This is a genomic window from Providencia zhijiangensis (assembly GCF_030315915.2).
GTDB classification, from domain to species: domain Bacteria; phylum Pseudomonadota; class Gammaproteobacteria; order Enterobacterales; family Enterobacteriaceae; genus Providencia; species Providencia zhijiangensis.
On sequence record NZ_CP135990.1, the window covers coordinates 922,742 to 1,038,084 of the forward strand.

Annotated in this window: 92 protein-coding genes, 13 tRNA genes, 3 rRNA genes and 1 other annotated feature (1 of these 109 cut by a window edge); of the genes, 46 read left to right on the forward strand and 62 right to left on the reverse strand. The window is 43.5% G+C overall.

What is annotated here, in order from left to right; genetic code table 11:
- The 9 genes from recA to luxS all read left to right on the forward strand — a co-directional run.
- Nucleotides 1-840: the 3' portion of a recombinase RecA gene (gene recA / locus QS795_RS04115; protein WP_036954212.1), read on the forward strand. The gene continues 228 nt to the left of window position 1, outside the view; 840 of the gene's 1,068 nt are visible here — the last part of the coding sequence; the start codon falls outside the window, past its left edge; the stop codon is at nt 838-840.
- A 325-nt stretch (nt 841-1,165) separates the two neighbouring features.
- The gene (alaS, locus tag QS795_RS04120; RefSeq protein WP_286270871.1) at nt 1,166-3,793 is read left to right on the forward strand and encodes an alanine--tRNA ligase; all 2,628 of its coding nucleotides are present in this window, start codon (nt 1,166-1,168) and stop codon (nt 3,791-3,793) included.
- Nucleotides 3,794-4,018: 225 nt separating this feature from the next.
- A complete protein-coding gene (csrA, locus tag QS795_RS04125; protein ID WP_004264815.1) occupies nt 4,019-4,204 on the forward strand; it encodes a carbon storage regulator CsrA in 186 nt (61 codons plus the stop codon).
- A 438-nt stretch (nt 4,205-4,642) separates the two neighbouring features.
- Nucleotides 4,643-4,735, forward strand: a tRNA-Ser gene (locus QS795_RS04130).
- Nucleotides 4,736-4,746: 11 nt separating this feature from the next.
- Nucleotides 4,747-4,823, forward strand: a tRNA-Arg gene (locus QS795_RS04135).
- Nucleotides 4,824-4,995: 172 nt separating this feature from the next.
- Nucleotides 4,996-5,072 (forward strand) — tRNA-Arg (locus QS795_RS04140).
- Nucleotides 5,073-5,174: 102 nt separating this feature from the next.
- Nucleotides 5,175-5,251: transfer RNA gene (locus tag QS795_RS04145), tRNA-Arg, on the forward strand.
- A 185-nt stretch (nt 5,252-5,436) separates the two neighbouring features.
- Nucleotides 5,437-6,996: a glutamate--cysteine ligase gene (gene gshA / locus QS795_RS04150; RefSeq protein ID WP_286270869.1), complete on the forward strand. Its 1,560-nt coding sequence runs from the start codon at nt 5,437-5,439 to the stop codon at nt 6,994-6,996.
- Nucleotides 6,997-7,142: 146 nt separating this feature from the next.
- A complete protein-coding gene (luxS, locus tag QS795_RS04155; RefSeq protein ID WP_286270868.1) occupies nt 7,143-7,658 on the forward strand; it encodes an S-ribosylhomocysteine lyase in 516 nt (171 codons plus the stop codon).
- An 86-nt stretch (nt 7,659-7,744) separates the two neighbouring features.
- Here the strand turns inward: luxS and QS795_RS04160 are convergent, their stop codons facing one another.
- Nucleotides 7,745-9,031 (reverse strand): CNNM domain-containing protein, encoded by a 1,287-nt coding sequence (locus QS795_RS04160; protein WP_286270867.1) that lies wholly within the window; start codon nt 9,029-9,031, stop codon nt 7,745-7,747.
- A 45-nt stretch (nt 9,032-9,076) separates the two neighbouring features.
- Complete coding sequence (locus QS795_RS04165; protein ID WP_154639451.1) at nt 9,077-9,868, reverse strand: cytochrome C assembly family protein; 792 nt, start codon at nt 9,866-9,868, stop codon at nt 9,077-9,079.
- Between the two features lie 296 nt (nt 9,869-10,164).
- Here QS795_RS04165 and ffh point away from each other — a divergent pair, with 296 nt between their 5' ends.
- From ffh to QS795_RS04205, 8 genes are all read left to right on the forward strand, one after another.
- A complete protein-coding gene (ffh, locus tag QS795_RS04170; RefSeq protein ID WP_286270863.1) occupies nt 10,165-11,526 on the forward strand; it encodes a signal recognition particle protein in 1,362 nt (453 codons plus the stop codon).
- 137 nt (nt 11,527-11,663) lie between these two features.
- Nucleotides 11,664-11,912: a 30S ribosomal protein S16 gene (gene rpsP / locus QS795_RS04175; protein WP_036949828.1), complete on the forward strand. Its 249-nt coding sequence runs from the start codon at nt 11,664-11,666 to the stop codon at nt 11,910-11,912.
- Between the two features lie 18 nt (nt 11,913-11,930).
- On the forward strand, nt 11,931-12,479 hold the full coding sequence (gene rimM / locus QS795_RS04180; protein WP_154604583.1) for a ribosome maturation factor RimM: 549 nt from the start codon (nt 11,931-11,933) through the stop codon (nt 12,477-12,479).
- 37 nt (nt 12,480-12,516) lie between these two features.
- Complete coding sequence (trmD, locus tag QS795_RS04185) at nt 12,517-13,281, forward strand: tRNA (guanosine(37)-N1)-methyltransferase TrmD (RefSeq protein ID WP_154604584.1); 765 nt, start codon at nt 12,517-12,519, stop codon at nt 13,279-13,281.
- 41 nt (nt 13,282-13,322) lie between these two features.
- Nucleotides 13,323-13,676 carry a 50S ribosomal protein L19 gene (gene rplS, locus QS795_RS04190; protein ID WP_036949834.1) on the forward strand — a complete coding sequence of 118 codons (354 nt, stop codon included), beginning with the start codon at nt 13,323-13,325 and terminating at the stop codon, nt 13,674-13,676.
- Nucleotides 13,677-14,123: 447 nt separating this feature from the next.
- Entirely contained in the window at nt 14,124-15,218 is a 1,095-nt protein-coding gene (locus QS795_RS04195; RefSeq protein ID WP_154639452.1) for a 3-deoxy-7-phosphoheptulonate synthase, read from the forward strand.
- Nucleotides 15,219-15,231: 13 nt separating this feature from the next.
- On the forward strand, nt 15,232-16,353 hold the full coding sequence (gene tyrA, locus QS795_RS04200; protein ID WP_286270851.1) for a bifunctional chorismate mutase/prephenate dehydrogenase: 1,122 nt from the start codon (nt 15,232-15,234) through the stop codon (nt 16,351-16,353).
- 338 nt (nt 16,354-16,691) lie between these two features.
- Complete coding sequence (locus QS795_RS04205) at nt 16,692-18,248, forward strand: methyl-accepting chemotaxis protein (RefSeq protein WP_318626937.1); 1,557 nt, start codon at nt 16,692-16,694, stop codon at nt 18,246-18,248.
- Between the two features lie 73 nt (nt 18,249-18,321).
- Here QS795_RS04205 and pheA read toward each other — a convergent pair whose 3' ends face one another.
- The 3 genes from pheA to bamD all read right to left on the reverse strand — a co-directional run bounded on the left by pheA (nt 18,322) and on the right by bamD (nt 21,251).
- On the reverse strand, nt 18,322-19,494 hold the full coding sequence (gene pheA / locus QS795_RS04210) for a bifunctional chorismate mutase/prephenate dehydratase (RefSeq protein ID WP_286270847.1): 1,173 nt from the start codon (nt 19,492-19,494) through the stop codon (nt 18,322-18,324).
- A 25-nt stretch (nt 19,495-19,519) separates the two neighbouring features.
- Nucleotides 19,520-19,639: a sequence feature (Phe leader region), on the reverse strand.
- A 169-nt stretch (nt 19,640-19,808) separates the two neighbouring features.
- Nucleotides 19,809-20,138 carry a ribosome-associated translation inhibitor RaiA gene (gene raiA / locus QS795_RS04215; RefSeq protein WP_154628191.1) on the reverse strand — a complete coding sequence of 110 codons (330 nt, stop codon included), beginning with the start codon at nt 20,136-20,138 and terminating at the stop codon, nt 19,809-19,811.
- A gap of 384 nt (nt 20,139-20,522) precedes the next feature.
- Nucleotides 20,523-21,251, reverse strand: coding sequence for an outer membrane protein assembly factor BamD (gene bamD / locus QS795_RS04220; protein ID WP_154604595.1), 729 nt, complete (start codon nt 21,249-21,251; stop codon nt 20,523-20,525).
- 137 nt (nt 21,252-21,388) lie between these two features.
- Here bamD and rluD point away from each other — a divergent pair, with 137 nt between their 5' ends.
- The 9 genes from rluD (at nt 21,389) to QS795_RS04265 (ending at nt 31,877) form a co-directional block, all read left to right on the forward strand.
- Nucleotides 21,389-22,366, forward strand: coding sequence for a 23S rRNA pseudouridine(1911/1915/1917) synthase RluD (gene rluD / locus QS795_RS04225; protein WP_154604589.1), 978 nt, complete (start codon nt 21,389-21,391; stop codon nt 22,364-22,366).
- The gene (gene yfiH, locus QS795_RS04230) at nt 22,366-23,100 is read left to right on the forward strand and encodes a purine nucleoside phosphorylase YfiH (protein WP_286270841.1); all 735 of its coding nucleotides are present in this window, start codon (nt 22,366-22,368) and stop codon (nt 23,098-23,100) included. The genes rluD and yfiH overlap by 1 nt, the downstream gene beginning before the upstream one ends.
- 125 nt (nt 23,101-23,225) lie before the next feature.
- The gene (clpB, locus tag QS795_RS04235; RefSeq protein WP_286270840.1) at nt 23,226-25,799 is read left to right on the forward strand and encodes an ATP-dependent chaperone ClpB; all 2,574 of its coding nucleotides are present in this window, start codon (nt 23,226-23,228) and stop codon (nt 25,797-25,799) included.
- Between the two features lie 555 nt (nt 25,800-26,354).
- A 16S ribosomal RNA gene (locus QS795_RS04240) occupies nt 26,355-27,895 on the forward strand.
- A gap of 65 nt (nt 27,896-27,960) precedes the next feature.
- Nucleotides 27,961-28,037: transfer RNA gene (locus QS795_RS04245), tRNA-Ile, on the forward strand.
- Nucleotides 28,038-28,170: 133 nt separating this feature from the next.
- Nucleotides 28,171-28,246, forward strand: a tRNA-Ala gene (locus QS795_RS04250).
- 334 nt (nt 28,247-28,580) lie between these two features.
- Nucleotides 28,581-31,486: ribosomal RNA gene (locus QS795_RS04255) — 23S ribosomal RNA — on the forward strand.
- A gap of 141 nt (nt 31,487-31,627) precedes the next feature.
- Nucleotides 31,628-31,743 (forward strand): 5S ribosomal RNA (gene rrf / locus QS795_RS04260).
- Together the 16S, 23S and 5S rRNA genes with 3 tRNA genes alongside form the textbook arrangement of a ribosomal RNA operon.
- A gap of 57 nt (nt 31,744-31,800) precedes the next feature.
- Nucleotides 31,801-31,877, forward strand: a tRNA-Asp gene (locus QS795_RS04265).
- Nucleotides 31,878-32,026: 149 nt separating this feature from the next.
- Here QS795_RS04265 and QS795_RS04270 read toward each other — a convergent pair.
- The 4 genes from QS795_RS04270 to QS795_RS04285 all read right to left on the reverse strand — a co-directional run bounded on the left by QS795_RS04270 (nt 32,027) and on the right by QS795_RS04285 (nt 37,603).
- Complete coding sequence (locus QS795_RS04270) at nt 32,027-32,371, reverse strand: YfiM family lipoprotein (protein WP_154604596.1); 345 nt, start codon at nt 32,369-32,371, stop codon at nt 32,027-32,029.
- Nucleotides 32,372-32,459: 88 nt separating this feature from the next.
- The gene (pssA, locus tag QS795_RS04275; RefSeq protein WP_286270081.1) at nt 32,460-33,815 is read right to left on the reverse strand and encodes a CDP-diacylglycerol--serine O-phosphatidyltransferase; all 1,356 of its coding nucleotides are present in this window, start codon (nt 33,813-33,815) and stop codon (nt 32,460-32,462) included.
- Between the two features lie 159 nt (nt 33,816-33,974).
- Nucleotides 33,975-36,620: a bifunctional acetate--CoA ligase family protein/GNAT family N-acetyltransferase gene (locus QS795_RS04280; protein WP_286270082.1), complete on the reverse strand. Its 2,646-nt coding sequence runs from the start codon at nt 36,618-36,620 to the stop codon at nt 33,975-33,977.
- Nucleotides 36,621-36,901: 281 nt separating this feature from the next.
- The gene (locus tag QS795_RS04285) at nt 36,902-37,603 is read right to left on the reverse strand and encodes a tRNA-uridine aminocarboxypropyltransferase (RefSeq protein ID WP_154604599.1); all 702 of its coding nucleotides are present in this window, start codon (nt 37,601-37,603) and stop codon (nt 36,902-36,904) included.
- Nucleotides 37,604-37,776: 173 nt separating this feature from the next.
- Here QS795_RS04285 and QS795_RS04290 point away from each other — a divergent pair, with 173 nt between their 5' ends.
- Nucleotides 37,777-38,910, forward strand: coding sequence for a tRNA/rRNA methyltransferase (locus QS795_RS04290; RefSeq protein ID WP_154604600.1), 1,134 nt, complete (start codon nt 37,777-37,779; stop codon nt 38,908-38,910).
- Nucleotides 38,911-38,989: 79 nt separating this feature from the next.
- Here the strand turns inward: QS795_RS04290 and emrB are convergent, their stop codons facing one another.
- The 8 genes from emrB to nrdH form a co-directional block, all read right to left on the reverse strand.
- Nucleotides 38,990-40,489 (reverse strand): multidrug efflux MFS transporter permease subunit EmrB, encoded by a 1,500-nt coding sequence (gene emrB / locus QS795_RS04295; RefSeq protein ID WP_418055374.1) that lies wholly within the window; start codon nt 40,487-40,489, stop codon nt 38,990-38,992.
- A gap of 57 nt (nt 40,490-40,546) precedes the next feature.
- Entirely contained in the window at nt 40,547-41,725 is a 1,179-nt protein-coding gene (emrA, locus tag QS795_RS04300) for a multidrug efflux MFS transporter periplasmic adaptor subunit EmrA (protein ID WP_154604601.1), read from the reverse strand.
- A 222-nt stretch (nt 41,726-41,947) separates the two neighbouring features.
- Nucleotides 41,948-42,463, reverse strand: coding sequence for a transcriptional repressor MprA (gene mprA, locus QS795_RS04305; protein ID WP_154604602.1), 516 nt, complete (start codon nt 42,461-42,463; stop codon nt 41,948-41,950).
- A 659-nt stretch (nt 42,464-43,122) separates the two neighbouring features.
- Nucleotides 43,123-44,322, reverse strand: a complete 1,200-nt coding sequence (locus tag QS795_RS04310) for an MFS transporter (RefSeq protein ID WP_286270085.1) — start codon at nt 44,320-44,322, stop codon at nt 43,123-43,125.
- Between the two features lie 144 nt (nt 44,323-44,466).
- Nucleotides 44,467-45,438, reverse strand: a complete 972-nt coding sequence (nrdF, locus tag QS795_RS04315) for a class 1b ribonucleoside-diphosphate reductase subunit beta (protein WP_318626939.1) — start codon at nt 45,436-45,438, stop codon at nt 44,467-44,469.
- A 13-nt stretch (nt 45,439-45,451) separates the two neighbouring features.
- Nucleotides 45,452-47,596: a class 1b ribonucleoside-diphosphate reductase subunit alpha gene (gene nrdE, locus QS795_RS04320; protein ID WP_286270086.1), complete on the reverse strand. Its 2,145-nt coding sequence runs from the start codon at nt 47,594-47,596 to the stop codon at nt 45,452-45,454.
- Entirely contained in the window at nt 47,589-48,017 is a 429-nt protein-coding gene (gene nrdI / locus QS795_RS04325) for a class Ib ribonucleoside-diphosphate reductase assembly flavoprotein NrdI (RefSeq protein WP_154604606.1), read from the reverse strand. The genes nrdE and nrdI overlap by 8 nt, the downstream gene beginning before the upstream one ends.
- A gap of 11 nt (nt 48,018-48,028) precedes the next feature.
- Entirely contained in the window at nt 48,029-48,256 is a 228-nt protein-coding gene (gene nrdH / locus QS795_RS04330; protein WP_036947709.1) for a glutaredoxin-like protein NrdH, read from the reverse strand.
- Between the two features lie 297 nt (nt 48,257-48,553).
- Between nrdH and QS795_RS04335 the strand changes: the two genes are divergently transcribed.
- Nucleotides 48,554-49,012, forward strand: a complete 459-nt coding sequence (locus QS795_RS04335) for a methylated-DNA--[protein]-cysteine S-methyltransferase (RefSeq protein WP_286270089.1) — start codon at nt 48,554-48,556, stop codon at nt 49,010-49,012.
- Between the two features lie 216 nt (nt 49,013-49,228).
- The gene (gene cspE, locus QS795_RS04340) at nt 49,229-49,438 is read left to right on the forward strand and encodes a transcription antiterminator/RNA stability regulator CspE (protein WP_006662336.1); all 210 of its coding nucleotides are present in this window, start codon (nt 49,229-49,231) and stop codon (nt 49,436-49,438) included.
- A gap of 187 nt (nt 49,439-49,625) precedes the next feature.
- Here cspE and lipA read toward each other — a convergent pair whose 3' ends face one another.
- The 9 genes from lipA to rsfS all read right to left on the reverse strand — a co-directional run bounded on the left by lipA (nt 49,626) and on the right by rsfS (nt 58,107).
- Nucleotides 49,626-50,591 carry a lipoyl synthase gene (gene lipA, locus QS795_RS04345; RefSeq protein ID WP_154604609.1) on the reverse strand — a complete coding sequence of 322 codons (966 nt, stop codon included), beginning with the start codon at nt 50,589-50,591 and terminating at the stop codon, nt 49,626-49,628.
- Between the two features lie 70 nt (nt 50,592-50,661).
- A complete protein-coding gene (gene lipB / locus QS795_RS04350; RefSeq protein ID WP_230086623.1) occupies nt 50,662-51,225 on the reverse strand; it encodes a lipoyl(octanoyl) transferase LipB in 564 nt (187 codons plus the stop codon).
- A 216-nt stretch (nt 51,226-51,441) separates the two neighbouring features.
- Nucleotides 51,442-51,705: a DUF493 family protein YbeD gene (gene ybeD, locus QS795_RS04355; RefSeq protein ID WP_006662335.1), complete on the reverse strand. Its 264-nt coding sequence runs from the start codon at nt 51,703-51,705 to the stop codon at nt 51,442-51,444.
- A gap of 153 nt (nt 51,706-51,858) precedes the next feature.
- A complete protein-coding gene (gene dacA / locus QS795_RS04360; RefSeq protein WP_132494210.1) occupies nt 51,859-53,088 on the reverse strand; it encodes a D-alanyl-D-alanine carboxypeptidase DacA in 1,230 nt (409 codons plus the stop codon).
- Between the two features lie 191 nt (nt 53,089-53,279).
- Entirely contained in the window at nt 53,280-54,257 is a 978-nt protein-coding gene (rlpA, locus tag QS795_RS04365; RefSeq protein WP_154604611.1) for an endolytic peptidoglycan transglycosylase RlpA, read from the reverse strand.
- Nucleotides 54,258-54,270: 13 nt separating this feature from the next.
- Nucleotides 54,271-55,383 carry a peptidoglycan glycosyltransferase MrdB gene (mrdB, locus tag QS795_RS04370; RefSeq protein WP_286270090.1) on the reverse strand — a complete coding sequence of 371 codons (1,113 nt, stop codon included), beginning with the start codon at nt 55,381-55,383 and terminating at the stop codon, nt 54,271-54,273.
- Nucleotides 55,384-55,385: 2 nt separating this feature from the next.
- Entirely contained in the window at nt 55,386-57,275 is a 1,890-nt protein-coding gene (gene mrdA / locus QS795_RS04375) for a peptidoglycan DD-transpeptidase MrdA (protein ID WP_286270091.1), read from the reverse strand.
- 32 nt (nt 57,276-57,307) lie between these two features.
- Nucleotides 57,308-57,778 carry a 23S rRNA (pseudouridine(1915)-N(3))-methyltransferase RlmH gene (gene rlmH, locus QS795_RS04380; RefSeq protein ID WP_006660942.1) on the reverse strand — a complete coding sequence of 157 codons (471 nt, stop codon included), beginning with the start codon at nt 57,776-57,778 and terminating at the stop codon, nt 57,308-57,310.
- Nucleotides 57,779-57,780: 2 nt separating this feature from the next.
- Nucleotides 57,781-58,107, reverse strand: coding sequence for a ribosome silencing factor (gene rsfS, locus QS795_RS04385; RefSeq protein ID WP_080675589.1), 327 nt, complete (start codon nt 58,105-58,107; stop codon nt 57,781-57,783).
- Between the two features lie 278 nt (nt 58,108-58,385).
- On the opposite strand from rsfS, the gene QS795_RS04390 reads away from it, so the two are divergent.
- Nucleotides 58,386-59,108 (forward strand): YbgA family protein, encoded by a 723-nt coding sequence (locus tag QS795_RS04390; RefSeq protein WP_318626942.1) that lies wholly within the window; start codon nt 58,386-58,388, stop codon nt 59,106-59,108.
- Here QS795_RS04390 and nadD read toward each other — a convergent pair.
- From nadD to QS795_RS04430, 8 genes are all read right to left on the reverse strand, one after another.
- Nucleotides 59,099-59,755: a nicotinate-nucleotide adenylyltransferase gene (gene nadD / locus QS795_RS04395; RefSeq protein ID WP_286270093.1), complete on the reverse strand. Its 657-nt coding sequence runs from the start codon at nt 59,753-59,755 to the stop codon at nt 59,099-59,101. The two genes, QS795_RS04390 and nadD, sit on opposite strands and share 10 nt — an antisense overlap.
- 4 nt (nt 59,756-59,759) lie before the next feature.
- On the reverse strand, nt 59,760-60,794 hold the full coding sequence (gene holA, locus QS795_RS04400; protein WP_286270094.1) for a DNA polymerase III subunit delta: 1,035 nt from the start codon (nt 60,792-60,794) through the stop codon (nt 59,760-59,762).
- Complete coding sequence (gene lptE / locus QS795_RS04405) at nt 60,794-61,333, reverse strand: LPS assembly lipoprotein LptE (RefSeq protein ID WP_036947677.1); 540 nt, start codon at nt 61,331-61,333, stop codon at nt 60,794-60,796. The genes holA and lptE overlap by 1 nt, the downstream gene beginning before the upstream one ends.
- A 12-nt stretch (nt 61,334-61,345) precedes the next feature.
- Nucleotides 61,346-63,928, reverse strand: a complete 2,583-nt coding sequence (gene leuS / locus QS795_RS04410) for a leucine--tRNA ligase (protein ID WP_154604616.1) — start codon at nt 63,926-63,928, stop codon at nt 61,346-61,348.
- A gap of 513 nt (nt 63,929-64,441) precedes the next feature.
- A complete protein-coding gene (locus QS795_RS04415; RefSeq protein ID WP_036947670.1) occupies nt 64,442-65,167 on the reverse strand; it encodes an amino acid ABC transporter ATP-binding protein in 726 nt (241 codons plus the stop codon).
- Nucleotides 65,164-65,844: a glutamate/aspartate ABC transporter permease GltK gene (gene gltK, locus QS795_RS04420; RefSeq protein WP_006660949.1), complete on the reverse strand. Its 681-nt coding sequence runs from the start codon at nt 65,842-65,844 to the stop codon at nt 65,164-65,166. The genes QS795_RS04415 and gltK overlap by 4 nt, the downstream gene beginning before the upstream one ends.
- 1 nt (nt 65,845) lies before the next feature.
- Nucleotides 65,846-66,586, reverse strand: a complete 741-nt coding sequence (locus tag QS795_RS04425; RefSeq protein ID WP_006662330.1) for an amino acid ABC transporter permease — start codon at nt 66,584-66,586, stop codon at nt 65,846-65,848.
- A gap of 114 nt (nt 66,587-66,700) precedes the next feature.
- Nucleotides 66,701-67,594, reverse strand: a complete 894-nt coding sequence (locus QS795_RS04430; protein WP_286270100.1) for an amino acid ABC transporter substrate-binding protein — start codon at nt 67,592-67,594, stop codon at nt 66,701-66,703.
- 521 nt (nt 67,595-68,115) lie between these two features.
- Here QS795_RS04430 and QS795_RS17490 point away from each other — a divergent pair.
- The 4 genes from QS795_RS17490 to QS795_RS04445 are packed head-to-tail and all read left to right on the forward strand — an operon-like array spanning nt 68,116 to nt 71,888.
- Nucleotides 68,116-68,529 (forward strand): metal resistance protein, encoded by a 414-nt coding sequence (locus QS795_RS17490; protein ID WP_418055369.1) that lies wholly within the window; start codon nt 68,116-68,118, stop codon nt 68,527-68,529.
- A gap of 47 nt (nt 68,530-68,576) precedes the next feature.
- Nucleotides 68,577-70,655 carry a protein-disulfide reductase DsbD family protein gene (locus QS795_RS04435; RefSeq protein ID WP_318626947.1) on the forward strand — a complete coding sequence of 693 codons (2,079 nt, stop codon included), beginning with the start codon at nt 68,577-68,579 and terminating at the stop codon, nt 70,653-70,655.
- Complete coding sequence (locus QS795_RS04440) at nt 70,652-71,380, forward strand: DsbA family protein (protein ID WP_154604619.1); 729 nt, start codon at nt 70,652-70,654, stop codon at nt 71,378-71,380. Before QS795_RS04435 ends, QS795_RS04440 begins: the two co-directional genes overlap by 4 nt.
- 7 nt (nt 71,381-71,387) lie before the next feature.
- Complete coding sequence (locus QS795_RS04445; RefSeq protein WP_286270259.1) at nt 71,388-71,888, forward strand: protein disulfide oxidoreductase; 501 nt, start codon at nt 71,388-71,390, stop codon at nt 71,886-71,888.
- A 66-nt stretch (nt 71,889-71,954) separates the two neighbouring features.
- Here QS795_RS04445 and QS795_RS04450 read toward each other — a convergent pair whose 3' ends face one another.
- The gene (locus QS795_RS04450) at nt 71,955-72,668 is read right to left on the reverse strand and encodes an NUDIX domain-containing protein (RefSeq protein ID WP_318626951.1); all 714 of its coding nucleotides are present in this window, start codon (nt 72,666-72,668) and stop codon (nt 71,955-71,957) included.
- Nucleotides 72,669-72,838: 170 nt separating this feature from the next.
- Between QS795_RS04450 and QS795_RS04455 the strand changes: the two genes are divergently transcribed.
- Nucleotides 72,839-73,861, forward strand: a complete 1,023-nt coding sequence (locus QS795_RS04455) for an SPFH domain-containing protein (RefSeq protein ID WP_154604622.1) — start codon at nt 72,839-72,841, stop codon at nt 73,859-73,861.
- Nucleotides 73,858-74,781: a diacylglycerol kinase catalytic domain-containing protein gene (locus QS795_RS04460; protein ID WP_286270107.1), complete on the forward strand. Its 924-nt coding sequence runs from the start codon at nt 73,858-73,860 to the stop codon at nt 74,779-74,781. Before QS795_RS04455 ends, QS795_RS04460 begins: the two co-directional genes overlap by 4 nt.
- A gap of 64 nt (nt 74,782-74,845) precedes the next feature.
- Here QS795_RS04460 and lnt read toward each other — a convergent pair whose 3' ends face one another.
- From lnt to miaB, 5 genes are all read right to left on the reverse strand, one after another.
- Nucleotides 74,846-76,381, reverse strand: coding sequence for an apolipoprotein N-acyltransferase (lnt, locus tag QS795_RS04465; RefSeq protein ID WP_286270109.1), 1,536 nt, complete (start codon nt 76,379-76,381; stop codon nt 74,846-74,848).
- Nucleotides 76,381-77,265: a CNNM family magnesium/cobalt transport protein CorC gene (gene corC, locus QS795_RS04470; protein ID WP_286270110.1), complete on the reverse strand. Its 885-nt coding sequence runs from the start codon at nt 77,263-77,265 to the stop codon at nt 76,381-76,383. Before corC ends, lnt begins: the two co-directional genes overlap by 1 nt.
- Before the next feature lie 190 nt (nt 77,266-77,455).
- A complete protein-coding gene (ybeY, locus tag QS795_RS04475) occupies nt 77,456-77,923 on the reverse strand; it encodes an rRNA maturation RNase YbeY (protein ID WP_132494232.1) in 468 nt (155 codons plus the stop codon).
- Complete coding sequence (locus tag QS795_RS04480) at nt 77,924-78,922, reverse strand: PhoH family protein (RefSeq protein WP_225577265.1); 999 nt, start codon at nt 78,920-78,922, stop codon at nt 77,924-77,926. It abuts the gene before it with no gap.
- Between the two features lie 86 nt (nt 78,923-79,008).
- Complete coding sequence (miaB, locus tag QS795_RS04485; RefSeq protein ID WP_286270113.1) at nt 79,009-80,439, reverse strand: tRNA (N6-isopentenyl adenosine(37)-C2)-methylthiotransferase MiaB; 1,431 nt, start codon at nt 80,437-80,439, stop codon at nt 79,009-79,011.
- Nucleotides 80,440-80,776: 337 nt separating this feature from the next.
- Here miaB and ubiF point away from each other — a divergent pair, with 337 nt between their 5' ends.
- Nucleotides 80,777-81,964 carry a 3-demethoxyubiquinol 3-hydroxylase gene (ubiF, locus tag QS795_RS04490; RefSeq protein WP_286270265.1) on the forward strand — a complete coding sequence of 396 codons (1,188 nt, stop codon included), beginning with the start codon at nt 80,777-80,779 and terminating at the stop codon, nt 81,962-81,964.
- Between the two features lie 70 nt (nt 81,965-82,034).
- Here the strand turns inward: ubiF and QS795_RS04495 are convergent, their stop codons facing one another.
- Nucleotides 82,035-82,439, reverse strand: a complete 405-nt coding sequence (locus tag QS795_RS04495; protein WP_318626956.1) for a winged helix-turn-helix transcriptional regulator — start codon at nt 82,437-82,439, stop codon at nt 82,035-82,037.
- Between the two features lie 81 nt (nt 82,440-82,520).
- On the opposite strand from QS795_RS04495, the gene nfsB reads away from it, so the two are divergent.
- Nucleotides 82,521-83,174, forward strand: a complete 654-nt coding sequence (gene nfsB, locus QS795_RS04500; RefSeq protein WP_181478116.1) for an oxygen-insensitive NAD(P)H nitroreductase — start codon at nt 82,521-82,523, stop codon at nt 83,172-83,174.
- Between the two features lie 58 nt (nt 83,175-83,232).
- Here the strand turns inward: nfsB and QS795_RS04505 are convergent, their stop codons facing one another.
- The 10 genes from QS795_RS04505 to nagB form a co-directional block, all read right to left on the reverse strand.
- Complete coding sequence (locus QS795_RS04505) at nt 83,233-84,576, reverse strand: dicarboxylate/amino acid:cation symporter (RefSeq protein WP_286270115.1); 1,344 nt, start codon at nt 84,574-84,576, stop codon at nt 83,233-83,235.
- 377 nt (nt 84,577-84,953) lie between these two features.
- Nucleotides 84,954-85,028: transfer RNA gene (locus QS795_RS04510), tRNA-Gln, on the reverse strand.
- 15 nt (nt 85,029-85,043) lie between these two features.
- A tRNA-Met gene (locus QS795_RS04515) sits at nt 85,044-85,120 on the reverse strand.
- Between the two features lie 48 nt (nt 85,121-85,168).
- Nucleotides 85,169-85,243: transfer RNA gene (locus QS795_RS04520), tRNA-Gln, on the reverse strand.
- Between the two features lie 52 nt (nt 85,244-85,295).
- Nucleotides 85,296-85,370, reverse strand: a tRNA-Gln gene (locus QS795_RS04525).
- 32 nt (nt 85,371-85,402) lie between these two features.
- A tRNA-Leu gene (locus QS795_RS04530) sits at nt 85,403-85,487 on the reverse strand.
- A 7-nt stretch (nt 85,488-85,494) separates the two neighbouring features.
- Nucleotides 85,495-85,571 (reverse strand) — tRNA-Met (locus QS795_RS04535).
- Nucleotides 85,572-85,825: 254 nt separating this feature from the next.
- Entirely contained in the window at nt 85,826-87,049 is a 1,224-nt protein-coding gene (nagC, locus tag QS795_RS04540; RefSeq protein WP_154628697.1) for a DNA-binding transcriptional regulator NagC, read from the reverse strand.
- Between the two features lie 7 nt (nt 87,050-87,056).
- On the reverse strand, nt 87,057-88,223 hold the full coding sequence (gene nagA, locus QS795_RS04545; RefSeq protein ID WP_036978272.1) for an N-acetylglucosamine-6-phosphate deacetylase: 1,167 nt from the start codon (nt 88,221-88,223) through the stop codon (nt 87,057-87,059).
- Nucleotides 88,224-88,347: 124 nt separating this feature from the next.
- Nucleotides 88,348-89,151: a glucosamine-6-phosphate deaminase gene (gene nagB / locus QS795_RS04550; protein ID WP_108479370.1), complete on the reverse strand. Its 804-nt coding sequence runs from the start codon at nt 89,149-89,151 to the stop codon at nt 88,348-88,350.
- Between the two features lie 354 nt (nt 89,152-89,505).
- Here nagB and nagE point away from each other — a divergent pair, with 354 nt between their 5' ends.
- The 4 genes from nagE to glnS all read left to right on the forward strand — a co-directional run bounded on the left by nagE (nt 89,506) and on the right by glnS (nt 95,377).
- Nucleotides 89,506-91,533 (forward strand): N-acetylglucosamine-specific PTS transporter subunit IIBC, encoded by a 2,028-nt coding sequence (gene nagE, locus QS795_RS04555; protein ID WP_286270120.1) that lies wholly within the window; start codon nt 89,506-89,508, stop codon nt 91,531-91,533.
- 313 nt (nt 91,534-91,846) lie between these two features.
- Nucleotides 91,847-92,599, forward strand: a complete 753-nt coding sequence (locus tag QS795_RS04560) for a hypothetical protein (protein ID WP_286270122.1) — start codon at nt 91,847-91,849, stop codon at nt 92,597-92,599.
- 147 nt (nt 92,600-92,746) lie between these two features.
- Entirely contained in the window at nt 92,747-93,562 is an 816-nt protein-coding gene (locus QS795_RS04565; protein WP_286270124.1) for a sulfite exporter TauE/SafE family protein, read from the forward strand.
- Between the two features lie 147 nt (nt 93,563-93,709).
- Nucleotides 93,710-95,377 (forward strand): glutamine--tRNA ligase, encoded by a 1,668-nt coding sequence (glnS, locus tag QS795_RS04570; protein WP_108479374.1) that lies wholly within the window; start codon nt 93,710-93,712, stop codon nt 95,375-95,377.
- Nucleotides 95,378-95,602: 225 nt separating this feature from the next.
- On the opposite strand, the gene QS795_RS04575 is transcribed toward glnS, so the two are convergent.
- The 9 genes from QS795_RS04575 to kdpF all read right to left on the reverse strand — a co-directional run bounded on the left by QS795_RS04575 (nt 95,603) and on the right by kdpF (nt 108,278).
- Nucleotides 95,603-97,165: an esterase family protein gene (locus QS795_RS04575; protein ID WP_318626959.1), complete on the reverse strand. Its 1,563-nt coding sequence runs from the start codon at nt 97,163-97,165 to the stop codon at nt 95,603-95,605.
- A 90-nt stretch (nt 97,166-97,255) separates the two neighbouring features.
- Nucleotides 97,256-99,376, reverse strand: a complete 2,121-nt coding sequence (locus QS795_RS04580; RefSeq protein ID WP_286270128.1) for a TonB-dependent siderophore receptor — start codon at nt 99,374-99,376, stop codon at nt 97,256-97,258.
- A gap of 507 nt (nt 99,377-99,883) precedes the next feature.
- Nucleotides 99,884-100,279, reverse strand: coding sequence for a DUF5329 family protein (locus tag QS795_RS04585; RefSeq protein ID WP_286270129.1), 396 nt, complete (start codon nt 100,277-100,279; stop codon nt 99,884-99,886).
- Between the two features lie 115 nt (nt 100,280-100,394).
- A complete protein-coding gene (gene kdpE / locus QS795_RS04590) occupies nt 100,395-101,078 on the reverse strand; it encodes a two-component system response regulator KdpE (RefSeq protein WP_286270130.1) in 684 nt (227 codons plus the stop codon).
- A gap of 16 nt (nt 101,079-101,094) precedes the next feature.
- Nucleotides 101,095-103,794 (reverse strand): two-component system sensor histidine kinase KdpD, encoded by a 2,700-nt coding sequence (gene kdpD / locus QS795_RS04595; RefSeq protein ID WP_154604634.1) that lies wholly within the window; start codon nt 103,792-103,794, stop codon nt 101,095-101,097.
- A gap of 8 nt (nt 103,795-103,802) precedes the next feature.
- Nucleotides 103,803-104,396: a potassium-transporting ATPase subunit KdpC gene (kdpC, locus tag QS795_RS04600; RefSeq protein WP_181478124.1), complete on the reverse strand. Its 594-nt coding sequence runs from the start codon at nt 104,394-104,396 to the stop codon at nt 103,803-103,805.
- Nucleotides 104,397-104,406: 10 nt separating this feature from the next.
- Complete coding sequence (kdpB, locus tag QS795_RS04605; protein ID WP_286270135.1) at nt 104,407-106,470, reverse strand: potassium-transporting ATPase subunit KdpB; 2,064 nt, start codon at nt 106,468-106,470, stop codon at nt 104,407-104,409.
- Between the two features lie 13 nt (nt 106,471-106,483).
- Complete coding sequence (kdpA, locus tag QS795_RS04610) at nt 106,484-108,187, reverse strand: potassium-transporting ATPase subunit KdpA (RefSeq protein WP_286270137.1); 1,704 nt, start codon at nt 108,185-108,187, stop codon at nt 106,484-106,486.
- Between the two features lies 1 nt (nt 108,188).
- Nucleotides 108,189-108,278, reverse strand: coding sequence for a K(+)-transporting ATPase subunit F (kdpF, locus tag QS795_RS04615; RefSeq protein WP_071524944.1), 90 nt, complete (start codon nt 108,276-108,278; stop codon nt 108,189-108,191).
- 451 nt (nt 108,279-108,729) lie between these two features.
- Between kdpF and QS795_RS04620 the strand changes: the two genes are divergently transcribed.
- The 3 genes from QS795_RS04620 (at nt 108,730) to QS795_RS04630 (ending at nt 111,650) form a co-directional block, all read left to right on the forward strand.
- The gene (locus QS795_RS04620) at nt 108,730-108,936 is read left to right on the forward strand and encodes a YbfA family protein (RefSeq protein WP_006660462.1); all 207 of its coding nucleotides are present in this window, start codon (nt 108,730-108,732) and stop codon (nt 108,934-108,936) included.
- 280 nt (nt 108,937-109,216) lie between these two features.
- Nucleotides 109,217-110,713: a C69 family dipeptidase gene (locus QS795_RS04625; RefSeq protein ID WP_286270142.1), complete on the forward strand. Its 1,497-nt coding sequence runs from the start codon at nt 109,217-109,219 to the stop codon at nt 110,711-110,713.
- A gap of 193 nt (nt 110,714-110,906) precedes the next feature.
- A complete protein-coding gene (locus tag QS795_RS04630) occupies nt 110,907-111,650 on the forward strand; it encodes a type 2 GTP cyclohydrolase I (protein ID WP_154604639.1) in 744 nt (247 codons plus the stop codon).
- A 207-nt stretch (nt 111,651-111,857) separates the two neighbouring features.
- Here QS795_RS04630 and QS795_RS04635 read toward each other — a convergent pair whose 3' ends face one another.
- Nucleotides 111,858-112,982 carry a Bcr/CflA family efflux MFS transporter gene (locus tag QS795_RS04635; RefSeq protein ID WP_318626960.1) on the reverse strand — a complete coding sequence of 375 codons (1,125 nt, stop codon included), beginning with the start codon at nt 112,980-112,982 and terminating at the stop codon, nt 111,858-111,860.
- A 110-nt stretch (nt 112,983-113,092) separates the two neighbouring features.
- Here QS795_RS04635 and QS795_RS04640 point away from each other — a divergent pair, with 110 nt between their 5' ends.
- Nucleotides 113,093-113,887 carry an AraC family transcriptional regulator gene (locus QS795_RS04640; protein WP_286270147.1) on the forward strand — a complete coding sequence of 265 codons (795 nt, stop codon included), beginning with the start codon at nt 113,093-113,095 and terminating at the stop codon, nt 113,885-113,887.
- A gap of 48 nt (nt 113,888-113,935) precedes the next feature.
- Here QS795_RS04640 and QS795_RS04645 read toward each other — a convergent pair whose 3' ends face one another.
- A complete protein-coding gene (locus QS795_RS04645; RefSeq protein WP_036947815.1) occupies nt 113,936-115,222 on the reverse strand; it encodes a citrate synthase in 1,287 nt (428 codons plus the stop codon).
- Nucleotides 115,223-115,343: the final 121 nt, after the last annotated feature.

Genomic DNA, 115,343 nt, shown 5'->3' on the forward strand with positions numbered 1-115,343 from the left:
ACTCTGCAAGTTATTGCTGCAGCTCAACGTAGTGGTAAAACTTGTGCGTTTATTGATGCTGAGCATGCGCTTGACCCTATCTACGCGAAAAAATTAGGCGTTGATATTGATAACCTTCTGTGTTCCCAACCAGATACGGGTGAGCAAGCGTTAGAGATTTGTGATGCATTAACTCGCTCTGGTGCAGTAGACGTGATCATCGTTGACTCCGTTGCAGCATTAACACCAAAAGCGGAAATTGAAGGCGAAATCGGTGATTCTCATATGGGCCTTGCGGCGCGTATGATGAGCCAAGCAATGCGCAAATTAGCGGGTAACCTGAAAAATTCAAATACTTTGTTGATTTTCATCAACCAGATCCGTATGAAGATTGGTGTGATGTTTGGTAACCCAGAAACCACGACTGGTGGTAACGCACTGAAATTCTACGCTTCTGTTCGTTTAGATATCCGCCGTATTGGTGCAGTGAAAAACGGTGAAGAAATTGTTGGTAGCGAAACGCGCGTTAAAGTGGTGAAAAACAAAGTTGCGGCGCCATTTAAACAAGCTGAATTCCAAATCCTTTATGGTGAAGGTATCAATACCTTCGGTGAGCTGATTGACTTAGGTGTTAAACATAAGCTGATTGAAAAAGCGGGTGCTTGGTACAGCTATAACGGCGACAAAATTGGTCAAGGTAAAGCGAACTCGACAACTTACCTGAAAGAACATCCTGAAGTTGCACAAGAAATTGATAAAAAGCTGCGTGATTTATTATTAAACCACACAGGTGAATTTAACAGTGCAGCGACTGATTTCATCAGTGATTCTGATGAAGAGGAAGTTCCAGAAGAATTTTAATTCAACGCTAACCTGTTGAAATAAATTGATATCAAAAGCGCCATTCATAATTGACTGGCGCTTTTTTGTTTCTGCCTATCACAATAATAGTTTATTGCACAGTTTTTCTGTGGAAAAATACCCTAGCCAGAGGTATAAACATACTTTCAGAAAATATTCAGACGCTTTACAATGAAAGCCGCGAATGGATGTATCTATATTTTACTTCTATACAAAGAGACTTTATCTTATCAGTCACTTTTTAATCGGAGAGTTGATTAGAGGTGATGTTACATTCCATCTCAACAATTCGTAATTCTGTTTCCAGCTTGATATCGGGATAAATATGAGTAAAAGCACCGCTGAGATCCGTCAAGCGTTTCTCGACTTTTTCCATACGAAAGGTCATCAGGTGGTAGCCAGCAGTTCGCTAGTGCCAAATAATGACCCAACACTATTGTTCACTAACGCAGGGATGAACCAGTTCAAAGATGTATTTCTTGGTCTGGATAAACGAGCATATTCCCGAGCGACAACCGCACAACGTTGTGTACGTGCAGGTGGTAAACATAACGACTTAGAAAACGTGGGCTATACCGCTCGCCACCACACATTCTTTGAAATGTTAGGTAATTTTAGCTTCGGTGATTACTTTAAACACGATGCTATTCGCTTTGCATGGGAACTTTTAACCAGCGAACAGTGGTTTAACCTACCAAAAGAAAGACTGTGGGTTACTGTATACGCGACTGACGATGAAGCTTACGATATTTGGAACAAAGAAATTGGTGTTCCTGTCGAGCGTATTATTCGCATTGGCGATAACAAAGGCGCTCCTTACGCATCTGACAACTTCTGGCAGATGGGTGACACAGGGCCTTGCGGGCCTTGTACCGAAATTTTCTTTGACCATGGTGATCATATTTGGGGTGGTCCTCCAGGAAGCCCTGAAGAAGATGGCGACCGCTATATTGAAATCTGGAACCTCGTCTTTATGCAGTTCAACCGTCAATCTGACGGTACCATGGAGCCGCTACCAAAACCGTCTGTAGATACAGGCATGGGGCTGGAGCGTATTTCTGCGGTTCTGCAACACGTGAATTCTAACTATGAAATTGATATTTTCCGCGAGCTGATTGCAGCAGCAGCAGAAGCGACAGGTGCAACTGACCTGTCTAACAAATCTCTGCGTGTCATTGCTGATCATATTCGTTCATGTGCGTTCTTGGTGAGCGATGGCGTAATTCCATCCAACGAAGGTCGTGGTTACGTTTTACGTCGTATTATTCGCCGTGCGGTACGTCATGGTTATATGCTGGGTGCGAAAGAAACGTTCTTCTATAAATTAGTTTCTACCCTAATTAAAGTAATGGGACCTGCAGCGGAAGAGCTACAGCGTCAACAAGCTTTAGTTGAGAAAGTATTAAAAACTGAAGAAGAACAGTTTGCGCGTACTTTAGAGCGCGGTCTGCAATTATTAGATGAAGAGCTGGCATCACTGAAAGGCGATACGCTAGATGGTGAAACCGCATTCCGTCTCTATGATACTTATGGATTCCCGTTAGATTTAACGGCGGACGTATGTCGCGAACGCAACCTCAAAGTAGATGAAGAAGGCTTTGAGCGTGCAATGGAAGACCAGCGTCGTCGTGCGAGAGAATCAAGCGGCTTCGGTGCAGACTATAACGCTCTGATCAAAGTTGATAAACACAGTGAATTCTCTGGCTATCAGCATGATGAACAGCAAGCGACTATCACAGCATTATATAAAGATGGCCAGCCGGTTGATTCCCTGCAGGCGGGTGATGAAGGGTTAGTGATCCTTGATAAAACGGCATTCTACGCAGAATCTGGTGGTCAAGTTGGTGATACTGGTGTTCTCAAAAATGACAGCGCTAGCTTTACTGTGACTGATACCCAAAAATATGGTCAAGCAATTGGTCATGTGGGTAAGGTTGAATCAGGTTCATTAGTTGTTAACCATCGAATTGCGGCTATAGTCAATAGTGAAAGACGTAATGCGATTCGTCTAAACCACTCGGCGACTCACTTATTACATGCAGCATTACGCCAAGTCTTAGGCGAGCACGTTTCTCAAAAAGGCTCGTTGGTGAATGACAAGTATCTCCGTTTTGACTTCTCTCATTTTGAAGCGATGACACAACAGCAACTGCGTCAAGTGGAAGATATTGTGAACGCTCAGATCCGTCAAAACTCAGAAATTGAAACTGAGTTGATGGATTTAGAGGGGGCGAAAGCAAAAGGGGCTATGGCATTATTCGGTGAAAAATATGAAGAGCGCGTACGTGTTCTGAGTATGGGTGATTTCTCCATCGAATTATGTGGTGGTACACATGCTAGCCGCACAGGTGATATTGGCCTATTCAGTATCTTAAGTGAGTCTGGTACCGCTGCAGGGGTTCGTCGTATCGAAGCGACAACTGGTGCAGCTGCGATGGAGCACTTACATGCTCAGTCAGAACAACTTTCTGCGATTGCTCACCTGTTAAAAGGTGACGTAAATAGCTTAGTTGAGAAAGTTAAAGCTGCATTGGATAAATCACGAAATCTTGAAAAAGAGATTTTGCAATTAAAAGATCAGCAAGCCTCTCAAGAAAGTGCTTCACTAGGTAGTAAAGCGAAAGATGTTAAAGGTATCAAACTATTAGTTAGTCAATTAAGCGATACTGATCCTAAACTATTGAGAACAATGGTCGATGATCTAAAAAATCAGCTGAAATCGGCGATTATCGTGCTTTCAACCACAAGTGGTGATAAAGTCAGTATAATTGTTGGTGTGACTAATGATTTGACTGCTAAAATTAAAGCAGGTGATTTGGTATCCTACGTTGCTCAACAAGTAGGTGGTAAAGGTGGCGGTCGACCAGACATGGCGATGGCTGGAGGTACTGACGTAAGCGCATTACCAACAGCGATGGAAAGTGTCGAACAATGGGTTGATTCTAAACTGTAATTGCTGCGAAGTTACCCCATTTTAGTGGGGTAACTTTAATCTGTTGCAGCATTGTTAATATGTTGCCGGTAGTGTTATATTTTGCTTGTAAATAATTAGAATTATTGCCTTGACGGCATCAATGCTTTAGGTGAATGTCATTGCTTTACGTTTTCACGGTGTGTGATGGACAATAGCGGGGAATACCTAGAGACCCGACTCTTTTAATATTTCAAGGAGCAAAGAATGCTTATTCTGACTCGTCGAGTTGGTGAAACACTCATGATAGGCGATGAGGTAACAGTGACCGTATTGGGCGTAAAAGGCAACCAAGTACGTATTGGTGTTAATGCCCCAAAAGAAGTTTCTGTTCACCGTGAAGAAATTTATCAACGGATCCAGGCCGAAAAGACTCAACCAGACAATCAATAATAATGAATAAGCGTCCAGTGAGTTATCACACAGCAATAATGGGCGCTTGTCTTTCTCTTTTTTATCTTTAGTGATCCCCTAATTTTTCTATTCTTTAATTGGCTTAACACATTATGTTGGTGTTGAGCGCTATCTCTTTGAATGAATCCACCTTTCTTCCTGTACTATTTTCATACTGCTAAGCTACACGCTATCAACTTTCTCCATTTTTTCCTGAATTTTTTATAATAAGATTGAAGATAATAAAAGGGCAAAAAAGCACGGAAACATTGCTTTTTCGGTGTTAAACTAATCATCTTGCTTGTGAAATGTGCAAACGATCATTGGAATGCAAAAAGTTTGGAAAAATTGTTTGACTTCTAAGTCTAGGAAAGTAATATGTGCGCCACACAGAGACGAGATGTTTAAACAAAAACAAATCGCATGTGACTAAAATATGGTGAGGTGGCCGAGAGGCTGAAGGCGCTCCCCTGCTAAGGGAGTATGCGGTCAAAAGCTGCATCGAGGGTTCGAATCCCTCCCTCACCGCCATTTTAGGCTCTGCATCCGTAGCTCAGCTGGATAGAGTACTCGGCTACGAACCGAGCGGTCGGAGGTTCGAATCCTCCCGGATGCACCATTTTCTACCTTATGAGTAAAACTGATAGGGTAATGTTTTAGTTTTTAGCAAACTAAAGCAAAAGTAGTTTAGATTTAATATGGTCTTAAAGCTAACAAGATTTATAGCCATAAATATTGAAGTAGATTTTGATTAAGCAGTATTGAGAGAGAAGTACGTATTGCACTAAAATGCATCCGTAGCTCAGCTGGATAGAGTACTCGGCTACGAACCGAGCGGTCGGAGGTTCGAATCCTCCCGGATGCACCATCTCTTAAACATTTCTGTCAGCATCAATAATTCTGTCATCAATTTCATAAATCCAAATTACTGCTGTAGTTATACAGCATCGATTGATAATCGACAAATTCTGCATCCGTAGCTCAGCTGGATAGAGTACTCGGCTACGAACCGAGCGGTCGGAGGTTCGAATCCTCCCGGATGCACCATCATTAAGAAACTCCTCAATTTGAGGAGTTTTTTTTTGCCTAAAATCCTAATTTGCTATCTTCCTTCCTTTTCTTTCTGTTTTCTCATCGGGTAAACCACACATCTAGACAGCGACAATTTATGTGATTTAAGCTAAAGTAATCACCTTATTAAAATAAAACTAAATCACAGGCGGGAGGTCGATTTGATCCCGGACGTATCAAAAGCGCTCTCATGGTTAGAAGCGCACCCGGAAATTCTCAATGGCATTCAACGCGGTATTGAGCGTGAAACACTACGCGTGACACCTCAAGGTGCGTTAGCCGAGACATTACATCCAGATGAGCTGGGGAAAGCCCTTACCCATAAATGGATCACCACGGATTTTGCGGAATCCTTACTCGAATTTATTACTCCTGTAGATAAAAGCATTAGCCACAACTTGGCTTTTTTGCGGGATCTGCATCGCTATACGGCACGTCATTTACACGATGAAAGAATGTGGCCGTTAAGTATGCCTTGCTTTATTGCAAGTGAAGATAAGATCACACTAGCGCAATACGGTAGCTCCAATGTGGGGCAGTTTAAAACTCTGTATCGTGAAGGGTTAAAAAACCGCTATGGGGCATTAATGCAAACCATCGCGGGCGTTCACTATAATTTCTCATTTCCAATTGAGTTTTGGAAAGCGTGGGCGGGTGTTGAAGACGCAGAAAGCGGAAAGGAAAAAATTTCTGAAGGCTATTTACGTCTAATCAGAAACTACTATCGCTTTGGTTGGGTGATCCCATACTTATTTGGCGCATCTCCCGCTATTTGCGGTTCTTTCTTAAAGAACAGAGAAACCTCACTGAACTTTAGCAAGACCGAGTGCGGTACTTATTATCTGCCTTACGCAACTTCATTGAGAATGAGCGATTTAGGTTACACCAATAAATCTCAGAGTGATTTAAATATTACGTTTAACCACCTTGATGAATATGTGGAAAATCTGAAAAAAGCCATTCACAAGTCTTCCGCTGAATTTGAAAAGCTGGGCGTGAAAAAAGATGGCAAGTACGTTCAGTTGAACACTAATGTGCTACAGATCGAGAACGAGCTGTATGCACCAATTCGTCCGAAGCGTGTACCTCAAGGTAACGAATCGCCTTCTGATGCATTATTACGTGGTGGTATCGAATATATTGAAGTTCGCTCCCTCGACATCAATCCATTTAGCCCTATTGGGGTTAACGAAACTCAAGCCCGCTTTGTGGATTTATTCCTTATTTGGTGTGTGCTTGCAGATGCCCCGGAAATGAATGTTCAAGAGCTGGATTGCTGCCGAAAAAACTGGAACCGCGTGATCCTTGAAGGTCGTAAACCGGAGCAGGTGATCGGCTTTGGCTGTGGTAGCGAGCTCAAACCATTGGTTGAAGTGGGACAAACGCTGTTTAAAGATCTGATCCGTGTGGCTGAAGTTTTGGATACCTGCTGTGATGCAAAATACAAAGATGTGTGTCATCAGTTTGTCGCCATGTTTGAAGATCCAAACTTGACCTATTCAGCGCTGGTGATGGACGAAATGCTGGAAAAAGGTATCGGTGGCTATGGATTAGAATTAGCTGAAAAATACTATCAGCAGTTAATTAATGAACCTTATGAAGTGATCACTGAAGAACAGTTTGAACAAGCACGTTTGGCTTCAATTGAGAAGCAGAAGCGAATGGAGCAAGATCAGAGCGAAAGCTTTGAAGAGTATCTTAAAATCCACGCAGGACGCTAAAAGAAAATGGCCACAACGAGGTGGCCAAATAAAAAATCTTTTAAAGAATTAGGGATGATAACAATTTGCGCGTCTTTCACATATTAAGACTCTGCATTTTTGGATTAGTTTCATTTTTTTAAAATTATTTTTTTGGAGGTCATGAAATGCCGTTATTAGACAGTTTTACTGTGGATCATACGCGTATGGCTGCTCCTGCTGTTCGTGTAGCGAAAACGATGACAACGCCTCATGGAGACACTATCACAGTATTCGATTTACGCTTTACAGTTCCAAATAAAGAAGCAATGACAGAAAAAGGAACGCATACCCTAGAGCACCTTTTTGCTGGCTTCATGCGAGATCACCTTAATGGTAACGGTGTTGAAATCATCGATATTTCGCCAATGGGATGCCGTACAGGCTTCTATATGAGCTTGATTGGTCAACCGGATGAGCAACGTGTTGCAAAAGCCTGGAAGGCCGCTATGCAGGATGTGCTGCATGTGCAAGACCAAAATAAGATCCCAGAGCTTAATGTGTACCAATGTGGTACTTACATGATGCACTCGCTTGAAGAAGCTCAACAAATTGCTCGAAGTGTGCTTGCGAAGGATATTCTCGTTAATAAAAACGATGAACTTGCATTGCCAGAAGAAAAGCTTGCCCAGCTTCATGTTTAGTTGTTGAAAAAAAAACAGACTAAAAAGCCTTAAAATCACCGACCAATTGATCAGGTTTTTAAGGCTTTTTTCTTTGAAATGAATAATTAAAATTCAGGGACTTGTGAGTCAAAACCGAGTGGGGTGATTTTTACCTGCTTGATAATATTATCGTTGATTACTAAAACTTCGATAACATAGTGGCCAATAACAATTTGTTCTTCAGGCTGTGGAATATCACCTAATACCTCTAAAACCATCCCATTAACGGTTCTAGGGCCATCAATAGGGAGGTTCCAATCAAATGCTTTATTTAGGTCACGAATGTTTGCTGTTCCATCCACAAGGACGCTGCCGTCGCTCTGAGGCATGACTTCTTCAGCTAGAGAAGGCGACATTGATGTTGTGAAATCACCGACAATTTCTTCCAAAATATCTTCTACGGTGATCAAACCTTGGATCTCGCCATATTCATCAACGATAATGCCAAACTTCTCTTTTTTATGCTGGAAATTAACCAACTGAACGTTGAGAGGTGTGCTATTGGGAATGAAATAGATACTATCGGCGGCTTTGATCAAATTCTGCTTGTTGAATTCGCGCTTTTCTACCATCAATCGATAAGCTTCTCGCACTCGCAAAATACCAATCAAATCATCAAGAGAGTCACGATACAGAACAATGCGCCCATGAGGGGAGTGCGTGAGCTGCCTAACAATCGATTTCCAATCATCATTAATATCGATACCGACAATTTCATTACGTGGCAGCATAATATCGCCAACGGTCACTTTGTCTAAATCAAGAATTGAAATCAGCATGTCTTGATTGCGGCGGCTGAGCTTGTTTTTGGACTCATGAACAATAGTGCGTAACTCTTCTTTGTTGACCGCATCATTACGAGTGTTTGAGACTTTTATTCCACAGCAGCGCATAAAAAGGGCGGAAATAGTATTAAACGCCCACACGACAGGTAACATGATTTTTTGCAGTGGCGTAAGAATAAAGCTACTAGGGAAGGCAATACGCTCTGGATACAGTGCCGCGATGGTTTTTGGCATCACTTCTGCAAATAACAAAATAACAAATGTGAGCACACCAGTTGCAATGGCGACACCCATATTGCCATATAAGCGGATCCCGATAATGGTCGCGAGAGCAGAAGCAACAATGTTGATTAGATTGTTACCAATCAATACTAAGCCCAGTAAGCGGTCGGGGTGGCGTAGTAGTTTTTCAACGCGGATAGCGGAGCGATTACCTTGTTTCGCTAAATGTTTTAACCGATAACGGTTCAACGTCATCATACTGGTTTCTGACGCTGAAAAATAAGCGGATAAAAAAATTAAAACAATCAGTATGATGATTAGAGTACCAGTAGATACTTCATCCAAAACAAGGTTCCTTATTTATAACGGTCGTTTAAGACTAAAATGGCTCTACACCATGGTTAATTGCTGAATTAATCGATTACCAAAAAACGCTAAGGTAAGGATAAGTGAACCGCCCACATGGAAAAAGAGGACGCGTTTGCCTCGCCATCCACCATGAAAATGCCCCCACAGCAAAATAACGTAAACAAACCAAGCAATAACAGAGAGTACGGATTTGTGGATATTCTCTTTATCAAAGATGTTATCCATATAAATAAAGCCCGTGCATAGCGTTAAGGTTAAGAGAATGACGCCCACCTGAGTGACGTGAAACATTTTGCGTTCAATGACCATCATTGGCGGCATATCAGGGCTAAATTTCAGAATTTTGTTTTTAAGCTGGTAGTCAATAATGGCAACTTGAAACGCATATAACGCCGCGATAAGCAACGTAGCATAGCTTAATAAAGCTAAGCCAATATGGACAAATAATGGGGTGCTTGCCTCTAAATGAGTAATAAACTCACCAGGCATAATCGTAGATAAAATCAGGTTAATAATCGCGAAACTATACACAATAGGGGTTAAGTACCACGCACGCCCTAAATAGGAAACCACCGTCATAATCAAACACATTAAGAGACTGACAGAGGAACCTAAATTTAAGAGGGTGAGATTTTGCCCGCTGGCTTCACTAAAAATTTGTAATTTCAACGTGATTGCGTGAGTAACCATCGCCACGATAGCTAATAAAATAGCCAATCGACGATAAAGAGCTTGCTTGCGCACTTGTCCGGGAACGATCAGCAGCAGACTGACCATGTATGTACAAACTGCTATGACTGCAAATACGGGCATAGTATAGTGTCGTTATTCATTTTAAGTGGATAGTAATTAACTAGTATAACCCGTGCAAGTGTAGGCTCCAACTATTGGTATGACGTATCGCTGTATATTCTTTACTAATCGCTCATTTAGGCTGCTCACTTAGCTTAATGAAACGAAACAGCGAAACCCCATCAAGTATGATACAATCGGCGACCAACACAGCGTTGAATTGTGCCGTGGCTATCTTGAGTTTGCCCTTGAAATACAGCGCGCGAGTAACCAAATAAGGCTACATATAGGCCCATAACAGAATTGAGCTAAGACACATGTTTGATAATTTAACTGACAGACTATCGCGCACTTTGCGCAATATCAGTGGGCGTGGACGTCTGACTGATGACAATATTAAAGATACATTACGCGAAGTTCGCATGGCGTTACTGGAAGCCGACGTTGCTTTGCCAGTCGTCCGTGAATTTATTCAAAAAGTCAAAGAAAGTGCTGTTGGTCAAGACGTTAATAAAAGCCTAACACCGGGTCAAGAGTTCATTAAAATTGTTCAAAATGAACTGACCCGCGCAATGGGTGAAGAAAATCACCAACTGAATTTATCTGCTCAGCCTCCGGCTGTTGTGTTGATGGCAGGTTTGCAAGGTGCGGGTAAAACAACCAGCGTTGCAAAACTGGGTAAACTGTTAAAAGAAAAGCAAAAGAAAAAAGTTTTAGTAGTTTCTGCCGACGTTTATCGCCCTGCTGCGATCAAACAGTTAGAAACTTTAGCACAAGCGGTTGGCGTTGATTTCTTCCCATCTGAAGTCCAAGAAAAGCCAGCGGTAATTGTTCAAAAAGCCTTAAAACACGCACAATTACAATTCTACGATGTGCTGTTAGTGGATACCGCCGGTCGCTTACACGTTGATGAAGCGATGATGGAAGAGATCCAAGAAGTCCATCGTATAATCAATCCAGTTGAAACCTTGTTTGTGGTTGATGCCATGACAGGGCAAGATGCAGCTAACACAGCGAAAGCTTTTAACGAAGCATTGCCATTAACCGGGGTTGTTTTAACCAAAGTTGACGGTGACGCGCGTGGCGGTGCTGCATTATCTATCCGCTCCATTACTGGTAAGCCAATTAAATTCTTAGGGGTTGGTGAAAAAACTGATGCCCTTGAGCCTTTCCACCCTGAACGCGTGGCTTCACGTATTTTAGGCATGGGGGATGTGTTATCTCTGATTGAAGAGATTGAACACAAAGTTGACCGTGATGAAGCTGAAAAATTAGCGAAGAAGTTGAAAACTGGGGATACCTTTGATTTTAATGACTTCTTAAACCAGCTAAAACAGATGCGTAATATGGGCGGAATGACCAGCATGCTGAGTAAGATGCCGGGCATGTCCCAGTTACCAGACGCGGTTAAATCCCAAATGGATGACAAAATTACCATCCGTATGGAAGCGATGATCCAATCCATGACGCGTAAAGAACGCGAAAAACCAGAGATTATTAAAGGATCTCGCAAACGCCGTATTGCTGCGGGTTCTGGAACCACAGTACAAGAGGTTAATAAACTCTTAAAACAGTTTGATGATATGCAGCGCATGATGAAAAAGATGAAGAAAGGCGGCCTCGCCAAGATGATGCGCGGTATGAAGGGTATGATGCCTCCGGGTTTCCCGGGGCGTTAAGCAATAAAGCCTGAAACAAAAGTGTACTTTTGATTGATTTTTTCGTCAAAGTGAGTAAACTTTTCGGGCTTTTTATATAACAGCCGGACTCTATCCCTCGATGGAGTCTGGTTGTTTTGTTAACTAATGAGGATGTTATGGTAACAATTCGTTTATCTCGTGGCGGCGCTAAAAAACGTCCGTTCTACCAAATCGTTGTAACCGATAGCCGCAATGCGCGTGACGGTCGTTTCATTGAGCGTATCGGTTTCTTCAACCCGATCGCTGCAGGTCAAGCAGAAGAACTGCGTTTAGACCTGGACCGTATTGAGCATTGGGTTGGCTTAGGCGCAACTGTTTCTGACCGTGTTGCACAACTGGTCAAACAAGCTAAAAAAGTAGCTTAATCTGTCACGGTGGTAACAATGAGCAAGCAAACTAAACTACTGCCTCCTGCAAACCCAATTGTATTGGGCAAATTAGGCGCGGCATACGGTATTCGTGGTTGGCTCAAAGTTTTTTCCTCCACCGAACATGCTGAAAGTATTTTTGATTATCAACCTTGGTTTATCCAACGCTCTGGTCAATGGCAACATATTGAAATAGAAGATTGGAAACATCATAACAAAGATATCATCGTCAAGCTCAAAGGGGTCGAAGACCGCGATGCAGCTGCTCTATTGACCAATTTTGAAATTGCGGTTGATTCAACCCAACTTCCTGATTTGGACAACGATGAATACTACTGGAAAGACCTTATGGGCTGCCATGTAGTGACGTCTGAGGGTTACGACCTTGGTACTGTGATTGATATGATGGAAACGGGATCGAATGACGTTCTCGTGATCAAGGCAAATTTAAAAGATGCATTTGGCATCAAGGAGCGGTTGGTTCCGTTTCTTGATGGGCAGGTTATCAAGAAAGTCGATCTCTCCACCAAAATTATTGAAGTGGAGTGGGATCCTGGTTTTTAAATCTCCGGTTTACCGGTTTTTATGAGTGGGATAAATCATGTGGATTGGGGTAATTAGCCTGTTTCCCGAAATGTTCCGCGCAATAACCGAGTACGGGGTAACTGGTCGGGCAGTGAAAAATAGCCTGCTAACGGTTGAGTGTTGGAATCCGAGAGATTTTACTCACGATAGACACAAAACCGTTGATGATCGCCCCTATGGTGGTGGTCCAGGCATGCTGATGATGGTGCAACCGTTAAAAGATGCAATCCACGCAGCAAAAGCTGAGGCCGGTGATGGTGCAAAAGTGATTTATCTTTCACCTCAAGGTCGCAAACTCGGTCAAGACGGAGTTTGTGAACTGGCAACAAACGAGAAGATAATTCTTGTTTGTGGTCGTTATGAAGGTATTGATGAGCGGATCATTCAAACCGAAATTGATGAAGAATGGTCAATCGGTGATTACGTTCTCAGTGGTGGGGAGCTCCCTGCTATGGTGTTGATAGACTCAGTCTCTCGGTTTATTCCTGGAGTACTAGGTCATCAAGCTTCAGCTCAAGAAGATTCTTTTGCGGATGGCTTGTTAGATTGTCCTCACTATACTCGACCAGAGGTGTTAGACGGCATGCAAGTTCCTGACATACTACTTTCAGGAAACCATGCCAAGATCGATAGCTGGCGCATGAAGCAGTCACTCGGTCGTACCTGGCTTAGAAGACCTGAGCTTCTAGAAAGCCTAGCTCTGACTGACGAGCAGAGGATGTTGCTAGCTGAATTCCAACGGGAATATCAGGCTGAGCAACCAGTGAATCCAGACAATTAATTGTCTAAACATATCAGTTTACCTAGGGTAAGAGAGTTATTATGAGCAACATTATTAAACAACTTGAACAAGAGCAGATGAAGCAGGACGTACCTTCATTCCGTCCGGGTGACACCGTGGAAGTTAAGGTATGGGTCGTAGAAGGCTCTAAAAAACGTCTGCAGGCATTTGAGGGCGTGGTTATCGCTATCCGTAGCCGCGGTCTGCATTCTGCATTCACTGTTCGTAAAATTTCTAACGGCGAAGGTGTTGAGCGTGTATTCCAAACTCACTCTCCAGTCGTAGATAGCATTGCTGTTAAACGCCGTGGTGCTGTTCGCAGAGCTAAACTGTACTACCTGCGTGAGCGTTCTGGTAAGGCAGCTCGTATCAAAGAGCGTCTGAACGCCAAGTAATACGCTTTCGCTACATCCGAAAGTTAAAGGGCCCGCATTTGCGGGCCTTTTTTATATTCGTCATATTTCGCGCTGTGGCGGTGTTGGCTTCATTCAGCCACACAGGTCACATACTTATGTATGCTCCCCGCGCTGTCTTCATTTTGCCGCCTAGCCACAACTCGAACTATTTAGAATATACCGCTCAACAAACCCCATTTCGTAAACTTATCTTTACTATTTTTGTTTTTGCTTTGCTTTTTAATATGAACTTATTCTCTTTTTATTCTTAAATATCATTTAAATTCAATATTATAAATTTGTGTAATTTTTCATATACACTTAATTGAATTATTTTACGGTTTTGGATTGAAATCTTTACGATGCATGATATGTTATCTCTCACGCACCAAACACAAGATCGATAAATAACATCACTAATAAATAATAAGCTAAATAGGTAATCAAATGATCATGCAAAAAGATGTACTCAATAACGTAAATATTCAAGACGAGCAGGTTCTTATCACCCCTGAAAGTCTGAAACAAAAATACCCATTGAGTCACAGCAACCTGCATGCCATTGCGACATCGCGTAAAGTGATTGCTGATATTATTCATCAGCGTGATCCGCGCTTACTCGTGGTATGTGGTCCTTGTTCAATCCATGATGTAGATGCTGCCATCGAATACGGTGAGCGTTTACAGAAACTTGCCGCTGAGTTAAGTGATAGCTTATATATTGTGATGCGTGTGTACTTTGAAAAACCACGTACAACCGTGGGTTGGAAAGGCTTAATTAGCGATCCATTTATGGATGGCAGCTTTGAAATGGAAAAAGGGCTACACATTGCCCGCGATTTATTGACCAACTTAGTGAATATGGGATTACCACTGGCGACAGAAGCGTTAGATCCTAATAACCCACAATACTTAGGTGACTTATTCAGTTGGTCAGCCATCGGAGCGAGAACCACGGAATCCCAAACTCACCGTGAAATGGCATCCGGCTTATCAATGCCAGTCGGTTTTAAAAACGGCACAGATGGCAGTTTATCTACAGCCATCAATGCGTTAAAAGCTGCTGCAATGCCACATCGCTTTATGGGAATCAACCAATCCGGTCAGGTTTGCTTGCTGCACACCAGCGGCAATAAAAATGGTCATGTGATCTTACGTGGTGGCAAAACACCAAACTATGATGAGCAAAGCATTGCGGCTTGTGAAGCCGAAATGAAAAAAGCGGGGCTAGAACCATCATTAATGGTGGATTGCAGTCACGGTAACTCAAATAAAGATTTTCGTCGTCAGCCTCTGGTGGTTGATTCAATTATCGAGCAAATTGTTAATGGTAATGAATCAATTACAGGTATTATGCTTGAAAGCCATATTAATGAAGGCAACCAGTCATCAGAACAGCCACGTGAAAATATGAAATACGGGGTTTCGGTGACAGATGCATGCATTAACTGGGAAGAAACTGAGTCTGTGTTGCGTAAATTACACCAAGCATTATCACCAGTGCTTGAGCAGCGTGGGCAGAAATTAAGTAAAGTGAGCTGAGCAAGGGATTGGTATGTCTGCTGAATTATCCCATTTACGGGAACAGATTGATGAAGTTGATAAGTCATTATTAGATTTGTTAGCCAAACGGCTGCAGCTAGTGGCTGAAGTCGGCGAAGTCAAAAGCCAACATGGATTACCTATTTACGTGCCTGAGCGTGAATCCAGCATGTTGGCAGCTCGCCGAGCAGAAGCGGAGCGAATGGGGATCCCGCCTGATCTGATTGAAGATATTCTTCGACGGATCATGCGTGAGTCTTATGCGCGCGAAAATGACAAAGGATTTAAAACACTGAACCCTACCGCTGGCCCAATTGTGATCGTCGGTGGGAATGGAAAAATGGGGCGGTTATTTCACCGTCTACTTTCCCTGTCTGGTTATCAGGTTAAATTGCTGGGTGAGCAGGATTGGGATAATGCGGCTTCGATAGTCTCTGGTGCAAGCGTGGTGATGGTTAGTGTACCTATCCACCTTACTGTTGATGTCATTAAACGTTTGCCTACTTTAGATCCAGAAACAATTTTAGTGGATATTGCTTCTGTGAAGCAAAAGCCACTTGAGGCTATGCTGTCAGTGCATCAAGGCCCTGTATTAGGATTACATCCGATGTTTGGTCCTGATATTGGCAGTGTTGCCAAGCAAGTTTTTGCATTCTGTGATGGGCGAAAAGCGGAATCTTACCAGTGGTTGCTGGAGCAGTTACAGGTTTGGGGCGCGCGCTTGAAAGCGATTAAGCCTGAAGAACACGATCGTAATATGAGTTTTATTCAGGCGTTACGCCACTTTACGACGTTTACTTATGGGCAAAATTTAGCAAAAGAGCAGGTTGATCTACAGCAGCTGTTGGATCTCTCTTCCCCAATTTATCGTCTTGAATTGGCAATGGTAGGGCGTTTGTTTGCACAAGATCCACAATTGTATGCAGATATCATCATGTCTTCGGACGAAAATGTTGAATTGATCCGCCGTTATTACCAGCTTTTGGGGCAATCCATTGAAATGCTGGAGCGCAAAGATAAAGCCGAATTTATTCGACACTTTGAGCAAGTCAGTCAGTGGTTTGGTGAAGATGCACATCATTTCATGAAAGAAAGCCAGTCTCTATTACAACGGGCGAACGATAACCGTAAATAGTTTCTTTAGCCATTACTCGATAAATCGATGAAAAAGGGTAATGGCTATCTTTATGCTAAAAGTGCTAAACGCATTTCTATTATTAATATTTATAATAAATAAGTAATTGTACTTATTTATTATAAATATTAATAATAAATAAGTAATTGTACTTATTTCCGTGGTTTATCCTAAATTTACAATTGAGCTTCTTCCTTGGGTGGGCTTATCCACTAATTAATTAGAAATTAATCAATTTATAATATCGATATTTATAAATTAAACGATTTATCTAATAAAGATCCCTTATCTTTGACCGATAACACTAATCATTAAATGATGATAAGTGTGGTAAACCTATGTCTTTTAAGCACCTCAAAATTAGTTTGAAATTAACTATCGCGTTTGGCGTTTTCATCACGCTAATTGTTTTAAGTTCCCTGTTTTCATTAGTGAATATGAATCGTGCAAATGAAAGCATTCAGAACGTCATTTTTAAAAGTTATCCAATAACCGCTAATGCAAACTCGGTGATGGATAACTTTTATTCTTATATTGGTATCCAAGAATTGATTTTATTGGATGACCGAGGGAGTGAAAAACGCAAGGAAGAGCTGGTTAAAATTAGCCAAAACATTTCTGATCTGCTGGATGAGTTAGACCGAAGCATAACCGATAGCCGTTCTCGTGAAGTGCTTGATAATATCCAAGAGGTGAGAGCTAAATTTATTAGTGCTCAGCAACAGATGACGGAGTTTATGAATCAGGGAAATCGCCAAGCTGCGATTGAAATGATGATGACAAAAACATCAGCCATTCAGCGGGAATATCGTGAGCAAGTCCAAAACTTGATTGCTATTCAAAACATGTTGATGCAAGAAACGGGTTATCAGGTGGAAGATGACTATAAAGCAAATCGTGTTTTATTAGCATTTTTATCAATCATTAGCATTGTAGTGGGCTGCGTTATGGGGTGGTACATCACGCGTATTATCACTAAACCTTTAGATCAAGCGGTTGATTTTGCTAAATCGATTGCCAGTGGTGATTTGACCCAAAATATTCAAGTACAATCTAAAGATGAAACTGGGATCTTACTTGAATCACTCAGTGAAATGAAAGGGCATCTACTTGAGATTGTCCAAGAGGTTCAAAATGGGTCTGAGAGTATTTCTGCGGCAGCAGGACAAATTGTCGCGGGTAATCAGAACTTAGCGGCTAGAACGGAAGAGCAAGCGGCTTCTGTTGAGCAAACGGCAAGTTCGATGGAGCAAATTACGTCCACGGTACAGAACACCACTGAACATACCCATGAAGCGACAATGTTGGCTGACAATACCGCTGTAACGGTCAAAAACAATGGTCAGATGATGGTTCAGCTAACCGATAAAATGCGCGCAATTAATGGTTCGTCTCAAAAAATGACGGATATCATTAACCTAATCGACTCTATTGCCTTCCAAACGAATATCTTAGCCTTGAACGCGTCCGTTGAAGCGGCAAGGGCGGGAGAACATGGCCGTGGGTTTGCGGTAGTGGCGGGTGAAGTGAGATTACTAGCACAAAAAAGCGCTGCATCGGCCAGTGATATTCGTTCGTTAATCGAAAACTCCTCTTCACAAACCCAAGAAGGGATGGAGTTGGTTGAACAAGCTAGCCAGCAGATCCACGGTATGGTCACCAGTGTTGAAGAGATGAATGCGTTATTGCGTGAAATTGGTCAAGCTAGCAGGGAGCAGAGTGATGGTATTTCACAAATTAACAGCGCCGTGGGGCAATTGGATTTAACAACACAACAAAATGCGGGGCTGGTAGAAGAGTCGGTCGTGGCGGCGGATTCATTAAACGACCAAGCTTACCATCTTCAAAACTTAGTTAATTACTTTAAACTCAGTGCGACAATACAAAAATCGTGATTGACAGAAATCATAATTAAGAAAAATAACACAGGCTAATAACCTGTGTTATTTTTTTGAGCCAAAATTAAAACTAAGGCGCCATTTTTTCTGGTTCTACGGGAACGATATTTTCAGACGGGTAGCAGCCAAGAATTTTAATTGAGCGGGTGATCTCCGCTAATTCTCTCAGTGCTTGTTGCATATTATCTGAACGCAAGTTAGCGTGAACATCCACATAAAACATCTCTTCCCACGGCTTACCATTAATTGGGCGAGATTCTAATTTACTCATCACTATCTTATTATTTTTTAAGATAATTAAAGCATCTACTAATGCACCAGCTTGTTGACCGGTTGTAATTAGTAATGTGGTTTTTGCTGGAACTTGTTCAGTTACTTCAATTGCACGTGGAGCCACAACAATAAAGCGAGTCATATTAATTTGCTGATTCGCTAAGTTATGCTCCAAAACAGTTAAGCCATACAATGCACCGCCAGCCTCACTGCCTAATGCAGCTACATTAGGGGAATTATGTTCTGCCACTTTTTGCATTGCTGTAGATGTGCTGTCGCAATATTCAATTTTCCAATGAGGGAATTGAGATAAATATTGGCTACATTGTTGGAATGGCTGAGGGTGGCTATAAACCGTATCAATCTTGCTTAATTCACTGCCTGGCGTGGTCAACAAGCAATGGTTAATCGGTAAACGAATTTCACCGACAATGGATAATGATGTATTTTGCAGTAAATCGTAAACATCATTAATTGCCCCTGAGCTGGTATTCTCAATAGGTAAAATACCGTAATCTGCTTGACCACTTTCAACGAGTGAAAAGATATCTTGGAATTTATGGCAGCTGCATTCAACCAGTTGATCAAAATGACGAGCTGAATATTGACGTGCGGCAACATGGGAATAAGAACCTTTCGGCCCTAAAAATGCAAATCTTGCGGTATCGCTTGGTGTCAGGTTTAAATGTTTTTGCAGGATAGCTTGTTGAGTCAGAACAGAATCCTCAATGATCATCTGAAACAAGCGTGTAATATAAAAACCATCAAGACCCAGAGGCGTGCCTTTATTAATTAATACATCGAGTAATTGGCGTTCACGCTCTTTATCACGGATTGGGCGGTTATCATCGATTTTGGTTTCCGCAACTTCAATTGCATAGCCTCGACGTTTTGCAAGAAGCCCAAGGAGTTCACTGTCTAACTGGCTAATTTTCTCACGTACTTTCAGTAAATTAGTGCTATTTTCCATTCTGCGACCCTATCAAACATCAGTGAATAAAAAAGCCCCCTAGGTAGGGGGCTTTAAAATATTGTCTTCTTTTTTTTCTCGAACGACAAAAGCCCCTTAATGTGAGTGGCTAAAGAAGAAAAAGAAAACAGTATTTAGTTTCATGGGAAATCCTTTCGAGTGAAGTTATTCAAATAGACATGATAGTGAACGAGAAGTCAACAAAAAAACAGCGCACAACGTAAAAACGCGCCCATGATGAGCGCGTTTGGAAGGTTTCAAGATAAGTGGATTGATAATATAAAAATATAACGTAACTACTTAAACGTAACTGATTACAACGTTTCTAGATTCGCTTCTTTTACACTACTAGTTGCCCTTCTTGATTCTCCTTTATGTTGCACTTTGTTTAACTGTCTTTCGAGTTTGTTGATAAGGTCATTTATTGCAACGTACATATCTTCATGCTTAGCACTTGCTACCAACTGTCCGGTAGCGGTTTTTATGTTGGCATCAACCATAAAACCTTGAGGCTCTTTTGATAGCACCACATGGGGGCTAATCAGGGAAACTTGCCATTTATCGAGTTTTGCTAGACGGCTTTCAATGTGTTCACGAATTGCGGGTGTGATGTCCATTTGTTTGCTAGTAATGTTAACTATCATATAGTTACCTCTCATTGTTTCCGTCTTTGATGAATTCAGAATACCGATATCCAAGAATAAAAAAATGATCTAGATCACACTTAAATTATGGGGGAGAGGGTACCCACTTGAAGTGTGATTTTGGCTAAAAAAGGCAGGTAAAAGGATTGCCAAAATAACTATATTGAGGGAGACTGGGAAAGTTGGCTATCGACCCGGTAAATAGCCGGTACTTTTTTTGGGTAAAATTTTAGGCTATGAATTTTAAAAGAAAAAGTTCAAAACTATCTCTCACTCGTATTTATCTTTAAACCCGCAGTATTTCAAATCACGATTAAAACTACCAAAAAAAACAGCAGCCGAAGCTGCCGTTCTTAATTTCATTCGATAGTGTTAAAAAGCAATTTATTGGTTTGCTGCAATAATGCTGCCGACTTTATTTGCTTCTTTGTCTAAGCCCATCTCTTTATACGCAATTTCCATATATCCAAGCGCTTGACGCGTTGCTTCTGTATCTGGATAGTCACGTAACATTTGTTGGACACGATTAACAACCGCGACATAGGCCCCACGTTTGTTGTAATATTCAACGACAGAGAGATCAAATTTTGCCAAACGATCTTTTAAGTAAACTAAACGCTTACTTGCATCGTTGGAATATGGGCTGTTCGGATAGTAACGAACTAGCTGGCTCAAGTCTTTGAACGCAACCAATGCGTGTTGTGGGTCTCTGTCAGAGCGATCGATACCAAAGAAACCTTGTAACATGCTGTCATCTAACGCCATTGCCGTTAAGCCACGCATGTAAAGTACGTAGTCAATATTTGGATGAGTTGGGTTTAAACGCATGAAACGGTCAATCGAAGCTATCGCCATTGGTAGCTCAGCTGATTTATAATAGGCGTAAATCAGGTCTAACTGTACTTGCTGAGCATACGGACCAAACGGGTAGCGGTTATCCAACGCTTCAAACTGTTTAATTGCCGCGCTATAGTTACCGTCCTGTAATTTTTGCTGACCTGTACTATAAATCTCAGCTGGGGAACTATCGGGGCTGACTTCGTTATTGCTGGAGCATCCGGCGAGAGCCAGGCTCAACGTGGCAGCTGCCACCAGATATTTCATACGTATCATCACGTGTTGGTTATCCTCTGACTGTATCGAGGGAGTCTATCCGTAAGGCTCCCGGCAAAATTCGAGTTACAATAGCATACATTTTAAATGAAACGGCAGCGCCGTCAAAACACAAACACCAAAAAGTAGATTAATTTATGGCTCAACAAGTACAATTAAGTGCAACTATCGCTGAATCACAGCTTGGTCAACGTTTAGATCAAGCTTTGGCTGAATTGTTCCCCGATTATTCACGTTCTCGAATAAAAGAATGGATTTTAGACGATAGAGTGCAGGTTAACGGCAAAGTTATCAATAAGGCAAAAGAAAAAGTTTTAGGTGGTGAACAAATTTCCATCGATGCCTTAATTGAAGAAGATTCCCGTTGGGAACCTCAAGATATTCCACTTGACGTTGTTTATGAAGATGAAGATATCCTAATTATTAATAAACCGCGTGATTTAGTTGTTCATCCAGGGGCTGGCAACCCGGACGGAACCATTTTAAACGCATTATTATATCGCTATCCTGAAATCGCGGATGTACCAAGAGCGGGTATTGTTCACCGTTTAGACAAAGACACAACTGGGCTGATGGTTGTCGCTAAAACGGTTCCAGCACAAACTCACTTAGTGGAAGCGTTGCAACGTCGTGAAATTACGCGTGAATATGAAGCGGTCGCCGTTGGTCGTATGACTGCGGGTGGTATGGTGGAAGAGCCAATTTCTCGCCATCCAACCAAAAGAACGCACATGGCAGTGCATCCAATGGGCAAACCTGCGGTGACTCACTATCGTGTAATGGAACATTTCCGTGCACATACGCGCTTACGTTTACGCTTAGAAACTGGCAGAACGCACCAAATCCGTGTTCATATGGCGCATATCAACCATCCATTAATTGGCGACCCATTATACGGTGGTCGACCACGTCCACTGAAAGGAGCAACAGAAGAGTTCCTCGAAGTGATGCGTAGTTTTGATAGACAAGCGCTGCACGCAACAATGCTGCGTCTTTATCACCCAATTACCGGCATTCAAATGGAATGGCATGCGCCATTACCTGATGATATGGTGAAATTGATTGAAGCACTGAAAGCTGACACTGAACTTCATAAAGACGATATGGACTGGTAATGAATACGTTGATTTTCCCTGATTGGCCGCAGCCTAAAAATATTTCAACATGCAGTACAACTCGTGCTGGTGGAGTGAGCCTTCCACCTTTTGATAGCCTAAATTTAGGTGACCATGTTGAGGATTTGCCTGAGGCAGTCAGTGAAAATCGTCATCGTCTTGAAAAGCTTGCTCAATTGCCACAGCAACCTGTGTGGCTTGAGCAAGTACATGGTACTCATGTTCTGCATTTAACGGGAAGCGAGATTAAAAATCGCCAAGCGGATGCGGTGTATACCAATCAAGTCGGTCAAGTATGTACCATCATGACGGCGGATTGCTTGCCAGTATTGTTTTGCAGCCGCGATGGTAAAGAAGTAGCAGCCGCTCATGCTGGGTGGCGAGGTCTCTGCAATGGCGTATTGGAAAATACGCTAGCGGCATTTAATGCACAACCAAGTGACATTATGGCGTGGATGGGACCCGCTATTGGTCCTGAGAGATTTGAAGTTGGTGTAGAAGTTAAACAAGCATTTACTCATCAATCAGCCGATCTTGCGGATGCGTTTACACCTCACAATGACAAATTTCTGGCAAACATCTATTTACTTGCACGTAAAAAGCTACAAGCAGCGGGCGTTTCCGCCATTTATGGCGGTGAATTTTGTACAGTAAGTGATGAAAACAGATTTTTTTCCTACCGACGCGAGGGACGAACAGGAAGAATGGCATCCCTTATATGGATAAATAACTAGTTCATGGAATAATATTCCAAATTAACAAATATTGAAAAAATAATCCCACCTAAAACTTGAATATTTAAAAACAGACCGCATCTTATCTCCAGTAGCAAATTTAATCATATTCTATTGGAGGTGTTATGCGTCTGGATCGTTTAACTAATAAATTCCAGCAAGCTCTCGCTGACGCCCAGTCATTAGCCCTTGGGCGCGAAAATCAGTTTATTGAACCAATTCATTTACTCAGTGCTTTGTTTAATCAAGAAAGTGGCACCGTGCGTCCATTATTGACGACGCTCGGCGTGAACGCAGTTGCGTTCGAAAACAAAATTGAAGATGCATTGGCTCGGCTCCCTCAAGTACAAGGTGTTGCTGGGGATGTACAACCATCAAGTGACTTAATGCGTCATTTGAACTTATGTGACCAGCTTGCTCAGAAAAATGGGGATGACTTTATCTCCTCAGAACTATTTCTGCTCGCTGCTTTAGAAGCCAATACAACCCTCGCTGATATGTTAAAAGCAGCAGGTGTTAATAAAGACAATTTGAAAAAGGCAATAGAACAGATGCGTGGTGGCGAAAAAGTGAATGACCAAAGCGCTGAAGACCAGCGCCAAGCTTTGAAAAAATTTACTGTTGATTTAACCGAACGTGCAGAACAAGGGAAATTAGACCCTGTGATTGGTCGTGATGAAGAAATTCGTCGTACCATCCAAGTATTACAACGTCGTACTAAAAATAACCCAGTATTAATTGGTGAACCTGGTGTAGGTAAAACGGCGATTGTTGAAGGACTTGCACAGCGTATTGTCAATGGTGAAGTCCCTGAAGGATTGAAAAACAAACGTGTATTATCACTGGATATGGGCGCACTGATTGCAGGGGCGAAATATCGTGGTGAATTTGAAGAGCGCTTGAAAGGTGTTCTGAATGACCTTGCTAAACAAGAAGGTAACGTCATTCTGTTTATCGATGAATTGCATACTATGGTAGGTGCGGGTAAAGCCGACGGTGCGATGGATGCCGGTAACATGTTAAAACCTGCACTGGCTCGTGGTGAACTGCACTGTGTGGGGGCAACAACTCTTGATGAATATCGTCAATATATAGAGAAAGACCCTGCGTTAGAGCGTCGTTTCCAAAAAGTATATGTTGCAGAACCATCAGTTGAAGACACCATCGCTATCTTGCGTGGTTTGAAAGAGCGTTATGAGTTGCACCATCATGTGCAAATTACTGACCCTGCAATTGTTGCGGCTGCTACATTATCGCACCGTTACATTACTGACCGTATGCTGCCAGACAAAGCTATCGACTTAATCGATGAAGCGGGCGCTAGCTTACGTATGCAGATGGATTCAAAACCAGAATCTTTAGATAGGCTGGAAAGACGTATTATCCAATTAAAACTGGAACAACAGGCACTGAAAAAAGAGTCTGATGATGCCAGTAAAAAACGTCTGGAAATGTTAGAAGAAGAGCTGGCGGAAAAAGAGCGTGAATATTCTGCATTAGAAGAAGAGTGGAAAGCAGAGAAAGCATCATTAACTGGCACTCAACACATTAAAGCTGAATTAGAAAATACGCGTATTGAGATGGAGAAAGCGCGTCGTAATGGCGATTTAGCAAAAATGTCTGAGTTGCAGTATGGACGTATTCCTGAATTAGAAAAACAGTTAGAAGCAGCGACGAAAGCAGAAGGTAAAAGCATGAAGCTTTTACGTAATAAAGTCACTGATGTCGAAATCGCAGAAATTCTGGCTCGTTGGACAGGTATTCCAGTATCAAGAATGCTTGAAAGCGAAAGAGAAAAACTGTTACGAATGGAACAACAACTGCACCAACGTGTGATTGGTCAAGATGAAGCGGTTGTGGCTGTGTCGAATGCTATCCGTCGTAGTCGCGCAGGGTTGTCAGATCCAAACCGCCCAATTGGTTCGTTTATGTTCTTAGGCCCTACTGGGGTAGGTAAAACTGAATTATGTAAGGCACTGGCAAACTTTATGTTTGATAGTGACGACGCCATGGTTCGTATCGATATGTCCGAGTTTATGGAGAAACACTCTGTATCTCGTTTAGTCGGTGCACCTCCAGGATATGTGGGCTATGAAGAAGGCGGTTATTTAACTGAAGCGGTAAGACGCCGTCCATATTCAGTTATTTTGCTGGACGAAGTTGAAAAAGCGCACCCAGATGTATTTAACATCTTGTTGCAAGTATTAGATGACGGTCGTTTAACTGATGGACAAGGTAGAACGGTAGATTTCCGTAATACTGTAATTATCATGACGTCAAACTTAGGTTCCGATCTTATCCAAGAACGTTTTGGCATGATCGGTTATTCAGAAATGAAAGATATGGTGATGGAAGTTGTCGCTCATAACTTCAGACCTGAATTTATTAACCGTATTGATGAAGTCGTGGTATTCCATCCATTAGGTAAAGAGCAAATTACGAATATTGCGAATATTCAATTAGCTCGTTTATATAAACGTTTGGAAGAACATGGTTATGAAGTCATTGCAACAGCGGCTGCATTAGAGAAAATTGGTGAAGCTGGTTTCGACCCAATCTTTGGTGCTCGTCCGTTGAAACGTGCGATTCAGCAAGAGATTGAAAACCCTCTGGCACAAGAGATTCTGTCAGGCAGATTAATCCCAGGTAAACCAATTACTCTGGATGTTGAAAACGATGAAATCGTAGCGAAGCAGTAAGTAAGCGCTCGGTTATTATCGAAAAGTAAGTTAAAAGGCGACCCTAAGGTCGCCTTTTTCATGACTATAATGGCAAAATGAATACAAAAATGGCGTTTTTTGTTGAAAAAATACACGTGAAGTATAAAGGGTAATCAGTTGGAAATTATTTTTCAAAAAACACTTGCAGGATTTCTGCGACTCCCTATAATGCGCATCCACTGACCGGGAACAAGCCAACGCAAAGCGCGATGGACACTGAACCGGCAGCGAGAGAATCTGAAAAGATTAAGCAAAAAAATGCTTGACTCTCACTGAGGAAAGCGTAATATACGCCACCTCGCGACAACGACCTAAGTTGATAAAAACTGAGTCGAATTTCTTAAGAAATGTCGCACCGCTCTTTAACAATTTATCAGACAATCTGTGTGGGCACTCACAGGACACTATCAAAAAAATATTTGATTTTAAGTCTTGAAGAGTGACTAACACGTTAATTCATATATATGAACTAATAGGTAATTTGGTTTCTTCGGAAATCAAACGACAGTAACATTCTTTGAGCATCAAGCTTTTTAATTGAAGAGTTTGATCATGGCTCAGATTGAACGCTGGCGGCAGGCCTAACACATGCAAGTCGAGCGGTAACAGGGGAAGCTTGCTTCTCGCTGACGAGCGGCGGACGGGTGAGTAATGTATGGGGATCTGCCCGATAGAGGGGGATAACTACTGGAAACGGTAGCTAATACCGCATAATCTCTTAGGAGCAAAGCAGGGGAACTTCGGTCCTTGCGCTATCGGATGAACCCATATGGGATTAGCTAGTTGGTGAGGTAATGGCTCACCAAGGCGACGATCCCTAGCTGGTCTGAGAGGATGATCAGCCACACTGGGACTGAGACACGGCCCAGACTCCTACGGGAGGCAGCAGTGGGGAATATTGCACAATGGGCGCAAGCCTGATGCAGCCATGCCGCGTGTATGAAGAAGGCCTTAGGGTTGTAAAGTACTTTCAGTTGGGAGGAAGGCGTTGATGCTAATATCATCAACGATTGACGTTACCAACAGAAGAAGCACCGGCTAACTCCGTGCCAGCAGCCGCGGTAATACGGAGGGTGCAAGCGTTAATCGGAATTACTGGGCGTAAAGCGCACGCAGGCGGTTGATTAAGTTAGATGTGAAATCCCCGGGCTTAACCTGGGAATGGCATCTAAGACTGGTCAGCTAGAGTCTTGTAGAGGGGGGTAGAATTCCATGTGTAGCGGTGAAATGCGTAGAGATGTGGAGGAATACCGGTGGCGAAGGCGGCCCCCTGGACAAAGACTGACGCTCAGGTGCGAAAGCGTGGGGAGCAAACAGGATTAGATACCCTGGTAGTCCACGCTGTAAACGATGTCGATTTGGAGGTTGTTCCCTTGAGGAGTGGCTTCCGGAGCTAACGCGTTAAATCGACCGCCTGGGGAGTACGGCCGCAAGGTTAAAACTCAAATGAATTGACGGGGGCCCGCACAAGCGGTGGAGCATGTGGTTTAATTCGATGCAACGCGAAGAACCTTACCTACTCTTGACATCCAGAGAATTTAGCAGAGATGCTTTAGTGCCTTCGGGAACTCTGAGACAGGTGCTGCATGGCTGTCGTCAGCTCGTGTTGTGAAATGTTGGGTTAAGTCCCGCAACGAGCGCAACCCTTATCCTTTGTTGCCAGCACGTGATGGTGGGAACTCAAAGGAGACTGCCGGTGATAAACCGGAGGAAGGTGGGGATGACGTCAAGTCATCATGGCCCTTACGAGTAGGGCTACACACGTGCTACAATGGCGTATACAAAGAGAAGCGACCTCGCGAGAGCAAGCGGAACTCATAAAGTACGTCGTAGTCCGGATTGGAGTCTGCAACTCGACTCCATGAAGTCGGAATCGCTAGTAATCGTAGATCAGAATGCTACGGTGAATACGTTCCCGGGCCTTGTACACACCGCCCGTCACACCATGGGAGTGGGTTGCAAAAGAAGTAGGTAGCTTAACCTTCGGGAGGGCGCTTACCACTTTGTGATTCATGACTGGGGTGAAGTCGTAACAAGGTAACCGTAGGGGAACCTGCGGTTGGATCACCTCCTTACCATTGAAGTGTACTTGTGAAGTGCTCACACAGATTGTCTGATGAAATAGAGTAACGGTATCGATAGGCTTGTAGCTCAGGTGGTTAGAGCGCACCCCTGATAAGGGTGAGGTCGGTGGTTCAAGTCCACTCAGGCCTACCAAAATCGAATTGATGCTTCGTTATAACTCAGCTCGTTTACCTGACGTAAACGTCGCCAAGTTATGCCTTGCCTAAATTCGATTTAACTCAAAATTCTTTCTTAGTGAGAGAATCGATACTGGAATTACCTTTATGGGGCTATAGCTCAGCTGGGAGAGCGCCTGCCTTGCACGCAGGAGGTCAGCGGTTCGATCCCGCTTAGCTCCACCATAAACTTTCTGATTATTCAGAATAGATTAGAAATAGTCTATTGCGAATAATTATGCTCTTTAACAATCTGGAACAAGCTGAAAATTGAAAACAACGCACATTGTTTATCGCTTAAACAATGTGAGAGTCTCTCAAAAATCTCAACTTGAACGTGTTTTTCAAACACACAAGCAAGTGGCATGAGCGAGCAGTGTGAAATTCAAGGCGGACAGCGTGCAGCAAGCGCAGCGTACATGAGTACGTGAGCATTGCGAACCCTGCCCAACGAAGAACTTCACCACGCACAGCCATGACGTTTCGTGTCGTCTGATGAAAAGACACCTTCGGGTTGTGAGGTTAAGCGACTAAGCGTACACGGTGGATGCCTAGGCAATCAGAGGCGATGAAGGACGTGCTAATCTGCGATAAGCGTCGGTAAGGTGATATGAACCGTTATAACCGACGATTTCCGAATGGGGAAACCCAGTGCAATTCGTTGCACTATCGTTTGATGAATACATAGTCAAACGAGGCGAACCGAGGGAACTGAAACATCTCAGTACCTCGAGGAAAAGAAATCAACCGAGATTCCCCTAGTAGCGGCGAGCGAACGGGGAGCAGCCCAGAGTCTTAATCAGCATTAGCATCAGGAGAACGGTCTGGAAAGGCCGGCAGTAAAGGGTGATAGCCCCGTATCCGAAGGTGTTAGTGTTGTGAACTCGACGAGTAGGGCGGGACACGTGTTATCCTGTCTGAATATGGGGGGACCATCCTCCAAGGCTAAATACTCCTGATTGACCGATAGTGAACCAGTACCGTGAGGGAAAGGCGAAAAGAACCCCGGCGAGGGGAGTGAAATAGAACCTGAAACCGTGTACGTACAAGCAGTGGGAGCACCCTTGTGGTGTGACTGCGTACCTTTTGTATAATGGGTCAGCGACTTATATTCTGTAGCAAGGTTAACCGTATAGGGGAGCCGTAGGGAAACCGAGTCTTAACTGGGCGAATGAGTTGCAGGGTATAGACCCGAAACCCGGTGATCTAGCCATGGGCAGGTTGAAGGTTGGGTAACACTAACTGGAGGACCGAACCGACTAATGTTGAAAAATTAGCGGATGACTTGTGGCTGGGGGTGAAAGGCCAATCAAACCGGGAGATAGCTGGTTCTCCCCGAAAGCTATTTAGGTAGCGCCTCGTGAACTCATCTTCGGGGGTAGAGCACTGTTTCGACTAGGGGGTCATCCCGACTTACCAACTCGATGCAAACTACGAATACCGAAGAATGTTATCACGGGAGACACACGGCGGGTGCTAACGTTCGTCGTGAAGAGGGAAACAACCCAGACCGCCAGCTAAGGTCCCAAAGTCATAGTTAAGTGGGAAACGAAGTGGGAAGGCTCAGACAGCCAGGATGTTGGCTTAGAAGCAGCCATCATTTAAAGAAAGCGTAATAGCTCACTGGTCGAGTCGGCCTGCGCGGAAGATGTAACGGGGCTAAACTATGCACCGAAGCTGCGGCAGCGATATGTAAATATTGTTGGGTAGGGGAGCGTTCTGTAAGCCTGTGAAGGTGTGCTGTGAGGCATGCTGGAGGTATCAGAAGTGCGAATGCTGACATAAGTAACGATAATGCGGGTGAAAAACCCGCACGCCGGAAGACCAAGGGTTCCTGTCCAACGTTAATCGGGGCAGGGTGAGTCGACCCCTAAGGCGAGGCAGAAATGCGTAGTCGATGGGAAACGGGTTAATATTCCCGTACTGGTGATAATTGCGATGGGGGGACGGAGAAGGTTAGGCTGGCCGGGCGACGGTTGTCCCGGTTTAAGGATGTAGGCAGGTGAATTAGGCAAATCCGGTTCACTATATGCTGAGGTCTGATGACGAGTCACTACGGTGGCGAAGTAGCTCATACCCCGCTTCCAGGAAAAGCCTCTAAGCTCTAGATTATCATTAATCGTACCCCAAACCGACACAGGTGGTCAGGTAGAGAATACTCAGGCGCTTGAGAGAACTCGGGTGAAGGAACTAGGCAAAATGGTGCCGTAACTTCGGGAGAAGGCACGCTGGCATTAGGTGAAGTGATTTACTCATGGAGCTGAAGCCAGTCGCAGATACCAGCTGGCTGCAACTGTTTATTAAAAACACAGCACTGTGCAAACACGAAAGTGGACGTATACGGTGTGACGCCTGCCCGGTGCTGGAAGGTTAATTGATGGGGTTATCCGTAAGGAGAAGCTCTTGATCGAAGCCCCAGTAAACGGCGGCCGTAACTATAACGGTCCTAAGGTAGCGAAATTCCTTGTCGGGTAAGTTCCGACCTGCACGAATGGCGTAATGATGGCCAGGCTGTCTCCACCCGAGACTCAGTGAAATTGAACTCGCTGTGAAGATGCAGTGTACCCGCGGCAAGACGGAAAGACCCCGTGAACCTTTACTATAGCTTGACACTGAACATTGAGCCTTGATGTGTAGGATAGGTGGGAGGCTTTGAAGCGTGGACGCCAGTCTGCGTGGAGCCAACCTTGAAATACCACCCTTTAATGTTTGATGTTCTAACGTAGCCCCATTATCTGGGGTGCGGACAGTGTCTGGTGGGTAGTTTGACTGGGGCGGTCTCCTCCCAAAGAGTAACGGAGGAGCACGAAGGTTGGCTAAGCATGGTCGGACATCATGCGGTTAGTGCAAAGGCATAAGCCAGCTTGACTGCGAGAGTGACGGCTCGAGCAGGTACGAAAGTAGGTCTTAGTGATCCGGTGGTTCTGTATGGAAGGGCCATCGCTCAACGGATAAAAGGTACTCCGGGGATAACAGGCTGATACCGCCCAAGAGTTCATATCGACGGCGGTGTTTGGCACCTCGATGTCGGCTCATCACATCCTGGGGCTGAAGTAGGTCCCAAGGGTACGGCTGTTCGCCGTTTAAAGTGGTACGCGAGCTGGGTTTAGAACGTCGTGAGACAGTTCGGTCCCTATCTGCCGTGGGCGTTGGAAGATTGAAAGGGGCTGCTCCTAGTACGAGAGGACCGGAGTGGACGCACCACTGGTGTTCGGGTTGTCATGCCAATGGCATTGCCCGGTAGCTAAGTGCGGAAGAGATAACCGCTGAAAGCATCTAAGCGGGAAACTTGCCTTGAGATGAGTCTTCCCTGACTCTTTAAGGGTCCTAAAGGAACGTTTAAGACTAAGACGTTGATAGGTTGGGTGTGTAAGCGTAGCGATACGTTGAGCTAACCAATACTAATGAACCGTGAGGCTTAACCTGACAACACCGAAGGTGTTTTCGAGATGAGAGATTAAAGTTGATTCAATGAAGTGGGACGCCGAGAGGTGGACACGACAGCTTGTTCAGGATTGATATTCTGGTTTAGTGGATTAGAGACTAAACGGGAATAAACAGAATTTGTCTGGCGGCAATAGCGCGGTGGTCCCACCTGACCCCATGCCGAACTCAGAAGTGAAACGCCGTAGCGCCGATGGTAGTGTGGGGTCTCCCCATGTGAGAGTAGGGAACTGCCAGACATTAATTTAAAACTTATTGCGAAGCGATAAGTTGCCGAAAGGCAAAAAAGAATAAGTGGAGCGGTAGTTCAGTTGGTTAGAATACCTGCCTGTCACGCAGGGGGTCGCGGGTTCGAGTCCCGTCCGTTCCGCCACTTATAGCAAGCCCCGTGATGAAAATCATGGGGTTTTTGTTTTTTGCGACAAAGTAATTTCGAACTATATTTTCTCCCTATCGTTACAAAGTTCACTCTGCTATAGCGATCCTTCAAGATTTTTTTTGTTTATTATGAGCTAGCAAGTTCTATTTAAAGTTTTGATATAGAGTATAACCTGCCACTGCACCCGCTACATCATAAGCAAAATCATGCCAACTCCAGCCAGTACCTGCAGGTCGGCTATCATAAAGTTCTTTCGCAGCACCTAGCGAAATAGAAAACAACATACCGAATTGTGCTGCTTGCCGATGTTGCATGTTCTGTTTATCCGCATACGCATTACCAGCGGCAGCCATTGCAGCAGAAAAAGCAAAGTGCTGAGCCTTATCTTTTCCCTGCCAATTATCATTTGACCAATGGAAGCCTGAACAGCCTGTCATGACTATTAACGAGCAACTTAAAGCTAATGTTGTATAAGAGAAATTTGGCATGTATCTTGAGCCTCTACAGCAACTGATAAGTTAGAGTTCGTTAGATAATAAAAAGCGCCACATGAGCGGCGCTTTAGAGAGTCAATGATTAAAGTATTCGACTAATGAGACGATCAACTCGGATACGTCGCAATCGACGGATCAGTTTTTTTACTTTAACAGGGTAGGTTTGAATGCTATCCAGCTCGCGATAGTGATGAACAACTTTGGTATGGACTCGAATACAATCGAGTTCGTGTTGGCGTTGTTCTTGGAGTTGCTGTTTTGGATCGTGGATCAATACCGCATTTTCCAAGTCTAATCCCCAAGCTCGTGGATTCAGGTTATTACCTGTAATCAGCTGCCATTGATTATCAACCCACATTCCTTTCAGGTGATAAGTGTTGTCACCATCTTTCCATAAACGAACTGTCAGCTGTTCACTATCAATAAAGCGCTGCAAACGGCTAACAAACTTACGTAAGTTTATTTCATAGAGATAGGGTAAAGCGCCAATAATTTTAAAAGGTTCTTCAGGTGGAATATAGAAGTCGTTAGCGGTTTTATCGCCAATAATGATTTCAACTTTTTTTCCATCACGCAGTAACTTACTGATAATTCTAACCAAAACAGCAGGTAAATTAAAATATGGCGTACAGATAGTGAGCTTTTCAGTTGTTGAACTCATCAAATGGGTGATAGTACGATTTAACTCGTTTTTTTTACCTAGGCCAACAAATGGAGTAACGGCGAGTTCATCATTAGAAGCATTACCCGCAAATTGGTAATTAACGCCTCTTAATGACAAACGAAATTGCTTAATTAACCCTTTAAATTCCGCTGTTTTTGGCCTATCAGGCGTATTGAGTAGATGAATAGCATCCGATGATAAAAGAGAATCATCAATGAATTTTTTCATCGTCGTCGTGAGCTGGCTATTTTTGATGAGATGATATCTATCGTAGCGGTATTTTTCATGACGATGCAGATAGACATCATTGATGCTAGCCCCGCTATATAGGAGCGTATCATCAAATAAGAAACCTTTTAAATGCAGTACCCCTAATGCTTCACGCGTGTTTACGGGGATCCCGAAAACAGGGATCTCAACATCAGGGTATTGCTGAGAAACTTCATAATACCAATCAGCATTCGTCAGATTAGCAGCTGCGCCAATTCGGCCGCGCTGAGCTCGGTGCCAATCAACTAGAATTTTAATATCTAGATTAGGATTTGCTTGTTTAGCGGCATACAGAGCATGAAGGATGTCTTTACCCGCATCATCTTTTTCTAAATACAGAGCCGTAATGTAGACTGTATTTTTAGCTTGCGAGATCTGTTCAAGCAGAGCACCACGAAAATTTTCCGTCTTATAGAGCGTTTTAACATCATCAACCGACTGAGACAATTTAGGCATGTTTGCCAAGTGTTGTTGATGTTTTGCTTGTTTTAATTTTGACAACATCACAGTGTGAATTTTCTCTTGTTAGTCTAATAGCAAATCGCTTTATACAAATATTTAAGCGAATGATCTGTCGATGATATCATATTTACACCATTCATTAGGAATAAATTGACCATTGGTTTATTTACTATACAGATTACGGTTTATTCCTAACGCTAATTATAGATGCAGGGTGAGATTTACGACACCATCCTCGAATTGAACATCAATTTGGAACCCTAATTTTTTTGCCAAGCTGATCATATTACGGTTTTCCGGCATGGTGATCGCTGTCAGTTTTTTAATGCCATGCCCACGTGTGTAGTTGAGCAGCTTTTGCATTAATTGATAGCCGAGAGTCTGTCCTTTCATATCTGAGCGAACTAGAACGGCAAACTCAGCTTCCTGGTTATCAGGATCCGCCATTGCACGAGTTACACCAATAATTTCAGGTTGTGTATCACTATTTTTAATAGCGACAAACGCCATTTCTCGGTCGTAATCGATTTGCGTCATATTCGCGAGATCATCATGAGTGAATTCACTGATTTCACTGAAATAACGGTAATAAAGATCTTCTTTAGTGACTTGTTCAATAAAGGATTTTAAAAGTGGTTCATCTTCAGGAAGAATGGGCCTTAACAAGCAAGTTAGGTCATCTTTTAGGTTAATGGTCTCTTCGAGTTCATTAGGGTAAGGACGAATGGCAAGCCGAGTATTTGAATTGTCATTCGCTGGGTTCAATGTCATTGAAACATCAAGTAATGTAAATTCATCACCAGCGGCAAGTAGTGGATGTATATCTAATCGATTGATGTTAGGACAATCAATGATTAAGTTAGAGACACGAACTAATAAGCTGGCTAGCCCCGGAATATCTAATGGTTCTAGAGCACTACGGGCTTTAATTTTATGTCCTTTGATTGCATTAATGACCAAGTAACGTGCTAGCGCTAAGTTAAGTGGGGGAAGGGCTACAGCTGCCTGGCTCTCTTGCTGCCACTCTACGCCACCTTCGCCAAGCATGATCAATAAACCAAAAACAGGATCAAGCTCAACAGCAATTCGTAGCTCCTGAGCGCCTGCGCGATTCGCCATGCTTTGTACTAATAAGCCTTCAATCCGTGCTTGTGGGTAGTTGGTCGAGACCCGCTCAATGATGGCATTGGCGGCTTCTGCAACTTCTTTGGCATTTCTTAAATAGAGCATAACGCCCTGAACTTCTGATTTATGAACAATATCAGGAGAACGTAATTTTAGTGCAACGGGATAGCCAATTTTTTCTGCAATTTCAACGGCCTGTTCGCTGGAATGAGCAATCCATGTTGGTAAGCTGCTTAAGCCATAAGCTTTTAAGATTGGTTGAACTTCATGGGTATCTAGATGCAGCTTGTTATTTTCAATGGCTTGCATGATACAGGTATGCGCTTGTTGAGTATTTGCAGTTATTCCGACAGGAAGCGCCGGGGTTTCTTTTAATTGTTTTTGGTTACGGCGATATTCCACCATATGCATATAGGCGGTGATGGCACCTTCAGGTGTTCGGTAAGTTGGGATCCCAGCTTCGCTGAAGAGCCTTCTCGCTTCTTGAGATGAATATTCCCCGCACCAGTTTGTGAGGATGGTTAACCATTTACCTCGAGGATGCTGCTTAATGGTTTTGATCACTTTTTCTGCCATGGACTTACTCTGTGTAATGGCGCTTGGTGTGTGGATCAAAAGTAACGCATCATGATCGTGGCTATCGAGCATTTTGTTTAATACGTTGAGATATCTATCCACGGTAGCATCGTCGCCGAGGTCAATCGGGTTTTGGGTAGATAAATCTAATGGCAATAGGGAGCTCAGTTCGTTTTCAGTTTCTACACTGAGTTTTGCTAGCTTGCCATTACGTAGCAGTAACTCATCGAGCGCCATTGCGGCAGGTGCAGAGCCATTGCTCATAATCGATAAACGTTCTCCTCGTAGCGGAGTCATATAACTTAGTGTTTCTACCGCAGAGAACATTTCGTGAGTATCCTGGACTCGCAGTAAACCTGCCCGTTGAATCGCTGCATCATAAGCGGCATCTAAACTCGGTTTTTCACCAAGAAGCTCTTGAGCTTTGCGTGTTCGTCCGCTCTTGATAACGAGGATCGGTTTGTTACGCGATGCACTACGGGAAGATGATAAGAAGCGTCTTGCATCACTAATATTTTCTAAATAAAGCAAGATGGCACTGGTTTTACTGTCTCGAGCAAGATAGTCCAGTAGGTCATCAATATCGATATCAATGCTATCGCCAAGGGCAATAAAATAGGAAAAACCGATATCACGATGGCGCGCCCAATCTAAGACTGTATTTGAAACTGCGGCAGATTGTGAAATAAATGCCAGTTTGCCTTTCAAAATGGGGATTGGGGAAAAGCTAGCATTTAGCCCTTGCCACGGAGCAAAGAATCCTAAACTGTTCGGACCCAATAAACGAATTTGATATTGCTGAGCCACCTTTTTCAGTTCATTAAATTGAATAGAAGGGGACGATAAGATAATGACGACATTACAGCCTGCTTCCCCAAGTTGCCGGAGACATTCAACATTACGAGAGTAGTGAGTGCAGATCACTGCAAGATCAGGCTTGAGTGGGAGTTTGTCAATTGAGGGATAAGCAAGGACGCCAAGAATGGAGCTCCTGTTCGGGTTAACGGGCAGAATAGGGCCTTTGAAACCACTGCTGAGTAAATTTTTCATCATCACTGAGCCTGCTCGGCTAGGATCTTCTGAAGCGCCCACGACAACGATAGATTTTGGTCTAAACAATGACTCTAGCTGACTCACTAACCCCATGGCGGTAAACCTTTTTGTGGTGAGCGAAAACCCGCTCAACTGATTTTGAGTTCGTAAGCAACGCTATACGTTGCCGTAATACTATATGTTGCCGTAATACTATACGATGCTGGAATACTATGTCGTATATTGTGCCGTATATTGGGGGAAGCGCCAGTTTATCGGGGGTATTTTATTGAATATTACAAGCACCCTCACGTTTTGCTGTGAAGGTGATTTTCAAAATAGAAATTGCTGGAAAGCGAGGCATATAAATAACGTAAAAAAATGCCTATAAAGAGTTATTCTTGGGGCTGAGACAAGAGCATTTGAGCGGTAGGATGATGTGGTTTTCCCTCTAAGTATTTACGGCGAAACAGATTGAAATGCGTAAATAACGCTTGGGATGCATCAGTATCGCCAGCTTGCTCTAGCACAGTAGCTGCCACTTCAGCGGTACAATGCTGCTCTTCACGCGATGGGATACGCAGTAAGTAATCTGTTCTCGCTTTCGTATTGATAGACAACATTGGAATTTGATCCAAATAAGGGCTCTTGCGGAACATTTTACGCGCTTCTGGCCAAGTGCCATCTAACAAAATAAATAATGCAGGTTTGTCAGAAAGCGTTGGAGCATTGACGACAACGCGATCCGTTTGCGCATAGCTTTCTGGGAAAATTAGATAAGGTTGTCTAGTTTTATCTTGCAGTGCAGCTAATAGCTGGTTGTCAGGATCTGTTCTTGACCACTGATATGCCTGAGTATCAGGAAGCACATCAGCAATCAGCTTTCCGGTATTGCTGGGCTTAAAAACTTCACCATCAAACATAATCAAGCAAAATTGGCTTTTTGCTTGCGCTGAAACCGTTTCTTCACAGAGACATTGAGGAACGGGAAGCAGACAATATTGGCAGCGTTTTACCCGACAACCTCTTGCTTTAAAAGGTTTTGTAGAAAGGGCTAAGCGTTGCTGACGCAGATGATAGACAGCGTTCTGACTCATGGTTGATAGGGCACTTTTCGTTGCGACAAAAATAAGGGGCATATTGTACGCAAAACGATTTGTCTACGATAGAAGTATATTCAATAACTTTTCGGTGAGATAATAGCGCGGATCGGTAGCGTAGCTTTGCAACTTCATGTAATCTTCGCGCCATAGCTTAGTAGGGGATAGCGATGAACGACACGAATGATTTTAGTGGTAAAAACGGCAAAGTAAAAGTGATGTATGTCCGTAGCGAAGAGCAGGACAACAATAAAGGTAATGATAAACGCCGTGGCGGTCGTGATGATAAGCGCGACGATAGACGCGGTGATAAACGTTCAGGTGGACGTAATGATCGCAACGACCGTAATGATCGTAACGAACGTTCAGGCCGCTCTGGTCGTCCAGAGGGTGGTCGTTCAGAACGCCGTTCTGACAACGATAGACGCTCAAGTAGTCGCGATAGCGCACCACGTGGCGAGCAATCTCCGTGGCGCACCGTTTCAAAACCGGGCAGTGATGAATTAGAAAACGATCATGGTGGTATTTCAGGAAAAAGCCAAATTGATCCTGAGCAACTGCGTAAACAACGCCAAGAAGAAACCCGTATTTACGGCGAAAATGCCTGCCAAGCGATGTTTAAAAACCGTCCAGATGGTATTGTCCGTGCGTGGTTCTTGCAGTCAGTCACTCCACGTTTTCGTGATGCATTAAAATGGATGGCAGCAAACCGTAAGGCGTACCATGTTGTTGATGAAGAAGAGTTAACAAAAGCGTCTGGTACTGAGCACCACGGCGGCGTGTGCTTTATCATCAAAAAACGCGGTGGTATGGCAGCAGAAACCTATTTAGAAAATGCGGTCGATACCGATTGTGTTTTAGCGTTAGAAGATGTTGGTAATCCGCATAACCTTGGTGGGATCATGCGTAGCTGCGCTCACTTTGGTGTGAAAGGTGTGATTTTACAAGATGCAGGAATGCTGGAATCCGGTGCGGCAATTCGTACCGCAGAAGGTGGCGCTGAGCATATTAAAGCCATTGATGCAGATGGTTTCACGCCAACACTGAATAAATTCCGTGAAGCAGGCTATACCATCGTCACGACATCAAGCCATAAAGGTAGTCAGGACATTGCTAAGGTTCAATTACCGAAGAAAATGGTGTTGGTGTTAGGTCAAGAGAGTGATGGTTTAAGTGACAGCACATGGGATCAGGGTGATATGAGCCTGTACATTGGCGGAACAGGTAAAGTTGAAAGCCTGAACGTCTCTGTCGCAACAGGGATTATGCTTTCTCAGTGGTGGTCACAAAATAAAGTTAAGTAATGATTTACTGACTTGAGCTAGCCTAAAAAACCATACGCAAAATTGTGTATGGTTTTTTTTCGTCTGAAGTATATGTCGGTTAGTGAGCTCCACCACCATCTTTTGAACCGGCTCCGAATGGGGGTTTGGCAAACCAGACAATCACCATCAACAGAATAAACACGCCTGCGGACATCCAGAAAATTTCATTAGCAGAAATAATTAACCCTTGCTCAGTAATTGAGCGCGCAATATACGCGGCACTTTGCTGCTCATTCATGCCTATTTGCGCCAACTCACTGTACATATGTTGGGCATTGGGATTGTATGGGTTAACAAACTCTGTCAGATTTTCATGGTGCATTGCTTCACGTTGTGTCCACAACGTGGTGGTGATGGAAGTACCAATTGCACCCGCTAAGGTTCGCGTAAAGTTAGATAAGCTAGATGCTGATGCCATTCTTTCCGGAGGTAAACCCGATAATGTAATGGTTGTTAGTGGCATAAAGAAGCAGGCTATCGCTAAACCTTGAACGAACTGAGGCCATGCTGCCGCGGCAAATCCCATACCTGGTTCGAAGGTGTAAGCTCTCCAGTAATAGCACACGGCATACATAATAAAGCTGAAGGTGACTAAATAACGCATATCGATGCGGTTACCAAAGCGACCAATAATCGGCGTGATCAGCAGCGGCAATAGGCCCACTGGCGCCGAGGCCAAACCCGCCCACGTTGCCGTATAACCGTACACTTCTTGCAGTAACTGAGGCAACAGAACGATAGTACCGAAATAGAGCATATATGCCAGACTAAGCGCCAAACAACCGATGGTAAAATTACGCTCTTTAAAGAGGGAAAGGTCGATGACGGGATGATCATCAGTCAGTTCCCAAACAATTAAGAAAGCTATCGCGACAACGGCGACAACGGTTAGAACGATGATCTCCGTAGAGTTAAACCAATCGAGCTCTTTCCCTTGGTCGAGCATAATCTGCAATGCACCAATCCCGACAACCAGTAAGACGAGCCCCACGGTATCAATCGGCTTGATAGCAATTTGAGTTTCACGTCCTTTAAGCGTTCGCATAATGGCAAAAATAATCGCGATACTAAATGGAACGTTGATAAAGAAAATCCAGCCCCAGTGGTAGTTGTCACTAATATAGCCACCAAGAATAGGCCCACAAATCGGCGCGACCACAATAGTCATCGACCACAGTGCAAGTGCCATACTACGTTTGGCTGGTGGATAGTTATTGAGTAATAGACTCTGAGACAACGGAATGAGTGGGCCAGCAACCAAGCCTTGCAGAACGCGGAATAAAATCAGCATTTCTAAGCTGTTGGAGATCCCACACAACCATGAGGTAAGGGCGAAAAGCCCGGTAGACCATAAAAAGAGGCGAACTTCTCCAATACGACGAGCTAACCAGCCAGTGACCGGAATGGAGATAGCATTCGCTACCCCAAACGATGTGATCACCCATGTGCCTTGTGAGTTAGATGCACCCAAGTTACCCGCAATAGTGGGGATAGCGACGTTAGCAATGGTCGAATCCAAAACTTGCATAAAGGTCGCCAAAGATAACGCAATGGTCATCCAAGCCAGTTTTGAACCTGTTAACGGTGCACTTGTCACGTTAATGTCTCCGTTTACTTATTTGCCAGAGTTATTTTGAATAATCTCAGCAACAATTTTGTCAGCAGGAGACATATCAACCGCTAAAGCGGTTGTGTGATAAGCCGGCGTATCTCGCAGGCCTTTGGATAACACTTTGCCATCTTTATTGGCTGTATCCACTTCGACTTCGGTTGAGAGCCCAATACGTAGAGGATATTCATCAAGTTGGGTTTCATCGAGGGCGATTCGTACCGGAAGGCGTTGCACTACTTTGATCCAGTTACCGCTCGCATTTTGAGCAGGCAATAACGAGAATGCGCTTCCCGTTCCCATATCAAGACCAATCACTGTGCCGTTGAATACCACATTCTTGCCGTAAAAATCGGTAGTTACTTTGGCGGGTTGACCAATACGCATACTGGCTAATTGCGTCTCTTTAAAGTTGGCATCAATCCACATTCCGCTGGATGGCACAATTGCCATTAATGGGGTATTTGGCGTGATTTGTGAACCGACTTGCACACTGCGGCGAGAAACATAACCATCTACTGGACTAACAATTTTAGTACGTTGCAGGGCAAGCCACGCATTTCTAACTTGCGTTGCAGCTTGTTCGACAAGTGGTTGTTTTTCTAAAGCCGTATTGAGCACGATAGCTTGATTGGCATTGTACTGTTCAATCGCCACATCAAGTGCACCTTTCGCACTAACGACCGCTTCTCTCGCGTGTTGGAGCTCTTCTTTACCGATTAAATTGCTGCTACCTAAGACTTCGCGGCGTTTTAAATCATTTTGTAAGCGGGATAGTTCAGAACGTTTAACATCAATATTTGCTTGAAATTGGCGGCTATTGATAATGTGCTGTTGGGATTGTCGAACACTGTTAGCAAGTTCAGTTTTGGCTTTTTCTAGGGCGAGTTCGGCATCTCTGGGATCTAACTCCACCAGTACCGTTCCACTTTTCACAAAATCGGTATTATCGACATTGACTGTCATGACGCTACCGGATATTTGCGCTTGGATTTGAACTTGATTTCCAGCAACGTAAGCGTTGTCTGTCGATTCGTAATGGCGTAAGACGAGATACCAGTATGCAGTCCAACCGATGCCAATCGCGATAAAAATAACGGTTAGGAACATTAGGGCATTTCTGCGCTGTCTTTTTTTGTTTAACGGTGGCGTTTGCGTTTCAGGCAGATCCTCGCGTGCGCTCATACTGGTGGTTCCCCATATTCAATGGATAAAAATAACGGCTGTTTCCAGCAGTTAGTGTTAACTACTGGAAACTAAGACGACAAATGACTTCGTTGCTCGATGGGATATCGCAATATATAACTGAAAGGATAATGAAATATATGTGAGTGAAAAGTTTTTTTTCAGTTTAAGCCACAGAATGCCTCAAAAACATTAAACATGCACTATATGTGGTCAATATTATCAGTCTTTTATGCTATCGAGTTTTGCTAATAATTTGCGCATCAGCTTGTCGAGCAGCTGTTTTTCATCAATATCCAATGAAGACCAGATATCGATCAATGCTTTATGTTGTGGTGGTAATAATCCACTGAGAAACTCAGAGCCTTTTTCAGTTAAGTGCAAATGTAAGCAACGACGGTCGTTATGGCTTTCTTTACGCTCAATCCAACCATTTTTTTCTAATTCATCGGCAATACGTGTCGCGTTAGTCCGTGAAGAACCTAATGCTGCACTGAGTTCAGATGGCTGAATGCTATGAGAATCTTTGGTATCAAGGATCATGAGCGCCATAAATAGCGTTTCATTGACGCCCTGAGCTCTTAGCATATTGTTACGTGATTCCAACAATTTTCCATGAACGTGCATGCATAAGCGCGTCAATAAAATTTCTTGGTAAGGGATAGTATTTTCCAGTGAAGTTTGTTGCGCGACGCGAGCGTTAAGTAATTCTTCTGTCGGTGTAAATGAACTTTCCATTATTTGGATACCTTATTAGTTTCAGTTGGTAAGATTTCAACTGTAATCAACCATGTGAATGGTATATTAAAAGATAGAATTAGCAATTATACTTAATTAATTTCATCCATTTTATTTTGACAATGATACATCATTCATAAATTTTATGAATGTGTTTTAACGCATTTAGTATAGTTCAATTAACAATCACTGCTTTCCTACTATCATGTAGGTAAATAGATGAAAATATAATTGCGTTTTATACGACAAATAAAATCATATAAAACAATATATAATCACATCGCATTAACTCAATACCATTTTTTTTATTACTCAATAATTACAAGATAGAAGGATCTTTCTGTTTTTTGGGGTAAATACCCTAGAAAGACATCTAGGGTATTGAGTAATACCGAATTAATATTTTATGGGTAAGAAGTATACCATTTGATAAAGATATACTTTTTGCTTAACTGTGTCACTTATTAACTTTTTCTAGGTAAATTATACCTTGAACCAATTATTTATCATTGTTAGCTATTCAATATGATGATTATTATCACAGTGCCATAATAATAGGCTAAATAATGTGCACATGAAGAATAAATGAAATATTAAATGAGTATAGAGTTCTATAGCAGCCAAATAGATGTCTGCTATAGATATAAATGAATGAAGTATTACTGTTCAGAGGTAATTGTTGGATCGAATCGAGAGCCGATTGCCCAAATGATTAAACTGATGCCAGTGATAATAACACCTGAAATAGCGACGCCCATCCAGCCTGCATGTTCATAGGCATAACCTGAAAGTAATGAGCCAAGTGCTCCACCAATAAAATAACTGGTCATATAGCCGGCAGTTAAGCGATTTCGTGCTTCAGGCATAATACGGTAAAGCGTGCTTTGGTTAGTCACATGAACGCCTTGAATGGCCAAATCAAGCACTAAGATACCGATAATAAAAGCGATGAGTGAATATTTTGCCAGACCGATTGGGATCCACGAGAGCAACAAGAGAATTAGCCCAAGGGTAGTGACTAATTTGCCTTTACCTTTATCCACTAAGCGTCCGGCTTGGGTTGCCATTAATGCGCCTGCTGCGCCAACCAGACCAAATAACCCGATAGTGCCCTCCGAATAATTAAAAGGTGGACTAGCTAATAAGAATGCCATCGCCGTCCATAATAGTGCAAAGTTAGCGAAAGTGAGGGCACCTAGTAGTGCTCGAGTCGCTAAGACTGGTGTAGTAAAAAACAGGCGTCCGATAGAGCCAATAAGTTGAAAATAGTTAAGCTCCGTTTTTTGGTGATAGCGCGGTAATTTAAGTGCCAAAATTAGGATCAGAAGCATCATTAATCCAAAGGCAACCCAGTAAATTGCTCGCCAACCGCCTATCATTGCCACGCCACCAGAGATAGTTCGGGCAAGTAAGATACCAAGAAGTAATCCACTCATAATGGTGCCTACCGCTTTACCTCGCTGGTGAGGTTTTGCAATAGAAGCAGCCATAGGAACAAGAACTTGGGCGACAACGGAGAATAACCCTGTGAGGGCGGTACCGAGAAGAATTTGCCAGATATTGTCAGAAAGTGCGGTGATCAATAAACCACTGGCTGACAATGTTGTCATCACGATGATCAATTTTTTGCGTTCAAAAAGATCACCAAGAGGAACAAGGAAGAGTAACCCAACGGCATAACCTAATTGGGCGGCGGTCACAATAAAGCCGGCCATGTTGGTTGTTAGGTTGAATTGGAGTGCGATGGTGTCTAACAGGGGTTGTGCGTAATAGTTACTGGCAACGACCAGCCCAGTGGCGATGGCCATTAAGAGCGTTAAGCCCGCAGTCAGTTCCGCTTTTGGTGTTTTCATGCTCATTATGCTTCGGATATGAATGTTATTTTATGATCTTGTGGGTAGGCATTAAGCCTATCCCACTATGACCGTTTATAGTATTAATGATTTAAGTGATTTTATTATTTTTTTCAAAAGATTGATGCGAGATATTTTTGTTGATGTTATTCAAAAAAGCCAATCATCATCTTCAGTACTGACTGCTTTACCAATCACATAGGATGAACCTGAACCTGAGAAAAAGTCATGGTTTTCGTTGGCATCAGGCGAAAGTGCAGACAAAATCTCTGGGCTAACTTGGGTTATTGAATCAGGGAACAGTGCCTCATAGCCCAAATTCATCAAGGCTTTATTCGCATTATAGTGAAGGAAGCTTTTTACATCTTCACTCCAGCCAACGCCATCATACAGCTCTTGGGTGTATTTGATTTCATTTTCATATAAATCAAACAATAGTGAAAAAGTGAAATCCTTAATTTCATTGCGTTCTTGTTCAGAATAATGGACAAGGGCTTTTTGAAATTTATAACCAATATAGTAACCATGAATAGCTTCATCGCGGATGATTAGGCGGATTAAATCAGCGGTATTGGTGAGTTTTCCACGGCTTGACCAGTGCATGGGTAAATAAAAGCCCGAGTAAAACAAAAAAGATTCTAAAAAGACGCTGGCGACTTTTTTCTTCAGTGGATGTTCATCGCAGTAGTAAGACAAAATAATTTTGGCTTTATTTTGCAGCGCACTGTTTTCTTCACTCCAACGGTAAGCTTCATCAACATCGGCTGTGGAGCACAGCGTTGAAAAGATAGAGCTGTAGGAGCGTGCATGGACAGCTTCCATAAAGCTGATATTGGAGAGAACCGCTTCTTCGTGAGGCGTTTGAGCATCTCCCATTAAACACGGTGCCCCAACGGTATTTTGGATGGTATCCAACAAGGTTAGCCCGGTAAAAACGCGTATGGTGAGCTTTTGCTCGGTAGGTGTCAGAGTGTTCCAAGAAACTGTGTCATTAGACAGTGGGATTTTTTCCGGTAGCCAAAAATTACTGGTCAATCGGTTCCATACTTCGAGATCTTTATCATCTTGGATTCGGTTCCAGTTGATCGCTTGAACAGGGCGATTGAGCGTGCTGGTGGTCATTATCTTTTTCCTTTTACAGTGAGCAGGAGACGCAGCCTTCGACTTCGGTGCCTTCAAGTGCAGTCTGACGTAATCGAATGTAATACAAGGTTTTGATCCCTTTTCGCCATGCGTATATTTGGGCTTTATTGATATCGCGGGTGGTGGCATTGCCATCAAAAAATAGGGTTAGTGATAAACCTTGGTCGACGTGTTGGGTGGCTTCGGCATAGGTATCAATAATTTTCTCAGGACCAATCTGATAAGCATCTTGGTAGTATTTGAGATTCTCATTGGTCATAAAAGGGGCTGGGTAGTAAACACGCCCAATTTTACCTTCTTTACGAATTTCGATAGGCGCTACCACAGGATGAATGCTGGAGGTAGCATTATTGATATAAGAGATAGATCCTGTTGGCGGAATGGCCTGCAAGTTTTGATTGTAAATTCCATGGGTCATCACGGACTGTTTTAATGTCTGCCAGTCCGCCTGTGTTGGTATTTCGATGCCCGAACGTCGGAATAATTCCTGCACGGTTTGGGTCTTTGGTGACCAGGTTTTGTTGATATATTTATCAAAATACTCGCCACTGGCGTAGGTGGACATTTCAAAACCATCAAAGGTTTGTTGGCGTTCAATAGCTAATTGGTTCGAGGTTTTTAAGGCATGGTATGCCACGGTGTAAAAGTAGATATTGGTAAAATCTAACCCTTCTTCAGAACCATAATGAATATGTTCACGGGCTAAGAAACCATGTAAATTCATTTGCCCTAAACCAATAGCGTGAGATTGTTGGTTGCCTTTGGCTATGGATGGAACGGAGCGAATATTGCTCATGTCAGAGACGGCAGTTAGGGCGCGAACAGCAGTATCAATCGAGCGTGAAAAATCAGGAGAATCCATGGTTTTGGCGATGTTCATGGAGCCTAAGTTACAGCTAATGTCTTTGCCGATATGTTGGTAACTTAAATCCTCTTCATAAAGGCTAGGCTGGTTTACCTGTAAAATCTCAGAGCACAAGTTACTCATATTGATTCGACCTGCAATGGGATTGGCGCGGTTAGCGGTATCCTCAAACAAAATGTAGGGATAGCCAGATTCAAATTGAATTTCAGCGATAGTCTGGAAAAACTCTCGTGCATTAATTTTGAATTTCTTGATGGCTTTGTTATTCACCATTTCATGATATTTTTCTGTCACGCTGATTTCAGACATCGGTACCCCATAGACTTTTTGGATGTCATAGGGGGAAAACAGGTACATATCTTCATTATTTTTAGCGAGTTGGAAGGTGATATCGGGGATCACGACTCCAAGCGAAAGCGTTTTAATACGAATTTTTTCATCCGCATTTTCCCGTTTGGTATCTAAAAATCGCAGGATATCGGGGTGGTGAGCATGAAGATATACTGCACCAGCGCCTTGTCTTGCTCCTAGCTGATTGGCATAGGAAAAAGCATCTTCCAGCATTTTCATCACCGGAACCACGCCAGACGATTGGTTTTCTATCTGTTTAATGGGTGCGCCTTGTTCGCGCAAATTACTCATCAAGAAAGCGACTCCACCGCCACGCTTAGAGAGCTGTAACGCTGAATTCACTGAGCGCCCGATAGATTCCATATTGTCTTCTATACGCAGTAAAAAGCAGGAAATAAGCTCACCTCGTTGCTTTTTGCCACCATTAAGGAATGTAGGAGTGGCTGGCTGAAAACGTCCGCTAATGATTTCATCCACTAAGAGAGTCGCGAGGGATTTTGAGCCTTGCGCTAAAGCTAGGGCAACCATACAAACGCGGTCTTCATAACGTTCAAGATAGCGCTCGCCATCGAAGGTTTTTAGGGTGTAGCTGGTGTAATACTTAAAGGCACCCAAAAAGGTTTGGAAGCGAAATTTGTGGGCGTAGGCTTGTTTGAAAAGCTGTTTAATAAATGGGAAATCGTATTGTGCGAGCACCTCTTCTTCGTAGTAATTTTCGTTGACTAAGAAATCGAGTTTTTCTTTTAGATCATGAAAAAAGACCGTGTTTTGATTTACATGCTGGCGGAAATAGAGATGCGCGGCTTGTTTGTCTTTATCCAGCTGTAATCGGCCTTCACTATCATAAAGGTTTAGCATCGCATTGAGCGCGTGGTAGTCCGCATTGTTATTATGATTATTATTGTGCTGTGGGTTATCCATTGATCTGCTCCTTTGTGTGAGCCCAGAATGTTTTTAATCCTTGTTTTACAGATTGCACATCGCGATCCGTGCCTAATAATTCAAATCGGTAGAGGAAGGGGATTGCGCATTTTTGAGCGACAATGTTGCCGGCAATAGCATAAGCCTCTCCAAAGTTAGTATTACCCGCGGCGATGACGCCGCGAATTAACGCACGGTTTGCTGCGATATTAAGAAAGTGCACCACTTCTTTAGGTACAGCTCCATGAGCAGTTCCACCACCATAAGTCGGCAGCAACAGCACATAGGGCTGTGAGGCGAGAAGCGCATTATCAGGTAGATGACCTATGGGAATGCGAGTGGCAGGCAATTGCAATTTTTCGACGAATCGATGGCAATTACCCGAGCGACTCGAGAAATAAATTAGCGGCTGAGTGGTCATTTCAAACTCTCTTACTCAATCAGTGCATTGATTTTATCGGGGCGGAAGCCTGACCAATGCTGCTCCCCAACAATGACGACGGGAAGCTGCTGATAACCTAGTTTTCTTATGAACTCAATGGCTTGGTTATCTTCAGAAAGGTCGATAATGGTGTACGGTAATTGCTTGCGCTCAAACGCTTGGTAGGTGGCATTACACTGGACGCAGTTGGGTTTACTATAAATGGTAATCTCAGTCATTTTTTTCACCTTAACATTTTCAGAACGTGGTAGTTACGTAATGGTGGTGTGTCGAAGATGACTGGATCCTATATATAGATAAAAAATATTTCAACCATACAATATATAGTGATTTCTTTGTTTGAATGATAATCATTCGAATTATTGTCTATGCTGTTATTAACATTGGAAATAAAAAAATTCAGGGGGAGATGATTCAGTTAGCTACACTGAGAAAAAATATCATTGCAAAGTAGAAATAATTTACCTTATAACTGTATATACAATCAGGTAAATGAATCCTTTTGAGGAGATGTTATGTACCATCAATATTTAGTAGCCCCAGAAAACTTTCCGAAACCGTGGATCCATATTACGGCTGATGATGAAGGTGTGACGAGTATCTATTTTGTTGATGAAAAAACGGAGAAGGAGTTGAAAAACGAATTCTCAAAGCAGTGTGCGAAAGAACTAAAAGAATATTTTAATCATAAGCGGAAAGTATTTTCGGTTAAATTGAATCCACAAGGTACTGAATTTCAGAAAAAAGTCTGGAAGCATTTGTGCGAAATTCCTTATGGTGAGCGCTGGAGTTATAAAGATCTCGCCTTAAAACTGGGCTCGGTTAACTATTGTCGAGCAGTCGGTATGGCCAATTCTCGTAATCCTATATCTTTGATTGTGCCTTGCCATCGTGTTTTAGGACATGACGGAAAGCTGGTGGGGTATACGGGAGGATTGGATATTAAAGATTGGTTACTTATTCATGAGAAGTAAACGCTAAAAAATTAACCATGAGTAATACTTACCTTTGCATTAATTACTATTATTAAGAATTATCCCCGTTTTCTGGGCGAAAGAGGTGGATAAATAATATTTTTTTATCATTTAAATCAATTTTCGTGATCTAGGTTGTAGACAAGCCAGTTATATATTTGATGTACTGAGCTTGATACAGATGGTGTGTCTATTTTATTTTAAAGGTAATATTTGATGTCTAAAGTTAAAGGTAACGTTAAGTGGTTCAATGAGTCCAAAGGTTTTGGTTTTATCACTCCAGAAGATGGTAGCAAAGATGTTTTTGTTCACTTCTCTGCGATTTCTGGCGACGGTTTCAAAACCTTAGCAGAAGGCCAAAAAGTTGAATTTGAAATCACTGAAGGCGCGAAAGGTCCATCAGCTGCTAACGTTGTCTCTTTGTAATTAAATACTTAGAAACGAACAGCACTGAACTCGCACTAGCTTTGCTAGCGCGAGTTTTTTTATGGTTAAAATTGACCTAATGATATTTTTTATTGGTGATAAATTAGGTAACTAATAAAAAACCCCAATGTGTAGTAATTCACAATTGGGGTTTCTTTTAATCACTATTTTGACGAAAAGATTAATATTATTTAACTTCTTCGCCTTTTGCTTGTAGATCGGCATGATAGGAAGAGCGCACAAACGGGCCACAGGCTGCGTGAGTGAAGCCCATATCCATCGCTGCCTCTTTCATTTCATCGAACTCAGCAGGGCTTACATAGCGTTTAACGGGTAAATGGTGACGGCTTGGCTGCAAGTATTGCCCCAACGTTAACATAGTTACGCCATGACGACGCAGATCACGCATCACTTCAATGATCTCTTCATTGGTTTCCCCTAAGCCCACCATTAGGCCGGATTTTGTTGGGATTTCAGGGTGCGCTTCTTTGAATTTTTCCAATAATTTCAGAGACCATTCGTAGTTAGCTCCAGGGCGAACTTGGCGGTAAATACGCGGTACGTTTTCAAGGTTGTGGTTAAACACATCCGGTGGTGTCGCGGTGAGAATTTCTAATGCGCGATCCATACGTCCTCGGAAGTCAGGGACGAGAGTTTCAATTTTAATGGTCGGGCTTTTTTCTCGAATGGCACTGATACAGTCAGCGAAGTGCTGAGCACCGCCATCACGTAAATCATCACGGTCAACGGAGGTAATAACCACATATCGCAGTGCCATATCTTTGATGGTTTGCGCTAATTTTACTGGTTCATTCGCATCAGGGGCATTTGGTCGACCATGGGCAACGTCACAGAATGGGCAACGGCGAGTACAGATCGCACCTAAGATCATAAAGGTGGCGGTTCCGTGGTTAAAACATTCAGAGAGGTTAGGGCAGGAAGCTTCTTCGCAGACTGAGTGCAGGCCATTTTTACGCATTGCGGCTTTAATGCCTTGAATTCGCGTAGAATCAGCTGGCAATCTGATTTTCATCCAGTCAGGTTTACGTAGAATTTCTTCACGTTCCGTCACCACGTTTTTAACAGGGATCAGTGCCATTTTATCGGCGTCACGGTATTTAATTCCACGCTCGATCTGAATTGGTTTACTCATAATGTGCCGGTTCCAGTTATCTGTTTGCCATTAAAATTTTTTTGAAAAATGTTAAAAAATTATAGCATTATTATTGAACAATATGAAATCCAAGTGTGTCACAGAACTGACTAATAAGCACTGGCTGAACATCGTTTAATGTAATGTTTGGCGACAGTGCTCTCACTTGTGTCATTTTCAATTCACTATAACCACAAGGGTTAATGCGATTAAAAGGCTCGAGATCCATATCCACATTCAGCGCCAATCCATGGAATGAACAACCTTTTCGAATACGTAAGCCAAGGGAGCAAATTTTGTCTCCGTTGACATAAACGCCGGGTGCATCAGGGCGCGGATACGCACTAATATTAAAATGGGCGAGGGTATTGACCACGCAATTTTCTAGGGCGCTAACAAGCTCACGGACACCAATGTGGCTACGTTTTAGATCTATCATCACATACATGACTTGCTGACCGGGACCATGGTAAGTCACTTGTCCACCGCGATCACTTTGGATCACGGGGATATTGCCTGGCGCGAGAAGGTGTTCGGCTTTGCCAGCTTGCCCTTGGGTAAATACAGAAGGGTGCTGAACCAGCCAAATTTCGTCGCAGGTATCAGGGGTGCGGGATTCAGTAAATTGGTGCATTGCCTCAGATGTGCTCTCGTAGGGAGCCAGACCTAAGTCGCGGATGATGATGCTATTCTTCGACAAAATTCGGTGTCCACAGGCTGTAAAGATGAATGGCAGTATAACGCTGTGAACGCGTTACCACCAGTTTGTCTTGTTATTAACTTGTTATTTTTTAGCTGATATTACGGATAATAAAAAACCGAGCCGGTGGCTCGGTTTTCTTGTTGCTAATTACAGCACAACTTTCACTAACTCTAATGCGCCTAACTCAGTGTAGAGCGTTTCAACTTGCTCAATATGAGTCGCGTTAATCGTAATAGAGACAGAATGGTAGTTGCCTTTGCTGCTCGGTTTAACGTCTGGTGCATAATCACCTGGAGCATGGCGTTGAACCACTTCAATGACTTGGTCAACTAATTCTGGCTGCGCTAGGCCCATCACTTTGTAGGTCAATGGACATGGGAACTCAAGCAGTTCACCTAATTTCGTTTTCATGGGCACTCCTAAAAATATTGATTAGCGCCTGCATAAAAATTGGCTGGAAGAAAATAGATTTCGCCAGCCAACTCATTCCCCATCAGGGTTTGTATTTCACTACAGGCTTTCAGATACAAACTATATGGGGTTAACTGATTTCAATTTCAAGTATTAACCAAACCAACGATGGAATAATAGTTTGATGTAGTCGATTAAACGGCTGAAGAAACCGCCTTCTTCAACATCTTTTAATACCGCTAAAGGACGCTGTTCGATGGTTTTACCGTCTAATTGGAAGCTAATCGTTCCCACTTGCTGGCCTTTTTTCAGTGGCGCTTCGATTTCAGTGGTGGTTAATTCGTAGCTTGCTTTTAAGTCTTTTAAACGACCGCGAGGGATCGTGAGGTACAGGTCTTCAACCACACCTAGTTTAATTTCGCTGTCATCGCCAAACCAAACTGGGGCAGTGGCAAATTCGACGCCAGCTTGCAGTGGTTTCACTGTTTCATAGAAGCGGAAGCCGTAAGTCAGTAATTTTTTGCTTTCTGCATCACGACCTTTGCTGCTCTTTCCACCCATAACGACTGAAATCAGACGCATATCGCCATCTTTTGCGGAGGCAACTAAGTTATAACCTGCTGCATCAGTGTGACCTGTTTTGATCCCATCAACCGCAAGGCTCTTATCCCATAACAGACCATTACGGTTAGTTTGACGGATATTGTTAAACGTGAATTCTTTTTCTTTATAAATTTCGTACTCTTCCGGCACATCACGGATCAGCGCTTGGCCAATCAACGCCATATCACGAGCAGAGCTGTATTGACCCGCTGCATCGAGGCCATGAACGGTTTGGAAGTGCGTATTTTGCAGGCCCAGTTTATTCACGTAGGTGTTCATCAAGTTAACAAAGTTAGCTTGGTCCCCCGCGACATAGTCAGCCATAGCAACACAGGCATCATTACCGGATTGTAAGTTAATACCACGGGTTAGCTGAGAGACACTCACGCGATCCCCAGGCTTTAAGAACATTAATGAAGAGCCTTTGAAAATTGGGTTGCCTGTCGCCCATGCATCATCACCCACGGTGACCATGTCATTCGCGCCAATTTTACCTGATTTAATGGCTTGGCCGATGACATAGCTCGTCATCATTTTGGTCAAGCTAGCAGGGTCGCGGCGCTGATCTGCATTACTTTCGGCAAGCACTTTACCTGAATTGTAATCAATCAAGATATACGCTTCAGCATCGATAGCTGGAGCCGCAGGAACTGAAGTATTTGGAAACGCTTCATTCGCATTTGCAAAAGTGACAGTAGAAACGATCAGTGCAGAAGCCAGCGCAGTCTGACGCACGATTTGTGGCAGAAAGACATTGCGTGATGAGGAGACATTTTTCATGGTTGTATCATTACATCCAACATTCGGTTAACACAAGAAAGCGCAGTTTAGCAAAAGTTCGAAGGCAGATAAAAGAAGCTCTTGCGCTGTGCAGATAAATTTACGTTAGTTTATACCCGTTGTACTTTAAGTTGCAGGGGGAGCTATCAATAATTTCCCCCAGCAACGTAAATTATTCGGTCATTGAGTGATTAAGGGGCAACAACCATGGATTGTTGATTGCGCTCAGACTGCAAACGAGATTGTATCTCTACGGCTTGTTGTCTCGTTGCAAAAGGCCCTAATTGAACACGGTAGATGCCATTGTAAGGCTGTAGACGACCCGGTACGTTAAACTGATTTTTTAAGTTATCCAACATACTTTGTGCATTGGCTTTGCTACTGATAGCACCAGCTTGAACTAAGAAACCACGTTCAGGCACGGATTCTGTCTCAGTGGCTTTCGGTGCAACTTGAGGTTCTGGTTGCTTGATGTTCATATCCGGCATCGTTGGTTGCATAGGTTCCGCAGGCTGTTTTACAGGTAATGCGTTGCTTGGCGCTGGGGATTCTTGCATCACCGGCGTGCCTAATGGGCCTGAACCTAATTGAGGGCGATCAGGCAGGGCATAACTTTGTTTAACAAAGTTTGAACCTACAGTTCCAGGCCCAGATAAGCTTCCATCTGGAGCAACTTGGATGGCATCAATCTTAATTTTTGTGGTCGTCATCAGATTTAAACGATCGGCGACTGCACGGGATACGGCAATACTTTTACCGGGAGTATAAGGACCACGATCATTAATGCGAACTACCATCATACGTCCGTTCATCATGTTGGTAATACGAGCATAACTTGGGATTGGTAGTGTAGGGTGAGCGGCAGTTAACTCTACTGGGTTAGCGCGTTCACCAATGGCAGTCAATTGACCGGAAGCTTCTTGACCATAAATTGACGCATAGCCCACTTGGGAAAATTGCGCGGGTTCACGGACAATTTGGTATTGCTTGCCATTACGCTGGTAATCATTATTTGCCGTTGGGTGATAAGGCTCATAATGTGGCTCAGCACCCAACACATCTTGTGTAGGGACATTGGTGGGTACTGTTGGCTGCTGCTTAACGTCTTCGTTAATACACCCACTGAGTAATGTGGTTGCCATGGCGAGCATAATCCATTGTAAACGCATACTAAGCCTCATTTTATAAACTCTTAGATAAAAATTTTCTGTGGGTATGGATAGACATGATAATACCGAATCCAGCCATTAAAACAATTAAGGCTGAGCCCCCATAACTCACTAAGGGGAGGGGAACTCCCACGACAGGTAGAATACCACTCACCATACCAATATTAACAAACACATACACAAATAGGATTAGGATTAATCCGCCGATCATGACTCGCCCGAAGGTGTTTTGCGCATTTGCTGCAATGTATAGCCCACGAATAATCAATAGGATATAAAGACCCAATAAGATCAAGACACCAATCAATCCAAGCTCTTCAGCTAATACAGCGAAAATAAAGTCGGTGTGACGTTCAGGTAAAAATTCTAGTTGAGACTGAGTACCTTCCAACCAGCCTTTACCCAGTAAACCGCCAGAACCAATCGCAATTTTAGATTGGATGATGTGATAGCCTTTACCTAACGGGTCACTTTCTGGGTCAAGTAGCATCATGACTCGCGCTCTCTGATAGTCATGCATTAAGAAGAACCAGAGCATCGGAATAAAGGCGGCAACGGCGACGGCAGCAACGGCAATTAAACGCCAGCTCATTCCCGCTAAAAATAGGACAAATAGCCCTGATGCAGCAACAAGGATCGAGGTACCCAAATCTGGTTGAGCCGCTACCAGTAATGTTGGGACAAAAATAAACACGAGGGCAATACAGGTATTTTTAAAGGTCGGCGGGCATGAGTCGCGGTTCATAAAGCGAGCCACCATGAGCGGCACTGCGATTTTCGCAATCTCTGACGGTTGGAATCGAACAAAGCCCAAATCTAGCCAGCGCTGAGCCCCTTTACTGATTTGCCCAAACACATCAACGAAGACTAATAGAATCACGCAGAAAATAAACAGGTGTGGCGCGAGGCTTTCATACATGCGAGGTGGAATTTGCGCCATTACGATCATCACTACAAAACCGGAAAAAATTTGCCCTAGTTTTCGCTCCATCATATCAGGATCTAACCCGCTAGCACTCCACATGATGAAGGCGCTATAAGCGAGTAAGGCGATGATGATTAATAACATAGGCACATCAATGTGCAGACGTGTTGATAGTGATAATTTTCTCTTATCGTCAGTCATAATTAACGATCTTCCTCTGCACTGGCACCCGTACTTTCGACTTGGGTTTTGTTATCACCTAACAGGACATGGTCAAAGATTTGGCGAACAATATCACCAACTGCAGGGCCTGCTCCCCCGTTTTCTAAAATAATGGCAACGGAAATAGTGGGTTTATCATAAGGTGCATAAGCAATCATTAGTTTATGGTCACGCAAATGCTCGGCTAATTTGCTGGCATTATAGGTTTCATAACTAAATACCTGCGCCGTTCCTGATTTTGCAGCCACTTTATAAGGCGTCCCGACGAAACTACGCTTACCGGTACCATTTGGTGCATTGGCTACGCCGTACATACCCGTTTTGGCCAGTTCCCAATATCCAGAATGGATATCGCCAATTTGTCGAGTTTCTTTGTCTTCATAAGGCACCATGGCATCACCAAGTTTGGTTCCATACAGCAAATGAGGTGTTTTAACTTTTCCGTCATTAATCAACGTCATCAGTGCTTTAGACATTTGGATTGGTGTTGATGTCCAATAACCTTGACCAATCCCGACTGGGATGGTGTCCCCTTGGTACCATGGCTTTTTATAACGTTTTTGTTTCCATTCACGGGTTGGCATGATCCCTTGACGCTCTTCGGAAAGGTCAATGCCTGTATATTCACCGTAACCAAATCGGGTCATCCATTCGGATAGACGATCGATCCCCATGTCATAAGCGACTTGGTAGAAGAAGGTATCCGCGGATTCAATGATCGATTTGACCACATTTAGCTTACCGTGTCCCCAGCGTTTCCAGTCACGATAGCGTTTTTCTGAGCCAGGGAGTTGCCACCAGCCTGGATCGTAGATTGTGGTGTTTGGCGTAATCACTTTTTCGCTTAATGCCGCGACAGAGATAAAGGGTTTCACCGTCGATGCGGGTGGATATAAGCCCTGAGTCGCGCGGTTGATCAACGGCCTGTTAGGGTTATTTAACAGGTCTTGGTAATCTTTGTTGGAAATTCCATTCACAAACAAGTTTGAATCGTAACTTGGTGTGGAAACCAACGCGAGGATCTCACCATTACGCGGGTCCGTGACGATGACTGCGGCACGGCTGGTGGTGAGGATTTTCTCAATATAAGTCTGTAATTCGAGATCGATAGTTAAATAGACATCACGACCTGCTTGCGGTGGCTGTTCGTGTAATTGGCGGATCACTCGGCCACGGCTATTGACTTCAACTTCTTCGTAGCCCGTTTTACCATGTAAAACATCTTCATAGTAACGCTCAATACCTAATTTACCGATATCATGGCTGGCAGCGTAGTTTGGTAATAACCCTTCTTTATCAAGGCGTTCGACGTCTTTATCGTTAATTTTTGCGACGTAGCCGATAACGTGGGTTAATGCGGAACCATACGGGTATGAGCGACGCTGGTAACTTTTCACTTCTAAGCCGGGAAAGCGATACTGATTAACGGCAAAGCGGGCAACTTGAACTTCATTTAGCTGCGTTTTCAGCGCAATAGAGGTAAAGCGACGAGAGCGTTTACGCTCTTTTTCAAAGTTGGTGATATCTTCGTCTGTAAGGTCAACAACATCCCGTAGCTTGTCGAGTGTTTCCTGTAAGTCATCGACTTTTTCAGGAACAATTTCTAGCTGATAAAAGGTGCTATTGAGGGCTAACTGAGTGCCTTTTCGATCATAAATAATGCCGCGGCTAGGCGCTATCGGCACCAATTTAATGCGGTTATCATTTGAGCGTGTTTGGTAATCGTCATGACGGACGACTTGTAGATGATACAAATTGGTCACGAGGATTGAAGTAAGTATGACAATGACGCCGAAAGCAATTAATGCTCGGCGAATAAACAAAACTGATTCTGCGGTATGGTCGCGAAAAGGGGTGCGTTGTTGTTTCATCCCATTGCCATTGTGTACAAATTAATTCCTAACTATTCCCGATGATATGGGTGATTAGTCGTAATACTCCATGCCCGATAAAGACTTTCGGCAACAAGGACGCGAACTAGCGGATGGGGTAGTGTTAGTGGTGATAGCGACCAACTTTGTTCTGCGGCATCTTTACATGCCGGAGCAAGTCCTTCAGGCCCACCAATTAACAGACTGACATTACGACCATCTTGTTTCCACTTGTCTAACTGTACGGCTAATTTGGGTGTATCCCAACGATCCCCTGGAATATCCAGTGTGACGATACGATTGCCTTTGCCGACAGCGGCAAGCATCAATTCACCTTCTTTTTCGAGAATGCGTTTGATGTCTGCATTTTTTCCACGTTTTCCTGCGGGGATTTCGGTTAATTCGAAAGGCATATCTTTGGGAAAACGGTGAAGGTAATCCATAAAGCCGGTCTGTACCCAGTCCGGCATTTTAGTTCCGACAGCGATGAGTTGTAATTTCAAACTCAGCTCCAGAGCTTTTCAAGTTCGTACATGCGGCGGCTTTCATCTTGCATGATATGGACGATGGCATCACCAAGGTCGACAACAATCCAGTCTGAAATGCCTTGACCTTCAACACCGAGAGGCATTAAGCCATTTTTACGGCACGCATCAATTAAACGATCAGCCACAGACATCAGGTGACGAGTTGAGGTCCCTGTGCAGATGATCATTTGGTCAGTAACACTTGATTTCCCATGGACATCGATCGAAATGATATCTTCAGCTTTCGCATCTTCAAGTTGATCGATAATAAATTGTTGGAGTTCAGTTCCTTGCAAAAGGTTCACCTTTCATTCAAATTGAGAGAATCTCTTGTTAAACACTATTCTTGTTAAACACTATTCTTGTTAAAGACTATTCATCATTGTGCTTTCTAGGGGGATCCCCCTAGCAAAGTGCCGCCATTTTACCCCAGATTTTCACAAAAATCGGCTAAATTATTTTTTATTGGTGTAAGAGGGCAATTTATAGGGATATATCGTCCATTGAGCAACAAATTTGTAGTAACTTTACAAAGTTAGTCATCTTCACTACTCCAGAAGTATTTTAGGATAAGAGAGATAATGTGCAATTAATTAAGCCAAAAGTTTTAATGCTAGATGGAATCGCTTATCCATCTAGCGAAATACAGCCATTAACCGATTCCATTGTGACGTGTTTTTCGCCAGAAGAATTTAATCAGACGGATAATGAAAGTGTAGGAATTATTTTTCCAAAACACCATGCACAAAGATTACTGGCATTTTTTCCTGCAAGTTTACCGGTTATTACTGACATTGAATGGCAAAATGTGCAGCAACTTGACCATTTTTTTACGCAATTGTATCTCTTACAACGGATTGAAATATTGGCCCAGCAGTTAACGCATCATGGGATTATTCTATTTCATAGTCAGCATAAGTATCTCATCATGGCGCATTCACCGACTGGCTATCAATTGACCGGTAAGCTAGTTGCAGGGATTAAGAAAGGCGATGACTTGAAATTGTTTTTTGCACAATATAAGGCGAGCTTAATGGAGATCTTTGCATTAATCCCACCCAAAAATATTCAAGTTAATGCGCTTAGTCACATGCAAGGATATTTTAAACGTAGGGCGACGAGAGATGAGAAAAAACATTTATTGGCGTTAATTAATGATTACCGTGACGGGAGAATACCGATAAACCAGCCATTATTGATGATGCGGCAGTTACTTATTCAATATCCTGATAGCTATTTAAGTGCACAATATTATTTTGAACCATATCCTCATTGTGAGCAGATTAGGGGATTACCTTATTCTTGATAAAGGTGATGAGCCTGAATATATTCTAAAACGGCATGAGGAATTAAATCATTACATGAATCCCCTGAGCTTAATTTTTGGCGAATTTCAGTGGCGGAAATATTCACTAGAGGAGTGTCAGCAATAAAGATAAGCCCCTTTGCTTGCAGGCTTAATTGACGAGGATTATCCGTTTGATGTTGACTGAGCCACAGTTGCATTTGCGGGTTAGAAAAGTGAGTAGAATATCCTGGTCTAGCACAAACTAATAAATGACACTTTTCTAAAAGTTGCTCCCACCCATACCAAGTATTGATGGATAGCAGTGAATCCTGCCCAATAATAAAGGCCAGTGGTTGAGTGCTTCCCAACTCTTCACGTAGTTCACTTAAAGTTTCAAGGGTATATGAGGGCGTGCTCTTTTGCAGCTCTCGAGTATCAACAGTAAATAAAGGATTATTTTGAACTGCGAGTTGTACCATCTCCAAACGTTGCATTGGTGAGGCTTGAGGTTGTGGGCGATGGGGGGGAACATGATTAGGTAATAGAATGACTCTTTGTAAGCCAACTTGTTTGGCAAGGGCTTCGACTGGGCGCAAGTGCCCATAATGAATCGGGTCGAAAGTACCGCCAAATAATGCCTGAAGGCCTTGAGGTTTACAGGTCATACTCTTACCTATGTTGAATAAAATGTTCTGCGTCTTTTTTACCGCACAATAGCATGGATAAAGATTGTAGATCTGACCAAGAGGAGTTAGCAAAATCTTGTTTGGTATGAATCTCGGCTTGAGTTAGTAACATCAATGCTGATTGTAATTCATGTAGACTTAAACGCTGTATTGCATCCCCTAATAGACCACGACGGTTTTGCCAAACTTTATGTTGGTCAAATAGTGTTTTTAATGAGGTGGTAGCGGATTGACGTTTTAACGTGATCAGCAACATTAATTCCCGTTGGATAGCTCGCAGTAAAATGACAGGTTCAACATCTTCTTGCTTGAGCTGTTCAAGGATATGCCATGAACGGCGCGGTTTACCGGCTAGGATCGCATCAACCCAATGGTAGGGCGTAAAGTGGGCGGAATCATTCACCGCACTCTCGACACGAGGGTAAGTGAGCTTTCCATCCGGATAGAGCAGGGAAAGTCTCTCCAGCGCTTGCGCTAATCCCAATAAATTACCTTCATAGCAATAGCAAAGTAATTGGTTTGCTTCAGTTTCTAATGAGAGCCGCATTTGGCTAGCACGTTTAGAGACCCACTGCGGCAAACGCTGGTATTCAGGCGTTAGGCAACTGACATAGATACCATCTTGGCTGATGGCTTTGAACCAAGCACTATTTTCTTGCGCTTTGGTGAGTTTATGTCCGCGTAGAACTAATAGCAGATCGGAATGAAGTAAACCTGCAAGCTGCGTTAGCTTGTCTGCCATCGCTGCATTCGGGCCATTTTCAGGCAAGAACAGGGTGAGCATTTGGCGACTGGCAAATAGACTCAGCGCTTGGCAGAGACTAAAAATTTCATCCCAATCCGTATTTTGCTCTAAAGCGAAAGTAAAATGCTCTTCAAAACCTTGCTGGCGTGCAACTTGGCGGATAGCATCTTGGCTTTCTTGAATAAGAAGGGGCTCGGAGCCCCAAATGAGATAGCGGCCTCTTAGAGACTCTTGTAACGAAGAGGCCAGCTGTTCAGGATAAATGCGTATCATTATTCGGCAACAGGTTTCTCAGCCGCTTGCGCTTTCGCTTTTTCTAACTCAGCACTGTGAACCAGAAGCAGTTTGCGCACGATGTTACGTGCTGCTTGTTGTTGCATCTCTTGCTTCACAATCTCGTTCTCAGCATCTTTTGCGAGCGCTTCTAACGGGTTATCAAAGAAAGTCCGCACAACTTTTGTTTCCAGCGGATAAATAGCGCCATCCGGCATTAACACTTGCGCCTTCATGACCAATGTCAGTTGTTTCTCCGCCGCTTTACCATCTTGATAAATCGAGACGGTATCGGTGCTTTCTGTTGAACCTACGATTTTCAAAATAGGCACATCAGCACGACCAGAATCGAGCAGAGTCACGTTATTGAGTCGCAGCTGTTCCCTGACCGCACGAGTTTGGTAACTGTATGGGTCGCCAGAACTTAACTGTAACGTTTTCAGTTCTTCGGGAAGTTGCGTGGTTCCTTGAAGACGAAAACCGCAACCTGCGGTGACGAGCACCGACAGGCTGAGAAATAGAGTTATCAGATAGCGCACTTGGGCTCCTTATCAGCCAACAACTAAGTTCAGTAATTTACCAGGTACGTAAATGACTTTACGGATGCTAACGCCTTCGAGGTATTTCGCGACGCTGCCTTCTTGTGATGCCATTTCCAGAACGAATTCTTGGTTAGCATCAGCAGGTACCGTAATACGACCGCGTACTTTACCGTTAACTTGAACAACAACCAGTTTAGTATCGTCGATCATGGCTTGTTCGTCAGCCACAGGCCAGCTTGCAAAATCGATATCGTCATTGTGACCTAATGCTTTCCACATTTCGAAACAAGCGTGTGGAATGATTGGCGATAACATCAGCGTGATAGCATCCAAGGATTCTTGAACTAAAGCGCGGTCTTGCTCAGTTTCTTGCGGAGCGCGAACTAACTTGTTCATAAATTCCATGACCGCTGCAATAGCGGTGTTGAATGCGTAACGACGACCCACATCGTCAGTCACTTTCGCGATGGTTTTATGTAAGTCGCGACGTAAATCTTTTTGTTCTGCAGTTAATGCGCTGATGTCTAATGGCTGAGTTGCACCTTTTTGTGCGTGTTCATGAACTAAACGCCATACACGACGAACGAAACGGTTAGCCCCTTCAACGCTAGACTCTTGCCACTCCAGCGTTAATTCTGGTGGCGCAGCGAACATCATGAACAGACGGACGGTATCAGCACCGTATTTTTCGACCATTAATTGCGGGTCGATACCGTTGTTCTTAGATTTAGACATCTTGCTCATACCAGTATAAACCAGTTCATGGCCTTCGCTGTCTACCGCTTTAGTAATACGGTTTTTGTCATCACGTTCAACAATTGCATCCGCAGGAGAAACCCATACACGATGACCATCGCTACCGGTGTAGTAGAAGGCATCAGCCAGAACCATACCTTGGCACAGTAAACGTTTTGCTGGCTCATCAGAGTTCACCAGACCTGCATCACGCATTAATTTGTGGAAGAAGCGGAAATACATTAAGTGCATGATGGCGTGTTCAATACCGCCGATATATTGATCCACTGGCAGCCAGTAGTTTGCTGCTTCTGGGTTCAACATGCCATCATCGTATTGTGGGCAAGTGTAACGTGCGTAGTACCAAGATGATTCCATAAAGGTATCGAACGTATCGGTTTCGCGCAGCGCTGGTTGACCATTAATGGTGGTTTTTGCCCACTCCGGATCCGCTTTAATCGGGCTAGTGATACCGTTCATGGTGACATCTTCCGGTAAAATAACCGGTAATTGGTCTTCAGGAACTGGAACTACGGTACCATCTTCTAAGGTTGCCATTGGAATTGGCGCGCCCCAGTAACGTTGACGGGAAACACCCCAGTCACGTAAGCGATAATTGACTTTGCGTTGACCCGCACCAAGCGAAACCAGTTTATCTGCGATCGCGTTGAAGCCAGCTTCGTTGCTTAAACCAGTAAACTCACCTGAGTTGATCAGGGCATTTTTCTCAGTCATCGCTTCTTGAGATAAGTCAGGTGTGTTGCCTTCAGCATCTGCAATCACTGCTTTGATTGGCAGGTTGTATTTATGGGCAAATTCCCAGTCACGTTGGTCGTGAGCTGGAACGGCCATCACTGCGCCTGTACCGTATTCCATCAGAACAAAGTTCGCGACCCAAATTGGTAATTTTTCTTGGGTTAATGGATGAACGACATACAGACCTGTTGCCAGACCTTTTTTCTCCATGGTTGCCATATCCGCTTCTGCGGTTTTGGTATTACGGCACTCATCGATAAAGTCGGCTAATTCGCTATTCGCTTTGGCAGCTTCTTGCGCTAATGGGTGACCTGCAGCAACCGCCACATAAGTCGCGCCCATAAAGGTATCTGGGCGGGTGGTGTAGACTGTTAATTTGTCTGCACGGTCGGCAACATCAAAAGTGATTTCCACACCTTCTGAGCGACCAATCCAGTTGCGCTGCATGGTTTTAACTTGTTCTGGCCAATCTTCCAGTTTGTCCAAGTCATTGAGCAGCTCTTCAGCGTAGTCGGTGATTTTGATAAACCACTGAGGGATCTCTTTACGCTCAACTTGGCTATCGCAGCGCCAGCAGCAGCCGTCGATAACTTGTTCGTTTGCGAGAACGGTTAAGTCATGTGGACACCAGTTTACTGCGGAGGTTTTTTTGTAGACCAAGCCTTTTTCATACAGCTTAGTGAAGAACCACTGTTCCCAACGGTAATATTCTGGCGTACAGGTGGTCACTTCGCGGTTCCAATCGTAACCGAAGCCCAGCATTTTCAGCTGACCTTTCATGTAATCGATATTGGCGTAAGTCCATGGTGCAGGCGCGGTGTTATTTTTAACAGCAGCACCTTCAGCTGGCAGACCAAACGCATCCCAACCAATTGGTTGCAGAACGTTTTTACCCAGCATACGCTGGTAGCGGGAGATCACGTCACCAATGGTGTAGTTACGAACGTGGCCCATGTGTAGTCGACCAGAAGGGTAAGGTAGCATGGACAGGCAGTAGTATTTTTCTTTGCTGTTGTCTTCTGTCACTTTGAACGTTTGGTGTTCATCCCAGTGACGCTGTACTTTAGGCTCTATATCTTCTGGACGATATTGTTCTTGCATGGCACCGATAATCCTATGGTGAATAATCGCTACAGTTTAGTCTGTAGCAGGTGAATGTCTTTTCTATAAAATGGATCCGCATAGCATAGCGGATCACACATGAAAACAACAATGCCGAAAGCCATTGTGTCTGTAAAAAACGATGAATCGTCGATTAGATGAATTTACAGGGACTTGGTCTTGCTGTTTCAGCTGTTTGTTATATTTTGTGCTACATAGTGGTTGGCGATACGTTGATATTGCCATACGTTGATGAAACTAAGAGCGCGCACAAAATAATAAGCGTATCGCCTATCATAATTCAATTTACTATCTAAAACTTGAACTATTTCAGGGGGAATTTGCTTTGTTCGCAATTTTATTTGAACTTAGAACACGTTAGATAATTTTTTAAGAGATTTCAAGCGCAGAAAAGTGCCAATTAAGAAAACGAGGTGAATTTTGTGTGGGTAAGAAAAGCTGAGAGAAAAGTTGCAAAAAGCCCTGCCGGACTTTCTGCAACCTAAAGCGAGATTAATGTAAGATTTTTGCCAGAAAATCTTTCGCGCGGTCTGATTTCGGATTAGCGAAGAAATCCTCTTTTTTACTATCTTCGATGATTTTCCCTTCATCCATAAAAATCACACGGTTAGCCACTTTTTTCGCAAAGCCCATTTCGTGTGTTACCACCATCATGGTCATGCCTTCATTCGCTAACTCCACCATAACATCCAGCACTTCGTTGATCATTTCTGGATCGAGGGCAGAAGTTGGTTCATCAAACAGCATGGCAATCGGATCCATACACAGCGCGCGAGCGATGGCGACACGTTGCTGTTGACCACCAGAGAGCTGCGCAGGGAATTTATTGGCATGGCTCGCCAATCCCACACGCTCCAGTAATTTTAAGCCTTTAGCTTCAGCGGCTTTTTTGTCGCGATTTAACACTTTAACTTGCGCTAATGTTAGGTTCTCAATAATGGAAAGGTGAGGGAACAGTTCAAAGTGTTGGAACACCATGCCGACTTTTGAGCGCAGCTTCGCAAGGTCAGTTTTTTTGCTATTAACTTGGATATCGTTAACGAAAATTTCACCCTGTTGAATTGGCTCCAACCCATTTACTGTTTTTATTAATGTGGATTTACCAGAACCAGACGGCCCGCATACAACCACAACTTCGCCTTTTTTGACTTCAGTTGTGCAATCTGTGAGCACCTGAAATTGGCCATACCATTTCGATACATTTTTCAGGGTAATCATGAAACAGTCCTTTTCTTAAGATAATTCACCAGCATTGAAGCGCCGAAACTGAAAATAAAGTAGATGAGTCCCGCAAAGAGTATCATTTCGACTTGCGTACCGTCACGCTCACCAATATTGGTAGCGGTTCTGAAGAAGTCGGTTAGCCCAAGAACATACACTAAAGAGGTATCTTGGAATAATACAATACCTTGGGTCAGCAATAATGGGACCATCGCTCTGAATGCTTGCGGTAATACGACTAAACGCATGGTTTGCATTTGGGTCATACCTAAAGCGAGGGAGGCGCTTGCCTGACCTTTCGAGATACTTTGAATACCTGCACGGATAATTTCAGAGTAGTAAGCCGCTTCAAAAAGACAGAAGGCTACCACTGCGGATATTAAACGAATATCATTTTTTGGTGATAAGCCTAGAACATTTTGTAATATGTTAGGCACAACTAAATAAAACCAAAACAGTACCATAACTAATGGAACTGACCGGAAGGTGTTGACGTAAAAGGCCGCCAGCCAACGCAGTGGCTTAATGCTGGATAAACGCATAACGGCGAGTACGGTTCCCCATAAAATCCCAACCACAATGGCAGCTGCCGTAATTTTGGCTGTGATAATAAAGCCATCCACTAAGAATGGGATGCTTGGCTCAATGGAACTCCAATCAAATTGATAAGCCATCTTAGCGTCCTCCTAGTGTGCCGGGTAAGCGCACTTTGCGCTCAAGCAAGCTCATTAGCAGCATAATAATCAAGTTGATACCGACATATGCGAGCGTGATTGCGGTGAACGATTCCCAAGCATGGGCGGAGTAATCGAGTAATTTTCCTGCTTGTGCCGCCATATCCACTAACCCGATAGTGGATGCGATAGCGGAGTTTTTTACCAAGTTCAGCATTTCCGAAGTCATCGGCGGTAAAATGACGCGATAAGCATTCGGTAGCAGTACATAGCGATAAGTTTGTGGCAGAGTTAGCCCCATCGCAAGCGCGGCATTACGCTGCCCTCTTGGTAGAGATTGAATGGCAGCACGAACTTGCTCAGTCATTCGCGCAGCCGTAAACAAGCCAAGGCATAGCATGGAAGAGAGGAAAAACTGGTAGTTAGGATCTAACTCCATTTTAAACCAATCTCCGATGGATTGTGGTAGCAGTTCAGGGATCACTAAATACCAAGTGAAGAACTGAACAATCAGCGGAACGTTACGGAATAATTCAACGTAAGCAGTCCCTAAAAAGGCTAAAAAGCGATTAGGTACTGTGCGTAAAATACCGAAAAATGAGCCAACTAGAAAGGCGATGATCCAAGCGCAGATGGATAGCGTGACAGTGACTTCTAGGCCAGATATTAGCCACCCTAAATAGGTGGTATTCCCAAATGGGGCATTCTCAAGGAATATCCCCCAGTTCCAATTAATTGACATAATATGACTTCCTGTGGGCAATTTGGTTGTCCCGAATACCGCAATAAGAGAAAGCAAGGCGGGAACGACCGCCTTGCGACTCCTACTTCAGTAACACCCTGTTTGTCTTTTTTATTAGTTTAATGCTTTATCGTTTGGTGATTTGAACAGCGCTTTCATTTCATCAGATAACGTAAACTTCAGATTCAGGTTCTTCGGTGGGATTGGTTGATTAAACCAGCGGTCGAATGATTTTTCCGCTGCGCCAGATTTTTGTGCAGTTGAGATAGTTTCATCAACTAATGTTTTGAATTGTGGGTCATCTTTACGCAGCATACAGCCGTAAGCTTCTTCAGTTTGCGGTTTTGCTACGATTTCCCAGATATCCGGTTGTTTCGCTTTTGCGCGCTCACCAGCTAATAGGGCATCATCCATCATAAAGGCAACCGCACGACCAGATTCTAAAGTACGGAATGAGTCACCGTGGTCTTTAGCACTGATAATGCGCATCTTCATGTTTTTCTCATCATTTAACTTATTTAGGATCACTTCTGATGTGGTTCCTGAAGTTACAACCACATTTTTGCCAGCTAAATCAGCAAAGTCTTTGATACCGGAGTCTTTTTTCGACAGCAGGCGAGTTCCGACCACGAAAATAGTATTAGAGAAGGCTGCTTGTTTTTGTCTCTCTAGGTTATTTGTTGTGGAGCCACATTCGAAATCAAATGTGCCGTTTTGCAGTAATGGAATACGGTTCTGCGAGGTGATAGGGATCAATTTCACCTGTAAATCAGGCATATTGAGTTTCTTTTTCACTGCATCAACAATGAGATTGGAATAGTCTTGTGAGTAGCCAACAACTTTCTGATTATTATCATAGTAAGAGAATGGCACTGATGATTCGCGGTGACCCACGACAATCACACCGTTATCTTTGATTTTCTTCAGAGTACCGTTTAATTCTTCTGCTTGAACTGCGCAGGTTGCACCCAAAAGCATCATTGTTAAAACAAGCTTGCTAATACGCATAATTACAGCTCCTTTAGAACATCGGTGTCAATCCGCCATATTTCGAGGTGTGTGTTTTAACGATACATTGCTCGATTTATTTTGGTTTTGTGGTGTTGTGTTTGCAGATGTTTCGTGAGGTTTTCATCATGACACGATCATCGGCTGTATGTTTTATTATTGTTAAAAAGTAATTAAAAAATATGAGTTTTGAAAACAAATTGTTTTAAATTCGGGAGCTGTCTCGCATATTATTTAGGCAGCTGTGAACTGCGACACCAATAAAGAGACAAACTGCCGAAACTCGACTATCGTGCACCGAAAGTGTGCAAAATAGTTTCGTTTTGCTATTTATTAAGTAAGTAGCAAGTTCTGTGCCGCTTTTCGGATAAAATGCAAAAAATAGTGAATTTTATAGATGAGAACTGTTTGTAAAGTTAGATGATGGTGCTTGTGTTGCTTATTTGCCTGTGTAAGATGTAACCTGTTATTAACTTAATTAGCTAATTATTGTGAATTCAGGAAGATAATCTGAGACAGACATGACGAGGTCGATGAAGCTAGGTAAAGGATTAGTGCTGTTTGCCTGTCTGATGGTGTTGATTTGTATGAATCAAAGAGCCGTCGGGGAGCGTCTATTCGCCTCAATGTTGACATCTACTTCGACACAAACTTCTGCGGTAGCGAATCAAATCCAGCTTTCCTCAGAGCATTATCTTTCTGATATAAATGAACAAAATAGCAAGCCCGTTAAACTTTCAACGTGTGAATTAAGTTCCAAATCACTCCTTACTCTTGTTCCTGCTGTGATAGAGCCTCTCTTTTTTATATTTCTTTCTTTAGCGGCATTCGCTATCTTTTGCACTAGGCTATTTATATATAGAGCAAACCGTGAAGAGAGCCATTCCCCACCTGGCGTTCGGCGTCATCTACAATTCTGTAATCTTCGGGATTAGAAAGCCGCGGCTTATTGTTCGTCGCTGTTATTTATTCTGGAGGGATCATGCGTTTTTTTATTAATGCGTTAATTGTTTTATTCACTGTATTTTCTAGCAGCTTACAGGCTGCGGATACAGGCTGGTTGCAACCTGCAAACACAGGTTTTATGACCGCAAACACACCGAGCCATGTACAGGTTCGCTTGCTGAGCTCTGCACAAAAAGAGGGCAAGGTCGATATTTTACTGGATGTAAAACTCGATGATGGCTGGAAGACCTATTGGCGCTCACCGGGAGAAGGGGGCGTTGCACCGGAAATAAGCTGGTCTTCACCCGTCAAAACCGTGGAGTGGCTATGGCCAACGCCAGGGCGCTTTGATGTCGCTGGCGTGTCTACACAAGGTTATATGGGAGACGTGGTTTTCCCTATTACAGTCACCAGCAGTGAGCATCTTGATAAATTATCAGGCACACTGACATTATCTACGTGCAGCAATGTTTGTATTTTAACTGACTATCCTTTTGAATTAGATCTCACTGAACCGGCTCCTGCGGATTTTAGCTGGGCATTTAATCAAGCAAAAGGCAGCGTGCCTGCAGCTAGTGGGCTTGTTGAACAGGCGCAATTTGGCTTTGCTGGCAATAAATTGACGGTAGAGTTACAAAAAGCCGCCGATAATACGTGGATTGACCCACATCTGTTTACCGATGTTGTGGATGGCGCGAGCCTTGGGGTTCCATCCCTAAAATATTCTGGCAACAAATTAACCGCCACCATTGATGTTAGCGATGACTGGGGCGGCGAAGCGCCTAATCTTGTTGGTAAAACGGTTTCATTTGTCGTGGCGGATGGTGAATTATCTCAACAAATTCATGGCAATGTCGTGCCTTATACAGGTTCTGCATCTGGGGATGACAGTGGGCACGCGTTGGGCTTATGGCAGATAGTTCTATTTGCGCTACTTGGCGGTCTGATCCTGAACTTAATGCCGTGTGTTTTGCCTGTACTGGCAATGAAACTCGGCTCTGTCTTATTGGTTCCTCAAGGTGAACAAAATACCATTCGTCGGCAATTCTTGCTCTCGTCATCGGGGATCTTGGTCTCATTCTGGCTATTAGCCTTATTGATGACATTCTTGCGATGGGGACAGCAGGTTGTTGGTTGGGGAATTCAGTTCCAAAGCCCGTGGTTTATCGGCTTTATGGTGCTGATTACGGCGCTGTTTACCGCGAATTTATTTGGGGTGTTTGAAATTAACCTAGGCAGCAAAGCGAATACGCGCTTAGCCACTGCTGGTGGACAGGGTAATAGTGGGCATTTCTGGCAAGGGGTCTTCGCGACACTCTTAGCAACACCTTGTTCTGCACCCTTTTTGGGCACGGCGGTGGCCTTCGCACTGGCGGCACCAATGTCAGAGTTGTGGCTGATTTTCACGGCATTAGGTATCGGAATGAGCCTTCCGTGGCTATTGATTGCAGCGTTCCCCGTGATTGCGAAAGCGTTACCAAAGCCGGGAACATGGATGCTGAAATTGCGCGCTGTACTGGGCTTAATGATGTTGGTTTCTTGTTTATGGCTAATCAGCTTATTAATTCCCCATTTTGGTGCAATGACCGCGACCGTTATCGCCGTACTGTTTTTATTAATCTTAGTGTTATTTATTCTTAAGAATCGAGGAATACGCGCGGCAATTTTCCCATTCCTATTATTCTCGGCACTGGGTGCTGGGTTTGCTTGGATGGCGATAGACCAACAGCAAGGTCACCAAACGCTAGCTTCCGATAAGGTTCAATGGCAAACACTGTCTGAAGACGCAATCACACAAGCGCTGGCAGATAATAAACGTGTGTTTATTGATGTGACCGCAGACTGGTGTGTGACGTGTAAGGCGAATAAATATAACGTCCTACTTAATGACGAAATTCAGCACTTACTGAGTGAACCGGATGTCGTCGCGCTACGGGGTGATTGGACAAAACCTTCACCGGAAATCTCGGCATTTTTGCAACGTCGAGGACAAGTAGCAGTGCCATTTAATCAGATTTATGGCCCTAATCTGACAGAGGGGAAAATACTGTCAACAATACTTGATCGTGAAACTTTATTATCAATTATGACTGAGGCCAAAGGAGCCGAAAAATGAAAAAGACGATATTAGCTGTTTTATTTTCCTCACTAGTATTAGGGGCCACAGCACATGCAGCGCCACTGACTGCCGACCAAGAAGCACAAGTTCGTAAGCTGGTACGCGATACATTAGTTGAGAATCCAGAGATCCTTGAAGAAGCGATTGTAGCTTTACAAGCGAAACAAGGCGAAAAACAGCAAGCGCAAATGAAACAGGTACTAAAAGATCAGCATGATGCCCTGTTTAATGACCCGACTAGCCCACGCATTGGCTCGAAAGACGCAAAATTAGTCTTGGTAAACTTTACTGACTTTAACTGCCCATACTGCAAACGTTTTGACCCACTGTTAGAAGATATTGTGAAGAAAAACCCGGATGTTGCAGTTGTCATCAAGTACCTGCCATTTAAAGGGGAAACCTCGCTGGAATCTTCGCAACTAGCGATGACTTTATGGCAAGAAAATCCAAAAGCGTTCTTAGCATTGCACCAAAAACTGATGGCGAAACAGGGTATGTTATCTGATTCAAATATCAAAGAAGCGCTGCAAGCAACCGGCAATGGTAAGTTAAAAGCGAGTGATAAGAGCCGTGCGGCTATCCGTAAAAACCTTGAGCTAGCTAATATGCTGGGTGTGAACGGCACACCGGCAACGTTAGTGGGTGATGAAATGATCCCAGGCGCTGTAGATGCACAAGAATTTGAACGCATCGTGAAAGAACAGCTCAGCAAAGCGAAATAATGGCGTGATGGGGAGACTCAAAAAGTGGTCGAAAGAGCTTCTCGTATTAGCGGTGATTTTGGTAATCGCTTTTACGGTGATGGACTTTTGGCGTAAACCGCAAAGCCTTGCCCCCGTGTTATTAGAACCTCTCACCCTTGCAACGGGTGAGGTGGTTTCTATTGCTGAACTCAGCCAAAAACAGCCAGTATTAGTCTATTTCTGGGCAACATGGTGCGGTGTTTGCCGCTTCACATCGCCAACCGTTTCTGATTTAGCTAAATCAGGGGTTCCGGTGGTGGCAGTAGCACTGCGTTCTGGGGAATCTTCTCGATTGTTAGCCGGAATGGAAAAAAAGGAATTAGATTTTCCTGTCGTGAATGATACCAACGGTCAGTTGGCTGCACAGGTTGGCGTGGCAGCAACACCGACCTTTATGATTATCAATAAAGGTGAAATGGTGAGTTTTACTTCTGGCTGGACGAGTTATCTGGGGCTGAAAAGCCGTTTATGGCTCGCTTCGTTTTAATTAAATGCCCTTGGTATCAGCATCAAGGGTATTTTTCTTATCAAACTCTAATCTTAAACTCTCTCATCAAAATTCGAGATTACGAATAAACCGATAGTCAGCCGATTGTGATTTTAAGCGATAAAGATTGGCTGGGCGCCCGCGTTCTTGGCGTTTTTCCCCTGTATCAATCAGTAAATCAGCTTGGTCTAAACGGCGGCGGAAAGATTTATTCTGTATGGCTTTGCCGATTAAAACCTCATGAACATGTTGTAGCTCGGCTAAGGTGAATACTTCCGGTAGTGCAAATCCCGGCACAATGGAATAAAGGGATTTCTGGCGTAAGCGTTCACGGGCTTGTAAATAAAGTTGGTAGTGATCGAAAGCCAGTGTCATGCCTTCAATTTCTTCGATGGAGGCCCATTTAACGGAATGAACACTTTCAATGTGCGCTTCGCAGGCTTGGTGAGCAATAAGTGCGGTATAGCAGACCGTCACTGACCAGCCGCGAGGATCTCGATCAGAATTTCCTACGGTACATAACTGCTCGATATAAGGAGGAACAACCCCCGTTTTCTCTTTTAATTTGCGATATACCGTATCGTCTAACGAGGCATCACAATTTTCATCAACGAACCCACCTGGTAACCCCCATTGACCTTTCTGCGGGTAATTAGCGCGCTCCACGAGCAGCACTTTTAAGGTGTTTTCATGATAAGTGAATAATACGGTATCCACCGTGAGCAAAGGAGTTAAATAATCTCGTCGATCATAATTAGATAAAAACTCTTTTTCTGTCATGTGATTAAGATCCTTCCCCCGTTTTTAGTCTTGCGTTAAATCATACGCGAAAATTTATTTAGTGTCATTAAGACATTTAATTGTTGACTTGTTTGTGTCTATAGGACAATAATTATTTAAGGTCATAAAGACACTAATTGATTTCACAAAGACACTAAGTGGGGTAGACCATGTTAAATTTTAAATATTTCAAATCAGATTCATCGACATTCATTATTCAATCCATTAATGGTGCAGTACGTAAGCAAGGTAAAGGATTAAGTTTTTGGTATAACGCAGATAAAACGTCCATTGCGGCATTACCTTTGAACGCCCAAGAAGCGCCATTTATTTTTAATCTACAGACGGCGGATTTCCAAAGCTTACGTATTCAAGGGCAAATTTCATTTCAAGTGAAATACCCAGAAAAAACAGCGGATGTCTTGAATTTTAACCTTGCTCAAGATGGTAAATCTTATGCATCAGAAGACCCTTTAAAGCTGAGTGATAGGGTGGTTCGTAGTGCGCAAACTGTCATCCAAGCAAAAACGCAAAGTACCGATTTGCGAGATGCATTACTCATGGGGCAACCATTGGTGATGTTGGTTTCTCAGCAACTGTCTGAGCATCCTGCTCTTGAATCGTTAGGTATAGAAATTTTGGATGTGGCGATCTCCGCTATTACACCATCCCCTGAAACGCTAAAAGCATTGGAGGCTCAAGCTCGGGAATCGATTTTGAAAGAAGCTGATGATGCGATTTATGCGAGACGCAAATTCTCCGTTGAGCAGGAAAGAACCATTAAAGAGGCTGAATTAGAAACGGATTTATCAGTACAAGCCAAACAGCAGCAAATCGAAGAAGCTCGGTTGGATAATGAGCGCACATTGCTGCGTGAACGTGCTGAAATTGAACAAGAAGAATTGATAGCTCAGGTTAACTTGGAAGCTAAACGCAACGAGCTGGTGGCGCTAAGTGTTGAAAACCAACGTACTCAATCAGAAGCGGATGCTTATGCCATCGAAGCTAAAATGAAAGCGTATAGCCAATTGCCAGTGGAGAATTTGAAGGCGATGGCATTGGCGAAAATGAACCCAGAGCAGTTGATGGCGATGGCGTTTGAATCCTTGGCTCAAAACGCAGGTAAAATTGGTGAAATTAACTTCTCGCCAGATTTATTTGGTCAATTGATGAAAAAAGGAGCCAAACAATGAGCCAGCATGATGATGTTCGCTTTGTGTTGGTGATGCGTAAAACGCGCATGCAGGAGTTAATTGAGCGTTTCAATACCTGGTCGCAAGCAAAATTTTACCTTGAACATAATGATGTTGAAGTGAGTGATTACCTACTTGAACATGATGTGTATCAGCGGCAGTTAATCCAAGCCGAGTCGGTGCTAAAAGGGATAGGGCGCTTTCAATTACTGGAAAGAAAACTGTTACCTAGCTACCAGTTTTCAGCACGAGATATCGTGGTGGTCATAGGGCAAGATGGTTTAGTGGCAAATACCCTTAAATACCTTAATGGACAGCCTGTGATCGCCATAAACCCGGAACCGACACGCTGGGATGGTAAATTACTGCCCTTTGAAATTGGGCAGCTATCGGATGTGGTGACGCGTACACTAACTGGAAAAGTGAATCAAAAATCCGTTACTTTTGCGCAAGCTACAACCAACGATGGGCAAACGCTATTAGCCGTTAACGACCTATTTATAGGCCCTAAAAGCCATACATCCGCACGCTATAGCGTGAAATGGCAAGGGCAGCAAGAATTTCAATCGTCATCAGGGATTATTGTCTCGACAGGGTTGGGGTCGACGGGATGGTTTCAATCTATTATTGCTGGGGCTCAGGCGATAGCAGGGACTCACTCTCATCCGTTATCGCAGGGATTTGGTTGGGATGAAAAACGGTTACAGTTCAGCGTAAGGGAACCTTTTCGCAGCCGAATGACAGGAACGGAATTAGTGTTTGGTACCATTGAGCAAACCTCGCCATTACAATTAGAGTCTTTAATGCCTGAAAATGGCGTAATTTTTTCCGATGGTATTGAAGATGATTATTTGAATTTCAACGCAGGTTGTATTGCCTCAATTGGGATAGCAGAAACACAGGGGTTATTAATTGGTTAGATTAAAAAAATCCCCGAATCATCAATCGAGATGTCGGGGATTTTTAATCGGTTTAACGCGTTAATTAATGGCGTTTTTGACGACGATTAAGGGTAAATCCGACAATGCCGAATATAGCGACCATACCCCACATCGGCCAGTTACTCCAACGAGCATAAGGGGTTAATCCCGTTGTTGGTGTGACTTTTTCAGCCAGTACCGCATCTTGGAACTGTGGCAGAATACCTTGAATGGAACCATCCGCACTGATGACCGCCGTTACGCCATTGTTGGTGGCACGTAACAGTGGGCGACCGAGTTCTAATGAGCGCATTCTTGCCATTTGGAAATGCTGCCAAGGACCAATCGATTCACCAAACCAAGCATCATTTGAAATTGTCAGTAAGTAGTCACTGTCAGGTTTGAAGTTATCTCTAACTTGGCTACCTAGGATAATTTCATAGCAAATGGTTGCTGTTAGATGAATATTACCAATCGCTAATTGAGGCTGTTGATAATCTCCACGGCTAAAGCCCGACATTGGTAAATTAAAGAATGGCGCAAGCGGACGAAGTAAATCTTCCAATGGGACGAACTCACCGAATGGGACTAAGTGATGTTTGTTATAACGATTCTTAGTTGGGTAGAGATACGGTTTTCTATCACCCAGAACAATGATGGAGTTATAGAATACCGAATCACCATTGACCGGTTTTGCATCGACAGTTCCGGTAATTAACCGCGTCTTAGTTTCATGCAGTAATGTGTCCAGCGCTTTGAGCCACGGCTGATTTTCCAATTCCACCACGGGAATGGCTGATTCAGGCCAAATAATCATATCGGCTTTGCCAATATAAGGGCTGGAAAGCTTGATATAGCGATCTTTAGTTTGCTGCAAAAAGCCCGCTTCCCATTTCATCGATTGAGGGATATTTCCCTGTACCAATGCCACTTCCATGGTTTTATCATTCAGAGGCGTGAACCACTGGACGTTTTTAGCTAACAGTGGAACCAGCAACAGCGTAGCCGCACAAACCAGAGGGATAAAACGGCGACGAATGACGGTCAGGACGAGTAAGCCGCTGATGCTAAATAGCAGTAGAGTTATCATCTCAACACCAAAAATTGGCGCTAATGATTTCATCGGCCCATCAATCTGGGTATAACCAAACTGCAGCCATGGGAAGCCAGTCAGTACCCAACCCCGTAGAAACTCAGTTACTTGCCATAGCGCGGGTGCCATCAACACTAGGCGCCAAACATTGGCATTTGGGGTGAGTTTATTGAGTAGTAGACCAAATAGGCCGGGGTACAGCGACAGATAGGCAGCCAGCAAGATAACGATAAATACGTTAACGGCATCCGGCATCCCGCCAAAATCGGCGATACTGACATATACCCAGTTGACACCGCTGCCAAATAAGCCAAATCCCCACGCGAACGCGATAGCAAAAGCTTGCTTGGCGGTTCTGTGTAGGGTTAATAGCTGGAGAAAGAAAATAGAAAGGAGAGCGGCGGGCCAGAAGTCAAAAGGCGAAAAAGCCAGTGTACCACTGGCTCCGAATAGTAAAGCCAGCAGCAGGCGTAGCCACTGGCTTTGATAAGTAGAGGATAAGTTCATTAACTCTGTTCTTCATCCAAAGTAGGCACTGGGGCATCGTCAGGAATTTTTACTTGAAGCAGTAAAATTCGACGGCTATCCGCCATGGAAACTTTAAACTGATAGTTATCGATGGTAATGGTTTCACCACGGGATGGTAAGTGACCAAAGGCTTGCATCACTAAGCCCCCAACGGTATCTACCTCATCATCACTAAAATGCTTGCCAAAGGCGTCATTAAAGTCTTCGATTTGAGTCAAGGCGCGAACAGAGTACGAATGACGGCTCAGCTGGCGGATATCCACATCATCTTGGTCGTCATACTCGTCTTCAATCTCACCGACGATCAGCTCTAAAATATCTTCAATAGTCACTAAACCAGAGACACCGCCGAACTCATCAATAACGATGGCCATATGGTAACGCTGGGAACGGAATTCTTTGAGTAAGCGGTCTACTCGTTTACTTTCAGGAACAACAACGGCCTGACGTAACACTTTATCAATACTGAATGGTTCTGCATCGGTACGCATAAATGGCAGTAAATCTTTTGCCATTAATAGCCCTTCAATATGATCTTTATCTTCGCTGATAACAGGGAAGCGAGAGTGGGCAGAATCGATGATGACATCGAGGCACTCATCAAGGCTTTGGTTACGTTTTAAGGTAACAATTTGAGAGCGAGGGATCATGATGTCACGTACCCGCTGATCGGCAATATCCATGACGCCTTCCAGCATTTCACGGGTATCCGGGTCAATTAAATCGTTTTGTTCAGAATCACGAATTAATTCGACCAAATCATCACGGTTTTTAGGTTCACCATGGAAAAGTTGGTTTAACAATGCAAAAAAACCTTTCTTAGGCCCAGGGGTGTCACTACTCGAAGAGTTATCGTCGCTCATGGCGTTTAATTTATTATTCCTCAGTTAATTAGAAAAATCGCTAACCCATAGAGTTAGGTATGAATTGTTTAGCTTAAAACATTTTGTTTAGCGAAACAATTTATGGGTTAGCGTTGAAGCATATTCTTTACGTTTACAGACATCGTTTTACGTCTAAAAATGCTTGTTAACGTTAAAAATTATAGAGAGCTCACTCTTTTTCCGCAAGGTACGGATCGGCATAACCCATTTCTGCGAGGATCTCGGTTTCTAATCCTTCCATTTCTTCAGCTTCATCATCTTCAATATGATCATAACCGAGTAAATGCAGGCAACCGTGAACCACCATGTGCGCCCAATGTTCTTCTTCACTTTTTTGCTGCTCGGCGGCTTCTTGCTCCACCACTTGACGGCAAATAATTAAATCCCCTAACAGTGGAAGTTCCACTTCAGGTGGTGCTTCAAATGGAAATGACAGCACGTTAGTCGGCTTATCTTTTCCACGATAAGTCAGATTTAATTCATGGCTTTCGGCTTCGTCAACAATACGAATAGTGACTTCACTTTCAGCTTGAAACTTGGGTAATACCGCATTGACCCAGCGCTGGAACATCGCTTCAGAGGGTAAGCCGTCGGTATTTTCGCTCGCTATTTGTAAATCGAGAATAACATCGCTCATTTAGTGATTTTCCTGCTTTTCAAGCTCACGTTGTTGCTCTTTTTCTTCTTTCAATTGCTGGCGACGTTTGCTGTCTTGCTCTTCCCATGCTTCATAAGCCATGACAACTTTCGCCACGACAGGGTGACGCACCACGTCTTCGCTATGGAAGAAATTAAAGCTTAAATCATCCACGTTCGACAACACTTCGATGGCGTGTCTTAAACCGGATTTGCTTCCTCTTGGCAAGTCGACCTGAGTGATATCCCCAGTGACGACGGCTTTAGAGTTAAAACCAATACGGGTTAAAAACATTTTCATCTGTTCGATGGTGGTGTTTTGGCTCTCATCTAAAATGATAAACGCATCGTTCAGTGTGCGACCGCGCATGTAAGCCAGCGGAGCCACTTCAATCACATTACGTTCAATCAATTTTTCAACTTTTTCAAAACCGAGCATTTCAAACAGCGCGTCGTATAGCGGGCGTAAATAAGGATCCACTTTCTGACTTAAATCACCCGGCAAGAAACCCAATTTTTCGCCGGCTTCAACCGCTGGGCGGGTGAGCAGAATTCTGCGTACTTCTTGGCGTTCTAATGCATCGACGGCAGCCGCAACAGCAAGGTAAGTTTTACCCGTTCCCGCAGGTCCAATCCCAAATGTAATATCGTGATCTAAGATATTGGCAATGTACTGCGCCTGATTTGGGGTACGAGGTTTGATCACGCCGCGCTTGGTCTTGATATTCACGGCTTTACCATAATCAGGCACGCTTTCTGCGGATTGCTCAAGCACTCGGCTATCGACAATCGCAAGGTGAATATTTTCAGGATCAATGTCAGGGATCACACCGCGGATTGGCGCGGTATCAACGTACAGCTGGCGTAAAATCTTACTGGCAGCTTGGATATTAAGCGCTTTACCCGAAAGTTTAAAACGGTTGTCTCGGCGATTGATTTCAATGCCAAGACGACGCTCTAATTGCTTAATATTGTCGTCAAATGGCCCGCAAAGGCTCATTAAACGCTGATTATCTGCGGGCTCTAAAAAAATCTCTTGTGTTGCGATTTGCAAAGGTTTGTTATCGGTCACTGAGTATCCTATCTTTAGGGTTGGAAGTTACCAACGCCAAGTTCATCTTCTTTACGGGTACGTGCAATCACGGATTCTGGGGATTCATGAACACGCAGATCCATTTGATCTTCGGTACGAATCACTTTACCGCGTAAAGAGTTGGTATAAACATCGACGATTTCGACATCAACAAATTTACCGATCATGTCCGGAGTGCCTTCAAAGTTCACTACGCGGTTATTTTCGGTACGACCTGAAAGCTCCATCACATTTTTACGTGATGTGCCTTCCACTAAAATACGTTGCACTGTTCCCAGCATGGCACGGCTGAAGCTCATTGCTTGCTGATTAATGCGTTGTTGCAGCAGATACAGACGCTGTTTTTTCTCGTCTTCGCTAACATCATCCGGTAAATCAGCGGCTGGTGTACCCGGACGAGCTGAGTAGACGAAGCTGTAGCTCATATCAAAATTCACGTCAGCAATTAGCTTCATGGTTTTTTCGAAATCATCGGTGGTTTCGCCAGGGAAGCCAACAATAAAGTCGGAGCTGATCAGAATACCTGGGCGCGCTTCACGTAATTTACGGATAATCGCCTTATATTCCAATGCAGTATGCGCACGCTTCATCATGGTGAGTACGCGGTCAGAGCCACTTTGCACTGGTAAGTGTAAGAAACTTACTAGCTCTGGGGTATCGCGATACACTTCGATGATGTCATCGGTAAATTCGATTGGGTGGCTAGTGGTGAAGCGTACGCGGTCAATACCGTCGATAGAGGCCACTAAACGTAATAATTCGGCAAATGAGCAGATTTCACCGTCGAACGTCTCGCCACGGTAGGCGTTAACGTTTTGACCCAGTAAATTCACTTCACGCACGCCTTGCGCTGCTAACTGTGCAATTTCAAACAGGATGTCGTCACAAGGGCGGCTAACTTCTTCGCCGCGTGTGTATGGCACAACGCAGAACGTACAGTATTTGTTGCAGCCTTCCATGATAGAAACGAACGCGGTTGGGCCTTCAGCGCGAGGCTCTGGTAGGCGGTCGAATTTTTCAATTTCAGGAAAGCTGATATCAATAATTGGGCTGCGATTACCTTGAATCTGGTTAATCATTTCCGGTAAACGGTGCAGAGTTTGCGGACCGAAAACGATATCAACGCAAGGTGCGCGCTGGCGAATAAAATCACCTTCTTGGGATGCGACGCAGCCACCGACACCAATGATGATGTCAGGATTGTTGTCTTTGAAGAATTTCCAACGACCAAGCTGGTGGAACACCTTTTCTTGGGCTTTTTCGCGGATCGAACAAGTGTTTAATAACAACAGATCTGCTTCTTCAGCAATTTCAGTCAGTTGATAGCCGTGGGTGCTTTCCAATAAAGAGACCATTTTAGATGAATCATATTCGTTCATCTGGCAGCCCCAAGTTTTCATATATAACTTTTTATTTGTCGACATGTCGTGTATCCGGTGTTTTCGAGGTCTAAAATAGGGACTTCGAAACGCGTTGTAAATCCAAAGTCCTACCCTATGATGATGGGGAAATTCACCGCATTTTGATTAAGAACAGCGTTCTGTATTGGATTAAATGCAAAAATCACCCAGTAATAACATGCTAAAATAATATCATCACCAAATACTTAAGGGCAGGCTATTTGCCTATTGTTTTAAAGATTGACGAGTATTGTATTCATTTGAGGCATCAGTGACCAGAGCCCGAGCGTAGATATTGCCTGCGGGGGTAAGAATTTTTGGGTATACTAAATAAATCAAACAGTTAATAGTAGCTATCATGATGAATAAACTAACTGAATTTTATGATGTTGTTGTGGTTGGTGCGGGAATGACCGGCGCCGCAGCGGCATTAGGCTTCGCCCAAGAAGGGATGAAAGTGGCTTTACTTGAGAAAGCCCAGCCGACCGAGTTTGATGTGAGCAGTACGCCAGATGTGCGTATCTCTGCCATCAGCAGTGCTTCTATTGAATTGCTGAAGCAATTAGGGGCATGGAAACATGTAGAAGCGATGCGCAGTGCGCCTTATCGCGAATTAGAAACCTGGGAAGAGCCGGGCAGCAATGTGATTTTTGATGCCAAAAGTTTAGGCTTGCCTGAGCTTGGTTTTATGGTGGAAAACCGCGTTTTACAGTTGGCATTGTGGCGAGAGTGCGAACAGTACAGCAACCTTGAGTTAGTCTGCCCTGCGACGTTGGTGAATTTACATCAACCCCATGGGCAAAAACACTGGATGGTTGAGTTGGAAGATGGGCGTATTCTGGAAACCAAACTGGTGGTTGGCGCGGATGGCGCTAATTCTCAAGTGCGTAAAATGGCCGGTATTGGAAGCCGAGGCTGGCAATATCGTCAATCTTGTATGCTGATCACTATCCAAACGGATGCGCCGCAGCAAGACCGTACATGGCAACAGTTTTTCCCATCAGGCCCAAGGGCATTTTTACCGCTGTATGATAACTGGGCGTCCCTCGTGTGGTATGACAGTCCCGCCAAAATTCGCCGTTTGCAAAGTATGTCTATGGAGCAGCTCACAGGTGCTATCTCGGAAGCGTTCCCTGAGCGACTTGGTGCAGTAAAAGCCATCGCATCGGGTGCATTTCCGTTAACTCGTCACCATGCAAGCCGCTATGTGATGGATGGATTAGTGCTGATTGGTGATGCGGCACATACTATCAACCCGTTAGCAGGTCAGGGGGTAAACCTCGGTTATCGCGATGTGGATGTGTTATTGAAGGTCATTTACCAAGCGCGTGAGTGTGTTGAGGCATGGGAGTCTTTGGATGTGCTTAAACGCTATCAGCGCCGTCGTTTACCCGATAACCTTGTGATGCAGGCGGGGATGGATATTTTCTATATGGCTTTCAGCGAGAATTTACCGGGCTTGAAAATGCTGAGAAACTTTGGCTTGATGACCGCGCAACGTGCGGGCGAGGCGAAAAAATTAGCGTTAAAATATGCGCTGGGGCTGTAATCTAACCCATTGATGGTATTGAACCTATTTATTGTTATTTGTTACCCAGATAAGTTTCTGGGTAACTTCTTCATGATGACTCTTCTGTATTTACATCTTGCTCTTGCATATTTAATAGCGGGATCCCATATTTTTCTCCCCACTCTTGCAGTGCATTAATCACCGCACTTAAAGATTCACCCGCAGGGGTCATTGAGTACTCAACTTTGGGCGGCACTTCGGGATAGACATGACGAGTAATTAGCCCGTCACTTTCGAGTTCTCGTAATTGCTTGGTCAGCATGCGCGGTGTAATGAAAACTAATTTCCTTTTTATTTCATTAAATCGCAGCGTTTTTCCCTGTAAATGATACAGGATCACGCCTTTCCCTTTTCCTCCCATTAGCTCTAATGAGGCTTCTACAGGGCATCCATCGTAGGTGTAGTTTGTGTAGCGTCTTTTTTTGATAGTATCCATTTGTATAGTATGTGCCATTAATGTGCGTACTTGTCTGTTTGTACTTTTAACATTAGGATGTTCAAAATTCAATACAGTTTATTTAACTTAGAGGATCCAATGAACTTAATTAATGTTTTAAATACCCGTTATGCAACGAAAAGCTTTGACCCGAATAAAACGATTTCTGATAAAACTCTGACTGAGATAAAAGCGTTGCTCCAATTAAGCCCTTCGAGTGTCAACGTGCAACCTTGGCATTTCTTGATGGTAAGTAGCCCTGAAGCAAAACAAAAAATCATCAATGCGACGGCAGGCGGGTACTCATTCAATGAGGAAAAAATTCGCAATGCATCTCATGTAATTGTGATGTGTGGAAAAACAGAGTTGCCTGAGGATTATTTACTGCATCTTTTAGATCTCGAAGATGAAGAAGGGCGATATCTGAAAAGCGAATTTAAAGAGCAGAATCATATGGCTCGTTCATTTTTTGTGAATTTACATAAGAATGAATTGAAGGATTTGCCGCATTGGATAGAAAAACAAGTTTACTTGAATATGGGCGCTTTATTATTAGGTGCGGCGGTTTTAGGGGTTGATGCCCTGCCGATGGAAGGTCTCGATTTTTCAATTCTTAATGATGAGTTTGGTTTGAATGAGAAAGGACTAAATGCGGTGACCGTGGTTGCGTTGGGTTATAAAACCGAAGACGATTTTAATTCTGCATTACCAAAAGTGCGTCGTCCATTGAATGAAGTCGTGACTGAGCTTTAATTTTTTGGATAAAAAATAAGCCGCAATTGCGGCTTATTTTCGTTATAGCGGTAATAAATTATTTATTATTTGCGATATCGACAGAAGTCGTTGGTTGTACTGCATCTTCTTCTGTGATGATTGAATCTAAAGATTCACCTTTGGATGAGAATGCATGAGCCAGTTTTTCGGTATCCAACTCTTTTTCCCAACGCGCAACCACGATACATGCACAAGCGTTACCGACTAAGTTGGTCAGCGCACGGCACTCAGACATAAAGCGGTCGATACCCAGAATCAGTGCCATACCTGCAACTGGAATGCTTGGTACGACCATCAGCGTTGCCGCTAAGGTAATGAAGCCTGCACCGGTTACACCCGCCGCACCTTTAGAGCTGATCATCGCAACTAACAGCAGGGAAATTTGCTGCCAGAGCGTCAGTTCAATATTGGTCGCTTGAGCAATAAACAGCGCCGCCATCGTCATGTAGATGTTGGTGCCATCGAGGTTAAATGAATAACCGGTAGGGATCACTAAGCCCACGACGGATTTTTCGCAACCAGCGTGCTCCATTTTTCTCATTAAGCTTGGTAGTGCCGCTTCAGAGGAAGAGGTACCTAGTACTAACCATAATTCATCTTTGATGTATTTGATCAGCTCAATAATTGAGAAGCCGTTATATTTAGCCACTGCACCCAGTACGACCAGAACAAACAGCAGGGAGGTGATGTAGAACGTCATGATCAGCATCATTAAGTTGCCAATAGACGAAATACCGTATTTACCAATGGTAAATGCCATCGCACCAAATGCGCCGATAGGTGCCAGTTTCATCAACATAGCAACCATTTTGAATACTGGTTCAGAGAAGTTTTGCAGCAGTTTAACGATAGGCTCACCGTGTTTACCTGTTGCCGCCAATGCTAAACCAAAAATCACCGAAATAAACAGAACCTGCAGAATGTTTCCGTTCACCAAAGGGCTAATCACGGTGTCAGGAATAATATTCATAAAGAAGCCAACGATGGACGATTCGTGCGCTTTTTCGACATAACCAGCAACTTTCGCATTATCTAAGGTTGCAGGGTCGATATTCAGTCCAGAACCTGGCTGGATGACGTTAGCGACAATTAAACCAATAATCAGTGCGATAGTTGAGAATGTGATGAAGTACAGCATTGCTTTACCAGCAACGCTACCGACGGCTCTCATGTTGGTCATGCCTGAAATACCAGTCACAACCGTTAAGAAAATGACGGGAGCAATAATCATTTTCACGATTTTAATAAACGCATCACCCAACGGTTTTAATGACTCTCCGATGTCTGGGAAAAAATGCCCAAGGGCAATACCGAGAGTGATGGCGACAATGACCTGCACATATAAAATTTTATATAGTGGTTGTTTTATTATGTTTCGCATAAGTTTTCTCTGTAAAAATATTGTGTTAGAGCAATTATAATTATTGGTTTTTTACAACTGAGTTGAGATGGATTGGAAAGTTGGACTGATAATTTAAGACGAAAGGGGGCTTACGTATTACTAATCTAATCTAACTACAATTCGTCGCAAGGTTACCACTTTATTTGGTTACATGAAAATGACTAACATCACACTTCCGATACAAAAGTTGCGTAAAGGTAAACGGGATGTGTTAAATGTTTTTTAAAAGGTTAAAAGAAAATTTAAAGGCAGGATGATAGTTTTAAAAAGCATTAAATAAATAACGCATTAAGTTTATTTACTTAATTTTTTAAATTGTTCTGAGAGTGTTTTTTGATGATGAATACAGAAGAGGATGGCTGGGGTACCAGGATTCGAACCTGGGGATGCCAGGATCAAAACCTGGTGCCTTACCGCTTGGCGATACCCCAACAACAAGAAAGAAATGGTAGCTACGACGGGATTCGAACCTGTGACCCCAACATTATGAGTGTTGTGCTCTAACCAACTGAGCTACATAGCCATTGTATTTTCTTTACTGTGTGATTTTACTACTTGGTAGGATAATAGATGGCTGGGGTACCAGGATTCGAACCTGGGGATGCCAGGATCAAAACCTGGTGCCTTACCGCTTGGCGATACCCCATCCGAGAATATCTATTATTTATTTTCACTAAGAAAATTAATTGTTTTTAAGATGGCTGGGGTACCAGGATTCGAACCTGGGAATGCCAGGATCAAAACCTGGTGCCTTACCGCTTGGCGATACCCCAATCTTAAATTCAATTTTAACCGAGAAGGAAAATGGTGCGGGAGACAAGACTTGAACTTGCACACCTTGCGGCGCCAGAACCTAAATCTGGTGCGTCTACCAATTTCGCCACTCCCGCAAAGAAATGGTGGCTATGACGGGATTCGAACCTGTGACCCCAACATTATGAGTGTTGTGCTCTAACCAGCTGAGCTACATAGCCATCTTTTTTTGCTTAACCTTCATCGGCGTTGCGGGGCGCATTATGCTAATTACAGGCAAGACAGTCAACAGCTTTTTGCACTATTTTTTAGAAAATGCGTCTGTTTGTTTGATGAATAATCATTTTGTCGATAAAGCCAGCAAAAAACAACCCCGAATTTGAAAAAATGTGATTTGTTATTATTAAGATGGTTAAAAATCACACTGGGATTTATTGCGCTATTTTGCTGTTTACCGATAAGAAAGAGCGCAAAGTTAACTTTCTAATAATCTTTGGAGTAATTCGCCGTTTAACATGGCGCGTTTTGTCAGTGCAAATGCACCAATTGCTGAATTATGAACCAGTTGCGAGGTGACAATCGGTAAGTTTTCACGGAAACCTTTTAACGCTTGGGTATCAATGCAGCTTTGAATGGCAGGTAATAGAACCTGCTCAGCTTCAGTAATGTCTCCGGCGATCACCACTTTTTCAGGGTTAAACAAGTTAATGGTAATGGCGATAGCTTTACCAATTTGGCGTCCGACGTGTTGGATAACCTCGGTTGCCAGTGGGTCGCCTTTGTTTGCGGCTTGGCAAATATGGGTAATTGAACTGGTTTCAGGGGTTAATTGGCTCGTATAGCCTTGTTCTAAGCGCTGTTTCACGCGAGCTTCAATGGCTTGGTTGGAGGCGATGGTTTCTAAACAACCAAAATTACCACAATGGCAAAGCTCACCTAGTGGGTCAACTTGGATATGCCCAATCTCCCCAAGATTACCTCGATGATTAAGAAGGATCTCTTTATTAACGACTAAACCCGCTCCAGCGCCTCTGTGGATGCGTACAAGAAGTGAGTCCTCACAATCTTGGGTGGCTCCGAAATAGCTCTCAGCGAGGGCGAGGCTGCGAATATCGTGCCCAACATAACAGGTGAGATTGAAATGCTGCTGTAGGTTATCAATCAACTGCCAATTATCCACTTTAATATGTGGCATATAGTGGACAATTCCAGAGTGCGGATTGACCAGCCCTGGCAATATCACCGAAATAGCAATCAATTCACGGATACGTCGCTGGTGCAGCGAGATAAAATCTTCAAGTGCTGCAATCAGTTTCTGTTCAACGATTTGCTGAGTAGGTTCTGTAATAGGGTAGTGGCCGTCTGCCAGCATTTTACCGCTAAGGTCATACAGGGCGATTGTGGCATCGTAACGCCCCAAGCGCACACCGATGGTATGGAAATGTTTGTATTCGGAGACGATGGATATAGCGCGACGGCCTCCGGTGGAGGCCTGCTGGTCTACTTCTTTAATTAAACCGCGTTCGAGTAATTGACGAGTGATTTTTGTGACACTCGCTGGCGCAAGTTGGCTCTGTTCCGCTATCTGAATTCTCGATATCGGTCCTTGTTGATCAATCAGGCTGTAAACGACAGCACTGTTGAGTTGTTTTACGAGATCAATATTACCAATTTGCTTTAGCGAGTGGCTTTGATTCATCAGCTAGTTACTCATTTTTATAGACTTCCTCTCCGTTTACATAAGTTGAAAGGACTTGGAAGTCTTGGTTAAAGGCAGTCAAGTTAGCCGTTTTGCCGGCTTCGATGGAACCTAATGTTGCCTCTACCCCAATGGCTCTTGCTGGGTAAAGGGTGGCCATTCTTAATGTTTCATCAAGAGGAATGCCAACATGTTCAACACTGTTTTTCACCGCATTAATCATGGTCAGGGAAGAGCCGCTCAGTGTGCCATTTTCATCGACACATAATCCATTGCGATAGTATATGGTTTTACCTGCGAAGATAAAATGATCCATTTCACCTGTTTGGGGATCAATTCCCGCTGGCGCTGTCGCATCGGTGACTAAAACCAGTTTATCCCCTTTGAGCTGTTTACTATTACGGATATTGGCCCATTGAACATGTAGACCGTCCGCGATAATGCCTGCATAGACTTCAGGAGTATCGTAAATGGCGCCAACCAGACCAGGGCCGCGACCAGAAATATATGGCATTGCGTTGAATAGGTGGGTCGATGCACGAATACCCGAGCGGAAGCCTTGACGCGCTTCTTCATAGGTTGCATTGGAGTGACCCGCTGAGACCACAATACCCGCTTCGGTGAGCTGGTGGATAAAGCGTTGCTCAACAATTTCAGGTGCAAGCGTGATCATGCTAATCGCATCAGCATGTGCTGCTAAGTAATCCATCATCTCGACTGATGGCTTACGGATAAATTCTGGGTTATGAGTCCCTTTTTTAATCAAATTAATGTAAGGGCCTTCAATATGTAAACCAAGCGCTTGGTTTTTATTGCGTTTCAGATATTCAGTCATGACATCAACGCCATGCTTCATTAATTCATCTGAACAGGTAATCAGTGTTGGTAGAAAGCTAGTACACCCCGCACGCTCATTGGCTTTTTGCATGATTTCGAGGTTTTTCAATGTGACGTTTTCTTCGTTGTCATTGAATTGCACGCCGCCACAGCCATTCACTTGGAGATCAATAAAGCCAGCCGATAGAATGGCACCTTTTAAATCTCTACGTTCGATATCGTGAGCGAGTTCGGATTCTGGGCACACCGCTTTGATGATTTCGCCATCAATAATGACTGCGTGGTTATCCAGTCTTTCGTGACCTGTAAAAATAATGCAATTAGTTAATGCGTACATAGCGTAAAACTCCTGACCGCGAGTAAAATGGGTCACCGACCCGCATCAGTATGGCGGGTCGGGTGTTCGATACTCTATCTATTTTAGGCTCTTTTAGAGAAGCTAAAATAGGGCTGAGTATAAATTAATCAAATTGCTCGATATTCGAACATTCTAATTGTTTGAAATATTTGAGCGTTTTGACTTTCAATTCTAATGTTGCTGGCTCATCACAGACAATCAATGCTTTAGGATGTAGCTGCACACAGCTGATTGTCCATAAGTGGTTAACAGAACCTTCTACCGCAGCATGAACGGCATCCGCTTTGTTTGCACCCGTCGCTAACACCATCAGTTCTTTCGCATCTAATAAAGTAGCAACACCCACAGTTAATGCATATTTAGGAACTTGATTGATATCGTTATCAAAGAAACGGGAGTTAGCTTGGCGAGTTTCTGGTGTCAGCGTTTTGATACGTGTTCTCGAACTTAAAGAAGAACCTGGCTCATTAAACGCGATATGACCATCATTACCTACACCACCCATAAACAGGTTGATTTGACCGTAGGATTTGATTTTGTCTTCATAGCGTTGACATTCAGCATCGACATCAGGTGCATTACCATTGAGTAAATTGATGTTTTCGGCTTGGATATCAATGTGATTGAAAAAGTTTTGGTGCATAAACGTGTGGTAACTTTGTGGATGATCTTTTGGAATACCAATGTATTCATCCATATTAAATGTCACGACATGCTTAAAGCTGACTTTACCTGCTTTATATAAGGCAATTAATTCTTTGTAGGTGGCAAGCGGTGTTCCGCCGGTCGGTAAGCCTAGAACGAAAGGGCGTTCAGCTGTCGGATTAAATGCGTTGATTTTATCAGCGATGTACTGTGCGGACCATACGCCAACATCATGAGCATTATTTAATGGGATAAGCCTCATGTACTTTTACCTCTAGTGTTTCTTTAAATTTATACTTGTAGGACCCCAAATCTCAATTGTGTTGATCATTTTCAACATTTTCTTATGACTGAGGTACTTGGAGTATATACAGCAAATCATATAAAAAACTTATTTTTAATCATAAAATAAGTTTTCGAGAATAGCTACTAATTTAGTCAATATTAGGTTTCTTTCGTTGACATTTATCACAGTTTCCAGCTATTTATTTTGTATCGCGAAAAAATTCATCTATTCTATGAATTGCTATAATTAAGCGACTTCGGATATATTTCCGATGCGTGAAAATAAGATCCTGAAATGGGACAAAAATAGAGCGATACAAAGGGGGAGTTTGTGAATATTCTTAGCTACTTACAGCGGATTGGTAGGGCGCTTATGGTGCCTGTCGCCGTATTACCAGCCGCCGCAATCCTAATGGGGATTGGTTATTGGATTGACCCAGATGGTTGGGGCGCCAATAGCGCAATCGCTGCGTTACTGATCAAATCCGGTGCTGCCATCATCGACAACATGTCCGTGTTGTTTGCGATTGGTGTTGCGTACGGAATGTCTAAAGATAAAGATGGTGCTGCTGCATTAACCGGTTTTGTCGGCTTCTTAGTCGTGACAACACTGTGTTCACCTGCGTCCTACTCAATGATTATGAGCGTGCCAGTGGAATCCGTTCCTGCTGCGTTCAATAAAATCAATAACCAGTTCGTGGGTATCCTTGTTGGGGTTCTCTCTGCTGAACTTTACAACCGTTACAGTGGTGTTGAGCTGCCAAAAGCGTTGTCATTCTTCAGTGGTCGTCGCCTCGTCCCGATTTTAACCTCATTCCTGATGATCATTCTGGCATTCATTCTGATGTATGTTTGGCCAGTGGTGTATAACGGATTAGTGGCGTTCGGTGAAAGCATTAAAGATATGGGATCGGTAGGTGCAGGTATCTACGCCTTCTTTAACCGTTTATTAATTCCTGTTGGCTTACACCATGCACTGAACTCCGTATTCTGGTTCGATGTGGCGGGAATTAACGATATTCCTAACTTCTTAGGTGGTGCGAAGTCCATCGAAGCAGGTCTGGCAACGGTTGGGATTACGGGTCGCTACCAAGCGGGCTTCTTCCCTATCATGATGTTTGGTCTGCCAGGTGCGGCTCTGGCTATCTATCACTGTGCACGTCCAGAAAATAAAGCCAAAGTAGCTGGTATCATGATTGCAGGTGCGTTTGCTGCATTCTTTACGGGTATCACTGAACCGCTTGAATTCTCATTTATGTTCGTTGCACCAGTACTGTATGTGATCCATGCATTATTGACCGGTATTTCTGTCTATATCGCGGCAACAATGGAATGGATTTCAGGCTTCGGCTTCAGTGCGGGGCTGGTGGATATGTTCTTACAGACACGTAACCCACTTGCAACTCACTGGTACATGCTGATTGTTCAAGGCTTAGTCTTCTTCTGCATCTACTACGTGATTTTCCGATTCATGATCCGCAAATTCAACCTGTTAACTCCAGGCCGTGAAGTCAGCGCCGGTGATGAAACTGTTGACGGTTATGACGAAAACGTTAGCGATGCACACAGCGATGAAAGCGAAATTCAAAAAGAAGCTCGTCAGTATATTGCAGCGGTAGGTGGTAGCGACAACATCGTTAACATCGACGCGTGTATCACACGTTTACGTTTAGGAGTAAAAGATTCAGCGGTAGTCAACGACCCACTTGCTAAACGTATTGGTGCATCTGGCGTGATCCGCCTGAACAAGCAAAACGTGCAAGTGATTGTAGGAACTCGCGCGGAATTAATTGCTAAAGCGATGACGGAAGTGATGGCAAAAGGCCCTATTGCGGCATCTGCGCCAGCGGCTGCTCCAGAAAAAAGCCAGAAAGCGGAACCAGAAAAAGCAAAAGGTAACGCGGTTTTGTCGTTAATCGCACCCGTTAGTGGTGAGGTTTACTCACTGGATCAGGTTCCGGATGAAGCGTTCTCTAGCCGCATCGTCGGTGATGGTATTGCTATCAAACCAACCAGCAGTGAAGTGGTGGCGCCAGCCGCAGGGACAATTGTGAAAATTTTCCCAACTAACCATGCATTCTGCCTCGAAACTGCGAATGGCGTTGAACTGATTGTGCATATGGGGATTGATACCGTTGCATTAAATGGTGAAGGCTGTGAGCGTTTAGTTGAAGAGGGTGCGGAAGTTGAAGCGGGTACACCGATTCTGAAACTCGACCTGCCATTCCTTGAAGCGAATGCAAAATCAATGATCAGCCCTGTTATCATCAGTAATATTGATGACTTCGCTGGTGTTGATATTTTAGCGAAAGGTCAGGTTACTGCCGGCGAAACCGTTATTTATCACGTATTAAAATAATCTACGTATAGATAAAAAATACTGAGCAGTACCTAGGAAATGCCAGCTTAATCAGCTGGCATTTCTTTATCTAAATTATCAGTAGTTAATATCCAAAGCATTAATTCCCAAAGTATTAACTTCCAAGGTGTTAATTTCTATATTAATCAATCATGTATTCGGTATAACCGAATTTAACTTTTTGGCACTTATTACTATTTTATTTCTCTTATGGCTTATTTTCCTTGCGATTAATTTCACTTGTTAGTGAGACGAGAAATCATTTAAGGAAATCAGTTGGTTAAAGGAAGCTGTTTTTAAAGGAATAAATAAGATGATGTCAAAAATAACGCTCGTGAGTGACGCTAGCGAATATGTATTTCAAAAAATGAACCATTTTTTTCAATGTTCAGGGAATGCGATTCGCATTCGCAGAATGAACAAAGAGAATTTAAAGTATTGTAATATCAGCTCGTTAGCATCGGAAGAGCCTTTGGATTGGCTTGAGTACCAAGAAATTGTCATGACCAAAGAGAGTTTTAGTTTCTGTTTTAAACTCATTAGCCGTAACCGAATTTTAGTTCGAATACCCGATAAAGCCGCGGGAGGCTGTGTTTGTAGCTATGATCCTCACAGCCGCCGAGCGACAATCGAAATACTGCAAAATTTTGAGAAAAACAATAAAGCATTAGATGGAAAAATGATGGTTTACTCATTGCTGAGTATTTTATTTTTTCTCATCAAGGTTGGGGGCGAGGGGGTCTATATTAACAATCCGGCTAACGAAGACCTTCTTGACTATTATATTGATGAACTAGGCTTTCAGGATGTCTTTAAAGATGGCTGTCTACTGTATAGCACCAAGCAGCAGCTGTTTAATCTCTTTGATGCGTTAAGGGAACAATGGAAACCCAAAACGGCTCGAAACATCACAGAAATACCGAATGAGAGTGAAGAGCTAATCGCCGATGAATTTATGCGTTTGATTATCAGTGTCGCTCAAGCCATTAAGCAGATGCCGAAAGCGCCGAAAGGGGAATCTGTTGGGAAATTTGCTGATGAATTTGATGTATGGCGAAAAAACTAATTGATTGAATATACTTAAGTTTGTAAATCAAAGGTTATGTTTGTTAATTAATTTGGCGAAATCTCAAAGTGAGTTGTCAAATCTGCATAAGCACAGGACGGTTCTCAAGGATAAGATAAAAACTCAATCATCTTTGAGGATCATCCTGTGGATTTACTACTTTGTTTATTTGGTTTTATTTCGGGGATCACAACAGCGCTGTTCGGTTTCGGGGGCGGTTTTATTACGGTACCCCTGTTATACGCCTTAATTACCCTTGTTTGGGGACCCCTCCATGATGCCAGCGACGTTGCGATGCAAATCGCCGTCGCCACGTCCACATTTGTGATGATTTTCTCATCAAGTTTATCGAGCCGGGCACACTACCTGAAAGGGAATTTTAACTGGCAAATTATTAAGCCTTTTATGCTGCCTATTTCGATTGGCGGGATTTTAGGCGCTCTCATCGCGTTATCGGTAGACAGTGACTGGATCCGCTGGATATTTATCGGTTATCTCATTATCACTATTCTCGACTGCTTTATTCGCCCAGGATTTATGCAACCCCAGTTAGAAGGTAATACGTTAAGAAGAGGCAAATGCATTGAGGATACCGTCATCGGCACAGTAATTGGTACTGTCGCGGCATTTTTAGGTGTGGGGGGGAGTGTGATGACGGTGCCTCTAATGCGTCGTCGTGGAGCGAGCATGTTGCAAGCGGCGGCATTTGCTAACCCGCTGACGTTACCTATGGCAATCACGGGCTCCTTGATTTACTTCTATTTTGCGATGGAAAAGCACCTTGAATTAGGCTCCGGCTTCTTAGGGATGATTTATATTAAAGGCGCCTTAATTTTGATTGCGACCTCGTGGCTAGGCATTCGTTTTGCTTCGTTTTTGATGCCTTACTTGAGTGATAAACGCCATGCCCAAAGCTATCCCATTTTATTGATGGTGGTTCTTGGGGTCATGCTATTCGTATAAATAGCCTATTTTTTGATAAAAATTCCCCTTTGCCATTGCTTTTGCCGACTAACCTTAATCAAACGGTTGTTTCTGGACGTATTATGGTAGAATATATTCGGTTACTATACGAATTTAGCGCGCTTTTGGCACTGAGGAACGATGACAATGAATGAGGCAGATGCTCGCCCAACTAACTTTATCCGTCAGATCATAGATGAAGATCTGGCGACTGGGAAACACACATCAGTACATACCCGTTTTCCACCTGAACCGAATGGCTACTTACACATTGGCCATGCGAAATCAATTTGCTTGAACTTTGGTATCGCGAAGGATTATCAAGGCCAGTGTAACTTACGCTTTGATGATACTAACCCGGTCAAAGAAGATGTTGAGTATGTGAACTCCATTCAAAATGACGTCCAATGGTTAGGTTTCCAGTGGAGCGGCAACATTCGCTACTCATCGGATTATTTTGATATTTTATATCAATACGCGATTGAGCTTATCAAGAAAGGCCTTGCCTACGTTGATGAATTAAGCGCGGATGAAATTCGTGAATACCGTGGCACATTAAAAGAGCCAGGTAAAAACAGCCCTTACCGTGAGCGCCTGATTGAAGACAACTTAGCGTTATTTGAAAAAATGCGCGAGGGTGGCTTCGAAGAAGGTAAAGCGTGTCTGCGTGCGAAAATCGACATGGCATCACCATTTATGGTTATGCGTGATCCCGTGTTATACCGCATTAAATTTGCAGAACATCACCAATCCGGTAATAAATGGTGCATCTACCCGATGTACGACTTCACTCACTGTATTTCTGATGCGCTGGAAGGCATTACACACTCACTGTGTACATTAGAATTCCAAGACAACCGCCGTCTGTATGATTGGGTGCTGGACAATATCACGATTGATTGCCACCCGCGTCAGTACGAGTTCTCTCGTCTGAATCTCGAATACACGGTGATGTCAAAACGTAAACTGAACCAATTAGTGACTGAAAAACACGTTGCTGGTTGGGATGACCCACGCATGCTGACCATCTCTGGTTTACGTCGTCGTGGTTATACTGCTGCATCAATTCGTGAATTCTGCCGTCGTATCGGTGTCACAAAACAAGATAACAACGTCGAAATGGCGGCATTAGAATCTTGCATCCGTGATGACTTGAATGACTCAGCACCACGTGCAATGGCGGTTATCGATCCAGTTCGCTTAGTGATTGAAAACATGCCAGCAGGCGAAGAAATTCTGAAGGCACCAAATCACCCGAACAACCCAGAAATGGGAACGCGTGAAGTGCCATTTAGCAATGAGCTGTATATTGACCGTGCAGACTTCCGCGAAGAAGCTAACCGCCAATATAAGCGTTTGGTATTAGGTAAAGAAGTGCGTCTGCGTAATGCTTACATCATCAAAGCAGAGCGCGTAGAAAAAGATGCAGAAGGCAATATTACCACTATCTTCTGTACTTACGATGCAGGCACATTGAACAAAGATCCTGCTGACGGTCGTAAAGTTAAAGGCGTTATTCACTGGGTAAGCGCAGCACATGCACTGCCAGCGGAAATTCGTCTGTATGACCGCCTGTTTACTGTACCAAACCCAGCAGCTGAAGATGATTTCTTATCAGTGTTGAACCCAGAATCTCTGGTCATTCGCCAAGGTTTCGTTGAACCAAGCCTGCGCGATGCGCCAGCAGAAAAAGCATACCAGTTTGAGCGTGAAGGTTACTTCTGCGCAGATAACAAACTGAGCAGTGCGGATAAGCTGGTGTTTAACCGTACGGTTGGGTTGCGTGATACGTGGGCTAAGATTGAGTCTAACTAAATCCTCGTCATACTTCGCGCTGTAGCGGCGTTGGCTGCATTCGCTAACCCTAGTCACATACTTTTGTATGCTCCTAGGGATTAGCTCACTTGCCGCCTTGCTACAACGCGAATTATTTAGAGGATTGCTGAGAACAGCCTAAGAAAAAAACAGTTTATTAACCCCCAATAGTTGGACTGCCAATTACTGGGGTTTTTTTGATGTGACTGATCACCCACAGAAGATTCAACGTTGGTTTGTGAAGTCTTTCAATCCGTAGACCAATGCTTCTACCCAAGCTGCATAATCATGACCACTTGACCATGAATGGAAGCTGGTTTTGTAGTTTTTATCTCGTAGAACATGTTCAAGCTCTTGGCTATTAAGCCAAATGCCGCCATCAGCACCTTGGTTTTCAAATAATCCTGCTTGTATCCAGAAACTGATCGGATAATGCGGTGATTGCTGATATTGACGAGTTAACCATCCTGGCTTTTCACCTTCAGGCGCCCACCAGTACGAGCCAGATAGGCTCAGCACATGACTAAATTGATTTGGATATCGCAATGCTACCCAGGATGATGCCAATCCGCCATAACTTGCGCCAGCCACAATCGTCTTTCTATTATTTATTTCAATACCATTTTTGCTCACCCAAGGTAGCAGTTCCAGTGCCATAAAATCAGCAAAGGCTTGATTTGGAGGGAGTTCCTTGGAGCGACGTTTACTATCCAGACTATCTATAAAGACAATATTAATCGGGGGTAATTGATGATTAGCAATCAAATCATCAATTACATTGGCGGTGTGATATTTATCCTGCCAAATTTGACCATCAAACAAAAACAATGTCCAACTAACCGGCGTTGTCGCTTTTGGGCGATAAAGAATGATTTCCCGACTATTTCCAAGGAAATTACTTTTTAATGTATGCCGAGTCAAAGAACCATGACGTATAGGCTGCGTCATTGTATCGCGGGTAAAATACCGTGAGGGTTTTAAATCAAGTAAAGATGATGTGTTCCACTTATCATCATTTTCTATACTCATCGTCGTGGGATTTAAAGGATCTGCTTGTGCAGTGACCAAAATAGCACGGCGTTGTTCACGCGCATTGCCATCTATTTTAGGAACGTCAGGCGCCAATTGATATTGCATACGCGTATCTGCAGGGACCACGTAGCTGCGAAACCATACATCGGAGTCACCAAGTTTAAACATGGGATCGTGATCGCCTGCCGGAGACCCTAAAATAAACACGTTACCGCGCGCTGCGCGCCACAAAAAAGTGACTCGTTTATGAGATGTATCTATGGGTTCAACTAAAGGCGTACCGATGAGCTGTTGTTTTTCCCAAAATGTATCTGTCGTTCCTCCAGCAGCCAGCTCCTTTGCGAGTTGTTGTAAAGTAGGACTGACTGGATCAAGTTTTCGCACGCGATTGAGTGGCTGAGTTTCTGTCATTTTACAGTCGAACTGCCATTTACTGCCGTTATTTCCATATAATACTAATGATGAAACTTGCCCCGTCGGGGATGAAAAAAGTAGCGACTTTTCTCCATCAGCAGGTCCTGCTTCCAATAAAGTGCGTAAATGATGGTTTTGCTGATCGAACAATTGTGCCCCTGTCGCCCCTTTTAGTGTGGCAACCACATAATTTTCATTAAGTGCAGGCAGAACAAAGCAAATCCTACCATCAGAATCGAATACACCTTCCTGAATCCCTTGGAGAGGTAGTTCGTTGCAAGGCGCAGCTATTGCGGGTACTGCACTCAAAGCGACCATTACGTAAAGTAAAACAGACTTCATGAGCCCTCACTTTCAAGTTAATCGTTATTATTAATGAGATAACAAAGGCTACATCTCAATTTGTCGTAGCCTTTGTTCTTACTGTTTGTTTTACCAAGCGTAATCAAATGTGACAGTACCAGTTCGGCCTATACCATAAAAGCAGGCATCACTCATACCACAGGATGAAACATAATGTTTATCCATTAAGTTATTCACGTTTAACTGTATCGTTGCGCCTTTCAACGATGGGGAAATATTGGCAAGTTCATAGCCAACCATCGCATCGTAAAGTGTTACCCCAGGCACAGAAAAGCTATTATCTGCCCCTGCTTTGCTGGATCCGATATAGCGCACTCCCGCTCCGGCTTTCAGTCCATTCAGCATTCCTGAATTTTCTTCATATTGTCCCCAAACAGAGGCCATATTTTTAGGGATTCGAGGAAATTCTTTTCCTTTTTCAGCACTGTTTGCCGTTTCAAGCACTTTGGTTTTGGTATACGAATATGCCCCTGTAACGGCAAATTTGTCGGTGAGTTTACTGTTTATCTGGGCTTCCACACCTTTACTTTCACCCTTGCCGATTAGGGTCATATAGCCTAATTCAGAGTCGTATTTAGGAATGTTTTTTTGCTCGATATGATAGAGAGATAAGGTCGCCAGCGTTTTTTGGTCAGAGGTGAGGTACTTAATACCGATTTCTGTTTGTTTTGCTGTTTTAGGATCAAACGGCTTACTTTCTGGCTTTCTGTTGGTTGCAAGATTTGGCTCAAAAGAGGTGCTGTAGCTAATATAAGGGGAAATACCATTATCAAATGAGTATAACACCCCAACTAAGCCTGTTAGTTTGCCATCATTTTGTTTCGAGTTGTCACTGTTCGTTCTGTCTATCGTTTTTACTTCAATCCAGTCATATCGGGTGCTAGCTAATAAGTTCCAGCTATTCCATTCAATTTGGTCTTGAATATAAATACCGATTTGATCGCTTTTTTGTAACTGGTCGGTGAATAGCGTCTGCTTGGATTCATCAATTTTCTGGTATTGGGGGTTACGCCAATCAATATCATAATTGCCGCTTCTGTCGCGCCAAAACTGTTTATCCTCTTTAGTCCATTTGTAATCGACGCCGACTAATAGTGTTTGATAAAGCCCCCCATTATCAATGTCAAAATTTAAATGGGTATCAACGCCAAATGTATTGAGTTTCGTTTTTTCGTGCTGAGCCATTCGTTTTAGTACATAAGGATAGTTTTTGGCTTCACTTGCTAACGTGTTAAATACTAAGTAATTATATTTTTCATCAATCTCTGCGTAGCGTGCCTTTTGGACCAGTGAAATTTTATCACTAAAATTGTGTTCAAATTCATACCCGATACTATGTTGTTTTTGTTTGGAAATATTATAGTCAGGATTGCTTATGTTGAAGTCTTGCGGAATTTTTCCTTCCGGGGTTGATTCAAGCGTGCCAACTTTAGGAAGAAAGTTTCGATAACCATTTTTCGGTGAGTTTTGTAAGTAAGCCAGAAGAGTGAAAGTTGTGTCTTCATTTAGGAATGATATGGAGGGAGCGATGGCATATTTTTCTTCTTCATAGTCTCGAACCTGAGTATCTTTCTTTTTTGCCAGGCCATTTAGACGGTAGAGGATATTTCCATCATCCGTTAGCTTGCCACCCAGATCAAAAAATCCTTCTGTTTTATTTCGATTACCGACCCGTAACTGAATTTTATTGATGCTCTGTGCGGTTGGTTTTTTGCTTGTCATAGCAATAACCCCACCAGGGCTTATTTGCCCATACTGCACAGATGCCGGTCCTTTAATCATCTCAATTCTGTCTAGAAACCAAGGCTCAGTTGTGCCCATTGACGAGGACGCATTTCCGCCAAAAGGAATGCCATCTAGAATTTTGTTCGCATAATCAAAACCGCGACTGAATACCTCATCATTGCGATTCGAATCACCACGGTATTCGGTAACTACACCTGGTGTATACCTCAGTGCATCCACAACGGTTTCTGCCGCTCTGTTTTCTATTTGGGTTTTGGTTACCACATTTACCGTCTGTGGTATTTTCATTATCTCTGTATCATTCTTTGTTGCAGAAGATGTCGTTGTTGCGGTGTATGAATCACTTGAGCTTGGTGTAGTCACAACCAGAACATCAGTTGCTGAAGCCGCGAATGGCGAAACTATTAACAGTGATAGCGCTGATAGCTTATTTTTATTTAACATAGCAATACCTGTTCATCCCTATTTTTAACGTACGGTTCTAATATTTATTAGTAAAATCATATTGATGCATAGATTTATGCATTTGTGCTTTATTGAATATCATGTGTGTGATTTTATATGATAATAATAATCATTTAAATAATTAATGATAATAATAATCATTTAGATAATTAATGATAATAATAATCATTAAGAATACCATATGATAATTAATCAGTTTTTTATGTTTTAGAAAGTCAGGATTTCAACCAGATTGCTCTTTGCTCAATGAGGCAACTATCAACGCATTTCATCAGCGCATCTAATACTTCGGTCTGAATAGGGTTATAAGATTCGGCTTGTGATTTTGATTGGCGGATATATTGGGTCAGGGAAATGGGGCTTCTCGATCGTGAAAAAGGTATTTTCATTTTTCGAGGAGTAAGGAGTGTAACGAAAAGAGCTAGACATAATGAAATGCCCACTAGCTATTGGGGCGCTTCATTAATCGGGAGGGGATAAAATGGGTTATTTGGCTGGTTTATCAACGTTATTTTTCAGTAAATCATGCAGATACTGATTGGCGCTGGTGACTTTACCTTGGGCATCGGTGACTTGATACTCTTCTCCGGTGATAGAGGATTTGGATGCCACATTGTCAATAAACTGCTCTGTTGTCTGTAAGCGCTTTTCGGTTTTACCTAGCTTTAAACGCAAATGGGATTCAGCTTCTGGTGCGGAATGACCGGAACCATTACGCGTGAACGTTAAATTCTGCTGTTTGCCCAATTCCGTTAACAACGCTTCAGTCCGCGTTTTCTCTTCTGGGCTTAGCGCAAGGGCTTTGGTGGTGACGAAAATAGTTAAAAAAATCACTAAGATTGAAGCAAAACGGCGAGAAGCTTGAGTCAGTAACGATTGCACAGGAAACGCTCCGATAAGTTAAGATTGGAGAGATTATAGGCAGCCGAGATGAATAAACTATCAGTAATAGTCTGAGAATCATGTTTTAAGACAAACTTAGGTTTTAAGGCATAAATTAAGGCATAAAACGGTAGCCAATACCGGTTTCAGTTAAAAGATGTTCGGGGCGAGCAGGGTCATTTTCCAACTTCTGGCGTAAATGCCCCATATAAATGCGTAGATAATGATTATGTTCGACGTAACTTGGCCCCCAGACTTGCAGCAACAAATGGCGCTGAGTGAGCACTTTTCCGCTATTGGCGACGAGTTCGCTAAGTAACCGAAACTCAATGGGGGTGAGATGCAGCTCTTCGCTGCCTTTAGTCACGATACGGTTGATGAAATCCACCGTGACATCGCCAAATTGAAAAATCGGGCTTTCTTGACCGGCTTTACCAAAGCGACGCAAAGCGACTCGGACACGGGCGAGTAATTCACTGATACCAAAAGGTTTCGTTAAATAATCATCGGCACCCGCATCAAGAGCGGCCACTTTTTGGGACTCTTCTTCACGAGCAGAAAGTACGATCAACGGAATACTGCTCCATTGGCGTAAATCACGGATCAAATCCAATCCATCACCGTCGGGTAATCCAAGATCTAAAATCACCAAATCAGGCTGACGAGTACCAGCTTCTATGAGTCCTCGTTGGTAATTTTCAGCTTCAAAAATTTTCCAGCCTTCACCCTCCAACGCTAATCGAACAAAGCGGCGGATCTCTTTTTCATCTTCAATGATCAGGATTTGATGGGAACTCACAGTCTGCTAAGTGCTCCTAAATTTCGTTTTCGCTTTCGTTTTCAATCTCGGGTAACGGCTTTAATGGCAAAATAAAATGGAAGCTGGCGCCACCTTTTTCATTATTTTCAGCCCAAATTTCCCCTTCATGGAGATGGATAATAGCACGACAGATAGCTAAACCTAAGCCAACTCCCGGAATTGCTGATTCTTTTTGTGCGCGGGAAAATTTATCGAAAATGGTTTTTTCTTGCCCGTCGGGAATGGCATTGCTGGCATCCCACACTTCGATATGGGCTTTTTGTGATTCGATAGACGCACGAATACCAATTGGGGTGTCGCTATCACTGTATTTTATGGCATTTTCGAGCAAGTTAATGATGACGCGCTCAATCAAATTGCCGTCACAATACAAGAGTAAATCGGCTGGAATATCAATATCAAGTGGGTGACTATCTAAAGTGTAGTCCAAGATGCGAACTGCGCTGCTCGTAATTTCTTGCAGAGATTCCCATTCCAAATTTGGGTGGATCCCCCCAGATTGTAAGCGAGCCATATCCAATAAATTATTCACTAATCGCGAAGTGCTTAACACCTGTTGGCGCATCTGGCTGACTTGTGCGGTGAGCGGTGAATTTTCGGCTGATAACTCCAACATCAAAATTTCACTTTGACCAAATAAAACAGTCAGTGGCGTTTTGAGATCATGGGATAAGGCTGCCAGCAGTGAATTTCGTAATTGCTCCCGTTCAACATCCAGTTTGGCTCTCTCTGCTTGTTTGGTCAGTTGCAGGCGGGAAAGGCTGCTGGCGATTAATCCGGTAAAGGTTTGCAACATACGCTGCTGTTCGGGGATCAATAATTGGCGAATATTACGCGGCTCAATGGCGAGCACGGCAAGGGTTTCATCCGCCGTTGTGATGGGCTGTAATTGGTACGGCACGCTGGGAAGTGTGTCCGTCCCTGCACCTGCAGGCTGGCGCTTATCGAAGCTCCATTTTGCGATCGCTTTGTCGATTTGCAACTGGCTATAACCTTCGCATTGTAATGGCGTCAGTTGGTTGTTTTCATCGGGGAGTAGCAAACAGGTTTTTGCCTGAAAGGCGTTGTTTAAAAAGTGGTAGCCAGTTTTACCGATATCTTCCGTGCTGAGGGCTTGACCTAGCTCTTTGGTCATTTCATATAAATGGCGCGTGCGTTGTTCTCGATAACGGGCAATTCTTGCCTGATAGCGCATACCTGCGGTTAAGTTCCCGACAACCACCCCCACAATCAGCATTACGGTAAAAGTCACCAGATACTGCATATCCATGATAGCCAAAGAGAAATGAGGCTGAACAAAGAATAAGTCAAAACTAATCACGTTGACTAATGCGGCGAAAACGGAAGGGCGGCGACCGTAAAATAACGCGACTAATACCACTCCCAATAAATAGAGGGTGACTAAGTTGGCTTTATCCAGCGCCAATAAGAAGGTTCGAGAAAATAGGGTGATAGCCGCACACATGGCGATCGCCATTAAATAGCCATTGACATCAGAGCGCCATTTTTCGGTAAACGGCTTTCTTTCTGGCTCTTTATCCCAATCGCTTTTTTCTTCAAGGGCGACAATGATCAAATCTAAATCAGGCCCGAGTTTACCTAGCCTATCCGCAAAACCTTGGTGTAAATTGAATTTATACCATTTGCGATGTTTATCCCGTCGGCCGATCAAAATTTTACCGAGGTTATGCTCCCGTGCGTAACGCAAAATGGCTTTTTCTTCATTAGGATCAGAAAGGGTGGTGGTTTCTGCGCCTAAATCTTGCGCTAGCCTCAAGGCTTTTAAAATAGCTCGGCGCTGATTTTCAGGAAGTTGGTGTAAGGTTGGGGTTTCTACATACACCGCATGCCAAACACTGCCGAACTTAGCGGCAAGGCGAGCGGCGGCGCGAACCAGTTTTTCATTGCCTGTATTATGCCCGATGCATAAAAGTAATCCGTCGCGGGTATGCCAAACGGGGGCTTCGCCTTTACCATCACGAAACTCACGCATTTGGTCATCAACGCGATCAGCTGTGCGGCGTAGGGCTAATTCCCGTAAAGCAATTAAGTTTCCTTTACGGAAAAAATGCTCGATAGCACGTTCAGCCTGTCCCGGAATATACACTTTGCCTTCTTTTAAACGTTGGCGCAGATCATCTGGGGGTAAATCCACTAAAACCACTTCATTGGCGGCATCAAAAATATGGTCAGGCACCGTTTCGCGCACGCGGATACCGGTGATGCTGCCGACAATGTCATTTAAGCTTTCAATATGTTGAACGTTAACGGTGGTGAGAACGTCAATGCCCGCATCCAGTAATTCTTCGACATCTTGCCAGCGCTTAGGGTGGCGGCTGCCGTTTGGATTACTGAAGGCAAGTTCATCCATCAAGATAATGGCAGGATGCCTTGCCAATGCTGCATCAATATCGAAGGCGTGCAGGCGACGCCCTCGATGGCTGATTTTTAACGGAGGAAGTTGCGGGAGCCCATCCAGCAGTGCGGCGGTTTCTTCTCGTTCATGAGTTTCGACCACGCCAATCAACACGTCTAACCCTTGTGCTCGAAGGCGTTGCGCTTCTTGCAACATGGCATAAGTTTTCCCGACACCGGCGCAAGCACCGAAGAAAATCTTAAGTTTGCCACGTCCACTTTCGTTTGCCTTTACCAACAGGTCATCTGGGTTTGGGCGGATAGGCTCCTGATTATTCATAACTGACCTCAGTGATTTTGACTGTTAGCTTCCCGTTGATAGGTATCAAGGGCAAGGTTTAACTCTAATACGTTGACGACCGGCTCTCCTAAAAATCGAAACAGAGGAGATTGCGTATTATCAGTGATCAACGATTTTACCTTGTCTATCGATAACTGTCTGTTTTTGGCAATACGTGGCGCTTGATATAACGCAGCGGCAACGGAAATATGTGGATCTAGCCCGCTGGAAGAGGCAGTCAGTAAATCTACAGGCAGAATATCACCACCATCGGGTTCATGCTGTTTCAATGCGACTGAGCGCTCAGTCAATTCCTTGGTTAACAGTGGGTTGCTGATGGCTAAGTTGCTGCCACCAGAGGCCAGTGCGTTATAAGGCATTTCAGCTGTCACAGACGGGCGACCATAAAAGTAATTGTCATTTTGGTAAGACTGCCCAATCAGTGATGAACCGATAACGCGATTATCTTGCAAGATCAGTGAGCCCATCGATTGAGTTGGAAAAATAACATTAGCGAGCCCAGTCACAAGCAGCGGATAAGCAATCCCAGTCACCAGCGTTAACAGAACTAAAATCATTAATGAAGAACGAAACATGCTCATAATAGGCTCCTTAAATACCAAACAAGCTGATGAACATATCGATAAGTTTGATCCCCACAAATGGGACAATCAAGCCACCTAACCCATACAGGCTCAAGTTACGCTGTAAAAGTGATTGAGAACTCATTGGGCGATAATTCACCCCTTTTAATGCCAGTGGAATTAAGAACACGATAATCAAGGCATTAAAAATAACCGCCGACAGCAATGCCGAAGCTGGTGAGTGCAACTGCATAATATTCAAGGCATTGAGTTGTGGCCATGTGACCGCAAAACAGGCTGGAATAATCGCGAAGTATTTGGCGATATCGTTGGCAATACTGAATGTGGTCAATGAACCGCGAGTCATCAGCATCTGTTTACCGATATGCACGACTTCAATCAGCTTGGTTGGGTTGGAATCTAAATCCACCATGTTACCGGCTTCTTTCGCCGCTTGCGTACCCGAGTTCATGGCAACCGCCACATCCGCTTGTGCTAATGCAGGGGCATCGTTGGTACCGTCTCCGGTCATGGCCACTAAGCGCCCTTCCGATTGATATTGTCGGATCAGCGCCAGTTTTGCTTCTGGGGTGGCTTCAGCGAGGAAATCATCCACGCCTGCTTCTGCGGCGATTGCTGCCGCGGTCAGGTGATTATCCCCCGTGATCATCACGGTTTTGATCCCCATCGCACGCATTTGTGCAAAACGCTCTTTCATGCCGCCTTTGACGATGTCTTTGAGCGCCACGACGCCGAGCACCGTTTGGCTATCAACCACCACTAACGGTGTTCCCCCTGTCTGCGCCACTTGTTCAACAAGTTTATCGGCTTCGACAGGAAATTTGCCGTGGTTAGCTTCAACATAACGGCGAATAGCGTCGGCAGAACCTTTACGGATCATGCGTTCGCCGACGTTGACACCGCTCATGCGAGTCATGGCGGAGAAGGGCACAAAGGTGGCGTTCATGGCGTGGATATCGCGTTCGCGTAAATTGAATTTCTGTTTTGCCAGCACCACAATACTGCGCCCTTCAGGGGTTTCATCCGCTAGAGAGGAGAGTTGAGCGGCGTCCGCTAATTGTTGCTCGGAGACACCACTTAACGGTAAAAACTCAGAGGCTTGACGGTTTCCGAGGGTAATGGTACCCGTTTTGTCCAGTAACAGGACATCAACGTCTCCCGCTGCTTCCACGGCGCGCCCGCTGGTGGCAATCACGTTGGCACCCAGCATACGGCTCATTCCGGCAACCCCAATGGAAGATAGTAGCCCGCCAATGGTGGTTGGGATCAGACAGATAAGTAACGCAATCAACACAATGATAGAGACTGCACCACCGGCACCCGCGTATTCAGTAGCAAACAAGGTGAATGGATATAACGTTGCACAGACTAAAACAAAGATAATGGTCAGTGCGGTTAATAAGATAGTGAGCGCGATTTCATTGGGGGTTTTACGGCGTTGTGCGCCTTCTACCATGGAGATCATGCGATCTAAGAATGTTTCGCCTGGGTTAACCGTACATTCGACGATCAGCCAGTCAGAGAGTACGCGAGTTCCCCCCGTGACCGATGAAAAGTCTCCACCGGATTCACGGATCACGGGGGCGGATTCACCGGTGATCGCACTTTCATCTACGGAGGCGCCACCTTCAATCACTTCACCATCACAAGGGATGGTTTCCCCTGCGCGGATCAGGACGATATCGCCTTTACGCAGTTGGTCTGAACTGACCATTTCTTGCGGTGCATCGAGAGAGGCAGTCGCCAGCTTGGTTGCTCGGCTTTGCTGTTTTACGCCTTTTAAACTCTGAGCTTGCGCTTTACTACGACCTTCCGCTAAAGCTTCTGCAAAGTTGGCAAATAGCACAGTAAACCATAGCCATAAAGTGACCATGCCACTAAACCAAGCGTTGCCTTCACTATAGCCAGCGACCATCGCTATCCATAATAAAGTGGTAATAATACTGCCGATGTAAACCACGAACATAACTGGGTTACGCCATTGTGCTTGTGGTGTCAGTTTTTTAATGGCATCAATTGTCGATTGGCGAACCAGTTTGCTACCAAATAATTGTGTTTTTTGATTTTTCATTTTTTCACCCTCATTATGCCGCTAACCAAATTTGCAGATGTTCTGCGATTGGCCCTAACGCAAGCGCAGGGACAAAAGTCAGTGCACCAATGAGAAGAACAGTCATGATTAATAAACCGATAAACAGTGGACCGTGTGTCGGCAATGTTGCAAGGCTGGCGGCTTGTGGTTTTTTTACTGCCATAGAGCCTGCAATCGCTAATACTGGGAAAATCACACCGAAACGCCCAAGGAACATAGCTAATGCCAGCATCACGTTGTAATACGGCGTGTTCGCGCTTAATCCTGCAAAGGCGCTGCCGTTGTTATTAGCGGCGGATGAGAAGGCATATAGCACTTCGCTAAATCCGTGAGCGCCCGGGTTAAGAATGCCGGCGCGTCCTGCTTCGGTCATTAGTGAAATAGTGGTACCGAGTAGCACTAAAGTTGGAGTGACAAGGATGGCCAGTGCCACCATTTTCATTTCACGTACTTCGATTTTTTTACCGAGGTATTCAGGAGTACGACCAATCATCAATCCCGCTAAGAACACAGCAAGTAAAACAAACAGCAACATACCGTATAAACCTGAACCGACGCCCCCAAAGACCACTTCACCTATTTGCATTAGCCACATAGGGACCATGCCACCTAATGCAGTGTAAGAATCGTGCATTGAGTTGACTGCACCACAAGATGCCGCGGTGGTGACAACGGCATACAGCGCAGATCCTAATGTACCAAAGCGGTTCTCTTTTCCTTCAAGGTTAGCGGTGCTGCTTGCGTGCAACTCGCCTAAGAATGGGTTGCCGACATATTCTTCATGGATCACAACGGCGGCGGCAATCACGAAAATAATCGCCATTGCCCATAACAGGGCGTGACCTTGTTTGTTATCACAAACGGTACGACCAAAAGCAAAGCAAAGTGCCGTTGGAATAAGAAAGATAGCCAGCATTTGAACAAAGTTGCTTAATGCCGTTGGGTTTTCAAATGGGTGAGATGAGTTAGCCCCAAAGAATCCGCCACCGTTAGTTCCCAATAATTTGATGGCTTCTTGGGACGCAACAGGCCCCATTGGTAACAGTTGTGGCGCACTATCAAGGTTGTTACTCAAAACATAAGGGGAGAAGTTTTGAATAACCCCTTGGCTGACAAAGAATAAAGCGAAAATAATGGATAATGGCAGCAGGAGATACAGCGTGATACGCGCTAAATCAACCCAAGCATTACCAATCGTTTTGCTGCCGTGGCGTGAAAATGCACGAATAAGTGCAAACACGACGGCGATCCCTGTGGCTGCCGAAAGGAAGTTTTGTACGGTTAACCCGACCATTTGGCTCAGGTAACTTAGGGTATTTTCCCCGCTATAAGATTGCCAGTTGGTATTAGCCACAAAACTAATGGCTGTGTTGAAAGCTAAGTCCCAGCTCATTCCCGGATAATGTTGGGGGTTGAGCGGTAATGAGCCTTGGCACATTAAAATAACGAATAGTAAGCCAAAACCCAGTAGGTTAAATAGCAAAATGGCGATGGCATATTGCCAGTAATTCATCTCAGGGAGATCGCGCCCCACTTGTTTGATTCCGCTTAATCGCCAGAATACCGATTCACTTTTGGCAATAGCACGCGGCATATCACCATCAATCAGATAAGCAATAAAGTTGCCGAGTGGTTTTGCTAACAGCATAAGAACCAGTAAAAAACTGGCGATCAATAAAAACGCATAGGTGGCCATATCAGAAATTCTCCGCGTTGAGCAGGGCATAAATCAGATAAACCAGCAGTACAACAACAAGAACTGCCCCAGAAATGGAAAGTAGTGACATTGTTATCTCCTTATTATTTCCATTGCGCTAGGTTAGGCATTTGCTTGTAAAGAAGCTGATAAAAAAACCAGGTGGGGTGTAAAAATAGTATAAAAATGCCCAATTAAAATCGCTTCGTGATGATGAAGAGATTATCCAAGTATAGTTTGTTAATTGAATGTAATTTATTTGTTTGTTTTATACGGTATCTTGCTACATTTCGTAATAAAACAACGAAACTGAGTCAAAAAGTTAATTTATTTTATATTTAAGTGGTCAGATGAGTAGTTTAATTACACAAATTGCGTTATTATAGATTCCGTTAATGAAGATTAACTTTGGTGTTCGATTTTAGTGCCTCTTTGGTGATTTACGCTCAATGCGAATTGAGTTAAACGTGAATTAAGTGAAATAGAAGTAAAGAGCAAAACTGGAATCGGCAAAATTAAGTGGCTACTGAAGGAGGATATCGATGTCCACATATCAAGAATATTCCCGTAATCAGGTACTTTTACGCCGCACTGCTGCTGTAACAGCTGGCATTATTGCGTTTCCGGTTATGGTTTTTTACCCAAAAAGAGCAAGATTTTATAGCTACCTGCATAAAGTCTGGGCTAAAACAAGCGACAAGCCTGTGTGGTTGGCTAGCTCAGAAGTGACGATGGAAAGCCATCGTTAATCAGTGATTCAATTCACTAAAAAGATATCCCTGCAATAATTTAATTGTGGGGATTTTTTTATATAAAAATCATAATAATTAATTCCTATACTTCAATGTTATTTAAATTAAAGTCATGTTATTTAATTTGAAATTTAAATAAATTAACTTATTTGACACTGAGAAGTGAATCACGGTAATTATCTTTATCTCATTGCTAATATCCATTCCCAATAAAATTATATTTTATTTTATTAAAATTCAAAAGATATTTAATTATAAATGGCAAATGAGGAATATCATGATTCTATTTAAAAAATGTGTTATCGCATTGTCAATTAATATCGCATTAATATCATCGGGATTGGCTTGTACCACTCTGCTTGCGGGTAGTGAAGCCACGAATGATGGCTCGTTAATTATCGCGAGAAGCGCTGATAGCAGCGCATTAAAAGCTCAGCATTTTGTCATACATCCAGCAAAGAAAAATCAATCCGGAATATACAGTACAAAAGAACATAATGGTGCTAATAATTTTACCTACCCATTACCAAAAAATTCATTGCGATATACAACTGTGCCAAATTGGAAAACACAATTACATGGTGCGACAGGATTTAATGAATTAGGTGTAGGAGTCAGTGGTACTGAATCTATATTTGCTTCTCCTAAAGCATTAGCGTTCGATCCCTATGTTGAAGAAACTGGAATTACCGAAGATGATATTCCAGATGTACTTCTTTCCCGCGCAAAAACAGCCCGTGAAGCGGTGGAGATTTTAGGTAATATTATTGAAACCCAAGGTGCTGGTGAAGGTTTTGGTGTTGCTGTCGTCGATAAAAATGAACTGTGGTATTTAGAAACGGGAACGGGTCATCAATGGATGGCTCAAAAAATTGCAAAAGATAAATACTTTGCAACGGGTAATCAGGGGCGTTTACAAGCGTTTGAGGTGAATAATCCCGATATGCTAGGTTCTAAAAACCTGGTTGAATTTGCAGTAGAAAAGGGGTTATACAACCCAGCTAAAGATGGCGCATTCAATTTTTCTAAAGCCTATACGCGTGATGATGAGCGTGATCGTGATTATAACGATCCGCGGGTTTGGATCATTCAGCAGCAGTTTAATCCATCGTTAAAACAAGATATTGCAGATGGTAGAAATTTTGCTCCTTTCTTAACACCAGAGAAAAAAGTCTCTGTCGAAGAAGCGAAAGCCATGTTACGTAATCACTTTGAAGGCACGGAACATGACCCGTATACCAATGGCTTAAACGGAAAAGAGCCATGGCGACCAATCAGCGTATTTAGAACTTATGAAGCGCATGTGATGCAAGTTCGTCCAGAGCTACCTCAAGAAATTGGTGAAGTGACATATGTTGGTCTAGGAATGGCGGATTTGACCGCGTTTGTTCCTTTCTATAGTGGGTTAGAGGTTTATCCAAAACATTATGGTATTGGGACAGACAAGGCAGACAGCGATTCTATTTATTGGAAATACCGTAAATTACAAACATTAGTGATGACGGACTACCCTAAACTGGCGCCTATTGTGAAAAAAGCCTACCAAGAGTGGGAAGCAAAAACGGCGTTAGAGCAAAAAGCCATGGAAGTGAATTACTTAAAAATGGCGAAAACAGATAAAGCCGCCGCCAATAAAATGCTTAACAAGTTTAATCTGGATGTGATGGCTAGTGCTGAGAAGCTCACTGAGGATTTAACTAACCAACTTTTCACTATTCGAACTGAAGACATTCAATCTGATATTTTCTTTGCGAATAAATCGAAGAAAGACTAATAATAGTCGCAATTTTGTAAACTCAAGAAGGCTCTCAGCGGGGAGCCTTTTTGTTTAATTATCTCTCTTTCAAATTTGACTGAATTCTTAGCTTGTGTGAGTTTGCCAATAAATACAGCAGAAAAAAATATCATTTACGTTTATGCTAATTGAATATGAATAAGTAGGAATTCAGTAGGTAAAGGACACGATTATGCATAATTTTAAGTTAGAAGAACTGATTAACGACGAGCTGAAAGTCAGTGAAATCCAAGACTATGCCCCAAATGGATTACAAGTAGAGGGTCGCCCTCATGTTAAAAAAATCGTGACAGGCGTGACAGCTTGCCAAGCATTATTGGATGAAGCGGTCAGACTCAATGCCGATGCGGTGATTGTGCATCATGGCTACTTTTGGAAAAACGAACCGGCCATTATCAAAGGTATGAAAAGAAATCGCCTAAAAACATTGCTGGCGAATGACATTAACCTGTACGGTTATCACCTACCATTAGATGCTCACCCAGTATTAGGTAACAATGCGCAACTGGCCCATATTATGGGTGTGCAAGTCAATGGCAACATTGAGCCACTGATGCCATTTGGCTTTTTCGACCAACCCATTACCCCCGCGGAATTAACCGAGCGTTTAGAAAATCGCTTAGGGCGTAAAGTATTGCATTGTGGTGATAACGCCAAAGAAGAAATTCGTCAAATTGCATGGTGTACTGGCGGTGGCCAGGGCTTTATTATGCAAGCGGCAGAATTTGGTGTAGATGCGTTTGTGACAGGGGAAGTGTCAGAGCAAACCATTCATATCGCAAGAGAGATGGGGATCCATTTCTACAGTGCAGGGCACCACGCAACAGAGCGTTATGGGATTAAGGCGTTGACGGAGTGGTTGAATGATAATCATGAGGTGGATGCAACGTTCATCGATATAGACAACCCCGCTTAAATTTTCGTCATATTTCATGCTGTGGCTGTGTTGGTTTCACGCAGCCACTTGGGTCACATACTTATGTATGCTCCCCAAGCTGTCTTTGTTCACCGCCTTGCCACAGCATGAACTATTTAGAAAATTGCTATGCAATAGAAATAACTACGCATAGAAAATTGCTATGTAATAGAAATAGCTACACAATAGAAACTAACTACAAACAGGTCAAGTTCGGTATTTTAGTGCGGTAAGGAGCAGTATTAGGCTTGACGTGGTTAGCACTAACCCTAGGTTTTGAACCTCGCCGGCGGCCATTAATCCGAGAGCTAATCCTAAATAGTAAAACAAACCTAAAATTGCGCCGGCGGTGCCTTTTCTGTCTTGATAATGATCCAGAGCGTGCGCCAAAATATTCGGAATTGCGATCCCATAGCCCACCACAATGCCCATAATTGGTAGCACAAACCCAATATGACCTTGTAGCAGATAAACTAAACCACTACTGACAATAGAGAGCCCACTTGCCAGTTTAACGAGTTTTTCTGGTGACCACGTTTTCGCCAATAATGTGCGATTAATCAGTGAACCGAGACCGACACCAAACGCTAACAGAATCCCAGTCAGACCAAATTGTTGTTGGTTGAACGTTAATTGTTCAAAAATAAAGGGGCCAAGCTGGTAATAACTGAATAAATTAATGTTGAAAAATGCAATCAATATCACATTTTGGAGAATTCGTTTATCCCCTAACATGTGTAAAAACGTGGTTAAAAATGGGGTTTTGATCACGTTCTGTGGTTTGGTCTCTGGAAGCTTATAACATGACCATAACAAAAGTATGGAAGCTAACAACGCTAAACCCATAAAAACGGCTCGGTAACTACCTAACCAAACTAAGCTGGCACCGAAAATCATCCCAAGTGCAGGGCTTATCGCTAAGGCGATGCCCATCACGGAGAAAATTTTGGCTAATTTATGACCTTGGAAACTGTCTCGCATCATGGTTTGTGTGCCAATAGAACCTACCGCAGCACCAAACGCAGATAACATACGCAGTAGCAGTAACCCATAGAAATGCGAGACAAAAAGTGCGCTTACAGAGGCAATACCATATAGAAATAACCCCAGCAAAATAGTGGGACGACGCCCAATCACATCACACATTCTGCCCCAAAATACGACACCAAAAGCGAAAGCAAAGAAATAGAGCGACAGCGTTTGAGAGGCTTGCTCGGCATTCACCTGAAATGCAGCCGCAATATCCGTTAACGCTGGACTATAAATGGTTTCGACAATTTGCGGAAACATCATTAGCGCTATTGCTAAAGATAATGAAAGTACGCGTTCCATATTGATTTACCTATTTATTTTCAAAGTATGTGGAATGGCGCAAAGTTTAGTGGCTTTTTATTTGTCTTATTACAATAATAAAGACAATAAATATCAAAAAAGAGACATTTATGGCGTGGTTATTACAGACGGATGAGTTTCAAACTCACTGGTATGATGCCCCCGTATTGGGGATTGCAGCCCAAATGGGGCAACATGATTCAGGAGCGCATACCCATGAAATGGGGCAGTTGTTATTTACACAACAAGGCTGCATTCGTATTAGTTTAGAGAACAACATCTCGTTGTTACCGCCAGGGAGAGTTGCATGGATCCCGCCATTTACACGCCATCGAGCGCAAATGCGTGCTTCGGTGGGCTATCGGTCTGTTTACTTAAGCCAAGAATATGCGCAGCAAATCTCTGATCAGGTGTGTATTTTAAGTATCTCTCCTTTGCTTCGAGAGTTATTGGAACGCATCGCGGTGGCGCCTTTTGAGAGTGATTGGCGAGAAGGGCGATTAGCAAGGTTACTCCCTGTTTTTATTGATGAATTACAATATGCAACAGAGGAGCCCACGCTACTTTCTTTACCTCAAGACAGACGTTTTAAGTCCCTTGACCTAGAACGACTGCCTCCGCCTTTGAACCAATTAGCTCAAACGGTTGGTGCCAGTGAGAAGACCATTACACGAATTTTTCTAAAAGAGACTGGAATGAGCTACCAAGCGTGGCGACAACAATGGCGATTTATCAAAGGGATAGAGCTATTATCGCAGGAGAAAACCTATGGATTTATTACTCAAGAGTTAGGTTTGACCAGCGACAGCGCATTTATTAGTTTTTTCCGCAAAATGAGTGGGATGACACCCCGGGAATACAGCGGTGAATCGAGCAAGAAAAATAGCGTAAAAATAGAGAGTTAAAACTAAAAAGCCCCGAATTTTCGAGGCTTTAGTCATCAATGAATTAAATTATTTTTTATCTAACTCAGAGCTGAATTCGCGTCTGTCGTAGCCAGTATACAGTTGGCGAGGACGTGCAATTTTCAGACCTTCATCGTGCATTTCGTTCCAATGTGCAATCCAACCAATGGTACGTGCAATTGCGAAGATAACGGTAAACATTGAAGATGGAATACCCATTGCTTTCAGGATGATACCTGAGTAGAAGTCAACGTTAGGGTACAGTTTCTTCTCAATGAAGTACGGGTCGTTCAGTGCGATACGTTCTAATTCCATGGCCACTTCAAGCAGGCTATCATTTAGACCCAGCTCGTTCAGGACTTCATGGCAAGTTTCACGCATAACGGTAGCGCGCGGGTCATGGTTTTTATAAACGCGGTGACCGAAGCCCATTAGGCGGAAAGAGTCGTTCTTATCTTTCGCACGTTCGATAAATGCTGGGATGTGCTCAACAGTTTGAATCTCTTCAAGCATACGTAAGCAGGCTTCGTTAGCACCACCATGAGCTGGCCCCCACAGAGATGCGATACCTGCTGCAATACACGCAAATGGGTTAGCGCCGGAAGAACCTGCGGTACGAACTGTTGAGGTTGATGCGTTTTGTTCGTGGTCAGCGTGCAGGATCAAAATACGGTCCATTGCGCGTTCAAGTACTGGATTAACCACATATTCTTCACATGGTGTAGAGAACATCATGTGCAAGAAGTTACCCGCATAAGATAAATCATTACGAGGATAAACAAAAGGTTGTCCGATAGAGTATTTGTAACACATCGCTGCAACGGTCGGCATTTTAGACAGCAGACGGTAAGCGGTGATTTCACGGTGGCGAGGGTTATTAACGTCTAATGCATCGTGGTAGAACGCTGCTAGAGCACCTGTTACCCCACACAGAACTGCCATTGGGTGAGAGTCACGACGGAAACCATTAAGCATGCGAGTGATTTGCTCATGGATCATGGTGTGGCGAGTCACCGTATTTTTAAATGTATTGTACTGTTCTTGGGTTGGTGCTTCGCCGTATAACAGGATATAACAGACTTCAAGGTATGAGGCTTGAGTGGCGAGTTGATCAATTGGGAAACCACGGTGGAGTAGAACGCCTTTATCACCATCGATATAGGTAATTTTTGACTCACAGGATGCGGTAGAAGTAAAGCCGGGGTCGTATGTGAAGAACCCTTTAGAACCTAAAGCTCGTACATCGATAACATCTTGGCCAATGGTCGGGCTTAGGATGTCTAGTTCGAAATCACCTTTACTTCCAGTCATTATCTTAGCTTTGTTATCAGCCATTTACGGTCTCCTTAGCGCTTGATAATCCACACTCAACAACCCAGAACTCAGCGTTATACTGCGTCTTTGAGCATTGTTCTATCGGTGTGTTGAGAAAATCAGCGGGATATCACATAAAACC

Excerpts from the sequence above, each read along its gene's own strand:
- rlpA (WP_154604611.1), bottom strand. The coding sequence starts at position 54,257 with ATGCGTTTACAATGGATTATGCTCGCCATGGCAACCACATTACTCAGT.
- ybeD (WP_006662335.1), bottom strand. The coding sequence starts at position 51,705 with ATGAAAACGAAATTAGGTGAACTGCTTGAGTTCCCATGTCCATTGACC.
- clpB (WP_286270840.1), top strand. The coding sequence starts at position 23,226 with ATGCGTCTGGATCGTTTAACTAATAAATTCCAGCAAGCTCTCGCTGAC.
- QS795_RS04625 (WP_286270142.1), top strand. The coding sequence starts at position 109,217 with ATGATTCTATTTAAAAAATGTGTTATCGCATTGTCAATTAATATCGCA.
- holA (WP_286270094.1), bottom strand. The coding sequence starts at position 60,794 with ATGATACGCATTTATCCTGAACAGCTGGCCTCTTCGTTACAAGAGTCT.
- QS795_RS04440 (WP_154604619.1), top strand. The coding sequence starts at position 70,652 with ATGAAAAAGACGATATTAGCTGTTTTATTTTCCTCACTAGTATTAGGG.
- QS795_RS17490 (WP_418055369.1), top strand. The coding sequence starts at position 68,116 with ATGACGAGGTCGATGAAGCTAGGTAAAGGATTAGTGCTGTTTGCCTGT.
- QS795_RS04560 (WP_286270122.1), top strand. The coding sequence starts at position 91,847 with ATGATGTCAAAAATAACGCTCGTGAGTGACGCTAGCGAATATGTATTT.
- nrdF (WP_318626939.1), bottom strand. The coding sequence starts at position 45,438 with ATGACCACCAGCACGCTCAATCGCCCTGTTCAAGCGATCAACTGGAAC.
- rimM (WP_154604583.1), top strand. The coding sequence starts at position 11,931 with ATGAGCAAGCAAACTAAACTACTGCCTCCTGCAAACCCAATTGTATTG.
- QS795_RS04415 (WP_036947670.1), bottom strand. The coding sequence starts at position 65,167 with ATGATTACCCTGAAAAATGTATCGAAATGGTATGGCCAATTTCAGGTG.
- kdpA (WP_286270137.1), bottom strand. The coding sequence starts at position 108,187 with ATGGCCACCTATGCGTTTTTATTGATCGCCAGTTTTTTACTGGTTCTT.
- ffh (WP_286270863.1), top strand. The coding sequence starts at position 10,165 with ATGTTTGATAATTTAACTGACAGACTATCGCGCACTTTGCGCAATATC.
- QS795_RS04270 (WP_154604596.1), bottom strand. The coding sequence starts at position 32,371 with ATGCCAAATTTCTCTTATACAACATTAGCTTTAAGTTGCTCGTTAATA.
- alaS (WP_286270871.1), top strand. The coding sequence starts at position 1,166 with ATGAGTAAAAGCACCGCTGAGATCCGTCAAGCGTTTCTCGACTTTTTC.
- gltK (WP_006660949.1), bottom strand. The coding sequence starts at position 65,844 with ATGGCTTATCAATTTGATTGGAGTTCCATTGAGCCAAGCATCCCATTC.
- leuS (WP_154604616.1), bottom strand. The coding sequence starts at position 63,928 with ATGCAAGAACAATATCGTCCAGAAGATATAGAGCCTAAAGTACAGCGT.
- nrdH (WP_036947709.1), bottom strand. The coding sequence starts at position 48,256 with ATGACTGAGATTACCATTTATAGTAAACCCAACTGCGTCCAGTGTAAT.
- QS795_RS04445 (WP_286270259.1), top strand. The coding sequence starts at position 71,388 with ATGGGGAGACTCAAAAAGTGGTCGAAAGAGCTTCTCGTATTAGCGGTG.
- QS795_RS04280 (WP_286270082.1), bottom strand. The coding sequence starts at position 36,620 with ATGGGGTTAGTGAGTCAGCTAGAGTCATTGTTTAGACCAAAATCTATC.
- QS795_RS04335 (WP_286270089.1), top strand. The coding sequence starts at position 48,554 with ATGTACCATCAATATTTAGTAGCCCCAGAAAACTTTCCGAAACCGTGG.
- QS795_RS04290 (WP_154604600.1), top strand. The coding sequence starts at position 37,777 with ATGAACGACACGAATGATTTTAGTGGTAAAAACGGCAAAGTAAAAGTG.
- lipB (WP_230086623.1), bottom strand. The coding sequence starts at position 51,225 with ATGCACCAATTTACTGAATCCCGCACCCCTGATACCTGCGACGAAATT.
- QS795_RS04195 (WP_154639452.1), top strand. The coding sequence starts at position 14,124 with ATGATCATGCAAAAAGATGTACTCAATAACGTAAATATTCAAGACGAG.
- nadD (WP_286270093.1), bottom strand. The coding sequence starts at position 59,755 with ATGACCTGTAAACCTCAAGGCCTTCAGGCATTATTTGGCGGTACTTTC.
- QS795_RS04575 (WP_318626959.1), bottom strand. The coding sequence starts at position 97,165 with ATGAAGTCTGTTTTACTTTACGTAATGGTCGCTTTGAGTGCAGTACCC.
- kdpC (WP_181478124.1), bottom strand. The coding sequence starts at position 104,396 with ATGAGCATGTTTCGTTCTTCATTAATGATTTTAGTTCTGTTAACGCTG.
- kdpF (WP_071524944.1), bottom strand. The coding sequence starts at position 108,278 with ATGTCACTACTTTCCATTTCTGGGGCAGTTCTTGTTGTTGTACTGCTG.
- rluD (WP_154604589.1), top strand. The coding sequence starts at position 21,389 with ATGGCTCAACAAGTACAATTAAGTGCAACTATCGCTGAATCACAGCTT.
- QS795_RS04495 (WP_318626956.1), bottom strand. The coding sequence starts at position 82,439 with ATGGCACATACTATACAAATGGATACTATCAAAAAAAGACGCTACACA.
- QS795_RS04425 (WP_006662330.1), bottom strand. The coding sequence starts at position 66,586 with ATGTCAATTAATTGGAACTGGGGGATATTCCTTGAGAATGCCCCATTT.
- QS795_RS04480 (WP_225577265.1), bottom strand. The coding sequence starts at position 78,922 with ATGAGCCTTTGCGGGCCATTTGACGACAATATTAAGCAATTAGAGCGT.
- nrdE (WP_286270086.1), bottom strand. The coding sequence starts at position 47,596 with ATGGATAACCCACAGCACAATAATAATCATAATAACAATGCGGACTAC.
- nfsB (WP_181478116.1), top strand. The coding sequence starts at position 82,521 with ATGAACTTAATTAATGTTTTAAATACCCGTTATGCAACGAAAAGCTTT.
- raiA (WP_154628191.1), bottom strand. The coding sequence starts at position 20,138 with ATGATAGTTAACATTACTAGCAAACAAATGGACATCACACCCGCAATT.
- pheA (WP_286270847.1), bottom strand. The coding sequence starts at position 19,494 with ATGGAAAATAGCACTAATTTACTGAAAGTACGTGAGAAAATTAGCCAG.
- QS795_RS04630 (WP_154604639.1), top strand. The coding sequence starts at position 110,907 with ATGCATAATTTTAAGTTAGAAGAACTGATTAACGACGAGCTGAAAGTC.
- QS795_RS04460 (WP_286270107.1), top strand. The coding sequence starts at position 73,858 with ATGAGCCAGCATGATGATGTTCGCTTTGTGTTGGTGATGCGTAAAACG.
- cspE (WP_006662336.1), top strand. The coding sequence starts at position 49,229 with ATGTCTAAAGTTAAAGGTAACGTTAAGTGGTTCAATGAGTCCAAAGGT.
- rplS (WP_036949834.1), top strand. The coding sequence starts at position 13,323 with ATGAGCAACATTATTAAACAACTTGAACAAGAGCAGATGAAGCAGGAC.
- mrdA (WP_286270091.1), bottom strand. The coding sequence starts at position 57,275 with ATGAAACAACAACGCACCCCTTTTCGCGACCATACCGCAGAATCAGTT.
- QS795_RS04450 (WP_318626951.1), bottom strand. The coding sequence starts at position 72,668 with ATGACAGAAAAAGAGTTTTTATCTAATTATGATCGACGAGATTATTTA.
- kdpD (WP_154604634.1), bottom strand. The coding sequence starts at position 103,794 with ATGAATAATCAGGAGCCTATCCGCCCAAACCCAGATGACCTGTTGGTA.
- corC (WP_286270110.1), bottom strand. The coding sequence starts at position 77,265 with ATGAGCGACGATAACTCTTCGAGTAGTGACACCCCTGGGCCTAAGAAA.
- emrA (WP_154604601.1), bottom strand. The coding sequence starts at position 41,725 with ATGAGCGCACGCGAGGATCTGCCTGAAACGCAAACGCCACCGTTAAAC.
- luxS (WP_286270868.1), top strand. The coding sequence starts at position 7,143 with ATGCCGTTATTAGACAGTTTTACTGTGGATCATACGCGTATGGCTGCT.
- bamD (WP_154604595.1), bottom strand. The coding sequence starts at position 21,251 with ATGATACGTATGAAATATCTGGTGGCAGCTGCCACGTTGAGCCTGGCT.
- QS795_RS04620 (WP_006660462.1), top strand. The coding sequence starts at position 108,730 with ATGTCCACATATCAAGAATATTCCCGTAATCAGGTACTTTTACGCCGC.
- QS795_RS04430 (WP_286270100.1), bottom strand. The coding sequence starts at position 67,594 with ATGCGTATTAGCAAGCTTGTTTTAACAATGATGCTTTTGGGTGCAACC.
- trmD (WP_154604584.1), top strand. The coding sequence starts at position 12,517 with ATGTGGATTGGGGTAATTAGCCTGTTTCCCGAAATGTTCCGCGCAATA.
- emrB (WP_418055374.1), bottom strand. The coding sequence starts at position 40,489 with ATGACCATTGCGTTATCTTTGGCGACCTTTATGCAAGTTTTGGATTCG.
- mrdB (WP_286270090.1), bottom strand. The coding sequence starts at position 55,383 with ATGACTGACGATAAGAGAAAATTATCACTATCAACACGTCTGCACATT.
- rpsP (WP_036949828.1), top strand. The coding sequence starts at position 11,664 with ATGGTAACAATTCGTTTATCTCGTGGCGGCGCTAAAAAACGTCCGTTC.
- QS795_RS04165 (WP_154639451.1), bottom strand. The coding sequence starts at position 9,868 with ATGCCCGTATTTGCAGTCATAGCAGTTTGTACATACATGGTCAGTCTG.
- mprA (WP_154604602.1), bottom strand. The coding sequence starts at position 42,463 with ATGGAAAGTTCATTTACACCGACAGAAGAATTACTTAACGCTCGCGTC.
- ubiF (WP_286270265.1), top strand. The coding sequence starts at position 80,777 with ATGAATAAACTAACTGAATTTTATGATGTTGTTGTGGTTGGTGCGGGA.
- nagA (WP_036978272.1), bottom strand. The coding sequence starts at position 88,223 with ATGTACGCATTAACTAATTGCATTATTTTTACAGGTCACGAAAGACTG.
- QS795_RS04635 (WP_318626960.1), bottom strand. The coding sequence starts at position 112,982 with ATGGAACGCGTACTTTCATTATCTTTAGCAATAGCGCTAATGATGTTT.
- nagC (WP_154628697.1), bottom strand. The coding sequence starts at position 87,049 with ATGAATCAAAGCCACTCGCTAAAGCAAATTGGTAATATTGATCTCGTA.
- QS795_RS04285 (WP_154604599.1), bottom strand. The coding sequence starts at position 37,603 with ATGAGTCAGAACGCTGTCTATCATCTGCGTCAGCAACGCTTAGCCCTT.
- QS795_RS04205 (WP_318626937.1), top strand. The coding sequence starts at position 16,692 with ATGTCTTTTAAGCACCTCAAAATTAGTTTGAAATTAACTATCGCGTTT.
- glnS (WP_108479374.1), top strand. The coding sequence starts at position 93,710 with ATGAATGAGGCAGATGCTCGCCCAACTAACTTTATCCGTCAGATCATA.
- ybeY (WP_132494232.1), bottom strand. The coding sequence starts at position 77,923 with ATGAGCGATGTTATTCTCGATTTACAAATAGCGAGCGAAAATACCGAC.
- lnt (WP_286270109.1), bottom strand. The coding sequence starts at position 76,381 with ATGAACTTATCCTCTACTTATCAAAGCCAGTGGCTACGCCTGCTGCTG.
- QS795_RS04645 (WP_036947815.1), bottom strand. The coding sequence starts at position 115,222 with ATGGCTGATAACAAAGCTAAGATAATGACTGGAAGTAAAGGTGATTTC.
- QS795_RS04310 (WP_286270085.1), bottom strand. The coding sequence starts at position 44,322 with ATGAGCATGAAAACACCAAAAGCGGAACTGACTGCGGGCTTAACGCTC.
- pssA (WP_286270081.1), bottom strand. The coding sequence starts at position 33,815 with ATGTTGTCAAAATTAAAACAAGCAAAACATCAACAACACTTGGCAAAC.
- QS795_RS04505 (WP_286270115.1), bottom strand. The coding sequence starts at position 84,576 with ATGCGAAACATAATAAAACAACCACTATATAAAATTTTATATGTGCAG.
- nagB (WP_108479370.1), bottom strand. The coding sequence starts at position 89,151 with ATGAGGCTTATCCCATTAAATAATGCTCATGATGTTGGCGTATGGTCC.
- dacA (WP_132494210.1), bottom strand. The coding sequence starts at position 53,088 with ATGAAAAATGTCTCCTCATCACGCAATGTCTTTCTGCCACAAATCGTG.
- kdpB (WP_286270135.1), bottom strand. The coding sequence starts at position 106,470 with ATGAAAAATCAAAAAACACAATTATTTGGTAGCAAACTGGTTCGCCAA.
- lipA (WP_154604609.1), bottom strand. The coding sequence starts at position 50,591 with ATGAGTAAACCAATTCAGATCGAGCGTGGAATTAAATACCGTGACGCC.
- QS795_RS04455 (WP_154604622.1), top strand. The coding sequence starts at position 72,839 with ATGTTAAATTTTAAATATTTCAAATCAGATTCATCGACATTCATTATT.
- QS795_RS04435 (WP_318626947.1), top strand. The coding sequence starts at position 68,577 with ATGCGTTTTTTTATTAATGCGTTAATTGTTTTATTCACTGTATTTTCT.
- yfiH (WP_286270841.1), top strand. The coding sequence starts at position 22,366 with ATGAATACGTTGATTTTCCCTGATTGGCCGCAGCCTAAAAATATTTCA.
- miaB (WP_286270113.1), bottom strand. The coding sequence starts at position 80,439 with ATGTCGACAAATAAAAAGTTATATATGAAAACTTGGGGCTGCCAGATG.
- nrdI (WP_154604606.1), bottom strand. The coding sequence starts at position 48,017 with ATGACCACTCAGCCGCTAATTTATTTCTCGAGTCGCTCGGGTAATTGC.
- tyrA (WP_286270851.1), top strand. The coding sequence starts at position 15,232 with ATGTCTGCTGAATTATCCCATTTACGGGAACAGATTGATGAAGTTGAT.
- QS795_RS04580 (WP_286270128.1), bottom strand. The coding sequence starts at position 99,376 with ATGTTAAATAAAAATAAGCTATCAGCGCTATCACTGTTAATAGTTTCG.
- csrA (WP_004264815.1), top strand. The coding sequence starts at position 4,019 with ATGCTTATTCTGACTCGTCGAGTTGGTGAAACACTCATGATAGGCGAT.
- QS795_RS04640 (WP_286270147.1), top strand. The coding sequence starts at position 113,093 with ATGGCGTGGTTATTACAGACGGATGAGTTTCAAACTCACTGGTATGAT.